At 61.8% G+C, this 115,343-nt stretch carries 97 protein-coding genes and 3 pseudogenes (2 of these 100 only partly in view); 52 read left to right on the top strand and 48 right to left on the bottom strand.

Going from position 1 to position 115,343, the window contains the following annotated elements:
- A protein-coding gene (locus tag V1283_RS10195) for a carbohydrate ABC transporter permease (RefSeq protein ID WP_334393013.1) crosses the window boundary here: on the top strand, positions 1-157 show its end. It extends 704 nt beyond the left edge of the window; 157 of the gene's 861 nt are visible here — the last part of the coding sequence; its start codon lies off the left edge, out of view; it ends in the stop codon at positions 155-157.
- Here V1283_RS10195 and V1283_RS10190 read toward each other — a convergent pair.
- From V1283_RS10190 to V1283_RS10160, 7 genes and pseudogenes are all read right to left on the bottom strand, one after another.
- Entirely contained in the window at positions 126-1,016 is an 891-nt protein-coding gene (locus V1283_RS10190) for an amidohydrolase family protein (protein WP_334386328.1), read from the bottom strand. The two genes, V1283_RS10195 and V1283_RS10190, sit on opposite strands and share 32 nt — an antisense overlap.
- Positions 1,016-2,053: an aldo/keto reductase gene (locus V1283_RS10185; RefSeq protein ID WP_334386326.1), complete on the bottom strand. Its 1,038-nt coding sequence runs from the start codon at positions 2,051-2,053 to the stop codon at positions 1,016-1,018. The genes V1283_RS10190 and V1283_RS10185 overlap by 1 nt, the downstream gene beginning before the upstream one ends.
- A 953-nt stretch (positions 2,054-3,006) precedes the next feature.
- Positions 3,007-4,392, bottom strand: a complete 1,386-nt coding sequence (locus tag V1283_RS10180) for an aspartate aminotransferase family protein (RefSeq protein ID WP_334386325.1) — start codon at positions 4,390-4,392, stop codon at positions 3,007-3,009.
- Positions 4,393-4,497: 105 nt separating this feature from the next.
- Positions 4,498-5,598 carry a hydantoinase B/oxoprolinase family protein gene (locus tag V1283_RS10175; RefSeq protein ID WP_334386324.1) on the bottom strand — a complete coding sequence of 367 codons (1,101 nt, stop codon included), beginning with the start codon at positions 5,596-5,598 and terminating at the stop codon, positions 4,498-4,500.
- Between the two features lie 67 nt (positions 5,599-5,665).
- Positions 5,666-6,418: pseudogene (locus V1283_RS10170) on the bottom strand (hydantoinase B/oxoprolinase family protein); the annotation flags it as partial.
- An 80-nt stretch (positions 6,419-6,498) separates the two neighbouring features.
- On the bottom strand, positions 6,499-8,523 hold the full coding sequence (locus tag V1283_RS10165) for a hydantoinase/oxoprolinase family protein (protein WP_334386323.1): 2,025 nt from the start codon (positions 8,521-8,523) through the stop codon (positions 6,499-6,501).
- A 179-nt stretch (positions 8,524-8,702) separates the two neighbouring features.
- A complete protein-coding gene (locus tag V1283_RS10160) occupies positions 8,703-9,629 on the bottom strand; it encodes a LysR family transcriptional regulator (protein ID WP_334386322.1) in 927 nt (308 codons plus the stop codon).
- Positions 9,630-9,737: 108 nt separating this feature from the next.
- Between V1283_RS10160 and V1283_RS10155 the strand changes: the two genes are divergently transcribed.
- From V1283_RS10155 to V1283_RS10135, 5 genes are read left to right on the top strand one after another with little or no spacing between them, the layout of a single operon-like run.
- On the top strand, positions 9,738-10,463 hold the full coding sequence (locus tag V1283_RS10155; RefSeq protein WP_334386321.1) for a LamB/YcsF family protein: 726 nt from the start codon (positions 9,738-9,740) through the stop codon (positions 10,461-10,463).
- 53 nt (positions 10,464-10,516) lie between these two features.
- A complete protein-coding gene (locus tag V1283_RS10150) occupies positions 10,517-10,759 on the top strand; it encodes an acetyl-CoA carboxylase (protein WP_334386320.1) in 243 nt (80 codons plus the stop codon).
- Between the two features lie 9 nt (positions 10,760-10,768).
- On the top strand, positions 10,769-12,136 hold the full coding sequence (locus tag V1283_RS10145) for an acetyl-CoA carboxylase biotin carboxylase subunit (protein ID WP_334386319.1): 1,368 nt from the start codon (positions 10,769-10,771) through the stop codon (positions 12,134-12,136).
- Positions 12,137-12,153: 17 nt separating this feature from the next.
- Entirely contained in the window at positions 12,154-13,029 is an 876-nt protein-coding gene (locus tag V1283_RS10140) for a 5-oxoprolinase subunit B family protein (protein WP_334386318.1), read from the top strand.
- Positions 13,019-13,990 carry a biotin-dependent carboxyltransferase family protein gene (locus tag V1283_RS10135; RefSeq protein WP_334386317.1) on the top strand — a complete coding sequence of 324 codons (972 nt, stop codon included), beginning with the start codon at positions 13,019-13,021 and terminating at the stop codon, positions 13,988-13,990. The genes V1283_RS10140 and V1283_RS10135 overlap by 11 nt, the downstream gene beginning before the upstream one ends.
- Here the strand turns inward: V1283_RS10135 and V1283_RS10130 are convergent.
- Entirely contained in the window at positions 13,987-14,940 is a 954-nt protein-coding gene (locus tag V1283_RS10130) for a helix-turn-helix domain-containing protein (protein ID WP_334386316.1), read from the bottom strand. The two genes, V1283_RS10135 and V1283_RS10130, sit on opposite strands and share 4 nt — an antisense overlap.
- Before the next feature lie 280 nt (positions 14,941-15,220).
- Between V1283_RS10130 and torT the strand changes: the two genes are divergently transcribed.
- The 8 genes from torT (at position 15,221) to V1283_RS10090 (ending at position 24,631) form a co-directional block, all read left to right on the top strand.
- Positions 15,221-16,288, top strand: coding sequence for a TMAO reductase system periplasmic protein TorT (gene torT / locus V1283_RS10125; protein WP_334386315.1), 1,068 nt, complete (start codon positions 15,221-15,223; stop codon positions 16,286-16,288).
- A 34-nt stretch (positions 16,289-16,322) separates the two neighbouring features.
- On the top strand, positions 16,323-17,915 hold the full coding sequence (locus tag V1283_RS10120; RefSeq protein ID WP_334386314.1) for a sugar ABC transporter ATP-binding protein: 1,593 nt from the start codon (positions 16,323-16,325) through the stop codon (positions 17,913-17,915).
- Positions 17,912-18,937 carry an ABC transporter permease gene (locus V1283_RS10115; RefSeq protein WP_334386312.1) on the top strand — a complete coding sequence of 342 codons (1,026 nt, stop codon included), beginning with the start codon at positions 17,912-17,914 and terminating at the stop codon, positions 18,935-18,937. Before V1283_RS10120 ends, V1283_RS10115 begins: the two co-directional genes overlap by 4 nt.
- Positions 18,930-19,937: an ABC transporter permease gene (locus V1283_RS10110; protein WP_334386311.1), complete on the top strand. Its 1,008-nt coding sequence runs from the start codon at positions 18,930-18,932 to the stop codon at positions 19,935-19,937. The genes V1283_RS10115 and V1283_RS10110 overlap by 8 nt, the downstream gene beginning before the upstream one ends.
- Positions 19,938-20,071: 134 nt before the next feature.
- The gene (locus tag V1283_RS10105) at positions 20,072-20,944 is read left to right on the top strand and encodes an FAD binding domain-containing protein (protein WP_334386310.1); all 873 of its coding nucleotides are present in this window, start codon (positions 20,072-20,074) and stop codon (positions 20,942-20,944) included.
- A gap of 30 nt (positions 20,945-20,974) precedes the next feature.
- Positions 20,975-21,739 carry a 5-oxoprolinase subunit PxpA gene (locus V1283_RS10100; RefSeq protein WP_334386309.1) on the top strand — a complete coding sequence of 255 codons (765 nt, stop codon included), beginning with the start codon at positions 20,975-20,977 and terminating at the stop codon, positions 21,737-21,739.
- Positions 21,740-21,780: 41 nt separating this feature from the next.
- Positions 21,781-22,251 carry a (2Fe-2S)-binding protein gene (locus V1283_RS10095; RefSeq protein WP_334386308.1) on the top strand — a complete coding sequence of 157 codons (471 nt, stop codon included), beginning with the start codon at positions 21,781-21,783 and terminating at the stop codon, positions 22,249-22,251.
- Positions 22,252-22,255: 4 nt separating this feature from the next.
- A complete protein-coding gene (locus V1283_RS10090) occupies positions 22,256-24,631 on the top strand; it encodes a xanthine dehydrogenase family protein molybdopterin-binding subunit (protein WP_334386307.1) in 2,376 nt (791 codons plus the stop codon).
- A gap of 550 nt (positions 24,632-25,181) precedes the next feature.
- Here the strand turns inward: V1283_RS10090 and V1283_RS10085 are convergent.
- The 9 genes from V1283_RS10085 to V1283_RS10045 form a co-directional block, all read right to left on the bottom strand.
- Entirely contained in the window at positions 25,182-27,161 is a 1,980-nt protein-coding gene (locus V1283_RS10085) for an ABC transporter ATP-binding protein/permease (RefSeq protein ID WP_334386306.1), read from the bottom strand.
- Positions 27,158-28,894 (bottom strand): peptidoglycan-binding protein, encoded by a 1,737-nt coding sequence (locus tag V1283_RS10080; protein WP_334386304.1) that lies wholly within the window; start codon positions 28,892-28,894, stop codon positions 27,158-27,160. The genes V1283_RS10085 and V1283_RS10080 overlap by 4 nt, the downstream gene beginning before the upstream one ends.
- Before the next feature lie 149 nt (positions 28,895-29,043).
- Positions 29,044-29,901: a hypothetical protein gene (locus V1283_RS10075; protein ID WP_334386303.1), complete on the bottom strand. Its 858-nt coding sequence runs from the start codon at positions 29,899-29,901 to the stop codon at positions 29,044-29,046.
- A 64-nt stretch (positions 29,902-29,965) separates the two neighbouring features.
- Entirely contained in the window at positions 29,966-30,262 is a 297-nt protein-coding gene (locus tag V1283_RS10070) for a PepSY domain-containing protein (RefSeq protein ID WP_334386302.1), read from the bottom strand.
- Positions 30,263-30,442: 180 nt separating this feature from the next.
- Entirely contained in the window at positions 30,443-31,537 is a 1,095-nt protein-coding gene (locus V1283_RS10065) for a PepSY domain-containing protein (RefSeq protein ID WP_334386301.1), read from the bottom strand.
- A gap of 171 nt (positions 31,538-31,708) precedes the next feature.
- Positions 31,709-32,410: a hypothetical protein gene (locus V1283_RS10060; protein WP_334386300.1), complete on the bottom strand. Its 702-nt coding sequence runs from the start codon at positions 32,408-32,410 to the stop codon at positions 31,709-31,711.
- A gap of 1 nt (position 32,411) precedes the next feature.
- The gene (locus V1283_RS10055) at positions 32,412-35,561 is read right to left on the bottom strand and encodes an efflux RND transporter permease subunit (RefSeq protein WP_334393012.1); all 3,150 of its coding nucleotides are present in this window, start codon (positions 35,559-35,561) and stop codon (positions 32,412-32,414) included.
- A 57-nt stretch (positions 35,562-35,618) separates the two neighbouring features.
- Positions 35,619-36,056, bottom strand: a complete 438-nt coding sequence (locus V1283_RS10050) for a hypothetical protein (RefSeq protein WP_334386299.1) — start codon at positions 36,054-36,056, stop codon at positions 35,619-35,621.
- Positions 36,057-36,104: 48 nt separating this feature from the next.
- Entirely contained in the window at positions 36,105-39,401 is a 3,297-nt protein-coding gene (locus tag V1283_RS10045; protein ID WP_334386298.1) for an efflux RND transporter permease subunit, read from the bottom strand.
- A 971-nt stretch (positions 39,402-40,372) separates the two neighbouring features.
- On the opposite strand from V1283_RS10045, the gene V1283_RS10040 reads away from it, so the two are divergent.
- On the top strand, positions 40,373-42,184 hold the full coding sequence (locus V1283_RS10040) for a hypothetical protein (protein WP_334386297.1): 1,812 nt from the start codon (positions 40,373-40,375) through the stop codon (positions 42,182-42,184).
- A gap of 505 nt (positions 42,185-42,689) precedes the next feature.
- Here the strand turns inward: V1283_RS10040 and V1283_RS10035 are convergent.
- The 9 genes from V1283_RS10035 to V1283_RS09995 form a co-directional block, all read right to left on the bottom strand.
- A complete protein-coding gene (locus V1283_RS10035; RefSeq protein WP_334386296.1) occupies positions 42,690-44,189 on the bottom strand; it encodes a TAXI family TRAP transporter solute-binding subunit in 1,500 nt (499 codons plus the stop codon).
- A 357-nt stretch (positions 44,190-44,546) separates the two neighbouring features.
- Positions 44,547-45,506, bottom strand: a complete 960-nt coding sequence (locus V1283_RS10030) for an ABC transporter substrate-binding protein (protein WP_334386295.1) — start codon at positions 45,504-45,506, stop codon at positions 44,547-44,549.
- Positions 45,507-45,888: 382 nt separating this feature from the next.
- Positions 45,889-46,509, bottom strand: a complete 621-nt coding sequence (locus V1283_RS10025) for a flavin reductase family protein (RefSeq protein ID WP_334386293.1) — start codon at positions 46,507-46,509, stop codon at positions 45,889-45,891.
- Between the two features lie 96 nt (positions 46,510-46,605).
- The gene (locus V1283_RS10020; protein WP_334386292.1) at positions 46,606-47,394 is read right to left on the bottom strand and encodes an IclR family transcriptional regulator; all 789 of its coding nucleotides are present in this window, start codon (positions 47,392-47,394) and stop codon (positions 46,606-46,608) included.
- 53 nt (positions 47,395-47,447) lie between these two features.
- The gene (locus V1283_RS10015; RefSeq protein ID WP_334386291.1) at positions 47,448-48,446 is read right to left on the bottom strand and encodes an LLM class flavin-dependent oxidoreductase; all 999 of its coding nucleotides are present in this window, start codon (positions 48,444-48,446) and stop codon (positions 47,448-47,450) included.
- A gap of 11 nt (positions 48,447-48,457) precedes the next feature.
- Positions 48,458-49,264, bottom strand: a complete 807-nt coding sequence (locus V1283_RS10010; protein ID WP_334386290.1) for an ABC transporter permease — start codon at positions 49,262-49,264, stop codon at positions 48,458-48,460.
- Positions 49,261-49,821, bottom strand: a complete 561-nt coding sequence (locus tag V1283_RS10005; protein ID WP_334386289.1) for an ABC transporter permease — start codon at positions 49,819-49,821, stop codon at positions 49,261-49,263. The genes V1283_RS10010 and V1283_RS10005 overlap by 4 nt, the downstream gene beginning before the upstream one ends.
- Positions 49,822-50,035: 214 nt before the next feature.
- Positions 50,036-50,848, bottom strand: coding sequence for an ABC transporter ATP-binding protein (locus tag V1283_RS10000; protein WP_334386287.1), 813 nt, complete (start codon positions 50,846-50,848; stop codon positions 50,036-50,038).
- The gene (locus V1283_RS09995) at positions 50,849-51,766 is read right to left on the bottom strand and encodes an ABC transporter substrate-binding protein (protein ID WP_334386285.1); all 918 of its coding nucleotides are present in this window, start codon (positions 51,764-51,766) and stop codon (positions 50,849-50,851) included.
- Positions 51,767-52,168: 402 nt separating this feature from the next.
- Here V1283_RS09995 and V1283_RS09990 point away from each other — a divergent pair, with 402 nt between their 5' ends.
- Both V1283_RS09990 and V1283_RS09985 read left to right on the top strand, forming a co-directional pair.
- On the top strand, positions 52,169-52,948 hold the full coding sequence (locus tag V1283_RS09990; protein ID WP_334386283.1) for an enoyl-CoA hydratase/isomerase family protein: 780 nt from the start codon (positions 52,169-52,171) through the stop codon (positions 52,946-52,948).
- 265 nt (positions 52,949-53,213) lie between these two features.
- Positions 53,214-54,137 carry a tripartite tricarboxylate transporter substrate-binding protein gene (locus tag V1283_RS09985; RefSeq protein WP_334386282.1) on the top strand — a complete coding sequence of 308 codons (924 nt, stop codon included), beginning with the start codon at positions 53,214-53,216 and terminating at the stop codon, positions 54,135-54,137.
- Between the two features lie 47 nt (positions 54,138-54,184).
- On the opposite strand, the gene V1283_RS09980 is transcribed toward V1283_RS09985, so the two are convergent.
- Genes V1283_RS09980 through V1283_RS09970 form a run of 3 tightly spaced genes read right to left on the bottom strand, consistent with a single transcriptional unit; the run spans position 54,185 to position 56,817 of the window.
- Entirely contained in the window at positions 54,185-55,021 is an 837-nt protein-coding gene (locus tag V1283_RS09980) for an N-acyl homoserine lactonase family protein (RefSeq protein WP_334386281.1), read from the bottom strand.
- Between the two features lie 27 nt (positions 55,022-55,048).
- Positions 55,049-55,426 carry a carboxymuconolactone decarboxylase family protein gene (locus tag V1283_RS09975; RefSeq protein WP_334386279.1) on the bottom strand — a complete coding sequence of 126 codons (378 nt, stop codon included), beginning with the start codon at positions 55,424-55,426 and terminating at the stop codon, positions 55,049-55,051.
- Between the two features lie 47 nt (positions 55,427-55,473).
- Positions 55,474-56,817: an MmgE/PrpD family protein gene (locus tag V1283_RS09970; protein WP_334386278.1), complete on the bottom strand. Its 1,344-nt coding sequence runs from the start codon at positions 56,815-56,817 to the stop codon at positions 55,474-55,476.
- A gap of 183 nt (positions 56,818-57,000) precedes the next feature.
- Between V1283_RS09970 and V1283_RS09965 the strand changes: the two genes are divergently transcribed.
- The 12 genes from V1283_RS09965 to V1283_RS09910 all read left to right on the top strand — a co-directional run bounded on the left by V1283_RS09965 (position 57,001) and on the right by V1283_RS09910 (position 69,164).
- Positions 57,001-57,894, top strand: coding sequence for an NAD(P)-dependent oxidoreductase (locus V1283_RS09965; RefSeq protein ID WP_334386277.1), 894 nt, complete (start codon positions 57,001-57,003; stop codon positions 57,892-57,894).
- 33 nt (positions 57,895-57,927) lie between these two features.
- Complete coding sequence (locus tag V1283_RS09960; RefSeq protein ID WP_334386275.1) at positions 57,928-59,322, top strand: MmgE/PrpD family protein; 1,395 nt, start codon at positions 57,928-57,930, stop codon at positions 59,320-59,322.
- A gap of 115 nt (positions 59,323-59,437) precedes the next feature.
- A complete protein-coding gene (locus V1283_RS09955) occupies positions 59,438-60,388 on the top strand; it encodes a branched-chain amino acid ABC transporter permease (protein WP_334386273.1) in 951 nt (316 codons plus the stop codon).
- A complete protein-coding gene (locus V1283_RS09950; RefSeq protein WP_334386271.1) occupies positions 60,385-62,172 on the top strand; it encodes a branched-chain amino acid ABC transporter ATP-binding protein/permease in 1,788 nt (595 codons plus the stop codon). Before V1283_RS09955 ends, V1283_RS09950 begins: the two co-directional genes overlap by 4 nt.
- Entirely contained in the window at positions 62,159-62,866 is a 708-nt protein-coding gene (locus tag V1283_RS09945) for an ABC transporter ATP-binding protein (protein WP_334386270.1), read from the top strand. Before V1283_RS09950 ends, V1283_RS09945 begins: the two co-directional genes overlap by 14 nt.
- A 30-nt stretch (positions 62,867-62,896) precedes the next feature.
- A complete protein-coding gene (locus tag V1283_RS09940) occupies positions 62,897-64,153 on the top strand; it encodes an ABC transporter substrate-binding protein (RefSeq protein WP_334386268.1) in 1,257 nt (418 codons plus the stop codon).
- A gap of 37 nt (positions 64,154-64,190) precedes the next feature.
- Positions 64,191-65,426: an ABC transporter substrate-binding protein gene (locus V1283_RS09935; protein WP_334386267.1), complete on the top strand. Its 1,236-nt coding sequence runs from the start codon at positions 64,191-64,193 to the stop codon at positions 65,424-65,426.
- Between the two features lie 19 nt (positions 65,427-65,445).
- A complete protein-coding gene (locus tag V1283_RS09930; RefSeq protein ID WP_334386266.1) occupies positions 65,446-65,826 on the top strand; it encodes a carboxymuconolactone decarboxylase family protein in 381 nt (126 codons plus the stop codon).
- 17 nt (positions 65,827-65,843) lie between these two features.
- On the top strand, positions 65,844-66,656 hold the full coding sequence (locus tag V1283_RS09925) for an SDR family NAD(P)-dependent oxidoreductase (RefSeq protein ID WP_334386264.1): 813 nt from the start codon (positions 65,844-65,846) through the stop codon (positions 66,654-66,656).
- A complete protein-coding gene (locus tag V1283_RS09920; protein ID WP_334386262.1) occupies positions 66,649-67,389 on the top strand; it encodes an SDR family oxidoreductase in 741 nt (246 codons plus the stop codon). The genes V1283_RS09925 and V1283_RS09920 overlap by 8 nt, the downstream gene beginning before the upstream one ends.
- Before the next feature lie 28 nt (positions 67,390-67,417).
- Positions 67,418-68,134 (top strand): GntR family transcriptional regulator, encoded by a 717-nt coding sequence (locus V1283_RS09915; RefSeq protein WP_334386261.1) that lies wholly within the window; start codon positions 67,418-67,420, stop codon positions 68,132-68,134.
- A 58-nt stretch (positions 68,135-68,192) separates the two neighbouring features.
- Positions 68,193-69,164: a tripartite tricarboxylate transporter substrate-binding protein gene (locus V1283_RS09910; protein WP_334386260.1), complete on the top strand. Its 972-nt coding sequence runs from the start codon at positions 68,193-68,195 to the stop codon at positions 69,162-69,164.
- A gap of 22 nt (positions 69,165-69,186) precedes the next feature.
- Here the strand turns inward: V1283_RS09910 and V1283_RS09905 are convergent.
- A pseudogene (locus V1283_RS09905) lies at positions 69,187-69,294 on the bottom strand (TetR family transcriptional regulator); the annotation flags it as partial.
- A gap of 438 nt (positions 69,295-69,732) precedes the next feature.
- Here V1283_RS09905 and V1283_RS09900 point away from each other — a divergent pair.
- From V1283_RS09900 to upp, 7 genes are all read left to right on the top strand, one after another.
- Positions 69,733-70,749 carry a formamidase gene (locus V1283_RS09900; RefSeq protein WP_334386259.1) on the top strand — a complete coding sequence of 339 codons (1,017 nt, stop codon included), beginning with the start codon at positions 69,733-69,735 and terminating at the stop codon, positions 70,747-70,749.
- Between the two features lie 379 nt (positions 70,750-71,128).
- A complete protein-coding gene (locus V1283_RS09895) occupies positions 71,129-72,241 on the top strand; it encodes a BMP family ABC transporter substrate-binding protein (RefSeq protein ID WP_334386258.1) in 1,113 nt (370 codons plus the stop codon).
- Positions 72,238-73,347 carry an ABC transporter permease gene (locus V1283_RS09890; protein ID WP_334386257.1) on the top strand — a complete coding sequence of 370 codons (1,110 nt, stop codon included), beginning with the start codon at positions 72,238-72,240 and terminating at the stop codon, positions 73,345-73,347. The genes V1283_RS09895 and V1283_RS09890 overlap by 4 nt, the downstream gene beginning before the upstream one ends.
- A gap of 1 nt (position 73,348) precedes the next feature.
- Entirely contained in the window at positions 73,349-74,275 is a 927-nt protein-coding gene (locus V1283_RS09885) for an ABC transporter permease (protein ID WP_334386256.1), read from the top strand.
- 13 nt (positions 74,276-74,288) lie between these two features.
- Positions 74,289-74,972 (top strand): biuret amidohydrolase, encoded by a 684-nt coding sequence (gene biuH / locus V1283_RS09880; RefSeq protein WP_334386254.1) that lies wholly within the window; start codon positions 74,289-74,291, stop codon positions 74,970-74,972.
- A complete protein-coding gene (locus V1283_RS09875; RefSeq protein ID WP_334386253.1) occupies positions 74,969-76,501 on the top strand; it encodes an ABC transporter ATP-binding protein in 1,533 nt (510 codons plus the stop codon). Before biuH ends, V1283_RS09875 begins: the two co-directional genes overlap by 4 nt.
- A gap of 35 nt (positions 76,502-76,536) precedes the next feature.
- Positions 76,537-77,172: a uracil phosphoribosyltransferase gene (upp, locus tag V1283_RS09870; RefSeq protein ID WP_334386252.1), complete on the top strand. Its 636-nt coding sequence runs from the start codon at positions 76,537-76,539 to the stop codon at positions 77,170-77,172.
- 78 nt (positions 77,173-77,250) lie between these two features.
- Here upp and V1283_RS09865 read toward each other — a convergent pair whose 3' ends face one another.
- Positions 77,251-78,384, bottom strand: a complete 1,134-nt coding sequence (locus V1283_RS09865) for a ring-opening amidohydrolase (RefSeq protein WP_334386251.1) — start codon at positions 78,382-78,384, stop codon at positions 77,251-77,253.
- A 254-nt stretch (positions 78,385-78,638) separates the two neighbouring features.
- Between V1283_RS09865 and V1283_RS09860 the strand changes: the two genes are divergently transcribed.
- From V1283_RS09860 to V1283_RS09840, 5 genes and pseudogenes are all read left to right on the top strand, one after another.
- Positions 78,639-79,673, top strand: a complete 1,035-nt coding sequence (locus V1283_RS09860) for an ABC transporter ATP-binding protein (RefSeq protein ID WP_334386250.1) — start codon at positions 78,639-78,641, stop codon at positions 79,671-79,673.
- A 19-nt stretch (positions 79,674-79,692) separates the two neighbouring features.
- The gene (locus V1283_RS09855) at positions 79,693-80,985 is read left to right on the top strand and encodes an ABC transporter substrate-binding protein (protein ID WP_334386248.1); all 1,293 of its coding nucleotides are present in this window, start codon (positions 79,693-79,695) and stop codon (positions 80,983-80,985) included.
- Positions 80,986-81,074: 89 nt separating this feature from the next.
- A pseudogene (locus V1283_RS09850) lies at positions 81,075-81,938 on the top strand (ABC transporter permease); the annotation flags it as partial.
- Between the two features lies 1 nt (position 81,939).
- Positions 81,940-82,818 (top strand): ABC transporter permease, encoded by an 879-nt coding sequence (locus V1283_RS09845; RefSeq protein WP_334386247.1) that lies wholly within the window; start codon positions 81,940-81,942, stop codon positions 82,816-82,818.
- A gap of 66 nt (positions 82,819-82,884) precedes the next feature.
- Positions 82,885-83,385 (top strand): nucleoside deaminase, encoded by a 501-nt coding sequence (locus V1283_RS09840; RefSeq protein ID WP_334386246.1) that lies wholly within the window; start codon positions 82,885-82,887, stop codon positions 83,383-83,385.
- 143 nt (positions 83,386-83,528) lie between these two features.
- On the opposite strand, the gene V1283_RS09835 is transcribed toward V1283_RS09840, so the two are convergent.
- On the bottom strand, positions 83,529-84,644 hold the full coding sequence (locus V1283_RS09835) for a hypothetical protein (protein WP_334386245.1): 1,116 nt from the start codon (positions 84,642-84,644) through the stop codon (positions 83,529-83,531).
- 576 nt (positions 84,645-85,220) lie between these two features.
- Between V1283_RS09835 and V1283_RS09830 the strand changes: the two genes are divergently transcribed.
- The 4 genes from V1283_RS09830 (at position 85,221) to V1283_RS09815 (ending at position 89,926) form a co-directional block, all read left to right on the top strand.
- Positions 85,221-86,792 (top strand): ABC transporter ATP-binding protein, encoded by a 1,572-nt coding sequence (locus tag V1283_RS09830; RefSeq protein WP_334386243.1) that lies wholly within the window; start codon positions 85,221-85,223, stop codon positions 86,790-86,792.
- Positions 86,776-87,867, top strand: coding sequence for an ABC transporter permease (locus tag V1283_RS09825; protein WP_334386242.1), 1,092 nt, complete (start codon positions 86,776-86,778; stop codon positions 87,865-87,867). Before V1283_RS09830 ends, V1283_RS09825 begins: the two co-directional genes overlap by 17 nt.
- A complete protein-coding gene (locus V1283_RS09820; RefSeq protein ID WP_334386241.1) occupies positions 87,854-88,771 on the top strand; it encodes an ABC transporter permease in 918 nt (305 codons plus the stop codon). The genes V1283_RS09825 and V1283_RS09820 overlap by 14 nt, the downstream gene beginning before the upstream one ends.
- 75 nt (positions 88,772-88,846) lie before the next feature.
- A complete protein-coding gene (locus tag V1283_RS09815) occupies positions 88,847-89,926 on the top strand; it encodes a BMP family ABC transporter substrate-binding protein (RefSeq protein WP_334386240.1) in 1,080 nt (359 codons plus the stop codon).
- Between the two features lie 230 nt (positions 89,927-90,156).
- Here the strand turns inward: V1283_RS09815 and V1283_RS09810 are convergent, their stop codons facing one another.
- Positions 90,157-91,506 (bottom strand): 8-oxoguanine deaminase, encoded by a 1,350-nt coding sequence (locus V1283_RS09810; protein WP_334386239.1) that lies wholly within the window; start codon positions 91,504-91,506, stop codon positions 90,157-90,159.
- Positions 91,507-91,650: 144 nt separating this feature from the next.
- Between V1283_RS09810 and V1283_RS09805 the strand changes: the two genes are divergently transcribed.
- Positions 91,651-92,472: an FAD binding domain-containing protein gene (locus tag V1283_RS09805; protein WP_334386238.1), complete on the top strand. Its 822-nt coding sequence runs from the start codon at positions 91,651-91,653 to the stop codon at positions 92,470-92,472.
- Positions 92,473-92,474: 2 nt separating this feature from the next.
- Positions 92,475-95,198 (top strand): molybdopterin-dependent oxidoreductase, encoded by a 2,724-nt coding sequence (locus V1283_RS09800; protein ID WP_334386237.1) that lies wholly within the window; start codon positions 92,475-92,477, stop codon positions 95,196-95,198.
- Positions 95,199-95,323: 125 nt separating this feature from the next.
- On the opposite strand, the gene pucL is transcribed toward V1283_RS09800, so the two are convergent.
- Positions 95,324-96,166: a factor-independent urate hydroxylase gene (gene pucL / locus V1283_RS09795; RefSeq protein WP_334386235.1), complete on the bottom strand. Its 843-nt coding sequence runs from the start codon at positions 96,164-96,166 to the stop codon at positions 95,324-95,326.
- A 191-nt stretch (positions 96,167-96,357) separates the two neighbouring features.
- Between pucL and V1283_RS09790 the strand changes: the two genes are divergently transcribed.
- Positions 96,358-97,755, top strand: a complete 1,398-nt coding sequence (locus tag V1283_RS09790) for a nucleobase:cation symporter-2 family protein (protein ID WP_334386234.1) — start codon at positions 96,358-96,360, stop codon at positions 97,753-97,755.
- A gap of 136 nt (positions 97,756-97,891) precedes the next feature.
- Here the strand turns inward: V1283_RS09790 and uraD are convergent, their stop codons facing one another.
- Together uraD and V1283_RS09780 are read right to left on the bottom strand one after the other, a co-directional pair.
- Positions 97,892-98,779, bottom strand: a complete 888-nt coding sequence (uraD, locus tag V1283_RS09785; RefSeq protein ID WP_334386233.1) for a 2-oxo-4-hydroxy-4-carboxy-5-ureidoimidazoline decarboxylase — start codon at positions 98,777-98,779, stop codon at positions 97,892-97,894.
- 27 nt (positions 98,780-98,806) lie between these two features.
- Positions 98,807-99,073: a hypothetical protein gene (locus tag V1283_RS09780; RefSeq protein WP_334386232.1), complete on the bottom strand. Its 267-nt coding sequence runs from the start codon at positions 99,071-99,073 to the stop codon at positions 98,807-98,809.
- A gap of 248 nt (positions 99,074-99,321) precedes the next feature.
- Here V1283_RS09780 and V1283_RS09775 point away from each other — a divergent pair, with 248 nt between their 5' ends.
- Entirely contained in the window at positions 99,322-99,540 is a 219-nt protein-coding gene (locus V1283_RS09775; protein WP_334386231.1) for a hypothetical protein, read from the top strand.
- A 193-nt stretch (positions 99,541-99,733) separates the two neighbouring features.
- Entirely contained in the window at positions 99,734-100,594 is an 861-nt protein-coding gene (locus V1283_RS09770; RefSeq protein WP_334386230.1) for an alpha/beta hydrolase, read from the top strand.
- On the opposite strand, the gene V1283_RS09765 is transcribed toward V1283_RS09770, so the two are convergent.
- The 10 genes from V1283_RS09765 to V1283_RS09720 all read right to left on the bottom strand — a co-directional run bounded on the left by V1283_RS09765 (position 100,591) and on the right by V1283_RS09720 (position 111,360).
- Positions 100,591-100,962, bottom strand: a complete 372-nt coding sequence (locus tag V1283_RS09765) for a Rieske (2Fe-2S) protein (protein ID WP_334386229.1) — start codon at positions 100,960-100,962, stop codon at positions 100,591-100,593. The genes V1283_RS09770 and V1283_RS09765 overlap by 4 nt on opposite strands.
- The gene (locus V1283_RS09760) at positions 100,952-101,656 is read right to left on the bottom strand and encodes an ABC transporter ATP-binding protein (protein ID WP_334386228.1); all 705 of its coding nucleotides are present in this window, start codon (positions 101,654-101,656) and stop codon (positions 100,952-100,954) included. The genes V1283_RS09765 and V1283_RS09760 overlap by 11 nt, the downstream gene beginning before the upstream one ends.
- Positions 101,649-102,425 (bottom strand): ABC transporter ATP-binding protein, encoded by a 777-nt coding sequence (locus V1283_RS09755; protein WP_334386226.1) that lies wholly within the window; start codon positions 102,423-102,425, stop codon positions 101,649-101,651. Before V1283_RS09755 ends, V1283_RS09760 begins: the two co-directional genes overlap by 8 nt.
- Entirely contained in the window at positions 102,425-103,471 is a 1,047-nt protein-coding gene (locus V1283_RS09750) for a branched-chain amino acid ABC transporter permease (protein WP_334386224.1), read from the bottom strand. The genes V1283_RS09755 and V1283_RS09750 overlap by 1 nt, the downstream gene beginning before the upstream one ends.
- Entirely contained in the window at positions 103,468-104,340 is an 873-nt protein-coding gene (locus tag V1283_RS09745) for a branched-chain amino acid ABC transporter permease (RefSeq protein WP_028349667.1), read from the bottom strand. The genes V1283_RS09750 and V1283_RS09745 overlap by 4 nt, the downstream gene beginning before the upstream one ends.
- Positions 104,341-104,399: 59 nt before the next feature.
- A complete protein-coding gene (locus V1283_RS09740; RefSeq protein ID WP_334386223.1) occupies positions 104,400-105,554 on the bottom strand; it encodes an ABC transporter substrate-binding protein in 1,155 nt (384 codons plus the stop codon).
- Between the two features lie 80 nt (positions 105,555-105,634).
- Positions 105,635-106,831: a xanthine dehydrogenase family Fe-S subunit gene (locus V1283_RS09735; protein WP_334386222.1), complete on the bottom strand. Its 1,197-nt coding sequence runs from the start codon at positions 106,829-106,831 to the stop codon at positions 105,635-105,637.
- Positions 106,828-107,664: an FAD binding domain-containing protein gene (locus tag V1283_RS09730; RefSeq protein WP_334386221.1), complete on the bottom strand. Its 837-nt coding sequence runs from the start codon at positions 107,662-107,664 to the stop codon at positions 106,828-106,830. The genes V1283_RS09735 and V1283_RS09730 overlap by 4 nt, the downstream gene beginning before the upstream one ends.
- On the bottom strand, positions 107,661-110,063 hold the full coding sequence (locus V1283_RS09725) for a xanthine dehydrogenase family protein molybdopterin-binding subunit (protein WP_334393011.1): 2,403 nt from the start codon (positions 110,061-110,063) through the stop codon (positions 107,661-107,663). Before V1283_RS09725 ends, V1283_RS09730 begins: the two co-directional genes overlap by 4 nt.
- 19 nt (positions 110,064-110,082) lie before the next feature.
- Positions 110,083-111,360 (bottom strand): amidohydrolase/deacetylase family metallohydrolase, encoded by a 1,278-nt coding sequence (locus tag V1283_RS09720; RefSeq protein ID WP_334386220.1) that lies wholly within the window; start codon positions 111,358-111,360, stop codon positions 110,083-110,085.
- A 297-nt stretch (positions 111,361-111,657) separates the two neighbouring features.
- Between V1283_RS09720 and V1283_RS09715 the strand changes: the two genes are divergently transcribed.
- Positions 111,658-112,017, top strand: a complete 360-nt coding sequence (locus tag V1283_RS09715; protein ID WP_334386219.1) for a MarR family winged helix-turn-helix transcriptional regulator — start codon at positions 111,658-111,660, stop codon at positions 112,015-112,017.
- 462 nt (positions 112,018-112,479) lie between these two features.
- On the opposite strand, the gene V1283_RS09710 is transcribed toward V1283_RS09715, so the two are convergent.
- Entirely contained in the window at positions 112,480-113,706 is a 1,227-nt protein-coding gene (locus tag V1283_RS09710) for an ABC transporter substrate-binding protein (RefSeq protein WP_334386218.1), read from the bottom strand.
- Positions 113,707-113,948: 242 nt separating this feature from the next.
- On the opposite strand from V1283_RS09710, the gene V1283_RS09705 reads away from it, so the two are divergent.
- Positions 113,949-114,926: a winged helix-turn-helix transcriptional regulator gene (locus V1283_RS09705; RefSeq protein ID WP_334386217.1), complete on the top strand. Its 978-nt coding sequence runs from the start codon at positions 113,949-113,951 to the stop codon at positions 114,924-114,926.
- Here the strand turns inward: V1283_RS09705 and V1283_RS09700 are convergent.
- Positions 114,923-115,343: the 3' portion of a class I adenylate-forming enzyme family protein gene (locus tag V1283_RS09700; protein ID WP_334386216.1), read on the bottom strand. 1,124 nt of this gene lie beyond the right edge of the window; 421 of the gene's 1,545 nt are visible here — the last part of the coding sequence; its start codon lies beyond the right edge, outside the window; it ends in the stop codon at positions 114,923-114,925. The two genes, V1283_RS09705 and V1283_RS09700, sit on opposite strands and share 4 nt — an antisense overlap.

Raw genomic sequence — 115,343 nt, 5'->3', positions numbered from 1 at the left:
CCTGCCTGTGATGGTGGCGAGCCAGACTGGCTCGCAGGGCATTAACTGGTGGTCCATGGCGGCGCTGTCGACGGCGGCAATCGCTCCGCTTGTCATCGTCGGGATATTCCTTGAACGCTACATCGTCAGCGGTCTGACCACTGGCGCTGGAAAGTAGCCAGGCGATCAATTGGCTTCGATATTCCGTCCCGGCTTGAGAGATAGATGCGCGCCGCGTTACCGCCGAAAATAGCTGCCTTTTCATCCGCTGACAGACCAGCCAGCATGGTTTCAGCGGCGGCAAACCATTTTTCATAACCACCCGCCAGGTTAACTACTGGCCAGTCGCTTCCCCAGAGCAGACGACGTGGCCCGAAGCACGCAACGACATGATCCACGGCTTTCCGTAGATCCGTAATTTGCCAATCTGGTGCGGCCTCGGTTACCAAACCCGATAGCTTGCAGACGATGTTGGGGCGTTCGGCGAGCGACGCGATATCACCCTGCCAGACCGCGAGTTCGCCGGTCGCAAGCCGCGGCTTGGCGCAATGGTTCAACACGAACTGGAGCTTAGGATGATCATCAACGACCCGCAGCAGTCGCGACAAATGGTGCGGCAGCACCAACGCGTCGAACACCAGGCTGTTTCGGGCCATCGCCGCCAATAGCGGCGCCAACGCAGGGCGGAGCAGCCAATCGTCATCGGGAATGTCCTGCACCATCGGCCGCAACCCAACCAGGAGTTTGTGTGCGGTGAGAGCATCAATGCGCGCCCCGCCGTCGGCTGCGTCGAAATCCGTCCATCCGACCACGCCCCGCACCACCTGCGCCTTCGCCGCGATGTCGAGCAGAAACATGGTCTCCGCCTCGGTCGGTGCAGCCTGCACCAAAATCGTCCCCTTGATGTCAGCGGCAGCGAGGTGCGGCGCCAGGTCCGAAAGGGAAAAGTCACGATGGATCGGTGCGAGCGCGGGCGTCAACCAGCCATAGTCGCCCCGAGCTAGAGTCCACAGATGATGATGCGCATCGATCCGCATCAGCCGGCAACCGAGAGCGGAACGGGCGCTTCCGCATCCAGCAGACGCTCGGCCTTCAGATCGGCCCAAAGCTTGGTTGGCACCTTGCTGGACAGCGCGGCGACGTTGCGCTCGACCTCCTCCGGGCTCTGGGCCCCCAGCACAACGCTCGCCACCGCCGGATGGCCCAGAGCAAAATGCAGCGCCGCGGTTGGCAGGGCAACGCCATGCGCATCACAGACGCGTTCGATCTGCGCCACTTTTGCGAGGATCTCAGGTGGCGCGTCCCTATAATTGTACTTGGCGCCGCTCACCGCGCCGGTCGCCAGAATACCTGAATTGAATACGCCGCCGAGCAACACACCGATTCCCTGTTGCTGCGCGAGCGGCAGAAATTCCGCGAGCGCCGGTTGCTCCAGCAGGGAATAACGTCCGGCGAGCAGCATGGTATCGAATGACCCGGCTTGCGCGAAACGCACGCACATGTCGGCCTCGTTCACACCGATCCCGATGCCAGCAACGACGCCCTCCCCGCGAAGCCGGTCCAGCGCCACATACGCGCCAGCCATCGCTTCGCGAAACCGCTCGTCGATTGCGTTGAGACCATGAGTCCAGACGTCGACGTCATGGATCAGCAACAGGTCCAGCCGGTCGGTCCCTAGCCGCAACAGCGACTGTTCTACAGAACGCATGGTGCCGTCATAGGAATAGTCGAACACTGCACGGTGCGGCAGCCCACCCACAAAGCCGGAGCCGTCGCATCGCCCGTGAAACGGGTCCATCCAGCGACCGATCTTGGTGCAAACGACGATGTCCTGGCGCGGCACGCGCCTGATTGCGGCGCCGCAACGATGTTCGGCAAGGCCGTTGCCATAGTGCGGAGAAGTATCGAGGAGATTGATGCCCAGTTCGAACGCGCGTTTCACCGTATCGATGGCCGTGCCGTCATCCAGTTGCACGTAGAGATCACCAAGCGGCGCGGTTCCGAATCCGAGGACCGAAACCTGAAGCCGCGTCCGACCAAGGGCTCGGCCCGGCACTGCGAATACTGCTTTCATATTGACCGGCTCTTTTCGGCCCATTGCCCAGTCGCGGCGATGCGCCTTTTCTTAACCTTGCTTGCCACTGGACTATTTCCGCTGACTGTAAACTTGGCGGCGATTGCCAGCCGCGGCCACCCGTTAAGGGGATTGCCCTGGCAGTATATTTTGCCACCTACAAGCCTTGAGCGGAAGTCAATCCGGCAGATAAACGGCAAGCCTCGCATCCGGTGTTCAGCCGTGCACGAAAGTGGCACCGACTGACCGACACTCGGGAGGCGGCTGGATTCGACGTCGACTTGTGCAGCGCGATTGCAAAGTCTCTGGATTTGACCGGACCGGCAGCGGGCGAACACACACACCCGACGACACATCGGAATGCAAGGCTGCTGACTTTGGTTGTAGCTGGATTTTCTTTGATCGCCCGGTGCACACGTCGTGCACACGCAGCCATCTAACTAATTGAAAGGATTAAACTCTCGGCCCAATCCATCATGAGCCAATCTGAGCTAACTCCACCCAGCGAGAGCTAAACTGGTCATTCCGAAGGATCGTCTTTATTTCTGAGCAAGGTATAGACCCACCAGCAACAGGATTGCCAGGGCCAAGAACCCCGTACCCCACCATTTCGAAACGAACATCTGGGCTAGCTCCCGGGTTGGGAAAGAGCGCTGCAGGCTCGCGACCTTCGGCAGTCATGCGCGATGACATAGGGATGGCGCGTGTGCCGGCTCATGAAGTCTGATGGTACGCCTCAGCCGGATGAGAAGCATGCCGGTATCGATCTTGGTCGCGATCGCCAAGGAGTAGACACACGTCGATTTGTAGGATGCGCCCACGTTGATTTTAGTTTTCATCATTGCTGGCGGCCGGGTTGCGAAGAACCGTCGGTAGCGCGGCGCCCATCTCGTTTGAAATCGCGGTGGCAATCTCCTTGACGCCGAAGATCATCGAGATCATTCCGCTGGAGATCACGCGCCGGGCATTCCGGCTGTGACCCAGCTCTGGGTATCGGCGAGCGCAAGGCCGAAGCGCCCCACGACATCGTCGACCTGCGCCGGCGTAATGATCAGCGGCGGGCAAAAGGCGATCGAGTCCTGCATATTGCGGATGATCAAACCATGCTCCTGCGCTCTTTCGAACAGATAGAGGCCGACCTTGCCGGGCGGATCGAATTTGGCCTTGCTGACCTTGTCCGCCACCAGTTCCACCGCTGCGATCAGGCCGACACCGCGCACCTCGCCCACCAAGGGATGATCGGCGAAACGGCGCAGGCTCGCCTGCAAGTGCGCGCCGACCTTGGCCGCGTTCGCCACCAGGCCGCGCTCCTCGATGATGGCGAGATTCTCCAGCGCGACGGCCGTCGCCACGGGATGGCCGCTGGCGGTAAAGCCGTGCCCGAAATTGCCGAGCCGCTCCGTCTGGTCGGCGATGCCCTGATAGAGGGTGTCGCTGACCAGGACGGCCGCCAGCGGCTGATAGGAAGAGGTGATCTGCTTCGACAGGACCAGAATGTCGGGCTGGATACCATAATGCTCACAGGCGAATAGCGTGCCGAGGCGCCCAAAACCGTTGATCACCTCATCGGCGACAATCAGCACGTCGTGACGGCGGCAGACCTCCTGCATTTTGCGCCAATAGGTTCCTGGCGGCGGCAGCACGCCGCCAGCGCCGATCAACGGCTCGCCGATGAACGCGGCCACGGTCTCCGGACCTTCGGCGAGGATGGTCGCCTCCAGTTCCGCCGCCAGGCGATCGGCGAAGGTTTCCTCGCTCTCGCCCGCCTCCGCAAAGCGATAATGATGCGGACAGGTGACATGCTTGACGAAAGGAAGCGGCAGATCGAATCCGCGCTGGTTTACCTGCAGGCCGGTGAGGCTGCCGGAGGCCACCGTGATACCGTGGTAGCCGCCGTTGCGGGCGATGAACTTCTTCTTTTGCGGGCGTCCGAGCGAATTGTTGTCGTACCAGACGAACTTCACCACCGTGTCGTTAGCTTCCGAGCCTGAACTGGTGAAGAAGACGTGAGCGAGCCCGTGGGGCGACATTTTCACCAGCTTCTCGGCGAGTTCGATCGAAGGCTCATGCGATTTGTGGCTGAAGGTGTGGTAGTAGGGCAGCTTGCTCATTTGCCGCGCGGCGGCTTGCACCAGACGGTCTTCGCCGAAGCCGACGGCGACGCTCCACAAGCCCGCTAACGCCTCGATATATTCGCGTCCTTGGTCGTCATAGACATAGATGCCCGTGCCACGCTCGATCACGATCGGCCCAATGAGTTCGTGCCGACGCGCGTTGGTATAGGGATGAATCTGATAGGCGACGTCGCGCGCGCTAAGCGAATTGGGCAGAATATTCATTGGGCAAGTCCCGGTTGCAAGAGTGGGATGGGGTGAGCTCCGATCTCACCTTGACACAAAATCCAATCGAAGCCGAGAATCGTCGACACGGTGCGGCCAACGCAATCAGGCGCCAGAGGAGGCGGACGTCTCTGCGCTGCCGCTCCTCGCCCATGCCGCCGCCGTGCGCTTATGAAACATCTCCCGGAACTGACCCGTCGAGACAGGCAGCAGCGCGCCGCTGTCCCAATCAAGCACCACGGCATAACGCCGCACCACATCGAGCCGGTCAATCTTGCCGGCGCGATAGCCGGCCGCGACCTCCTCGGGATCGATCGCGAGCCATAGACTGCGCTGGCGGCGGATCGCTTCGCGCGTCGCCTTGGTCGCAGCCTCGTCGACCGCATAGGCACAAATTTCGGCGTCGACGACGGTGAGCACCACGCCATAGTCCTTGGCGGCGCGCTCGATCGAGACATAGTCGTCCGCTACGTCTTCGAGTACCAGAGCCGTGTCGCGCTCCAGCGGATCGCCAAAGCCGCCGCCGCCGGCGGTCGGGCGGCTGAAGACGTCGCCGGACCGGATCGGCACGTCGGAAAAGACGGAGCCCAGCCAATCTTCCTTTTCCGCTCCCGCACGCGTGATGCTGAGGCCATGCGGCATTGACGGCAGGCCGCCCTCGATGCCCCAGACGATTGCCCGTTCGCGATCGCAGATATAGGAAATGACGGTCTTTTCAGCCTCAAGCATGATCGATGTCTTGCGGACACCGACTCCGCCGCGCCATTTGCCGGGCCCTGCGGAATCGGTGAGGATTTCAAACTCGGTCGTCAGGATCGGATTGGCGCGCTCCTGCCCCTCCACCGGTTGCGACATCAGGCCGGTGCCGAAACAAGCCGTGGTAACGTTGCAGCCGTCCTTGCCGTTGCGTCCGCCCCAGCCGCCGGGCAGCCAGTCGTAGAACATGAAGATCGGCTTTTCGGGCCGCCGCGCGTCGAGCCCGCCGGTCAGCAAATATTCCAAGTTGAAGGCGCAAGCGAGCGCACGCTGCGGCATGATTTTCGACCAGATTTCGTAGATGGCATTCATAATCTTCTCGAAGGGCATCAGGAAGCCGGTAACGCCGATCGGCCAGCGCGCGTCGACAATCGAGCCTTCCGGCGCGATGATCTCGAGCACACGGTAGAAACCGCTGTTGAGCGGCAGGTCCGGGAAGAACGTCTTCATGCCCGCGGCGTACCGCCGAGAATGTCGTGCCGAAGGCGGAATTGTAGATGGAGCCGATGGTCGGATGACTGCCGGTGAAATCGTAGATGGCCTTTTCGCCCTTGATGGTGAGCTTGACCTTGATCGGGATCAGCCCTTCGGAGCCCGTGGGGTCGCGGTCGATGAAGTCCTGCGTCTCCCAAACGCCGTCCGGCAGCGCCGCAAGGCGTTGGCGCATGGCGCGCTCCACATAATCCTGCACCTCGGACAAACCGGTCTCGACCGTCTCGCGGCCGTATTTGCCGACAAGCCGCAGGATTTCCCGCTCACATACCTGGGTCGCCTGCGCCTGGGCGTGGATGTCACCGATGATCGAGGCCGGATCACGGGTATTGGCGGCGATGAGATGGGCGACGTCCTTGCAGAAGCATCCCTTGTCGAACAGGCGCACGGGCGTGATGCGCAGCCCTTCGCGGAACATGTCCCGCGCCGTGACGTCGAACGAACCCGGCACGCTACCTCCAACATCCGACCAATGGCCGTTCGATTGACTGAAGGCGATGATCTTGCCATCGGAAAAGATCGGCCGGATTAGACGCACATCGGGAAAATGGGTGCCGCCGGCATAGGGATCGTTGATCGCGTAGACGTCTCCAGGATGCATGTCGCCCTGGAAGGCGCGCATCACGTCCTTGCAGGTGAAATGCAGTGTGCCGACGTGGACAGCGATGTCCTGGTTGCCTTGCGCCGCCGAGTTGCCATTTGCATCGTGCAGCGCGCTGGAGAAGTCACGGTTGTAGATGACGAAAGAATAGCAGGTGCGCAGAATCTGCTCGGCCATCTGATCGACGCTGGTGATGAAGGAATTCTTCAGCACTTCGAAAGTGACGGGATCGAGGGTAGGTTTGGCGGCCATCGCACTCACTCCGTCACGCGAATGATGATATTGAGATATTTATCGACCAAGGCTGTCGTTCCGGGCGGGATCACGACGGTGGAATCGACCTGCTCGACCACGGCGGGGCCCTTGAGCGAAAAACCCGGCGGCAGGTCTGCTCGCTCGTAGACGGGGGTGTCGACCCCAGCGTCTGCGTCGAACCAGACCGGGCGCCGGCTTGTCGGCTGCGGCGTCGCTCCGGTCGGCGCATGCGCCGCGAGCTCGGCCTTCGGCACCACTCCGATCGCTTTGAGGTTGAGGCGGAACAGGCCGACAGGCGCCTCGTCGCGCCGGAAATTATACTCGCGTTCATGGCTGCGGTGGAACGCTTCGGTGAGATCGCGCATGGCGCCGATCGGGCTCGGCGCCGCGACGGCCAGCGACCGCCACTGGCCCTGATACATCATGTCGATGGAGCGCTGCAGAACGATGTCGGCGCTCGCCACCCCCTCATGGGCGAGACGCTCCAGCGCCAAAGCCTCCAGCTTGCCGAATTCCGCTTCGATGGCGGCCGGATCGGCATCATCCGCGGCGGCGAAATAGCTTTCGGAAAAATCGTGCTGCACGTCGACCAGCAGACATCCAAGGGCCGAAGTGACGCCGGGATTAGGCGGTACGATCACGGCCGGAATCGAGAGGTCCCTGGCAATCGCCGCCCCGTGCAGCGCGCCGGCGCCGCCGAAGGCCACCAGCGCGAAGTCGCGCGGATCGTATCCCCTGCTGATCGAGATCAGGCGGACGGCATCCGACATATTGGCATTGGCGACGCGGATGATTGCATCGGCCGCTGCCTCGCGGGTCAGGCCGAAGGATGCGGCTACTTCGTCCACCGCCGCCGCCGCCAGCGCGCGATCGAGCATGATCTTGCCACCGGCAAGGCTCGTTCCGAGCCGCCCGAGTACCACATTGGCGTCAGTATTGGTCGCCCGCCGGTTGCCGTTGCCGTAGCACGCAGGCCCGGGGCTCGCGCCGGCCGATTGCGGTCCGTTGCGCAGCGACCCCGCCTCGTCGGTCCAGGCGAGCGAGCCGCCGCCGGCGCCGATCGTCAGCACTTCGATCGAAGAGAAGCGGATCGGATAGCCGAACTCGATGTGCCAATCCTTGGTGACGCGCGACTGGCCTTCATGGGTCAGGGAGACGTCGGTCGACGTGCCGCCCATGTCGAGGCCGATCGAGTTTTGAAAGCCGCACAGCATCGCGATATGGCGGCTGGCAATCGCGCCCGCCGCTATGCCGGAGCCGGCGAGGCGCCCGGCGAAGTCCTTGACGCTCGCGGGCGTCATCACACCGCCGCCGGTGTGCAGCAACAGCAGGTCGCGCGTGTAGCCGTCCTGCTTCAGCCGCTCGTCGAGGCGGGAGGTGTAATTGACCAGCACCGGGCTCAGGGCCGCGTTGACGACCGTGGTGGAGAAACGCTCGTGTTCGAATATTTCGGGCAGCACGCCGGAGGAGGTGGAGACCGGCACGCCGGGCATCTCCTCTTCCAGGATCTGCTTCATGCGCCGCTCGTTCGCGCCGTTGACATAGGCGTTCATGAAGCAAACCGCGACCGCGGCCACGTTGCGCCGCTTCAGGATGCGGGCGACCTCGCGGCCGCCGGCCTCATCGAGCGGCGTAACGATTGCGCCCTGCGCGTCGACGCGCTCCAAGACGGTCAACCGATCGCGACGCGGCACATAGGGCTTCACCACGTCCTTGTAGGCGTCCCACAATTCTTCCTTATTGGCGCGGCGGATCTCGATCACATCGCGAAAACCCTGGGTGCACACCATCGCGGTACGCGGCAGACGCCGCGTGATCAGCGCATTGGTGGCGACCGTCGTGCCGTGGGAGAACAGCGCTACTTTGCTCAGATCGATCGCTGCCTTGCTGATGCCGGCCATGATACCGTCGATCGGATCGGGAGACGATGCGGTCTTCTCGATACGGATGAGGCCTGTGGTCTCGTCCATGATGCAGATGTCGGTGAAGGTCCCGCCGACATCCACGGCCACGCGCAAATTCTGCAAGGATTGTCCTCCCATTGATCGGCGCGCCGATCCCTCGCGGGCGGTTCAACGGCGGCGGCTTCGCTACCAATCGCACTAGGACATTAGGCGTTTGGTTCGCTTGTCGGCGAGCGCACATAAGTTTGTTGGTCAGCGTATCGCCCACCGTTGCCCGACGGAACCAGCGCTCCAACTCAGGCTCAACGAAAATGACCCGGCGCGCTTCCCGCGCCATGGAAACTCAGATTGAGGAAATCGTGGAACAGCTTGGTCGCCGCGGAAAACGGCCGGTCAACCGCCCAGGCTAGGCCCACATCCATGGTCGGGATATCAGCGGCGACGTTGCGCGTATCGATCCGTTGCCCTTCCAGCGACCATGGCCTGTACACCATGTCGGACAATACCGTCACGCCCATGCCGGCCGCCACCATGCTCCGCACCGCCTCGACCGACGAGGTCGTGAAAATGACCTTTGGCCGCAAGCCGCTCGGCCGCCAATAATGGGCGGCGGTCTTTTTCGCCTCGTCGACGGTGAGCATGACATAAGGCTCGCTGGCGATGTCGGCGAGCGATATCGTCTCAAGCTTCATGAAGGGGTGCCCGACCGGTAGCCAGAGCCGGCGATGTGAGCGGATCAGCGTATCATAGGCGAGGCTTCGCTTGTTGCGCAGATTCGACACCAGCATCACGGCGATATCGAGCGAGCCGTCCACCAGTCCCTTCTCGATCGCCTCGCGCGGCAGTTCGATCAGCTCCAGCATGATGCGCGGATAGGTCCGCGCGAACCGCGCGTGGTGAGGCGGAAGGAAATATCCGGCGACCGTATAGGTCACTCCGACCCGCACCTTGCCGGATTGCTTGACATCTTCCGCCAGCGGCGTCCGCATCGCCTCGTTGACCGCCGCCATGATGTTGCGCGCAAGTTGCAGGAACCGCGCGCCTTCGGCGGTCAGCGAGACGCCCTGAGGATGACGAGAGAACAGGATGACCCCAAGCTCGTCTTCGAGCTGTTGCACCGCGGCGGTAATCGCCGATTGCGAGACGCCGAGATGGATGCCGGCATGCGAGACCTGGCCGGCTTCGGCGGTCGCGATGAAATAGCGGATTTTCTTCAGCGAAAACGGCATATCTGTTTTCCCGATACCGGCAAGCGTAATTTCTTATTTTACTATACTGACGGTCCGCGTCCATACTTCCCGTCTCAATCGCGGATGGGCGACTGGCGGAGAGCAGCATTGGCCTCGATCAATTGCGATATGGGCGAGGCCTACGGGCTCTATCGGATGGGCGACGACGAAGGATTGATGCCGCTGATTTCGATCGCCAACGTGGCTTGCGGTTTCCACGCTTCCGACTTCAATCATATGCGCGAGACGGTTCGTCTCGCCAAACGCCTCGGCGTGGGAGCCGGCGCGCATCCCTCGTTGCCAGATCTGCAAGGTTTTGGCCGTCGCGAGATGGCGATCTCCCGCGAGGAGCTCACCAACTGCATCATCTACCAAGTAGGCGCCCTCAAGGGTTTCCTTGAGGCCGAAGGCATGAGACTGAACCATATCAAGCCGCACGGTTCGCTCTACGCGATGGCCGCCAGGCAGGCCGAGATCGCCCATGCGATCTGCGATGCGGCCGACGTCTTCAAAGTGCCGCTGCTCGGCATGATCGGCACGCTGCATGAGCGGATCTACCCCGAGCGCGGCCATGAGTTCGTCTCGGAATTCTACGCGGATCTCGATTATTCCGACGACGGCACACTGATCGTCACGCGTAAGCACGATGAAAGAGACCCCTCGGAAGCCGCCGCGCGCTGCCTTCGTGCGATCCGCGAAGGCAAGGTTCGCAGCGTCGGTGGCAAGGAAATTGCAGTGAGGGCCGATAGCATTTGTGTCCATTCCGACACGCCGAACGCCGTCGCGATCGCAACTGCGGTTCGCGAGGCTTTGGGAGATCATTTGCGAAATTGACGCGAGGCGGCCGGCGATCACCGACGCCCTGAACATGAGGACTGGGACCGGACATGGCCAACAAGCAGATCGTTTCACCGCTTCCCGGCACTTTCTACCGCAGACCCACGCCGGACACCCCGCCGTTCAAGGCCGAGGGCGACAGCATCGCCGCAGGCGACACCATCGGCCTTGTCGAAGTGATGAAGTCTTTTCACGCAATCCACGCCCAATTCGGCGGCAGGATCGTCAAGTTCCTGATCGACAACGAAGAACCGATCATGGCGGGCCAGCCGATCGCCGACGTCGAGGGCTAGGATCCACGCATGGCGGCCATCAAGACACTCCTGATCGCCAATCGCGGCGAAATCGCAGTCCGGATCATCCGGGCGGCGCGCGAATTGCGGATCAAGACTGTACAGGCCTACAGCGCCGCCGACGCCAATTCACTCGCCGTCAAGCTTGCCGATGTCGCGGTGAACGTCGGACCAGCGCAAGCCTCAAAATCCTATCTCGCCATCGACGCCATCCTCGCCGCCGCGCGCGAGGGCCAGGCCGATGCGGTGCACCCAGGCTACGGCTTCCTTGCTGAGAACGCCGATTTTGCCGACGCCGTCGAGGCCGCGGGCCTGACCTTCGTAGGGCCGCCCGGAAGCGTCATCCGCCTGATGGGCGACAAGGCGGCGGCCCGGGATATCGCCGCCAAGGCTGGCGTTCCGACCGTGCCCGGCAGCGGCGGCCGTATCGATGATCCGGCAGAGGCGCGCGCGATCGCATCGCGCCTCGGCTATCCCGTGATGATCAAGGCGGCGGCCGGTGGCGGCGGGCGCGGCATCCGTATCGTCAACGATCGCGCCGAACTCGATCGGCTGGCGCCGCAGGCGAGCGCGGAAGCCAAAGCCGCCTTTGGCGACGGCGGGCTCTATCTCGAAAAGGTGATCGAGCGCGCACGCCATATCGAGGTGCAGGTGCTCGGCGACGGACGCGACGTCGTCCACCTTTTCGAACGCGAGTGTTCTCTCCAACGTCGCCGTCAGAAGGTCTGGGAGGAAGCGCCGGCCGCCAACCTTCCTGACGAAATCCGCGCTCGTCTTTGCGCCAGCGCCGTGGAATTGGCGCGGGCAGTTTCCTATCGCGGCGCCGGCACGCTTGAATTCCTCTACGACGAGACGACGCGCGATTTCTATTTCATCGAAATGAACACCCGTATTCAGGTGGAACATCCGGTGACCGAGTTCGTCACGGGCATCGATCTCGTGCGCGAGATGATCAAGATCGCCGCCGGTGAACCGCTTGGCCTGCGTCAGGCCGACATCAGTTGCGTTGGCCATGCCATCGAATGCCGCATCAACGCCGAAGATCCAGCCAACGATTTCATGCCCTGCCCCGGCATCGTCACGGGCTTGCGCGTTCCGGGCGGCCCTGGCGTGCGCTTCGACAGCATGCTGTTCGCAGGTTACGCAGTGCCGCCCTTCTACGATTCGCTGATCGGAAAGTTGATCGTCTGGGATGAAAGCCGCGCCGCCGCGATCACGCGCATGCGGCGCGCCCTCGGGGAATTCGAGATCGAGGGCCTGAAGACCACGATCGGGCTTCACCAAGCCTTGACACGCGACGCCGACGTCCGCGCCCTTCGCTTCGACACCAGGTTCCTCGAGCGCTGGCTCGAGACCAACGTATCGCATCTTGCCTGAATGGGAGTTGTGCGCCGATGACCATGAGATATTCCTTTGGAGGCGACGAGCATGTCTTCGTCGAGGTCGACGAGGAGATGTCTCTCAAGGCGTTCTTCAAAAGCCTTTCGATCACCAACGCCGTGCGCGAGAGCCGGATCAAGGGGGTGACGGAAATCTGTCCCGCCAATGCCTCCTTTCAGATCAAGTTCGATCCCGATCTTATCGCCCCCGACGACATGCTCAGGGAATTACAGCGACTGGAATCGGCCGCCGACACAACCGACGTGTCGTTGAAGACGAGGATCATCGAAATACCGGTGCTCTATAACGATCCTTGGACGCGCGAAACCTTGATGCGGTTTCGCGAGCGGCATCAGGACCCCGCCGCCACCGACATCGAATATGCGGCGCGCATCAATAATTTTGCCTCGGTCGAGGACTTCATCGCCGCGCATTCGGGCTCGCCCTGGTTCGTCTCGATGGTGGGATTCGTCGCCGGATTGCCCTTCCTCTACCAGATGGTCGAGCGTTCGCGGCAGATCGAAGCGCCGAAATATCTGCGCCCGCGCACCGACACGCCGAAACTCACGATCGGTCACGGCGGCTGTTTCAGTTGCATCTATTCGGTGCGCGGCGCCGGCGGCTACCAGATGTTCGGGATCACGCCGATGCCGATCTACGACCCGCGTCAGGAGATCAGCTATCTCCGCGAATTCATGGCGCTGTTCCGGCCTGGCGACATGGTGAAATGGAAGCCGATCACGCTTGATGCCTATCACGACGCCGTCGCAGATGTGGAGGCCGGGCGGCTGGCGCCACTGATGCGCGACGTGACCTTTTCGCTCACCGGGTTCGAACGCGACATCGACAGTTACAACCGCAAGCTGGAGAAGGCGCTCCATGGTCATTGAGATCGTCAATCCCGGCCTCGCCACCACCGTCCAGGATCTCGGGCGGCCCGGTTATTATCATCTTGGCATTCCGCTTTCCGGCGGCATGGACCGCCTTGCCTTGCAGGCGGCGAACCTGCTCGTCGGCAACGATTCCGGAGCGGCGGTCCTGGAAGCGGTGTTCATGGGGCCGCAGATCGCCTTCGCCGATGACCGCATGGTCGCGGTGGCCGGCGCCGAGCTGCCACCGAAGGTCGATGGCGAGCCGCGCGAGACATGGACGAGCTTTTTGGTAAAGGCAGGCCAAACGCTGTCCTTCGACTTTCTGAAAAAGGGCGCGCGCGCCTATATTGCAATCGGCGGCGGAATAGACGTGCCCGTCGTGCTTGGCAGCCGGTCGACCTATGTGCTCGGCGCTCTCGGCGGTCACGAGGGCCGCGCGCTTCAAGCTGGCGACCGTTTGAAACTCGGCGCCGCCGCCCCCGTCAAGCAAGGGCGCGCCATCGCCGCCGATGTGCAGCGGGCACCCGGCACCTCAGTCGAACTACGCGTATTGCCAGGGCTTTACTGGCATCGCGTTGCGGAGCAATCCGGTCGGGATTTTTTCGCGGATACCTGGAAGGTGGCGCCGGAAGCGGATCGCATCGCCTATCGCTTCCGCGGCGGGCGTCCGCTCGAATTCGCGCCGCGCACGCCGCCTTTCGGCGCCGGCTCCGATCCCTCGAACATTGTCGACGCCTGCTATCCTTACGGGTCGATCCAGGTCCCCGGCGGCACCGAGCCGATCGTTCTGCATCGCGACGCGGTCTCGGGCGGCGGATACTTCATGCTGGGCACGGTGATCTCCGCCGATATGGATCTGATCGGCCAGTTGCAACCGCATACGCCGGTGCGCTTTGCGCCGCTGGATATGAAAGCGGCGCTCGCGGCGCGGCACGAGCGGAAAACGTTAGTGAGCAAACTCCATGCGTCGCTCGGCTAGTCGCCGCGCGCCCGGTCGCGCAATTCCTTCGGGGACATGCCGAAATGACCTCTGAAGGTGCGCGAAAATTGAGCGTGGTCGCTGAAGCCGAAACGATAGGCGATCTCGGTGACCGTCAGACGATTGGCGGGATCGCGCAGCTGGGCGTGACAGGCGTCGAGCCGTTGGCCCCTGATCCATTGGCCAATCGTTTGGTTGGTGTCGCGAAAGAGCTCGTGCAGATAGCGTGTGGAGATGCCGCAGGCGCTCGCGATCAAGTCCGGATCGAGATCGGCCCGGTTGAGATTGCGGCGCGCAAAGCTTTCGATCCGGCTCAGATGCGCCTCCCGGACGGTCGAGGAGCCGGAAGTGAGCGTGCGTTCATCCGACTTGATGGAGAGCACGAGGAGATCGATCAGATGACGGCCGACCATCGTGCGCGCGTCGGCCGACATTGCGTCAAAGCGCGCGGGAATCAAGCGCAGCATGTCGGTGAACAGACCGCCGGCGCCGTTCTTCGCGTCGAATTGCACGCTGCAGAAGCGGTCGGGCGCTCGAATGCGGCCACCGAGCGCTTTGGCGTCGATTTTGATGACCCACATTTCCGCGAGTACGGTGTGGCTGAACTCGTAGGGCTCGTGGCTGCGTTCGAGGAAAAAGCCGCCGGGCCGGCAGCGGATATCCTTTCCTCCCTGCGTGAAGACGACTTCGGAACGCGTCGGCACGGTCACCAGGAATTGCTCCTCCCGCTCGGCGCTCAGATGATACGGCGACCGCCGATACATGAGACCTGCAGAAATGTTGTGCGACAGCGAGAAATCGCCGACCTGCCAGATGGAAAGATCGCCCGCGAAACGGTCAGGCTCGGCGAATTGAAGGTCGAGGGGAAAATAGGTCGCGGCGATCGCCTCATGCCATTGACGGCTTCGGTAAGACGGATCCATCGATCTGGTCGTGATGGTGGCCTTCATCGAGCTTCCGGCTCCTTGAGCCTCGCGCCGTCTTGCGATGTCTCGTCTGCGAGGTGCACGAGAAATCAAACTAGCGTTCACTCAAAGCAAAGACCATGCCGCAAGTTCGCTCTAACGTGCAAGCGGATTCTACTGACGCCAGCGCGGTCCGTCATGCGGTCGCCGCAGTTCGAATATTTCGGCATACGAACGTGAAGGCCGTCGCCGCACGACCTTCTATACCTGTCGCGTGTGGGTGGGCGGCGCCCAGGTTGGTACAACGTAGAGCAAGGAGACACAGATGAGATACGCAGCTCCGATAGTCGCGACGGCCGTAGCGATGACGGCCCTCGCCCTGAGTGGAACGGCCAACGCCGCCGACAAATGGTGGCCGGCGAAAATCTACAATCTCGATTCCGGATCGGCGAAAGAGTCGGAATATTCGCCGCTCGAGAAAGCCGCCAAGCCCTGGAACATCTGCGTGTTGTTTCCGCACATGAAGGATACTTTCTGGGTCGCCGCCGACTATGGCGTGGTTGAAGAAGCACGACGGATGGGCGTGAACATGACGCTCTACGAGGCCGGCGGCTATGAGAACCTGCCAAAGCAGTTGTCACAGTTCGACGATTGCATGGCCGGCAATTTCGACGCGATCATCGTCGGACCGATTTCGGAGGCCGGACTCGACAAGAAGATCAAGGAAGGCGTAGCGGCGGGCAAGGCGATCATCTCGACCGTCAATCCCGTGTCCAAATCGAATGTCACCTCGAAGATGACGGTCGACTTCGACACCATGGGCGAGCAGACCGGCCTCTACCTGATGAACTATCTCAAGAGCAAACCCGCCAAGGTCGCGACCTTCCCGGGCCCTGCCGGCTCCGGCTGGGCCGAAGACTTCCTCAAAGGCTTCAAAAAGGCGGTCGACGGCAAGAGCAACGTCACCATGCTTGGCGACAAGTTCGGCGATTCAGGCGTCGCGGTGCAGCTCGGCCTGATCCAGAACGCGCTACAGGCCTATCCCGACATGAACGTCATCTGGGGATGCGCGCCGGCGGCGGAAGCCGCGGTCGGAGCTGTGGCCCAGGCCGGACGGAAGGACGCGCTGATCATGTCGTCCTATGAGAACCAGGCGATGCTCGACTCCCTGAAGAAGGGCGAGATTTTGGGCTTCGCTACCCAATACCCGGTTCTGCAGGGCCGCATCGCGATCGACACTGCCGTGCGCGTTCTCGAAAAACAGCCCTATGTGAAGAGCGCCAAAGCGATTCCGGACATGATCAGCAAGGACAATATGGATAAGATCAATCTCGGCCTCGTCCTCGCACCGTCGGACTTCAAGGCGGTATTCTCGGTCAAGGCGGCGATGTGACCGTCTGATTCAGACCAACATCGACGGGATCGGCATGATGGAGATTAGCCTGACTGAGACCCCGCCGGCCGCACAGGCGGTCGGCGGGGATCTTCTCCTCGAAATGACTGGAATCTCCAAGCGCTTCCCCGGCGTGTTGGCGCTGGACGACATCGATTTCGATCTGCGGGCGGGCGAGGTGCACGTGCTGTTCGGCGAGAACGGCGCCGGCAAATCGACCTTGATCAACATCATCGCCGGCGCCTTCGCTGCCGACGCCGGCGAGTTCAAGTTCCGCGGCCGCAGCCTCGTTCGCCTCAAGCCTCATGCGGCGCGGATGATGGGGATCAGTCCGGTGTTCCAGGAATTCAGCCTGGTGCCGGAGCTGACGGTTGAAGAGAATCTTTTCCTTGGCCGGGAGCTCGGCGCCGGTGGCTTCCTCAATCACGCGGCAATGCGTGCCAAGGCGCGCTCGGTGATCCGCGAGCTCGGCTTCGACATCGTGCCCGACCAAAAGGTCGGCGAGTTGTCGCGCGCCCACCAGCAGATGGTCGAGATCGCCAAGGCGTTCCTCACCGAGGTGCGTCTGCTTATTCTTGACGAACCCACCGCCTCTCTCACCGAGGCCGAGACCCAGAACCTGTTCGCGCTGGTCGGCCGGCTGAAGAGCGCCGGCGTCGGCATCATCTATGTGTCGCACCGCATCCAGGAATTCCAGAAGATCGGCGACCTCATCACCGTGCTCCGTGATGGGCGCAAAATCACTACCGTCAAGTCGGGCGACGTCTCCGAAAGCGAACTCGTCGAACTGATGACCGGGCGCAAGGTCGGCGTGCTGTTCCCTTCTATCGATCATCGGCCGGCCGAAAAACTCCTCGAGGTCGACGACGTCACGCTTGCCGATCTTTCGGCAACGAGCGTCAGCTTTTATGCGCGTGCCGGCGAGATCACCGGGATTGCCGGCCTCGTCGGCTGCGGCAAATCGGAGATCGTGCGCGCCGTCTACGGAATCGAGGCGGTCGCCTCGGGCACCATCCGCGTAAGGGGCGAGGAGATGGCGGCGCGCGCCACTCCCATCGACATGCTGCGGCGCGGGGTCTGCTACTTTCCATCAGACCGCGTCGCCGAGGGACTGGCGCTCGGAAGGCCCGTCCGCGAGAACGCCTCGATGGCGGCGCTCGACCTGCCGACATTCTCGAAGGCGAGCATCCTGCGGCGCGCGAGCGAGCGGCGCGCCATTCAGGGCATCGTCGACAAGCTGAAGCTGCGCCCGCCCCAGATCGAACGGACGGTCGCCAAACTGTCCGGCGGAAACCGCCAAAAGGTATTGCTCGCCCGCGGCATGACCCGAGACATTTCGGTCTTCCTGTTCGACGAGCCGACGGTCGGCATCGACGTCGGCGCCAAAATCGAGGTCTATGAATTGATGAAATCATTGGTGGCGGAGGGCGCGGCCGTCGTCCTGGTATCCTCCGAACTGCCCGAGGTGATGAACCTGTCGAATCGGCTGTACGTCATGCACCGCTCGCAGATGGTGGCCGAACTTTCAGGGGCTGATATCAACGAGAGTGAAATTTTTTCGCATTTTTTCCGGGAAAAGCGGCTTGAAGACGGGCCGGCGCCTGCGAACCGCGCGATGACAACATGATGGTGAAAAGCACGGACCACGGCGGCGCGGCGCCGAATGTCGCGCTCGACAAGTTCTATCGTCTCTACGCCGCAATCGGCTTCCTGCCGATCATGCTGGTGGGGCTCATCGTGCTATTTGCGATCTTCGTGCCGCATTTCCTCGTCTTGCCGAATGTTCTGAATGTTCTGCGCAGTTCGTCCTATCTGGTGATCCTTGCCGTCGGCCAGATGCTGGTTCTCATGGTGGGCGGCTTCGACCTGTCGGTCGGCGCGGTCGTGGCTTTGACCAGCGTGTCGAGCGCGCTGGTCATGGCTAGCCTCAAGGGACAGATGACCGATCAGCCGGCCCTGATCATCCTCATCGGCGTGCTCGCAGGGCTTGGTTGTGGTTTTCTCGTCGGCCTGGTCAATGGCCTTTGCGTGGCTTTCCTGAGCGTTTCGCCTTTCATGGTGAGCCTCGGCACCGCCTCGATCGCAACCGGCTCGGCTTTGCTGCTGACCAACGGCATCCCGGTCTACGGCATGCCGGTCGGCTATGTCGACGGCTTCGGGCGCGGGCTCTGGTTCAAGCTGCCAAGCGCGGTTTATCTCGCGATCGCCATCGTCGCCATCGTCTTCGTCTTGCAGAATTTCACCCGCATGGGCCGCTACATCGTCGCGATAGGCGGCAATCTGCAGGCCGCCATCGTCTCGGGCGTTCCGACGCGATTCTATCTGGTGGCGACCTATGCACTTTGCTCGGTTTTCGCGTCGATCAGCGGTCTTGCGCTGACCGCACAGATTGGTTCGGGCCAGGCGGCGATCAATTCGCAGCTCACGCTCGAAAGCATTGCGGCAGCGGTGATCGCCGGGGTGAGCCTGAAAGGCGGCGTGGGCAAGGTCGAGATGGTCGCTCTCGGTGCCCTGTTCCTGCTCATTCTCACCAATGCGATGGACTTGCTCACGATCGACCCGCGTATTCAGACGATCTTTCTTGGCGTCATCGTCGTCCTCGCGGTTGCGCTCGACGAGCTTTCAACGCGGAGTACCAGGCGTGTCTGAGGTCGACGTCGCGCCGCGCGCGCGAGAAACGGCAGCGGGGAGTCTGTGGCGAAGCCTGCTGGCGCTTCTGCTGCCTATCCTGATCGTGGCGATGGAGCTTGGCGTCTATTTCATCGAGCCCCGCGTCCTGTCGGTCGGCAATTTGCGCAACATCCTCATTCAGTCGAGTTATCTGGTGCTGTTTGCCTCGGCACAGATGGTGGTGATCCTGACCCGCGGTTTCGATCTGTCGCTCGGCGCCAGCGTCTCGGCGATCAGTGTCGCGAGCGCGCTGGTCATGACCGGCCTCGACGCTGGGAACGCCGCGCCCTGGATCGTCGTGGCGGCCGGACTTGCTACCGGACTCGGGTTCGGCTGTCTCGTCGGGCTGTTCAACGGCGGATTCATATCCTGGCTCGGCATCAATCCCTTCGTGGTGACCTTGGGCAGCCTCAACATCTGTCTTGGCCTCGCCACGACGATTTCGGGCGGCCGGCCGGTGTTCGACGTCCCCGACCCTTTCAGTTTGCTGCTCTACAACGGCACGCTCATCCCCGGCGTTCCCGTCCCGGTCATGCTGGCGGTGGCGGTTTGCGTACTGCTGCATTTCCTTCTCGATCACACCGTGTTCGGCAGAGCCCTCTATTTGATCGGCAATAATCCGCGCGCGGCGCGCCTGGCCGGCCTTCCGAGCCGGCGATATCTGCTGCTCGCCTACATTCTCGGCGCCCTGCTCGCGGCTTTCGGCGCGCTCATGCTGACAGCGCGCACGGGTTCCGGCGAGCCCAACCTCGGCGGCAGCTTGATGCTGGAGAGCATCGCGGCGGCGGTGATCGGCGGGGTGAGCCTGCAAGGCGGCGTCGGCGGCGTCATCCCGGTCATTCTGGGTTCGCTGTTCATCACCATGATGTCGAACGCGATGAACTTGCTGCGGATCGACGGCTATATCCAGCAAATTCTTCTTGGCGTCGTCATCATCGCAGCGATCTTTCTCGATCGCATTCGCTCAACGCGGGCGTGAGGATACGACGATGGTGAAGGACCGCACATCTCAAGAGCCCTCCGTCGCCGGCGGCGTTCTGGCTTCAACGTTCAACCCGTACGCGCCGCCGCGCGGCGATATTCGACGAGACGCCGAACCGGGGATTTCGCCTCATGCCCGCCGCGGATGAGCGCCTCCACGTCGCAACGTCGCTGAGCGATGCCCTGGCGGCGCTCGCCGACCGCGGGCATTCGGGCGCTCCGCTCGCTGGAGCAACCTGGATCATGCGGGCGCCTCTCAGGGAGGAACGGCAAGATTGGTCCCAGGACCGGTCCTATGTCGCGATTTCGAAGATCGAGGAATTGCGCCACGTCGACATTCTCGATTCCGAGATCAGTATCGGATCTTGCGTCACGCACGCCGAACTGGCGCTTTGCCTTGCGGCCTTGCCCGATTGCCGGGCGCTGGCGCAAGCCGCCGCGCGATCGGCGAATCCGGCGATCCGCGGCGTCGCCACGGTGGGGGGAAATCTTTGCGCCTCTGGTTTCGCAGCAGCCGATCTCATCCCTGCCCTGATATGCCTGGAGGCCGAGATCGAGCTTGCAGCACAGAACGGCGCCGAACGGGTGTCGATGGCGCGCTTTCTCGAGCTTCGAACCAACCTCGGCCCTGAGCGCATCGTCCGTCGCGTGCTGGTTCCGCGGCGCGCCGGCCGTCGCTCGGCTCACTTGCGGCTGCCTTTGCGCAAGGCCGGTGATTATCCCGTGGCCATTGTCAGTATCGCTGCGGCATTGGGCCGGGAAGGTCTTGTCGCCAGCGCCAGGGTGGCGGTGGGTTCAGTTGAGCCCGCCGCCCGCCGATGGAGGCGGCTCGAAGCCGATTTGATTGGCCGCCCCCTCGATTCTGGATGGGCCGCCGGCCAGGCCGAGAGCTATAGCGAAGATTTTCAAGGCCGCGATGCCGTCGAGGCTCCCGGCTGGTATCGCGTGAAAGTGCTTCCCAATCTCGTGCGCCGGGCCGTCGATGCAATCCGGGAGCAACATTGACGCCTCGATGCGGCGAACAGGACGGATGCGATGGTCAAGGTCACGATCAACTGCGATATGGGCGAAGCGTTCGGCATCTACAGCTTCGGCGATGATGAGGCCTGTATGCCGTTCATCACTCACGCCAACGTCGCCTGTGGCTTTCATGCCTCGGACGCGGTGGTTATGCGCGAGACCGTTCGTGCGGCCAAGCGCCACGGCGTCGCTATCGGCGCTCACCCCGGCCTGCCGGATCGCGAAGGGTTCGGCCGCCGCGAAATGAAGCTGAGCCGCGATGAAGTGTCGGCACTCGTGCTCTATCAAACCGGCGCGCTGCAGGCTTTTGCCGCGGCGGAGGGCATCACCCTCGCTCATATCAAACCGCATGGCGCACTGTTCGGCATGGCCCAGCGCGACGAAGCCATCGCGGAAGGCATCGCCGACGCCGCGCTCGCCACCGGACTGCCGGTGATCGCCTATTCCGACTGCGCGATGTCGGAGGTGTTCACTCGGCGCGGAATCGCGTTCTCGTGCGAATTTTATGCGGACCTAGACTATGACGATGATGGTCGCCAGATCATCGCCAAGCAGCACCGCGCGGTCTCTGCCGCTGAAGTCGCCGCGAAAGTGAAGCGGGCGGTGGACGAAGGATTGACGCGTTCGATCAATGGCAAGGACGTTGCGGTCGTCGCCCAATCGATCTGCGTACACAGCGACACGCCGAACGCCGTCGAGGTCGCAAAAGCCGTCCACCAGGCGCTGGCGCGCCAGCTCATCGCGACCGACCAGGTTCCCGCCGCCCCTACCCGGAAGTGATCCTCCCGGCCGACGAACCCAAGGAAAGGGATATTGCGCCAATGCGTTTGTCGCTCGAGATCAATGGCGAAGATCGATTCTCGCTCAGCGATCCGTTGACGCCGCTCGTCGACGTCCTGCGCGATGAATTCTTTCTTACCGGAGCAAAAGTCGTGTGCCGCGAAGGCTTTTGCGGGGCCTGCACCGTCCTGCTTGACGGACAGCCTGCCGTATCGTGCCTCGTGCCGGTGGGGCTGGCGGCGGGTTGCAAAATCACGACGGTCGAATCCCTGGCGCGCGATGGCGTCTTGTCGCCGTTGCAGCGCGTGATGGAGGAATACGACGCCGTGCAATGCGGCATGTGCTTTCCCGGCATGCTGATGACGCTGACCGGCTTCTTGGCGCGAGCCAGAAATCCGAGTCGCGAGGACATCAAGGAGGCGCTGGTTGGAAATGTCTGCCGCTGCACCGGCTATGAACGCATCGTCGACGCCGCGCTGGCGGCGGCGCAAGCCACCGTCGTCGAAGGATAAACCGATGCCGGAACCGTCCACCGCCGTGAAGAATTTTCCCAGACGCGACGCCCGTGACAAACTCAGGGGCCACACGCGTTACACCGTCGACCGCGGACGTCCAGGGATGCTCCACGCTACGCTGCTGCGCGCCAATACGCCATCCGCCAGGATCGTGCGCATCGACGCTTCCGAAGCCCGGAAGATGCCGGGCGTTCGTGCGATCGTCAGCGCCGTCGATGCGCCCGGGCGCCATGGCATCGGCATTGCGGACCATCCGCTGTTCGCGACCGGCCGCATCCGCTACGACGGCGAGCCGATCGCGGCGGTGGCCGCAGAGACTTTGGCGCAGGCCCGGGCCGCGGCGGCGGCAATTGTCGTGGAACTCGAGCCTTTGCCAGCGGTCATATCGATGGCCGACGCGCTGGCGCCGGACGCGCCGCTGGTGCATCCCGACTGGCGCAGTTACGAAGTCCTTCTGGAAGGCGGCGCGCGCGCCGGCAATGTAGCCTGGGAGGCGACGGTCGTCCGCGGCGACGTCGACGCCGCGTTTGCGCGCAGCGACGTCGCGATCGTCGAAAGCGTGTATCGGGTCGGGCGGCAAAACCACGTGTCCTTTGAGCCGCGCGCGGTGATCGCCTCCTACGAGGATGGCCGGTTCCATATCGAAACGTCGACTCAGGTGCCCTGGTCGGTCCGCAACGCGACGGCGCGGCTGTTGAATGTGCCGCCCTCCCAGATCCGGGTCACCGTTCCGGCGGTCGGCGGCGGATTTGGATTGAAATTCGATTGCGCACTCGAACCCTTCGCGGCGCTGCTGGCGCGGGCGGCGGAAAGACCGGTTCGGCTTGTGAATTCCCGGCAGGAGGAGATGCTCACCTGCCTGTGTCGGGAAAACGCCGAGATCCGGATCCGGTCCGCCGTCACCAAAGAAGGCGAGATCGTCGGCCGGGAAGCCGTAGTGCTGATGGATTGCGGCGCCTATGGCGGCGAACAGATATTCCTGACGACGATGACGGCGCATACTTTGGGCGGCAATTATCGGCTCGGGGCAGTGCGGCTTGCCAGCCGCGCAATCTATACCAATACGGCGCCCAATGGCGCGTTTCGCGCCTGCAACGGCGTTTACAACACCTTCGCCCTTGAGCGGCATACCGACGAAATCTGCGCGGCGATCGGCATCGATCCGTTGGCGTTTCGACGACACGCCGTTCTCGGCGACGGGGATTTGGGTTCGACCGGCCAGGTATTTGAAAGCGACGTTCTCGGCCCGATGCTCGATCGCATGGCCGAATTGCGCACCGCGAAGCCGTCGAAAAGACCGATGGCGGGGCCGCGGCTCTATGGCCGCGCGACGACGGTCGGGACTTGGTTCGTCTTCGTCGGACCTTCCGCAGCGACTATCAATCTCAACGCCGATGGCAGCGCAACGCTGGTCACGTCGGGCGTTGAGATCGGATCCGGCTCAATGATGCAGGCGCTGCCTCAAATCGTCTCCAACGCACTTGGGCTACGTCCCGAAGACGTCATCGTGCGTGCGGCCGACACCGATGCCGGGGGCTATGATGTCGGCGTCGGCGGCGGACGAACCACCGTGTCGCTCGGCGCCGCGAGCATGGCCGCATGCGTGGAAGTGCGCCGGAAGCTCTTGGAGGTCGCCTCGGAGATGCTGGAGGTGGCGCCCGGCGATCTTGTCCTCGCGGACGGCCGCGTTGAAATCATCGGCATCAAGGGATCGGGCGCGACGATCGTTGAGGTCGCCGAACGCGCGCAACGTGTGGTTGGCCCGATATCGGGCAGCGGATCATTCACCGGACCGGGCGTCGTGGCGATGCCCGGTTGCGCTACCGGCCATTTCATCGACGCGATAGATATTCCCGTGTTCGCCGTTCACGAATGCGAAGTCGCGGTGGATCCCGAGACGGGTCACGTCGAAGTGCTGAGTTACGCCGTCGTCCAGGATGTCGGCCGAGCGTTGAACCCCCGCGCCATCTATGGCCAGATACAGGGCGGTGTCGTGCAGGGATTAGGATACGCCCTGCATGAGGAGATTTCGATAGGCGCGAAGGGCCGAATAGACCAAACAGGCTTCGAGACCTACCGAACGCCGCTGGCGCAGGACGTCGTGCCCGTGGAAATCAGCCTCTATGAAGGCGCGCCGTCGATCGGACCTTTGGGCACCAAGGGCGCCGGCGAAGTTCCCATTCTCAACGTCGCGGCGGCGATTGCTTGCGCCGTGTCCAATGCCACGGGTCGACCCGTCCAGGAACTACCGCTGACACCACCGCATGTCCTGGCGCTGCTTTTGGGGAACAAGCCCTCTCTCGAACTGCCGCATATCTCGGCTTCGTGGCGGGATAATGTGTTTGCTGAGCCTTCATGTGTCGCGCGCGCTCCATGAAGGTCACGTTTGGCATGAAGTCTGGCGAATAAGGTCGCCATCGTCACCGGCTCCGCCCAAGGCATCGAAGCACTTCAGCTCAGCGCAGCCCACGTTGGACGTCTTTGGATTCTCTTTGATCTCCCGGTGCGCACACCGTGCACACGCCGCCTTCTAACCGATTGAAAAACTTGAACTCTCGTTCCAGTCCATCATGGGGCAGCAGAGAATTTCCAGCGTATGCCATTCATTTCGTTTATCTTTTCCCCCAATCGCTCCTATAAGGGATTGGATCGACTGAAGAATTTAGTGCGAGCGAGCTTCGTAAGTTGGCTCTTCTACGATCATATAGGTTGAGATTGAAGGCCAAATCGTCGTCTCAATGCACACATGGTGCACACGAAAGTTGGAGCACGCACGCCTGGGAAAGCGAGGGTCGAACCGGATGATGCGGCCAGCGATTTCTGCCCGGCCGGGTTGATTCGGATCGGATTGCTCCGATCGCAGGTCACGCGCTTCGGAACTGGCTGCGGCAAAAGCCGGTGTTATCAAACAGCCTTTGATGTCCGAGCTAGTGTCGGAATGCTTCGGCCGGCTCGAGGGCGGCGGCCCGCGAGGCGGGATAGACTCCGGACAGCAGACCGATCAGGCCGCCGACGGCTGGCGCAAGCAAGGGCGCGACCGGGTCGAGCACCGGGGTCCAGACCTGATACGCCGAAACGCCCACCACGATCAGCACACCGACGCTGGATCCGAGCAGCCCCCCCACAATACCCATGGACGCGCTCTCGATAAGGAATTGTGCTGCGATGTGGCGACGCGTCGCGCCAATGGCGCGGCGCAGTCCGATCTCCGCCGTTCGCTCCATCACGCCCACCAAAGTGATGTTTGCGATGCCGAGCGCGCCGACCACGAGCGACAGGCCGCCCAGCAGCAGGAACATCATATTGAGGTCGGTCTGCACGTCATCGCGTACGCGCCGCGGCTCCTGCGGCAGCTGCACGCGAAGCGCGCGCGGGTCGTCCGGCCGCAGCGCCGCCCGCGCCTGCAGCGCGATCAGGGAAGCAGCACCGATCTTGGTCTCCACGACCACCATGCCAGGCCCGAACAGGCTGAAGTGCTGTCGCGCCGTGCCCTCGGGAATGATGACCGAGCCGAGAAGTTCCGGCTTTCGGACAACATCGCGAAGGACACCGATCACGAGATAGAGGTGATCGCCGACATAGATCGCGGGCAGCCGCTCGACGCCAGCGATGCCCAGACGACGCGCGGCATCGGGACCGAGAATCGCGACGCGTTCAGCGCGTGCTGAATGCCCGCCGTCGATGAATCGTCCCGAGGCAAGGTCAGCGCGCACCGCGCGGAACAAATCCGGCGAGGCGGCGCGCACCGCCAATTTGAATGCGGTCTGATTGGCGGGATCCACCACAGGTGAGGCGCTGACGAGCATGTCGTGGACATTGACGTCGCTGAGCAGGCCTGCAGCCACCACGCCGTTCAACCGGGCGAGTCGTTCCGGCGCGTCCCATGGAATGGCACGCGGATCAATCGTGCCGGTCGCCAATCCCGGCCGCGCCGAAATAAAGAGTTCCGTGGCTGCGAGCTGATCGAACTGACTGATGATACGGTTGCCGGCGGTTCGAGTAAGGCCGATGGTGGCGACCAGCGCCGACATGCCGATCACGATGCCAAGCACCGTTAGCGCCATCCGTGCCGGCCGCGCGATCACCCCGGCGATTGCCTCAGCAACAAGGTCGCGCGCTGTGATCCCCGACGCCGCAATGCGCGCCCTGGACGAAACTGGCAATGCTGGCTCGCCTCCACCAAACAGCTCGCCATCCTTCATGTTGACCCGGCGCGAGCCCCGGCACGCCACATTTTCGTCGTGCGTGACGACGACAATCGTCATGCCTTCCTTGTTCAGTTCGGTGAAGAAGTTCAGGATCGACTCGGTGTTCTTGGAATCAAGATTGCCGGTCGGCTCGTCGCACAGCAGCAAGCTCGGCGACCCCATCAAAGCCCGGGCGATTGCTACCCGCTGACACTCACCGCCTGACAATTTGGACGGCAGAAAATCCGCGCGATGCGCGAGCCCGACGCGACGGATTTCCTCCAGTGCCCGTTCGCGCCGCCCGCGTCCGGTGTGCCGGCGATAAACTTCTGCCAGCATGACGTTCTCAAGGACGGTACGGTACGGCAGGAGGTGAAACGACTGAAAGATGAATCCAATACGCCGGCTGCGCAATCCGGCCCGCTCATTCTCGCTCAGCTTTGTCGTTTCAATACCGTCAAAGAGGTACTTTCCGCGCGTCGGCCGGTCGAGGCAACCCAGGATGTTCAACAGCGTCGATTTCCCCGAGCCGGATGGACCGGTTATCGACAGCCATTCGCCGCGCCGCAGCACGAGGTCGACATCGACTAATGCATCGACCGCGGGATCGGTCCCGAATTGCTTGCACACCTTACGCAGGTCGAGCACATGATCGGGATCGAGATCGGCGGCTGCCGCTTTGATCGGCAACGCCCCGCGTATGTTTTCGGCGAGCCTCATTTCACCGCTGCTGTCTCGGACGCTTTGTAGCCCACCACCACGAGTTGGCCGGGGACGAGGCGCCCATCGGGGCTGTTCACCTCGACATAGCCCCCCGTTGAAAGCCCCGGCTGTACCGTGACGTATTCCTGCTTACCGCCGCGATCGACCAGCACGCGCGATGTTCCGTCCGCGGCAAGCGACACTGCGCTCGTCGGAACCGCAGTGACCGCGCCCTTCGAAGTTTCGATCGGGATTGTCAGACGGACGGAAAACCCTGCCAGGAGCACCGGCGTGGTCTCCACCCTGACCCCGAGGTAGAAGTGGTACCCGTCCACGCCGCGTGTGCCGGGTGTGGTGGCGACCGTCTCAACGACACCAGTTGCCTTGATCCCAAGTGCCTGCTCGTCGATCCCGACCTTCATTCCGGACTTCACCAACGGCGCGGCTTCAAGTGGTAGTTGCGAGTCAATACTGAGCTGGTTGTCCGTCACACTCATCACCGACCCGGAAGCACTGGCGGCGACCGCAGCGGTCACTTCGTGGACGCGGATCGGCAGCGACGGGATGAACACCACCTCGTCGGCTGGAACCTGCACGCCAAGCTTCGCGCGCGCCGCCGCCAGTTCGCGGTCCAGCCGCTCTGCCCGTTCGCTGGCGACCTTGACGTCGAATTCGGCGAGCGTTTGTTGTTCCAGCGCCGCGCGTACGCTGCGCTCGCCTTCCAGGCGGGCGGCGTTCACGGCTGCCTCGGCGACCTGAATCCGTCGTTCGACCAGGCCGATCTCGCGCTCTGCGGTCTGAATCGCCAGATCGGCTTCGAGCTTTGCCTTGCGTTGCGCGGCACGCGCCACTTTCAGCTTGGCCTCGGCCGCAGCCCGCGCCGTTTCGGTTTGGCGCGGATCGAGAACGATCAGGGCACGATCGGCGACCTGCGCGGCGACGTCGGCCGTTGCCGCGCTCGCGGAGTGCGATGCCCGTGCGCGCTCGGTTTCAAGCGCGAGGGATTTGCCTGCCCGTGCGTCGGCCAGCTGGCGGCTATCGCCGACACGCGCCGCGCTGTCGAGAGCGGCCTGGCGCGTATTCTGATCCGCGACAGCCCGCGCGGCGGCGACCGCTTTCAGCGCGGTGTCGCGCGTGGCCTCGGCCGCAAGTCGGCCGCGCGCGGCATCCGACCACTCTCGTTCGAGCGCCTGGATGGCAGCGCGCTGTTCGCGCGTCGGTCCGAACGGGTCCCACTTGGCCTTCTGATACATGCGCTCGACCGCGGCCGACGTCTTTTGATCATAGTTGCCATCGACCGTTCCCGGATCGAAGCCAAGACGGGCCAGAGCTTCTTCGAGCTGGCGCACGTCGCCACCGCTGGTTCCGGGCGCCATGTCGCGGAAAGCCGGCGCTTCGCCGCGCAGGACGAAGACCGGACGGCCGGATGCGGACATAATCACTTCGCCTTCGCCAAATTGCGTATTTGGTCGCGGCAGCGACGAGATCAGTCCAATCGCACCTTTGACCGTCGAAGGCGCGATCGAAATCGGCTGCGGCAGCCCGAAGCGCACCGTACCGCGGGTGACGACATCGGTACTCAATACGCGCGACTCGACAGGCACGAGGATCAGGGATGGCTCGGGCGCCGCGGTGCGCGCAGCTACCTCGGCCGGCGACTGGATTCTGGAGCCCATGTACCAGGCGCCAAGCGCCATGCCTCCAACCACGCCCAGAATGGCCCAGAGAACGTTTACGCGGTTCGCGACCATGCGGTAATCCTTCCAGCCGATGACAGCGCGCGTGCCATGTTTGCAAGAAGCATTGCGGCGGCCTTGGTCATGCGAGGCCCGGCCGCGAAAGGAGATTACTCATCGCCGCCGATTCCGGGAAGTACGAAAAAAGGATGTACTGATCGGTCTCATTGCACCTTTCGGGAGAACAATTCCTCCTGGATGCGCTCCTCGACCGGGCTCAACACCTCCTCATGCATTTTGTGGCTTTTTGCCGCGACCAAACGCTCATAGTCCTGCAGTTTCCGTAGGGCGGCTTTCTGATCCGGCGACATTTTGGAGACCTGCAGCTTGCCGCCCTCGGTCAGCGTGCTAAGCCGGTTCCGCAGGTCGGGTTCGATCTCGTCCGGGTGGCCATACTCGAAGCCGGCCTTCTTCATCTCCCGCCGCCAGAACCCAAGCGCGGCCTTCATGCGCGGGTCCTTGTTGATGAGTGCGTCCTGGGGATTGTAGTGGCTGGCCTTCAGCTGATCGGGTTTGAACGTTTCAGTGAGGGCCTTGCGCGTGCAACCACCGGTACGCGACAGGTCTTCCGTCTCCAGAGCGACCGCGAAGGTGCTGAACACATCATCCCCGAGCAGGGCCCGATTATAGGCGACCTGATCCGCGGGGGGCAGTTTGCGGAAAATCTGCACATTGCGTTCGCCGAGACCGACGCGCGCGGGGCTGTAGTCGGTCGATAGTTGAGGCGGCAGACCGGTATAGAAAGTAGATACACCAAATCCGTGGCGAGCAACGAACTCCTCCTCACTGAGGCCGGGAAGGTGTTTGTCCGCCGCCATGCCCGCCCGCACCGTGTTGGAGTCGGCCGCGATATACTCGAAGCCTTGTTCGCGCATGCAGCGCGCGATCAGTTCCTCGGTCTTCTCGATCGCCTGAACCAGCTCGCGTGGCGTCATGCCGAATTCCTCGGTGCCAAGGCTCTTGGGCGCCTGCGCTTGCGCTCCGGCTGTTGCCGGCGCGAGCAGGATGGCGAACAGACCCATGTAAATTGCCCTCTTCATGGCGCTATCCTTTCCAATGGCGAACCTCGTATGCAGCCCATACATGTCAGTCCGTCCCGACAATCTTTCCGGTCTCGATGTCGACGAAGACGTCCTTCTCGCCCTGTTCCGGTGACTGGATCTCGATCACGTAGACATTCTTGCCGCCCTTCTTCTCGATCACGACGTCCGTGACTTCACCGGGGATGCGTTCAAGCGCAATCTTCTTCGCCTGTTCTTTCGTGACCTTTGCCGCGGGAGGCGCACGCTCTTTCGAAGGGCCCGGCTGCTGCGCCTGCGCGACGGCCATGGCTGGCACAAGAAGAAGACTGGCGAGCAGGTTCCAGCGGATCGTCCTCTTCACGGCGGTATCCTCTCCAACAAACAGCCACACAGAGTTCGTTCAGTCGGCGGTCCGTGATGGTATCGCATTGATCGTATGGCCTCGGCGCCGAGGTGGGCCCGTGATCCACGATCCCGTCGCTCGCAGGAGGAAAACCCGAACGATGAAGGGCGTGGATCAGGGCACTCGCACCGTTTCACATCAGTCCGTTCCGACGATCTTTCCGGACTCGATGTCGACAAAGACATCCTTCTCGCCATCCTTCGGCGTCTGGATTTCGACCACGTAGACATTCTTGCCTTTCTTCCGCTCGATCGTCACGGAGGTGGCCTTGCCAGGGACCTCCGCGAGCGCGATCTTCGTCGCCTGGTCTCCCGAGATCTTCGCGACGGGCGGCGTATACTTCAGCGGCTTGTCGCGAAGCGTCCCGACGCTTGAAACGTCCGAGGCCGGATTGTCCTTCGGCAGCGCGTTGGTAACGATGAGCTTGCCGTCGGATGTATCGCTAACGACCCCAACCACCGGACACCAGATTTTGTCGGTGATGTCGTGCAGCTCGCGCAGACCTTGCTCGCGAACCCGGACGCAGTTCTTGAAGGTCCCGGCCGGAACCGTCATTTCGATCCCAGCCTCCATGTTTTCGGAACCGCCAGAATTCACGCGGCCGCCGTCGAATAGATAACGGCCGCCCACGGTGAACGTACCAGGCATTAACAGGCCCGGTTCGGCGATCATGTCACCATCGAGTTCGCCCGCTCGCCAAGTGCCCGCGAAAACCGGCTTGCCTTCCTCGATCTCCCAACTCACTTCGCCGAAGGCATAGACGCTGTTGGTCGTCTTATCGAGCGCGAACCAATTGAGCGCGCGCTGTGTCAGGACGCCATCGAGATATTCTTCTTCCTGCACAACCGCGGTCTTGAATTTTCCGATGCCGGTAATATCGAAATCCTCCGTGGAATCCAGGACCACAGTCTCCTTGCGGTATTTGCCGTCCGGGTGATCGGGCCGCTCATGCACGTGCTTGTGGCCCGGCACGATCGGGTAATAAAGCGGGTTAGCCCCGTGTGGGACGATATTCTCGGCTTTCAGATTCCAGTCCTTCAGCGACGAATAATCCCGGCTGTGCTTAAAGCGCGGTTGGTCTTTGATCTCGCCTGCCACCGCGCCTCCAGCCAGCGCAAAGCCAGTAGCGCTCAGAACCGTGGCCGCCATGAACGCGGCACGCCACCTTGACAGGCGACCAGGTTGATGGCTCGCCAGCTTCATCTGTCTGTCCAAACCTTGCTTGTCGAACATCTCAATACCCTCCAGTTGCGGGCGGCGATCCGGCCAACTGTCGCCCTAGGTTGCAGAAGTTTTCGGCCTGCCGTGGCCAACGAGCGAGGAAGCGCCAGTGCTCCGCCGTTTCTGAACAGAAGGCGGGCATGAACGGTTCGCCGATCTGACATTGCGCGGGGCCGGACTGATTCATCGCGCCCTCGCAGTGGTGAAGCCGGCCTCGATGAAGGACCGATTGCCGTCCTTGGCGACGGTCCCGATCGCAAATTTGTAGGCCTTGCCGGCACGCAAGAACCCTTCCGGTACCGTGAATGATCTTGCCGAACCCGGCAGCAGCGCCCGGACTTCATAAGGCGTGCCGGTTTGCTCAATAACGATGACGCAGGCCTCGCTCCCCTTCGGCACAGACCACCGCAGCGTCAGCGCGGTGGCGGGTATGTCCTTCTGATCAGGCCGCGGATATTCGAATGCAGCCGGCTCCGGGAACGCATGGCTCAACCGCGTCTCACCGCGCAGGCTTGCCCCCTTGGTCGTCGTTCCCTCGAACCGATACGCGCCCGCCGGAAAATCAGCGCGCACAATGCCATCATCGGAGGGTTCGGGAGATTCGAGCGTAAGACTGCGAATTCCCAACTTCGAGTCCGGCGTTCTGAGGTCGATCACCGTGCGTTCGCCCGGCGCCAAGACCTTGAGCGCAGCCAGCCCCTCCTCCGCGCCGGTTGCCTCGAACCGGATCTCGGCATCATGATCCTGGACGTTGCGTTCGAGATAAACGGAGAGCTTTTGAAAGCGGCCATCCTCGGCCGCGGCACAAGTCACCGGATATGCAAGTGCGGATAAAGCCGCAGCCGTGGCGATCATCCAGCCGTTGTGGCATCGCACGATTTTCATGTCACGCACCCCCGGATACTCGCACCGGTTCTGGAATCGTCAGACCGTCCGCAGGCCGGCCCGTGCCGCGGCCGAAACGGAGATAGAATGCAGGCAAGATAAACAGATTGAGCAGCGTCGATGTCACGAGGCCGCCCAGAATGACCACCGCCATCGGATATTCGATCTCGTGGCCCGGCAGGTTTCCGAAAATGATCAGCGGCAGAATCGCAAGCCCGGCGGCTCCGGTCGTCATCAGGATCGGCCGCAACCGCTCTCCGGCGCCGCGCAGTACGAGCCCAATCCCGAACGACTCTCCCTCATGACGCTCCAGGTACTGGAAGTGGTTGATCATGATGATTCCGTTGCGGGCGGCGATGCCGAGCACGGTCAGGAACCCGATCAATGAGCCGAGGGAAATGACGCCGCCCGCCAGCCACGCCGCCAGGACACCGCCAACCAGCGCCGAAGGAAGGGTCAGGAACGTGAGCGTAGCCAGACGCCAGCTGTCGAACGTCTGCTGCAGAAGTACGAAGATCGCGGCGAGCGCCAGCACGGCGAACAGTTGCAGACGCCAGCGCGCGGCGCGCAGTTCCGCATACTCGCCTTGCAGGACCGCGTAATAGCCAAGGGGAAACGCGATCTTTTTCAGACGCGACTGCACATCCACCGCAACGGCGGCCAGATCACGCTCCTTGACATTTGCCTGCACGTCGATCCGGCGAGAGCTAGCCTCGCGCTTGATGATATTTGGTGTCGGCAGAATGCTGACATCGGCTACCTCCGCCAGCCGGACGCGCGGCCCGATCGGCGAGTCAATCAGGATGTTGCGGACCGAGTCGACACTGGTGCGGGCTTCCGGTGCGGTCCACACATGCACGTCGTAGGTGCGTCCACCGATGAAGATGTCACCGACCTCGGTACCGGCCATCAGGGATGCGGAGGCGCGCCGGACATCGCCCGGCTTCAGGCCGTGACGCCGTGCCGCTTCCAGGTTCACCGTCACCTGGATGTGCGGCACTTCGACAATCAACTCCTTGTGCAAGTTGACGAGGCCAGGGATGCCCACGAGTGCCGCACGGATCTCCTCCGCCTTGTCCCTGAGAACGCCGAGATCCGAGCCAAAAATGCGCACGACGATCGCCTCACCTGCGCCGGTCATGACTTCGCGCATGCGCTCCTTCAGATAGGTTTGAACGTCGCGGTAGAGGCCGGGATAGCCCTCCACCATTTCCTCGATTTTGGCGTGCGTTTTGTCGTAATCTGCGTCCTTGGAGATGCTGATCCAGTTCTCCCCGAAATTGACGCCGACGACCTCGTCGGCGGCGAAGGCCTGGCCGATATGGGCGCCGAAATTGCGTACGCCCGGTATCGCGCGGAGTTCCTTGCTTGCGCTGGTCGTAATGCGCCGCATCTCGGGAAGCGACGTGTCAGGGGCGGTGACCCAGTGCATCAGGAAATCGCGCTCCTTGAACGATGGCAGCAACGAATGCCCGAGCAACGGCCAGACGCCGATCCCCGCGAGTGTCACGACACCCACCGCAATAAAGGCCGGGAGAGGCGTTCGGGTAGCGCGCTCCAGCAAGGGCGCATAGCGCCGCTGCAACCAGACGGTCACCGGCGATTCACGACCTTCGAGCCCCACGCCACGCAGCAAGATCAGGCAGAGTGCTGGAGTCACCGTCATCGCCACGATGAGCGAGGCCGCAATCGCGAGCACATAGGCAGCAATCAGCGGTTTGAAGAAGGATCCGGTCAGGCCTTGCATGAACAGGACGGGCACCACCGCGGTGACAACGATGAGGGTCGCGTAGACGATCGGCGCCCGCACCTCGAGCGAGGCGTCCAGAATGATACGGGCCGTGCTTCGTGGATCGCCTCCCCGCCGAGCGAGACGCAGGCGCCGCATGATGTTCTCGACGTCGAGGATCGCGTCGTCGACCACGATCCCCAACGCGATCACGAAGCCCGCCAGGGTCATTGTGTTGATGGTGGCGCCCGCCTGGTACAGAACCAGCCCAGCCGCAAGCAGCGACAAGGGAATGGCGATGATGCAGACGATCGCGGTACGCCATTCGTAGAGGAAGATGAGTATGATTCCCGCGACCAGCACGCAGCCCAACAGCAGAGCGTGTGAGAGATTGTCGATCGATTCCTCGACAAACGTCGCCGGCCGGAAGATCGTCGTGTCGATCTCAACCCCGGGAAGACCCGGCTTCAACGACTCCAGCGCCTGCTCCACCCCGCGGGTGACGGCAAGCGTATTGCCCCAGGGGAATTTTTCGACGATGAGCATGAGCCCTGGGCCGTCATTGATAATGGCATCGCCGATCATGCCTTGGGGCGAATATTCAAGGTTGGCCAGGTCACGCAGCAACAGCGGTTTCCCGCTCCGCGTGGTTACCGGCACCTGCGCGAGCGTCTCCGGCGTGACGCCGGCGCCGGCGAAGGCGACTTGAATGCGTTGACTGGGCGTTTCAATGAAGCCGCCCGTGCCGATATGCGCGCCTTTGGAATAGCGCAGCAGTCCCACGTCAAGGGCATCGGAAACGGCTTCCTGCAGTTGGTCGAGCGTGACGTCCTCAGCCACCATCCGGTTCTGATCTACATATACCTGAAGCATTTTGAGCTGCTCGCCCCAGATCGCGATGTTCGCGACGCCGGGAACGCCCAGGAGCCGCTGCCGGATGTTCCAATAGGCGAGCATCGACAAGTCCATCACGGACTTGTCCCTTGACGTAATGCCGACCTTCATGATCCGGCTGGTCGAGGACAGAGGCGGCATCATGAAGGGCGGCGCGGCCCAGGTCGGCAGGGTATTGGTCGCAAGCGCCATCCGCTCGCTGACCAGTTGCCGTGCCCGGATCTCGTCGGCACCGAGCTTGAAGATCAGCGTGATAGACGACAGCTGTGGCACGGATTTCGACCGCATCACGTCGATGCCGGGGACGCCGTTGAGCGCGTTCTCCAATGGCACGGTCACGAGTTGTTCGACCTCGGCAGGCGATAGTCCGAGACAGATCGTCTGGATTTCGACCCGAGGCGGCGCAAATTCCGGGAATACGTCCACTGGAGCATCCCGCAGCCGCGCCACGCCAAACCAGGTCAGCACCACGCCGAGGGCGAGTACGAGATATCGAAAACGCAGACTTGAACTTATGGTCAGTTTCATCATGGGAATGCATCCCTGCCGACCGACACAAGCTGTTCCGGACAATCATGCCGGTAGTTAGTGGCCTACTCCTGCTTCAGTTCCGAAGACCTGCGGCACCGCAGAAGCGAGCACCTTGGTGCCGAGGGCCGGTCCATCGGTCAGGTACACGTTGTTGCCCTTGATGGTGTCGATCTTGACGGCTTGGCGAATGAAGGCCATCGGATCGGAATGGACATAAACCCAAGTCCCACCCGTCAGGTCGTAGAGGACGGCGGTATATGGCACGATCCGGCGGCCCGACATATCCGCGCGCACTTCGTCGATCTGGACTCCGAGCCGTTCGGCTGCCTTGGGCGTGAGCGTCACCTTCTTGAGCTGCGAGCCTGGTATGGCCTCGACATGCGCGGGCTTGCTGTGGGCCGCCGTCTCCGCGGCCAGAGCTGGGACACAGCACAATCCTAGGCTCGCGCCCGCGACACACGCCGCGGCCGCCAGAAAGCTGGAGCGGGTCATGAGGTAGTCCTCCCCTTCCCAAAGTTTCGTCAACAAAACCTGTGGCGCTTACGCCGTGCTGCCCTTTTCGAGATCGAGGCGGTCAGCCGTCCAGTCGGCACCGAACCGCAGGTAAAACGCCGGAAGTACGAACAGTATTGCGAGTGTCGAGGCGACGACGCCGCCCAGCACCACGACTGCGATTGGAGAAACGATTTCGAGCCCGGCAACATTGCCGAAAATCGCGAACGGAAGCATGAGAGCAAGCGTCGTGGCCGAAGAGGCCATGATGCTCGAAAACTGCTCGCGAACGCCGCGGCGCACCAGCGCCTCCCCAAAGGGCTCGCCCTCGCGCAACTGCAGATTCTGGAAATGGGCAACTAGACTGATGCCCTGCCGCACCGTCAGTGCGAATACCGCCGCCAGGCCCAAAACAGAACCGAGCGAGAAGGCCTCCTTGGTGATCACGATCGCGACCAGGCCGCCCAACGCTCCGATCGGAATACCGAGCAGCGACAGCGCCGTAAGCGCCCAACTACGGAGCACCGCCTGCGTCAGCAGGAACATCAACACCGCCGCTGCCGCCATATAGCTGTAGATCGACAGCAACGCGGCACGCTGTTCCCGGTATTCGCCCAGTACCTCAGCATGGTGTTCGAACGGGAACGTCACCTGCTTGATGCTCTTGGCGACATCCTGCGCCACGGCCTCAGGTGACCGGTCGTCGCCCACGTCAGCGGAAACGTCGATGCGGCGCGAGGAGCCCTGGCGTCGGATGATGCTGAGGGCCGGCACGATGCGGACGTCTGCAACCTCAGCCAAACGAACCGCCCCCCCCCGATTCGCTTGCGTTCGGCCAATCGTCGTTGGCGCCACCGTACCGGAATCCTGTTGTACCGGCGTGGCCGCCGCATCCCCCGTCGTGATCGCGGCAACTCCCGATGTGGCCTCTGCGACCTTCACCACCGTGGCTTTGGGCCGCAAGCGGCGGCTTGGGGTCGGCGCCTTCTCGCTGCGGATTGTTACGTTCCGCACGTCATCGACATTGCCGCGCAGATCCGGGTGCCCCCAGACGACCACGTCGAAAACCTTCTGGTCTTCGAACAACGCACCGACGGTAATGCCGCTTACGACCGCTGAAACGGCCCTGCGAATATCGCCCGGTTTCAGCCCGTGCTCCGCCGCGCGGAGCAGATCCACCGTGACCTCGATCGTCGGCTCTTCGATCTGCAACTCGACTTGAGGCTTTTCAATGCCGGCGACCTTGGCCATCAAGGCACGAATTTCTTCTGCCTTGGCGCGAATGATGTCGAGGCTGCTGCCATAGACCCGCACGGTGATGGATTCGCGGTTGCCGGTGAGCGCCTCACGCAGCTTGGCCGACAGGTATGTCCCCACGCGACCGCGCATGCCCGGATAGGCGGTGACGACAGCTTCCACGGCATGGACGGTTTCTTCATAGTTGGCCTTTGGGTCGATGTTGACCCACACCTTCCCGGCGTTCACATCAGTTGCGCGCTCGCAATTGCAAAGCACGGCCCGTCCGAGATCGGCGGAGGCGTTCTGCACACCGGGGATCTTGCGGAGTTCCTGGATGAGGTCCCCGGTGGTACGGGTCATGGCCTGCAGCGAAGTGCCGGGCGGGCCCTGCCATTCGATGACCACGTCGGTCTCCTTGAAGCTGGGCACCATGTCGCGCTCGATCGTGCGCCAGACCGCGACGCAGGCGACCGCAGCCACTACGCCGACACCGATGCAAGCGATCGGCGCGCGGGTAACGGGGCTGCTGATGCGCTCGAAAAGCCCGGCCAATCGGTTGGTGACGGGTGAGCCGCCGTCCGGCGCCAGCGGCGCGCGGGCGAGAAGCAGTGCGGCAAGCGCCGGGGTCGCGATCAGCGCCACCGCCATCGAAACGGATACCGCGGCGATATAAGCCCAGGCCATCGGCGCAAAGAACGCGGCGGAGCGACTCTGCATGAACAGCACGGGCAGCACCGCGATCACGACAATCAGCGACGCGTATACCATCGGCCCGCGTGTTTCGAGGATCGTACGCGCTATGACCGCGATGCCCGGGCTTTCGCTGCGCGGCGCGCGCAAGCGGCGGAGCGCGTTCTCGATGTCGAGAATGCTGTCATGCACGATCACGCCGGTGGCCATCAGAAGACCGGCGATGACCATCATGCTGAGCGCAACCCCGGCGGCCTGTAACAGCAATCCAGCCGTGACAAACGACAATAATATCGAGACCAGCGCGATGACGGCGGTCCGCCAGTTGCCCATCAGAAGACCAAGCATTACGGCGACCAGGACGATCGAGATGATCAGCGCTTTGGTCAGATTGCCAGTCGCACGTTCAACGAAGCTCGCGGGATGGTAGATGGTGGGATCGATCTCAACCCCGGCCAGCCCAGGCTTCAATTCCTCTAGCGCGAGCAATATGCCGCGCGTCACGTCCTTGGTGTTGAAACCGGGAAACTTCTCGATCGCTATCAAAAGGCCGGGCCCTTCGCCAATGATGGCGTCTCCGATCAGTGGCTGATGGCCCTCCACCACATTGGCGATTTCGCCAACGCTTACGTTCGTGTTGACGACCGCCACCTTGGAGAAGGTCTGCGCGGTACCTATCGGCATTTGGTGACGAACATTGAGCCGTTGGTTCGGCGTCTCGATGAAGCCGCCGGTACCGGGCGTGGACGAGTTCAGGTAGGTAAGCGGCGAGGACCACACCGCCTCACCGGCCGTCTTGACCACCTGATCGAGTTTGATGCCCTTGTTCTGCAGGTTCCTGGCATCGACATGCACTTGCACCTGCCGTTCGCGCTGACCCCATATGGAAACATTCGCAACACCAGGCACGCCGGCAAGGCGCGGCGCTATATTCCAGCGCGCCTGAACGGACAAATCGATGAGCGAAACGGATTTCGAACTCAGGCCGATATTCATGACCCGACCGGCCGAAGAAACCGGCTGAAGCATGGTCGGGGGACTGGAGACGTTCGGCAGCGCGCGCGTCTGCGTCAGCCGCTCCTGCACCATCTGGCGCGCTTTCATCAGATCAGTGCCGGGTGCGAAGATCATTTCAATGGTCGAAAGTCCCGCCATCGATTCCGACTGGATAGTCTGAAGCCAGGGGACGCCATTGAGCAGGTCGGCCTCCAGCGGCACCGTAATCAACGACTCGACCTCGGCGCTGGAAAGGCCAAGTGCCTCCGTCTTCACAGTGAGCGACAACGGCGAGAATTCGGGGATGACATCCAGCGGCTTGTCTCTGAGGCCGACGGCCCCGAGGATCAACAGGCCCGCGGCAACAACCGCAACAATGGTACGCAAACGAATGCTAGAGGAAATGAGCCACGCCAACATCTCACGACCCTCCTCTCGAACACCACGCGCAAACGAACGCTTGTTCCAAAGGACCGTGGAACTCTTGAATCGAGCGGATCTGAAATTTCTTGCGGTACTTTTCTATCTCGCCCGCTTGCAGAGCAACGCGGTTATTTTCGCCGCCAAGGCTAAACTATCTGCCTATCTTTCGCAGCATTCCCACCGCATTTCGGACTCGCTACCGCCGCGTTGAGATCCGAGATGATGGTTGATGGTTGCATATTGCCGCGAATTTATCAATCAGGTTGCGCTTGAAATCGTGAGTATCGATTTTCGAAATCGTGAGCATCTATTTTCTGTCACACTTTTGCCGCTGCGCTTTTATCGCCAATGGAATGAGGTGAGATTCGCGACTTCTCTGAATGCATCACCATCGGTCACTACTGCTGACCATTTTCACGGCGCTCAATGTGCCATCATTACCCGGGAGTGTGTCATCGTTACCCGGCGAAAATGATCGTCAGCAAAGTCGCGCTTCCTAATTCGTTGCCGCCAGCAGTCCTCGAATCAAATTTGATTAACCATCGATCCAATGGAATCAATCTTCGGTTGGGGCGAGAGCTTTTTGCTATGGATCAAAATTGAGCAAGCGCTTATGGTTTACGCCAATAGCATGAAGCTCAATCTGCAGGATTTCGCAGAGGCCGGCGCCGGCAGCGCCAGGCGCTGACTCGCACCGCGAATGTCGGCGAGCCGGCTTGTGGTTTCTCCGCGAATGAAATCGCTGGTGGAAATGCGGGGTACGGGAACGGGCATTCAAGTCTGGCACAGACAGAAAGCTCCATTCCAAGGAAAGCAGCATTGAATTGCCGGACGCCTCTCTACGGGGACGTCAGCGCTGTGATTGATATCCAAAGCACTGACGGAGGTTTTCCAGCAATGGCGAGACAGTCGAGACAAACTTTGAAAGAGTTAGTGTGGGTATGAGTTAGCAGTTCGGGGGGCCACGCATGATCGCAGGTCGGCTTGATGGGACCGTTACCGAATCCAGGCTGAGCCTGGGCGGAGCAAATGTTGGGACGGTAGCGCCAACTGCGCGCAACTGGCGGGGCTTCCACACCGTGTTCGCCGGCGCCGCGCCGGCACTGTTCAGCCTCGCTCTGCTTTCGCCTTCTTGTGCCTTCGCCGCGGACAACGAGGACGTGGCAGATCTCCGGCGCATGCTCCAGGAGCTAAAGGCGGAGAACCGCAAACTTTCCCAGCGCCTCAGTACGTTGGAGAACGCGCCCGCAGTGCGGCGGGCCAAGCCCGCAGCGACGCATGAGCGTGCAGTAGCCACCGCAACCGCGGCGCAGCCCGTATCGGCGGTGGAGGCGCCGCCCACCCTGCCCACCCCGGATTTGTCCGAGACCGCGGCGAAGAGGCCGCTCGGCGTGCGCGTAAAAGATCTAGAGATCATCTGGGCGGCGCAGGAGAACGCGACGCGCCAGATCCTCCGCGACACGCTCAACAAGACCGGACCGAAGATCAATAGCTATCTCTCGCTGAGCGGCGTGATTGAAGGCGTGGCCTCGCGGACCGGTTCATTCACCGGCCCTACCCAGGAAAACCTGTCGCTGGGTACGGCTGAACTCGATTTCGATATCAAGCTGAGCGACTGGTTGACCGGTGCATTAGTTCTGCATTTCGACAATGGCACTGGCGCAATATTCCCCACCGGGAATCAACCAGTGGTGCCGACCAACGTCCCTGGAGTAGGCGTGGATCGTTTCACGCTTGATCGGACTCACATTTCAGTAGGCGATCTGATGCAATTCCCGATCGCCGCCCGGTTCGGGGTTGAGACTTTGCATTTCGGTACATCCACTGGCGTGGCACGCTTGGACGCCCTCTCGATCGGCACTCCGCTGACGACCGAGGTGTTTGAAAACCGGCAGACAGCGGGAGGCTTCGAATTCGCCTGGCCAACCCCACCGCGGCAACCGCCGCCGGCGCCCGTCGTTGTTCCACGCGTCAGTCCGTTGGTCGTCGCACCGGCGGTGAGACAGCTCATGGGTTGGCTCGGCTACACCCCGCTGCCTGAGCGTCCATTCCGGCCTACCCCAGTCACATTCCCCTTCGACCCGCCGCCCTTCTACGGCTCGGTCGTGACCTACAAAGGCAGCGACAGCATCATACCCGGACGAACGAAAATCGACGATTACAATGCCAGTCTCGGTTTCCGGACGAGGGGCCATTGCGGCGTAGCCTATGACCAGTTGAAGGACTCGTTGATTTGTCCATGGACCCTTGATTTCCATGTCGACTACGACACCTCCGTTTTCGAAAGCAGATTTTTGCGTACCTCCTACCTGCCGTTCCTGAATCAGATCGGCAGGATTCCCGGAATGGCCGCAAGCCTCAAAACCAGTTTCGGCCCGTTCGCGTTCGTGGGCGAGGTAAATGCTGCAATTCAGGACGCCAGATTTATCGATGGGCTCGGCATTGCGCGGAGCATGATGCCGATGACCTGGCAGGCCTCGATTGCCTACCAGTTCGACTGGAATCCGTGGATACAGGAGATCGGCGCGCAGGGCGATTTCCTCTCGCTGGGATATTCCGGCAGCAAGGACATGGCGGGTGTCTCGATTCTGCAAAACGGCGTGCCAACCCGGATCGGATTCGTCCCACAACATCGGCTGTTCCTCACCGCAGGCGAATGGGTGATGGATGGATTGAAGGTGGCTGTGGAGTATTCAGCCAACTGGGACTACTCGACGAAAAACGGCGGGACCGGGAGGCTCGCGCATGGTGGATTCGGCCTGATCCAGCTTAATTTTTGATCCAGCTTCGCTGGTGATTCAGGGGCGCATGAGCCGGTCGTGAAGTCGTGACGACGGATGAGTTGATGCGGTACTCTTTTTTCGGACGGCTCCGGCTTATGGTCGCACGGTTTCTGTCCTTCGATCCGCGGCTGGCGGCATGCAACCGGTCGTCCGCCCATTGCAGGGCGGACTCGCGCCTTGGCAGATGAAGCGAATCGAGGGCCACGTCGGCCTCTTATGCGACGAAGTTCGAATATTTTTTCGAGCTTCTTATCTCAGCTTTTACCGCATTGCCGAATTCGCCCATAAATGCATCTTGCGCTACAGGCTAGCGGCAACTGTCTGCTCGCTTTTGAACCATTTGCCCGGCTTGATGACAAGAGTCAGCAGGAACGGATCGACTGAAGTGGCGTTAACAAATCATGCTGAGGGTTCTAACTTCTTTCGCATGACCTCGTGAGCAGAAAGCCCCGGCCTTCTCCGGACCGGGGCTTTCTGCTTACGCTGCCATCGCCTACAAACGTCACCTTCCCTGCTGCTTTTTCCAACGAAGAAATTCCCGGTAAAGTTCGGCGTCGTTTTGCGGGGAGCCATTTGGGACGGCAGGTTGCGCGAAGTCCATTTTCACAGCCCGGGGGAAGCCTGATGGCTTCTCCGTGCTTGCCTGCGCGGCTTCGGCAGCTTGTCGATCGAGCCAAGTCTGCGCCGCCTCCAAACGGGTCCAACCCGGCAATTGGGCTGCGAGGCTAACCTCACGCCACTTCGCGTGGTGCGGCGGCTTCCGGAACTCCGCGATCCTCGGAAAAAAAGCTTCGACGAACCGTTGAACCCGCTGATACCGATCGACCTTGGTCTTCGGCCAATTGAACGCGATGAGCACCGCACTGACGGCAATCGTATCAATGGACTGACCGGTCGGAATGATGTCGGGATAATCGTCATGCGTGAGCTTGGAAGGCAAATAATTGGCTATGAGTTGCGAGCGGTACGGAATTGGAACAAAGTGCAAGCGGTCTGCCGGGTTTAGCTTGGTGATCGCCCGTACCGGTTTGCCCGCAATCAGAACGGTAGCGGCTATCTCGCCGCTCTTGACCTTCTCGAAGGCTTCGGCCTGCGACAGGCTGACTTCCTGGATCTCAATGTCAAGGGCCTTGAAGACGTCGCGCATCGAATAACTCGTTCCGCTGCCTTTTGCATCGAGGTTGACCTTAAGGCCCCGCAATTGATCGATCGAGGTAATGCTCGCTCCCGCAACGAGATGAGCCTCCTCGGCGAACAGATTGGCGATGTAGACAATCTTGTTGTCGTCGGCTTGCCCCATCCGCACATTCGAAAGGCGGAAGTTATTGAGAATGTTGCTTTGCGTGAGGCCGATATCGACGCCTTTCAAGTATCGCACGTCGCGTATGTTCCTGGGTCCGCCGATTCCAGCGATCGGGAGAATGCGAAGGTTGTCGCCGTCATTCAGCACGTCGGCAAGATCATACGCGATCTGCAGGTAGGTATCGTCGGAATTCAGGCTACCTGATATAAGACCGATTGTATTATCGTTCGGCTGCTCGTTTTTATATACTCCGACGCCGACGAAATAATTACCCATCCTTTCGATCCAAGCCGACTTGTCTTCGATGGTTTTCGTGACGGGATTGAGCCATCGGTAGTCGACCCAACCGTGTTCGGGGGCAGTGCTCGCGGTCCTGACAAACTCCTGAATCATGAACTTGCCGTCTTGATCCTTGAGATCAAGCAGGTTCTTTCCCCTCACGGCAGGAGTGACCCCGTTCGCAACGCAAAGACCGGTCAGTTCGGTCACGAAAGGGTAAAGGTCGCGATCCGCAAATCCTGGCTCTTTATTGTTGATGGCCCGGAAGGCGGCTTCAGGACCCTCCTTCTTGAATTTTTGCTGCACTCGTCTGACCATCGCCGTGGCTTCGTCCCTGGTCCCAAACTCAGCAGCACCCGCAGGGAGCGCCGCTATGACTGGAGCTAACACGATGGCGAAGAGCGCTGCAGCACGAGACATTTGGTTTTCTCCCAACGCTAGGCGCACACATATCGATAAACGATATCAGCTCAATTTTCCGCCGTGGCCGGTCGTGAGGAACATGGCGGAGAATTGCTATTTTGTCCGTCGGCACGCGAAGGTAGACAAACAAATGCGGCAATTTTCAGTTGAATACTATCTCTTATTCCATCCAGCGGTATTCAACGATAAATAGAGGACGGCGGTTCGATTATCGCCTGACGCCAGCATTCGCTGAACAGTTCCCCTAGCGACCGGATTCGACCGCCAACGTTACTCAGTTCGCGCCGCCTGGCGAAGCTTGAGCAGACTAGACTAGACTAGACGTTGCACCGGGACTTGAATTATCCGCCGTGGCTATTTGGTCTTCATGACAAGGCTGTTTTCGTCGATCGATCGCGTAATCTGGCCAATATCTTTCAGCACGTTCACCCAGACGGCGAAGTCCCGCGGATCGAGCGAAAACCGATACGTCACAAACGGTATCTTTTGGACGACAGCCTCAGGCAGTTTGGTATATTTGGCGAGGATGGCACGCGCTTCCCGGGGATTCGCATCGATGAATCCCTTAGCCTGATCGAGCGAGGCGACCCAGGCATCGATCACGGCATGATTGTTTGCCGCCCATTTGCGTTCCGATATCCAGAACGTGTACAGGACCTCATCGCTCACGGAGAGAAGCGGGTCCCCGAGCGACCTGTTGCCGGCCGCAAGCAACTGTCCGGCAAACGGCTCAAGCGCCTCGACGGCATCGACATTTCCAGCCTTTAACTGATCGGGCATGTTGGGAAACGGCACTTCGACGGCTCGGATGGAAGCGGGATCGATGCCGTTCTTCTTCAAGCCATGAAGCACCGAGACATGGATGATAGCGCCCAACGCCGGCGTTGCGATCACCTTGCCTATGAGGTCTTGCATACTCGCAATCGCGGAGTCCTTCCGAACGATTAAATGCGTGCTTGGATTATCCTTGGTCTCGATCCCCTGCCCGGCCACGGCTACGACATCAATCCCAGCTAGCACGGCCTTGATCAGATCTGGCGGCGTCGATGGCGCAAAATCGAACTGCCGCCCGAGCGTTCCCGGCAAGACCGACAGATTCTGCGTGACGGACAGGGTGACGTCGAGGCCGTTGTTTTCAAAGAAGCCCTTCTCCTTGGCCACCCATGCCGGAAGCCATGAGACGACCGGAATATACGCGGCACGCACCGGCGTCAGTTTTGCGGCGATGGCGGGTACGATGAACTCCGCCCTGATGCACAGGACACTTGCAATCAAAACAGCAAGATAACGAGATAATTTTAACCCCTGCGCCATCATAGCCCCCTGCAAAACTGCCGCATGCGGCTTCTTTGTTTTTTGTATCTTAGTTCATCCCGTGCGCGGGCCTGATGACAGACATTTCGTCGGCCCCCGCCAAGAATTGTTCGATCGAGATGACCCGACCGCCACGACGATGTGGAAGGGTACGGCAAGAAAGACTTGATATAATCCATTGGCGGGCGAATTTGAGGCGGCGTTCGCTGCAGCGTGTCGATCGGCTCCGGGCAAGCGTCCAGCTTCTCGAACCGACGCTGCGGCCCCCCGGAATTTCAACTGCGCGCCAAACGTTCAGGTCTGCGTCTCCGCGGACCGTTGGGATCAGGACTCCGTCTTGGCGCTATCGGCGGCCGCATCGACCCCGTTCTCAGCCTCCCATTCAGTAAGGGACTGGCGCTTGAGCACGAATTTTTCGCCGAGGCGCGCATAAAGATTGCCAAATAGCCGCGCGATCGGCTTGTAGACGTCGAGATTCACGCGAAACCGCTCGGGGTCGATGATGCCCGGGCGGGCATGCAGGTGGACCACGCTGGCCGATGCAGAGATGGCGCCGATGACTGACTTCCAAAGTCGTGTAGTGGCGGCATTCGAGAGCGACCGGCGCCTCGGCGATACGTGGAACCGGGACGCCGACGCCTGGCAGGATCGCAAATCCGGTCATCCCGATTTCGCTGACATTGGACGGAAAGTCGATGGAGCATGTGTTCATTCGCTCCGCCATCGCCTCGTCGACGAGGTTGACGACGAATACGCCGGTCTCGCGGATATGCTTGAGCGTATCCTTCGGCGTGCCGTCCGGCCGTGATTGCAGGCCGAGGACGACGAGCGCGGGATCTTCACTGAAGACGTTGAAAAACGAGAACGGCGCCGCGTTGATCACACCGTCTTTGCCGGCTGTGGTGACGAGGGCGATCGGGCGCGGCACCACGAGTGCGGCCAGGAGCTTGTAGCGAATCGCCAATGGTAGCGTGCTGAACTCGACCTCGAACGGCGCGGTCATACGGTTGCTCCTCGGGGGATGGAATGTTGACAGCCGGGTTGGAATGGGAAGTTCGTTTACACCTTCAACCTTCACTTAAACCAGCTTCGGATCACGCTAACCGATCAGAGCAACAAATTTTTTGGCGGCAAGTTTGAGTTCACGAATCGGCTTGCCGTTGCTCGAAACATCTATGCTTCTGGACGGTCCGACCGCCGCCAACACAGCTACCAGGTCATTCTTGAAGTCGAGCACGGGTACCGCCATTGCATCTATTCCGCGTATCAAGTCTCCCCTCACGACGCTGAAACCGCGGGCGCGAACATCAGCCAGCTTCTTGGCAGCCGCTTCCAGGCTTTTCACGGGGAAGTCCAACCCTGACCTCTTGTGTTCGGCGATCTCCTTGGCGATCCGCTTCTTCGTCAGATCGGGGGGAAGATAGGCCGCACAGATCAGCCCGAGCGCCGATGTGAGAAGCGGAAGAATTGAGCCGGGCCTGATGATGACCGACACGGGCCGCGGCACATCCAGCCAGTAAAGCACGGTGGGCCCCTCATTGCCCCAGACGCCCAGGAAGACGGTTTGCTGCAGCGTATTGCGCAATTCGATCAACAACGGAGCGCCGATGCGCATGATGTCCAGCCGATTGATCGCAGCACGGCCAATCACCCGGGCGGCGCCGCCGAAATCGTACCGACCGTCAATTACGCTCTGCTCTATCAACCCCTCTCGAATAAGACTGACCAGGTAACGATGCGCCTTGGCGGGAGACAGGGCTGCCGCGGCCGACAGATCCTTGAGCGTTTGAGGGCCCTCGAGTTGGGCAAGCGTCTTCAACAGACGTCCGGCAATCTCAACAGATTGAACTCCGATCTGCCGCCTGTCAGCTCTGCTCAAGCTTTTCACTCATCCTCTAAACGGCAAGACCGTCGTTGGGCCGATCGGCTGCCTGGTAACCATCAGTTCCGTAATTTCGGAAGCACATGCTCGCCAAAGAGCTCAACCGTCCGCACCGGATCTGACGCAAGGCTGACCGTGAGCATCAACCGCTTGGCACCTGCCTCCTTGGCGGCCAGCGCCTGCTTCAGGCACTCTTCCGGAGTGCCGCAGATCGCCAGACGTCTGGAAAGATAGTCGAACAGGCCGAGCTCGCGCACCAATCTGATGTCCGCATCGCCCGGCCGAGTGCTGTAGCGTCGACGCAATTCGAGAAGCGGCTCGTGAAGAGGTTTGGGCACCCCGCGCGATTCAAGGTTCTTGTCGCCAATGACATATCCCGCCAGAAACGCCAGCATGGCCCCGACCTTGTCACGCGCAACGTCTCCGTCGGTGGCGCAGTCCAGAGCCCCTATCTGCCAGATCTCGACATCATCCGCGGGCCGGCTGGCCTCTAAAATTCCCTTGGCGACAATGGCCTCGGATTGCGCGATGTTATCCTTGCCCAGGCCGAAATTGACAAAAACGCCATCCGAAGTCCGGCCGGCCGCCGCCAGACCGAGCGGATGAGAAGCCGCGAGAAAGACCTTCGACGGCTTCTTTACCCATGGCAAATGCGCCGTGGCTTCATTGAGCGTCGCGGGTTTCCCCTGCAGCAACGTCTTGATGAAGGTGACCCCGTCACTCAGCTCCTTTGCTGTGGATTTGCCGCGGCCGAGGTTCCTCGTTCCACTATGACCCGCACCGATGCCGAGAACAGCTCGGCCTTCGATGATCCGATCGATCGAGGCGATCGCAGCGGCGCTGACAGCGGCGTCGCGTGTCACCAGATTTGTCACGCAAAGCGCGACCCGCGCCTTTTTCACCAGGCCCGCCGCGAGCGTTACGGAAACCCAGGGGTCCATGGCGTTGCCCGGCGTATCGGCGATACCAATCATATCGTAGCCATATCGGTCGGCGCGATCGGCAAGGTTTTCGACCAGGCTGGGATTGTAGGGCCAAAAGAAGAAGCCGACGTCCATGTCTTTAACTCCTAGAAATTCTGGCTCTGGGTTTTCGGCGGCCAGCGACGAAGCAAGATGGCCTCGAAGATGGCAAAGACGTTATTGAGGAGCAATCCAAACAAGCCGATCAGGACAAGAAGTCCATAAACCTGCGACGATTGAAAATTGCGCTGGGCGCCGATCATGAGTGCACCGATTCCCTCGATCGAAGTCAGTATCTCGACGAGAAGCGTTACGACGATCGCAACCGGCAGCGCGACGCGAATGCCGAGCAATATCGCAGGGACGACCGAGGGCAGAATGATCAGTCTCATACGATCGAACGCCGACAGTCGAAACGAACGTGCGACGTCGAGCAGCAACGGATGAACCCGTTCCGCGGCGGATGAGGTGTTCAGGAGAACGGGCCAGATTGCCGCCAACACGACCACGGTCAGCTTCATTCGCTCGTCATACCCCATGAAAAGGATAGCCACTGGCACGACCGCCGGCGGCGGAATAGCTCTCAGAAATTCGAGAAGCGGACCGAAGGCGCGGCTGAGCCGCGGAAATACACCAATGAGCAGACCGATTCCGGCTCCGATCAAGACCGCCAACGCCAATCCGAGCAGCAGGGTTATCGTCGTGGCGGACAACGCCGGATAGAGCCGCCCGCTTTTCGCGAGCAGCGTCAGGCCATTCCACCAGTCCGAGGGGGCAGGAAAATAGGGAGAATCGCCGGTCTGCAGGAGTTGCCAGACGCCGAGAAGGACTACGAGCGGGAGCAATCCCCTGGCTGATGGAAGCGCCTCCACGATGAGCGTGAAATATTGTCGCCACGGCGGAGAGCGCATCATGGTCCGCTCCGCAACTGACGGAAGGACGGAAAAAAGGCCTCCGCAAGCGCCAGCATCCCGGCATTGAGAATGATCCCAATGAGTCCCACCGTCACAATATAGGCAAACATGAGGTCGGGACGCAGCGCTTGTTGCTCGCGAACGATACCGTAGCCGAGCCCTTCCGGATTGCCGACCATTTCGGCGACGACCGCCAGCACCAGCGCAAGACCGAGACTGATGCGTGCTCCGACCACAATCGGCGGCATCGCCGCGGGCAAGATGATACGGAGGATGGTATCCTTGCGGCTGAGACGAAAGGTCCGGCCAACGTCATAAAGCCTCTGATGAACCCCACTCACGCCTCCGATGGTGTTGACCAACACAGGCCAGAGTACTGGCAGGATCGTGACCACCATTTCGGTCTTCAGAGAAAAGCCAAACAGCAAGAGCCCGACCGGGGCAAACGCAACGCCGGGCATCGGCCGCAAGACCTCGATGCTGGCAAGGCCGTAACGCCGGGCGGTCGGCGACAAACCAAGCAGGAAGCCGAGCGAGATGCCCAGCACGATCGCCACCGTCCATCCGATCGCGACGGCAATCAGCGTATGCGCAATATCGGGCGCCAAAATCCCTTGGCTTGCGAGTTCGCCAAAGCCCAGGACAACGGCCGAAGGGGCCGGCAGATATTCATATTGGAGCAACCCCGACCGAACCGCCGCTTCCCATGCGAGCCCCAAAAAAACAAGGACGGCCGTTCCGGGCCAGTTGATTTCCGCAATGACGCGATCCTTATCCATGAACACGCCCGATCGCCTGGTGCACAGCGTAACGATACTCGAGAAACTTTGGCAGTTGGCGCGTCGATAGCTGGTCGCGCGGCACCGGCAGGCCAATTTCGAATATCCGGTCAACTCTGCCGGGCGAGCCTGTCAGCACCGCGATCCTGTCGCCCAGATAGACCGCTTCCTCTATGTCGTGGGTGATAAAGACGAAGCTTGTCCCGGTACGATCGCGAACCCGGAGAAGTTCGTCCTGCATGGACGCTTTGGTCATCGCATCGAGCGCGGCAAACGGTTCGTCCATCAGCATCACAGCTGGACGCAACGCCAGCGCGCGCGCGATTTGAACGCGCTGCTGCATGCCGCCGGACAATTGCCACGGATAGTCGTCTGCGTTCTTTTCGAGACCCACAAGGGCCAGTGCGTCGTGCACCCGCAGTTCGGTTTCCCTGCGCTCGAGGATCCGCTCTATTCCGAATGCAACATTCCCCGTGACGGTACGCCACTGCAACAGCGCGTTGGAATAATCCTGGAATACGATGACGACGTCTTCCGGAGGACCGTCAAGTTCCTTGCCATGCACCAGGACTGAACCGCTTACGGTCGGCGTCAGACCACCCATTGCCCTCAAGAGAGTGGTCTTGCCGGTTCCCGAAGGACCGACGATGGTCAGGAACTCGCCGGATCGTACCAGGAAGGAAATGTCCTCGATGATACGTTTGCGGCTGAACTTGTGAGGAAATTCGACGGTAACCGATCGACATTCGAAGGCCGGACTTGCGGCCCTCTCGCCTGCATCGGATCTCTCTTCCGTCGAAGTCATCTATGGCGTCACAACCAGTTTGGAGGAATCGACTTGCTTGTCGAGCTGGCCGACCTCCTTGAGTGCGGCGGCCCATACCTGGATATCCTCCGGCTTGATCGCAAAGCGGTAAGTCGGGAACGGCGTCGTCTGCACCACCGCTTCAGGCAATTTAGTGTATTGCGCCATGATCTTGCGCGCCTCTGCCGGATTTTTCTCGATAAAGCTTTTTGCATCTTCGAGGGCGGCAATCCAGGCCTTTATCGTCGGAAGATTGGCGCGCGCCCACGCGCCCTGCGAGATCCAGAACGGAAAGAGCACATTCTTGCCGACCGACAGCAGAGGGGTTGCGATCGATACATTGCCATTCGCACGCAGAGCGCCAGCGAATGGTTCAAGGGATTCGACGGCGTCGACACGCTTTGCCTTGAGTTGGTCGGGCATATTCGGAAAGGGCACCTCCACGGCTCTAACGCTCGCGGGGTCGACCCCGTTCTTCTTCAGCCAGTAAAGCACTGACACGTGGATCACGCCGCCGATCGTGGGTGTCGCAATGATCTTTCCGGCGAGATCCTTCGGCCCAGCGATACCCGACTCCTTCGAAACGATGACATACGTGGTAGGGTTGTCCTCCGTCTCAAAAACCTCAGAGGCGACGGCAACGACGTCGAGTCCGGAGGCGACCGATTTGAGCAGATCGGGCGCGGTGCTCGGAGCAAATTCGAACTGTTTTCCGACCGTGCCCGGCAAAGTCGAAAGATTCTGCGCTACGCTGAGCGTTACATCGAGCCCATGTGCTGCGAAGAACCCCTTCTCCTTCGCAACCCACGCGGGAAGCCATGTTACAACCGGAATATAGGCAGCCCTTACGGCAACAGGCGATATGGTTTGAGCGCAACTGCGGTGTGCCAACCCCGTCGTGATCGCAGCCAAAACCACGATGCACGCCAACTTCGCATGCAGACCCGCCTTCGACGACAGAGCGTTGCGTTGCACTTCGCGGCCTCCCCATATCCATAATTGATTTCACATAGCATAACCCTACAATGGAGTTTCCGGATACCGCAAGCGCGAATGCAGCGCACCCCATTGGAAGGAAATAAAATATGAATCAGCTTCCTACAATTGCGGTGCGTGGAGGGTCAGGTGAATTGGGATCCGCACTGGCGCGCTATGGGCGGCAGTCGGCTATCCTGTCATCAAGGGTTCGCAAACAAAAGACCGCGCGATCGAAGCCGCAGCGCAGATCAACCGGCGGGTACGTGAGCTGAGATCAACGATGAAGTAATCGGCAACTCGAGGAACCTTCAATCCGAATGCTTCGTTCAGGAGGATCGCGCGATGAACGGATTTGATTTTCAAATCGAGGGAAGAATTGCCAGGATTCTGCTCAATCGCCCGGAAGATCAGAATCTGCTGTCGCGAGATCTGCTGTTGTCGCTCCAGACCGTCGCGAGCGATCTGGCAGCAAGTCCCGACATCCAGGTTCTTACCATCATTGGAGAGGGCACCGAATGTTTTTCGGTCGGCATTCTGACGCCCGCTTTGAGGGGGCAATTGGGCAAGGATGATGTCCTTAAATTGATCCGGCTTGCGAACGAGACCTTTGATGCGATCGAGGCGTTGCCGCAAATCGTGATCGCTGGACTTAATGGCTATGCCCGCGCCGGCGCCGTCGAACTTATCCTTGCCTGCGATATCAGGATCGCAGCCGAACATGCCCGCTTGTCTTCTCCCGAGGCAAAATGGGGTGGTTTTCCCGGCGCCGGCGCACCGGTTCGGCTCCCGGACATCATCGGCGCCGGCCGGGCGCTTGAGTTGCTCTGTACTTGCCGCGAAATCGACGCCACCGAAATGGAGCGGATCGGTTTGATCGAGCGCAAGGTTAGTAAAGACGGCGTGCATGCCGAGATCAATCGTCTCGCCAGCGCCATTGCCGAGAACGGACCCTTGGCGACGCGCGGAGCCAAGCGGATCGTCAAATCGAGAATGGAGTCGGATTTCCGCGCGGCCCGCGAATTATCCGATGCGCTTCGCGCCGCACTGGAATGGACCGACGACGTCGATGAAGGCATCGCCGCGGCGCGCGAGGGTCGAAAACCACGTTTCACCGGGCGATAATCTGTTCGCACCGCAACGGCAACTGTCACCCATCTCGCGCTCCAGCATAGCCGCATGCTGGCTGTGTGTACCGAAAACTTAGTAGGCGTTCGACCCGACCTCGCGAAGAGGGTGCTCGAGTTCAAGTCTGTGCCCGATTCTCGCGTGATGAGGCCAAACTAACTTTGCGCATCTGAGAAACCAGCATATGGTTGCAGAAAAGAACGAATGGAGGCGGTGATTGGCGAAGGAGTTCATCGCAGCTGTGCTTCTGGCGATAGCCGGAATGAGCAGCACCCAAGCCCAGGAATATCCAGCGAGAACGGTTACGGTCATCGTTCCATTCGCCGCCGGCGGGCCGGCTGACATCACGGGGCGGATCGTCGCTGACATCTTCTCTCGTCATCTCGGTCAGAAATTTGTGGTGGAGAATGTCGGGGGTGCCGGTGGCACCACGGGAGCGCTTCGCGCCGCTCGCGCGGCAGCCGATGGATATACGATCCTGTCCGGTCACCTCGGCACCAACGCACTGGCGCCGGCGTTCTATCCGAACCTGGGCTACGATCCGCAAACGGATTTTGCGCCGATCGGGCTGACGGCCGAATATCCGGAACTGCTCGTCGTCCGAAAGGATTTTCCCGCCAACAACCTGAAGGAATTCGTCGTCTACGCGAAGGCCAACCGGGAGAAGCTCAATGTCGGGCACGCCGGGCTCGGCTCGGTCTCCTATATCGGGTGTCTACTCCTTCACGCCGCGATCGGCATCAAGCCGACGATGATTCCGTTTACCGGCACAGCCCCGGTATTGAATGCCATGCTGGGAGGGCAAGTCGACTATGAATGCGATCCCGTGCTTGGAACGTTGAGCCAGGTGCAGGCAGGCAACGTCAAGGCGCTGGCGGTCGCCGCCAGGAAACGCAGCCCATTACTGCCCGATGTGCCGACTTCCCACGAGCAGGGCCTGCCCGAATTCGATATTGCCCCGTTTTATGCGGTGTTCGTGCCAAGCGGCACGCCACAGGTCGTGGTCGACAAGCTTGCGGCCGCCCTGAGCAAAGGGCTCGACGAGGAGGCCGTGCAGAAGCGGTTGACCGAGCTCGGTGCCGATAGCGTGGAGCAGAGCCGCCGCGGACCAAAGGCGCTTGCGGACCTGGTCAAAAGCGAAGCCGCGCGGCTAACGCCGGTTCTAAAAGCCGCCGCGGAGAAATAGGCACAGGCTGGTGCATCCCTCCTCGAATGCGTTCGCCTTCATCGAGATCAGCTAGTGCCCGACCGATAGTCAGCGCGAAGGGGCGCGGGCCTTGATGGCGGCACGTCGAGGCGTACGACAATCCTCTCCAGTTCCGGACTGGGAGCGGGATAAAGCTTCATCACGAGCGGGTCATGCCCCGGAATGACGTGGCTCTCGTCCGGTGCCAGTTTCAGCAGCTTGTCGAACCCCTCCAGCATTTCACCGATATGCAGGGCGGTCGTAAACGGACGCTCACTCGCCATGTTCTCGTAGAAATGACTGACGTCGGAGGCCAGCACGACGAACCCCCGGCGGGTTCTGACGCGAACGAACTGAAGCCCGGCCGAATGGCCGCCTGCCGCATGGATCGAGAGGCCGGGAGCGAGTTCGGCGTCGCCATCGTAGAAAAGAACTCGGCGCGCATAGTTGAGCCGCACAATCCCGCAGACGTCTTCGACCTCGAACGAATGCGACAACCCCGGATATCGCATAAAGCGTCCCGTGGCATACGCAAGCTCGCGCTCCTGGAGATGGAATCGCGCATTCGGAAACCGGTCGAAATTGCCCACATGATCGTAATGCAGATGGGTGAGGATGACATCCTCGACCGCGGCTGCATCGATGCCGAACGCGCCGAGCGTCTCCACCGGACAGCGCAGGAACGTCCGCTTCCGCCTGGAAGCTACTTCCGCGTTGAATCCCGTGTCGATGACGAACGTACGGCCTCCTCCTCTTGCCAGCCACATGAAATAGTCCATTGGCATCGGGCCGTCGTGCGGATCGCCACCGATGAAATGCTCGCTGCGCCGCGCATCGCGGGTAGCGTAGCGGATAGCGAAGAGCTCGTACTCCTGCTCGGTCATGCTATTTCCTGATAGAGCGGTAATTCATCACTTTGCGTCGACCTCGTTGAACGCCTCGCGCGCGTTTCGGAACGCATCGATTCCCGAGGGGATGCCGCAATACACTGCAACCTGAAGCAATATCTCCTTGATCTCGTCCTTGGTGAGGCCGTTCTTCAACGCTCCCTTGACGTGCAGCTTCAGTTCGTGAGGCCGATTCAGCGCTCCGAGCATCGCCAGATTGACGATGCTGCGGGTACGGCGGTCTAGACCCGGCCGGGTCCACAACGCGCCCCAGCAAAACTCGGTCGACCACTCCGCCATCGTCCGGGTGAATTCGTCGGCGCCTGCGATGGATTTGTTGACGTAATCTTCGCCCAGCACTTCCTTGCGGACCTTCAATCCCTTGTCGAACAATTCGCTCATCACTGGTTCCTTTCGTTGTTTGAGTACTTCTTTCAAGGCCGCGAGGCTCAGCCGTGCGCCCTCAACAGGCTCGATACGTCCGCAAGCGTGTCAAGATACCAGACATCGTCGATAACGCGGTCGATGTCCCAATCGGTTCCGCCCAGCCGCGCACAATCGCGCAGTTTCGCTTCGATGTCGCGGTCCGACAGCGGATCAGCAAGGCTGCCCTTTGCAGCCATTACGATCTCGCTGAACGTCTCTCCCGACGTCAGTTGGATAATGACGCGCGCGGCACCGTCCGGAAGCGAAGCGTCGAGCCCCGCCCTCACCTTCCGGCGCAGTGACACGATGTCCGGCCGGAATACGATCGCGTCCGCGAATTCGGGAACGCCGGCCGAGCCCAGCAGCAGGGCACAGGCGGCGCAATGATGAATGCTGACCCGTGCATCGCGTTCGTTGCGAACCGGCCGATCGCCGCGCGCCAGCAGGAGCGCCGAGCCCTGCACCGTGATATCAGCGATATCATCGATGCGCCGGTTCAGCTTCGCCCGCAAATTGAAGCAGGCATCGATCACTGCATGAAACACGATGCCCGCCGGATAGGGCTTGTAGGTATTCTTCGCGATCTCCCAGCTCTTGCCGAGACCGCCCGTCAAGCGCGCAATATCGGGTTCGTCGCCCATGGCGCGGGCCCAGCCGAGCGGTCCCTCAATGGCCCGTGGCGATGCCGCATAGCCTTCTGCCGCGAGCAATGCCGCAAACAGGCCGTTGCGCGCCGCGTTGCCGACGCTGACATTCTTGGCGGCGCTGGGCAGGTTCTCGACGATGCCGGCCGATTGGCTGGCGGCAATTCCGATCGCATTTGAAATCTGGTCCGCCGGGAGCTCGAGCAGTTTCGCACAGGCTGCGGCCGCACCGAATACGCCGCAAGTCGAGGTGATGTGCCAGCCGCGCGCATAATGTCCCGGAGACACCGCGTTCCCGACGCGGCATTCCACCTCCACGCCGAGAATGAATGCCGTGAGTACAGCCCGCCCCGAAAGCCGCCGCGCTTGCGCCAATGCCAGCACCGGCGCCGCAACGGGCGCCCCCGGATGAATGATGGTGTCCAGATGGGTGTCGTCGAAATCGAGCAGATTGGCCGATATCGCGTTGAGGAACGACGCGCCCAGCGCATCGAGCCGCTCCGGTCGGCCGATGACCGCGGATGTCGCAGCGCCGCTGAACGGCAATAACGTGCGCAATGCAGCGGTGACGGCCGGGTCGTTCGCCGACCCCATCGCGGTCGCGAAGAAGTTCAGGATCGAGCGTTTCGCTTCGTGATCTTGCGCGGCGACATCCGCCCACACCGTGCCGGCAACGAAATCGGCGAGCATTGTGCCGGCGCCTTGCGCTTCATCTTGCCGCACTGAGCGAATTCCTCGGATCTTTGTTTTTCCGACCCTATTCCGGCGCGACATGGCCTGTCGACAGAAATCTTATGCTTGACAGATTGACTGACAATCTTGAAATTCGGCGAAACGCGACCGGGGAACCTTGGCGCGGCAAGAACAAGAAAGCGCCCGTGCTTGCGGCGCGACAGGGAGTGAACCATGGCAGCAGAAACAATCGGCTTTGTCGGCACGGGCCGCATGGGTGGACCGATGGCAAGACGCCTGCTCGACGCCGGCTATTCGCTGTGCATTTACGATTCGCAGAGCGAAGCGACCAAGGCGCTGGTTGCGCGCGGCGCACGGCTCGCGAAATCGCCCGCCGAAGTCGCGTCGAGCGCGGATATCGTGCTGGCCAGCCTGCCCACTCCCGATATCGTCAAGGCGGTCGCGCTTGGACCCGATGGAATCGTTGCCGGAAACCGCGCCACGGTGCTGATCGATTTATCCACCACCGGGCCCGGCGCCGCCAAATTGATTGCGAAGGGATTCGAAGCTCGGAACCTGACGCTGGTCGATGCGCCGGTCAGCGGCGGCATCAAGGGCGCGGTCAACGGCACGCTCGCGGTGATGGTGTCCTGCCCGAAGGCGACCTATGACAGGGTTGAACCGATCCTGAAACATTTTGGAAAGCTGTTTTACACCGGCGACAAACCCGGCACGGCACAGACGGCGAAACTCGCCAACAATCTGATGGCGGCCGCAGCGCTGGTGATCACCTCCGAAGCGGTGGCGATGGGCGTCAAGGGCGGCGTCAATGCCAAGGTGCTGATCGACATCATCAACGCCAGCAGCGGGCGCAACAGCGCTTCGGAAGATAAATTCCCCCGCGCCGTGCTTCCCGGCACCTTCGATTTCGGATTTACCACCGGCCTCTCCTACAAGGATGTGCGGCTCTGCGTCGACGAAGCCGAGGCGATGGGTGTTCCGATGGTCTGCGGTTCCGTGGTCCGGCAGATGCTTGCCATCACCAACGCCAAATATGGGGCCTCATCCGACTTCACCTCGATCGCGAAGGTGCTGGAGGAATGGGCCGGCGTGGAGATGCGCGGCTAGACCCGGGCCGCCGTCGCGCGAGGGGCGATTGCCATGACGATCGGATCAACTGCAGGCGAAGTTTCACTGGCGCGTGCGCTAGCGCGCGCTGCGCTTGCCGTCGATCCCGGTCGCTTCGATGCCGAAGTCGTCGCCAAGGCGAAAATCTGCCTGCTGGATTTTCTCTCCTGTGCCTTCGAGGCGCGCAACCACCCGTGGAGCCGCCAGGCGATCGGCATCGCGCGCGAGGTTGAAGGCGGCGCTACCGTCATCGGCACCCGCACCCTCGCCTCGCCGGGCGACGCGGCTTTCGCCAACGCCACCATGGGCCACGGCCTGGTGCGCGAAGACATGCACGCCGCCAGCATCTGTCACCATGGCGTGGTGATCTGGCCGACCCTGCTTGCTCTGTCGGAACGCGCACCGCTATCCGGTGCGACGTTCCTTGCAGCCGCGATCATCGGTTACGAGACCGGCGCACAGATCGGCCGCGCGCTCTTTACTGTCGACCTCGCCCGTCTCTACCGGCCAACCGGCCTTGTGGCGCCGCTGGGCGCCGCGTTGGCGGGAAGCTGCGCGCGCGGCCTTAGTGAAGATGCCGCAACCAGCGCGATGGCCATTGCCGCCAACACATCGTCCGGCCTGAACGAATGGCCACGCGCTGGCGGCTCCGAAATGTATTTCCATCCCGGTTTTGCCGCCCGCAATGCGATCGCCGCGATCGAACTGGCCGAGGCCGGCGCGCGCGCTTCGGAAACGATCCTTGAGGGCGAGGCCGGATTGTTCGCCGCCTTCCGCCGACAGGCTGCTCCACCTGAGATCCGTTTGTTCACCGGCCCGCATCCCGAGATCATGGCCGTCTACAACAAGCCGGCTCCCGCCTGCAATTTCGCGCAGACCGCGGCGCAGGCAGCCCTGCGCGCCGCGCGCGAACTCGGGACATTGGACGACATCGCCACCGTTTCGATCCGTGTCCCGGATGCGGCGGCCCGCTACCCCGGCTGCGATTCCAGGGGGCCATTTCACAATGCGTTGCAAGCCAAGATGAGCATTCCCTTCAGCGTCGCTGCTGTACTCGCGCGCGGTGCGCTCGAAGAAGACAACTACGCGCAAGTCGACGATATCCGGATTCTCCGCCTCGTCGAACGGACCGATCTGCAAAGCGCCGCTGATCTCACGGCTGCGTTCCCGGCCAACCAGGGCGCCGAGGTCCTTGTCGGCCTGCGCGACGGGAAGACCATCCATCAGCGTCTCGAGAATGTCGTTGCCGCGACGCCGGAGGAAATCCGTGCCCGGTTTCGGCAAGCTGCTTCCGATGTCATCGGCGACAAGCGCGCACGGCATCTGGAAGAACTCGTCGACGATTGCGCATCGCTTCCGGACAGCCGCGTCATCGCCGCCCGGTGCCGACTCGAGCCAACCGAACAGCGGCTGCGGCCAGCGTCATGATCGATAACGACAAACGAAAAATGGGGGGCACAATGTTCAAACCGGGGACGGCCGACGAGGCCATATCTATCGCCGGTCCGAGACATGGATACTCCCTCTCCGCGCGAGGTCTCCGGTGACCCAGGCGCTGGAAGGTTTCCTGCAAGCGTTGTCCGCCGGACTTTTGATCGGCGCGGTCTACGGCCTGATGTGCGTTGGACTCGGGCTGATCTTCGGCGTCATGCGCGTGATCAATTTCGCCCAGGGCGATTTCATGATGCTCGGCATGTACACGGCGTTCTATTTCTTCACCGCGCTCGGCGTGCAGGCCACTTTCGGCAACACTTTCGGGCCGTTCGTCGCAATCGTGCTGGCCGGCCCGGTGCTCGCTGTCTTCGGCTATTTCGTCCACCTCACCCTGATCTCGCGCGTATCAGGCACGCGCACCTCTTCGCTCGAGGGAGAGGGTCATTATGCCCAGCTCATTCTGACGCTTGGGATCGCGCTGATCCTGCAGAACGGCGGCTTGCTCGTATTCGGTTCGGTGCTGGCCTCGATCCGCACGCCGCTGTCGAGCTCGGCCTGGGAGCTTGGACCCCTGTTCAACGACATCAGCGTCTTCGTCAACAAGGCGCGCGGGATAGACGCGGTCGTTTCGCTGGTGACGATGCTGCTGCTGACGCTGTTGATCACGCGGTCACGGATCGGAAAGTCGCTGCGCGCCGCGGCCGACAACCCCACCGCGGCGACTTATATGGGTATTGACGTCGACCGCGCGCACCGAATTGCCTTCGCGCTCGGCACCGGTATCACCGCCATTGCCGGCGGCCTGCTCGCCACCAACTATCCATTTCACCCCTTTGTCGGCGTCGAATACGTCATCGTCATGTATGCCGGCGTCGTGCTCGGCGGCATGGGCAGCATTGTCGGTGCCTTCTGGGGCGGCATGACGATCGGCCTGGTCCAGCAGATGTCGACGCTGATCCTGCCGACGCAATTGCAGAACGCCGCGATCTTCGTCGTGTTTCTTCTGATCATCTTCTTCCGTCCGCAGGGCTTCTTCGGGCGCATGGTCGAGAGGACATGACCATGCGCGGATGGCGTTCGCTGCTGCCTATCATTGTTTTCACCGCCCTCTATGCGGTGGTGTCGCTGAGCGTGACCAATTCCTATTACCAGCTTGTGATGACGCTGGTTCCGGTCTGGGCGATATTCGGCCTGTCGTGGAACCTGCTCAGCGGATACACCGGATTGATCTCGTTCGGTCACGCCGCCTTCTTCGGCGTCGGCGCCTATGCCGTCGTGCTCGGCCAGATCCATTTCGATCTGTCGCCATGGATCATGATCCCGATCGCAGCCATCCTTGGCGGCATCGCCGGATTGCTGATCGGCTTTCCCACCTTCCGCCTGCAGGGTCACTACTTCGCGCTGGCGATGCTCGCCTATCCGCTCGCCATTCTCTATGTATTCGAATGGCTTGGCCTGCAGGAAGTTACGCTGCCAATCAAGCGCGACAATCCGATCGCCTATATGCAATTCGCCGATCACCGTCTCTACACGCTGCTGGCGCTGGCGCTGATGCTCGCCACGATCCTGCTGACGCGGGCAGTCGAACGGTCGCGCTTCGGCATGGCGCTGCTGGCGATCAAGCAGAACGAGGCCGCCGCGGAAGCCGCAGGGATCAACGCACTGGCCTGGAAGCTCCGGGCCGTCACTCTCAGCGGCGCCATCGCCGGAGCGGTTGGCGGATTTTACGCGGTCGTGCTGCTGGTGGTGACCCCGCAATCCGTATTCGGCATGCTGGTGTCGGCGCAGGCGCTGACGGTCGCCATGTTCGGCGGGGTCGGAACGGTCTGGGGGCCGGTGATCGGATCGGTGATCCTGATCCCGTTGGCCGAAACGCTCAACGCCGAAGCGGGCTCGCGCTTTCCCGGCATTCAGGGGGTGATCTACGGCCTCGCCATCATATGCGTCATCCTGCTCGCGCCCGAGGGCCTGTTCTGGAAAATACGCGACTTCATGCGCAAGCGAGCGGCGGCGCCGGTTACGGCGAGCCCGGGCAAATCGGACATCACGACCGCCGCCGCCTCCGCCGAACTCGTGCCACTGCGGCCCAAGCGGTCCGCCGGGACAGGCGATGTCGTCCTCGAGGTGCGTAACCTGTCGCGCTCCTTCGGCGGATTGAAAGCCGTTCAGAATGTCAGCTTCAAGCTGCGGCGAAACGAAATTCTCGGGATCATCGGCCCCAACGGTGCCGGCAAGACCACGCTGTTCAACCTGCTGAATGGATTCCTGCGGCCCGGCACGGGGCAAATCCTGCTCGACGGACGCGAGATGTCCGGCCGCAAGCCGCATGAGCTATGCGAGGCCGGCATCGGCCGCACCTTCCAGATCATGCGCCCGTTCCTGCGCATGTCGATCTCGGACAACGTCGTGGTCGGGGCATATGTCCGCGCCAAGACCGATGCCGAGGCAAGGCAACTGGCGACTGACGCGATTGCCCGCGTCGGCCTGTCCGAAATCGCCGACCGCATCGCCGGCGAACTCACGACCAAGGAATTGCGTCTGATGGAGCTCGCCCGCGCTCTGGCCGGACAGCCGCGCATCCTGTTGCTCGACGAGACGCTCGCAGGCCTCGGCCACGACGAAGCCAACGAGGTCGTAGCCGTAATTCAGCGGCTGGCCCGCGACGGCATGACGATCGCGATCATCGAACACACCATGCAGGCGATGGTCCGCCTGGTCGACAGCTTCCTGGTGCTCGACCACGGCGCCGTCATCGTCGAGGGCGAGCCGGAAGCGGTCACCCGCGACAGCCGCGTCATCGAGGCCTATCTCGGCAAGAAGTGGATGGCCCATGCTCCGCATTGAAGGGTTGACATCAGGCTATTCCGCGATCCCCGTTTTGAACGGCGTCTCGATCAAGGTCGAGGAAGGCCAGTTCGTCGCCATCGTCGGACCGAACGGCGCCGGCAAGACCACCCTTTTCAAGACGATCTCCGGCATCGTGCGTCCGAGCGCGGGGACGATCACCTTCGAAGACCACGACCTGCTGTCAATCCGGCCGGCGCAACGCGCGCATCTCGGCATCGCCCACGTCCCGGAGGGCCGTCAGGTGTTTGCTTCGCTGACGGTGATGGAAAACCTCGAAATGGGCGCGATGACCGAGGCCGGCCAGCGCGACTGGAAACACAACATCGAGCGCATCTTCGAATGGCTGCCCATCCTCGCCGAGCGCCGCGCGCAGTTCGCGGGCACGCTCTCGGGCGGACAGCAACAGATGCTGGCGATCGGCCGCGGCCTCGCCTCCTCGCCCAAACTCCTGATGCTGGACGAACCCTCGATGGGCCTCGCGCCCACGACCGCCGACTTCATCTTCGAACGGCTGATCGAAATCCGCCGGCAATCAAACCTGACAATCCTGCTGGTCGAACAGCGCGTGGCGGAGGCACTCGAATCCGCCGACCACGGCTACGTGCTCGAAGCCGGCCGCGTCGCACTCGAAGGCAACAACCAAACCTTGCGGGCGGACGATCGCATTCGCAAGGCCTATCTCGGCATGTAACCAACAAACAACACCATTGGGAGAACGAAAATGGGCCAGGATAACGCATCCGACAAGATCTCGAAGACGTCGCTGACGCGGAGAACCGTGCTCTCAGGTGCGGCCGCCATCGGCCTGTCGACAGTGGCGCGCGCGCAGCAGCCGGCCGAGGTCAAAGTCGGCCTGATCGTGCCGCTGTCGGGCATCTACACAAGACCGGGTCAGGTGATGCGCATGGGCGCCGAGATGGGCATCGAGCACATCAACGCGCAAGGCGGCATCAAATCGCTCGGCGGCGCGAAGATGAAGCTTGTCGTGATCGATTGCGGCGATACCACGGAAAAGGCCAAGAACGCAGCGCAGCGCATGGTCGCCCAGGAAACCGATCTGGTCGCGGCGACCGGATCCTACCTGAGTTCTTTCACGCTGGCGGTGACCGAGGTAACGGAACGCGCGCAACTGCCCGTGCTAACGCTGTCCTATTCGGACCTGCTGACCGACCGCGGCTTCCAGTTTATTTTCCAGACGGCCGCGCCCGCCAGCGTGCAATCCGAACTCGGCTTGCCCGAACTGATGAAGCTGGCACAAACCGCCTCCGGCAAACGGCCGAAGACCGTGGCGATGTTGATGGACAACACGGCGACCTCGGTCGCAACCGCCAAGGCGCTCAAGGAGAAACTCCTCGCGCAGGAGGGCCTTCAGCTCGTAGTCGAGGAAGTCTGGACACCGCCGCTCTCCGACGCCACCCCGCTGATCCAGAAAGTCAGGTCGGCGAGGCCGGACCTGCTGCTGTTCATGCCGAACGCGGTCTCCGACGCCAAGCTCGGCCTGGAGAAGATCAACGAATTCGGCCTCGGACAGGGCAAGATTCCGACCGTGTCCTTCAGCATCACCATTGCCGAGCCGGACATGCTGCAAAGCGTCACGCCGGAGGTCGTCCAGGGCATCATGACCATCGTCGCCAACTGGGGCTGCAAAGGACATGAGGACATCATCGCCGAACTGAAGGCCAAGTACAAAGAGCCCTGGGCGACGCAGAACGTCATCTCGACCTATGGCGACATGTGGCTGATGAAGGCCGCCCTCGAAAAGGCGGGCAAGGCCGACCGCCTCGCCGTCGCCGACGCGTTCCGCACCTTGGACGGCGGGCCTGCGAAATACTATCCCGGCGGCCAGCTGAAGTTCGACGAAAAGGGCCGGCGTGTCGGCGCCGGCGTCGTCATCGTGCAGTGGCAGAACGGCATACCGGTCACCGTTTTCCCGTCCGAGCTCGCTCAGTCGTCACCGTTCTGGCCGAAGAAGTCCTGATTGTACGTCGTCTCAAAAATTTCAGGGAGGAATAGTCATGACGAAAAATACCCGGGCCGCATTGACGCGGCGCAGCCTGCTTGCCGGCGCATCTGCCGGTCTGATCGCTACGCGCGCTTGGGCGCAACAGCCTTCCGAAGTGAAAGTCGGACTGCTGGTGCCGGTCTCCGGCCTCTATGCGCGCCCTGGCACCGTCATGCGCGAAGGCGCCGAGATGGCGATAGACCACATCAACGCGCAAGGCGGCATCAAGTCGCTCGGCGGCGCCAAGCTGAAGCTGGTCGTACTCGATTCCGGTGACACGACCGAAAAAGCCAAGAACGCCGCGCAACGCATGGTCGCCCAGGAGACCGATCTGGTGGCCGCGAGTGGCGCCTATCTAAGTTCATTCACGCTGGCAGTCACCGAAGTCACGGAGCGGGCCAACCTCCCGGTTCTCACCCTCTCCTACTCCGACCTGATTACCGATCGCGGCTTCAAATATGTGTTCCAGACCTCGGCAACGGCTGGCTCGCAGGCAAAGCAGGCCCTGCCCCAGATCGTGAAGCTGGCGGAAACGGCGTCAGGCAAGAAACCAAAGACGGTCGCGATTATCACCGACAACACCGCGGCATCGGTTTCCTCGGCAAAGGCGATGCGCGACGGCCTGCTCGCCGAAAACGGGCTGCAACTAATCGTCGATGAGACCTTTACCCCGCCGCTCGCCGACGCCACCTCGCTGGTCCAGAAAGTCCGCTCGGCGAGGCCTGACCTTCTGTTCTTCCTGCCGACCGTGATTTCCGATGCCAAGCTGCTGCTCGAGAAGATGAACGAGTTCGGCCTCGGACAAGGCAAGATTCCAACCATCTCGTTCGGCATCGCCATCGCCGAACCCGACATGCTGCAGACCGTAAGCCCGGAATTGCTGCAGGGCCTGCTCACCTGCGTCGCAAGCTGGGGCGCCAAGGGCCACGAGGCGCTGATCGCCGAACTCAAGACCCGCTACAAGGAGCCCTGGATGACGCAGAACGCGATCTCCACCTATGGCGACATGTGGGTGATCAAGGACGCGCTCGAGAAAGCCGGCAAGGCTGATCGCGTTGCGGTCGCCGACGCGCTGCGGTCCATGGATGCGGGTCCCTCGAAATATTACCCGCTCGGCGAAATCAAGTTCGACGAAAAGGGCCGCCGCGTCGGAGCCGGGATGACCATCGTGCAGTGGCAATCCGGCGTACCGGTCACGGTATTCCCGCCGCAACTGGCGCTTGCCCAACCGTTCTGGCCGAAAACCTAACTGAAGATTGGATAGCAATATGGACAAGGCGACATACGATCGAGGCCTCCAGATCCGCAAGAGCGTGCTGGGGAACGAGTTCGTCGACAAGGCGATCGCATCGGCCGACGACTTCAATCGTCCGATGCAGGACCTCACGACGGAATATTGCTGGGGCTACGTCTGGGGCCGCGACGGCCTTTCACACCAAACCCGCAGCTTTCTCAACCTCGCGATGCTGTGCGCGCTCAACCGGCCGCAGGAACTCAAAACTCACGTGCGGGGCGCACTGACCAACGGCGCCACGCGCGAGGAAATACGCGAGGTTTTCATGCAGGTCGCGATCTATTGCGGCGTGCCGGCCGGCGTGGACGCCTTCCGTAACGCCAAGGAAGTGTTTGCCGAACTGGACAAGAAATAGCCGGGGAGCCCAAAGCGATGTTGAACGGCAAATGGGCTCTCGTGACCGGGGCAACGGCGGGCCTGGGCCTGGCCGTGGCCGAAAGCCTTGCCGGCGCGGGAGCCAACATTGTCCTGCACGATCTGAACGAACCGGTGCAGACGCGAGATCGTCTTCACGCGCAATTCGGCATCGAGGTGGTCAGCGTTGCGGCCGACCTGTCGCAGCGCGCCGCCCTAGAAGCCATGATGGCCGGCCTGCTCGGCCGCATCGGTGCGGTCGACATATTGGTGAACAATGCGGTGGTCCGGCATTTTTCTTCGGTCGAAAACTTCCCCCCGGAACGATGGGACGAAGCGCTCGCCGTCAATCTGTCGGCTCCGTTCCACCTGATCCGTCTCGCATTGCCCGCGATGAAAGAGCGACGCTGGGGCCGCATCATCAACATGGCCTCAATCTATTCGACCCGCGCGGTAGCGGACCGCATCGATTACGTGACCACCAAGACCGCCATCGTCGGCATGACCCGTGCGGTCGCAATCGAAACCACGAAGAGCGGAATTACCTGCAACGCGCTGTGCCCGGGCACGCTGCCGACGCCGGCCATTCTGGGAAAAATCGCAGGGATCGCGGCCGGCGAAGATCGCAGCATCGACGAGGCCACAAGCGACTATCTGGCGACGCGTCAGCCGACCGGACGATTTGTCGCCATGGAAGGCGTCGGCGCGATGGCGGCCTTCCTGTGCAGCGGCCGCGCAGGATATCACGGGCGCAACGCTGCCGATCGATGGGGGCTGGTCCATCGCATGAGCGTTATCGGCCGCCCACCACTGGAGATACACAATGACTGAAGCATCGAACCGAAATGCCGTCGTGACCGGCGCCGCCGGTGGCATGGGCCGTGCCATTACGAAAGCGCTGGTCGAAAGCGGACGGCGGGTCGTGCTGGCCGACCGCGATCCGGCTTCGCTTCGTGAATTCGCCGCCGAAATGGGCGACAAGACGTTCCCGATCGAACTCGATATTACCGACGCCAAGGCCGTGGACCGCCTGCCCGACCTCATCCCCGACGCCTTCAAGCCGATCGACATCCTCGTCAACAATGCCGGTCACGACATCGGCGGCCGGACGCGCTTCGATGCCGGCGCGGCGGACGATTGGTCCGGGATCATACAGACCAATCTGATCGGGCTGATGCGGGTGACCCGTAGCCTTCTGCCCGACATGGTCAGACGTAACGCAGGCCACATCGTCAATATCAGCTCGATCAACGCCGTACGCATCGTCCCTGATATGGCGGCCTACAGCGCCAGCAAGGCGGGCGTGCACATGTTTACCGAAACGCTCCGGGGAGAGCTTACGGAAACCGCGATCCGGGTGACCGAGATGCAGCCCGGCCTGACCAGAACCAACATCATCCTCACCCGCTATCGCGGCGACCGGGAGAAGGAAAAGGACTATTTCGACCAGTTCAAGATGGCGCTCGATCCGGCCGATATTGCCCGGTCGATCGTCTTTGCGTTGGACCAGCCGCCGCATGTTCAGATTGCGGAGATGATGATTCTGCCCGTAAATCGCTATTGAACCAATGCCGATACCAAGGCGGTAGACAATGGACAAACGCGGTGAATTGCAATCCACGCTCCGGATCGAGGACGTTCCGACCGTCCGGTCGATGGTCGCCCAAAAGCTGCGTGAAGCGATCATGTCCGGGACCCTGAAGCCAGGCCAGCGCCTGATCGAACGCGAACTTTGCGAGATGACCGGCGTGAGCCGTCCGTCGATCCGCGAGGCGCTTCGGCTGCTGGAGGCCGACGGCCTGGTCAACACGGTCCCCCATCGCGGTCCCGTCGTCAGCACTATCAGTCTCGAGGAGGCAAAGCAGCTCTACGCAGCACGCGCCGTTCTCGAGGGATTTGCCGGACGCGAATGTGCACGCCTGCACGATCCCGCCGTCGTTCGCCGGATCGGTGACGCACTCGTCAAATTGAAAGCCGCATTCGCCGATGGCGACCTCATGACGGCCCTTGAGGCCAAGACGGAGTTCTACGCCGCGCTGATCGGCGGCTGTCAGAACGCCTTCATCGAACGAATGCTCAGGCCGCTGCACGACCGGATCACGCTGTTGCGAATTACCTCGATGTCGCAGCCGAAGCGCATCAACAAGAGCCTGCGCGAGGTGACCGCGATCTGGCGCGCAATTCAGAGCGGCGATCCTGATCTCGCCGAGCAATGCTGCGTCGATCATATCAAGGCGGCGGCGGTGGCCGCGCTCAGCATGATCGAGCAATCATCCGCGTCGAACGAAAAGGCGGCCGCGGATGAATGACCCAACGTTATTTCGATCAAGCCGTTTCAAAGGGCCATAAGGTCGATAGGAACTTGCCATGAAGTTTGTAAAGCGCGTTTTTCTGATGCTGTTGCTGTCGCCCGTACTGCCGGCATTCGCCCAGGAATTCCCGAGCCGGCCGATCACGATGGTCGTTCCCTTCTCGGCCGGCGGCCCAGGCGACGTAATTGCCCGCCTGCTCGGGACATCGATGAGTGCGACGCTGAAGCAGGCGATCGTCATAGAAAACATCGTCGGCGCCGGCGGCACCCTCGGTACCAATCGCGTCGCCAAAGCCGCGCCCGACGGCTACACCTTGCTGCTGATGCATGTCGGCCAGGCGACCGCACCCGCGCTCTATGCGAAGCTGCCGTTCGACCCCGTTGACGACTTTGCGCCCATTGGCCTCGTCACCGACGTGCCCATGATCCTGGTGGCGCGGGCGAACTTTCCAGCCAAGGACCTGAAGGAACTGGTCGCCCATGTCCGCACGCAGGGCGACAAGGTTACTTATGGCAATGTCGGCCTCGGCTCCGCGTCGCATCTGTGCGGGCTGATGTTCATGAGCGCCATCGAAGCCAAGCTCACGCCGATCTACTACAAGGGTGGCGGCCCCGCACTGAACGATATCATCGCCGGTCACATCGACGTCTATTGCGATCCCGCCACCGGGCCGACGCCCTATATTCAGGCCGGCACCATCCCGGGTTACGCCATCACCAGCAAAAAACGGGTACCGACCTTGCCGAACGTGCCGACTTCGGCGGAAGCCGGAGTGCCGAAGTTTGACGTCACGACCTGGTACGGGCTGTACGCACCACGCGATACGCCGAAGCCGATCGTGGACGCGCTCGTCGACGCCCTGCAAAAAGCGCTGAAGGACCCTCCCTTGGTCAACCGCTTCGCCGAACTCAGCATGGCTCCCGTCGAGCAGGAACGCGCGACGCCAACGGCGCTCGAAGCCCTCCTCAAGAGTGAAATCGACCGATGGGGTCGGATCATCAAGGATGCCGGCATTACTGCGCAATAAAGCGGACCCGCTCGCAGCACCGCATCGCCGTGGTGAACGCTTCGATCATCACGGCTTCGCGCGATTCGAAATAGGCGTAGAAGCCGCCATGCGTGAGACCCGCGCGCTTCATCACATCGGACACGCTGATGAGCCTGCTCAAGTTGGGGCGTCTCTATATTCTCTTTGATCTCCCGGTGCGCACATCGTGCCCACGCCCCTTCTAACCAATTGAAAAACTTGAACTCTCGGTCCAGTCCATCATGGGGAAGTTTGAGCTAGGTCCAGCCAACCGCAGCTCTGCACACCTCCTGCTTGACCAGGTTCCTTGTGCCCGCAGGCGTAGATGCGGCGGGATAACCGCATGAAGAGGTGGAGTAGTCCTATCCGCTCGAGCTTAACCAGTCACGCTGTGCGCAGCTCTCGTGACGGGCATCTTGGCTTTTTGCCGAGCGATTTTTTTGCGTTCGATTTGCGCAGCGAGCGGATGGCTGGCACGGTTGTTGCTAACTCCAGCGTTGTCGAATCCGGAAAAGCGCTTGGCCTATCGCGCGACGATATCCGGGCCAAGAATGGCAAGGAGGGATACATGAACGGACTTGGCGGCCTCAACAAATCGCCCGAAGGCATTGTCATCGGACTGGTTCAGCTGCAGTTGCCCGTGGTGGTGACCAAGGCCGACCTGGCGCGTCAGACCGAGCGTATCGTTTACATGGTCGGCAAGGCGCGGAGAAACCTCGGCACCATGGACCTCGTTGTGTTTCCGGAATATTCCCTGCAAGGCCTGTCGATGGATACCAATCCTGAAATCATGTGCAGGCTCGACGGCCCGGAAGTGGCGGCATTCAGCAAGGCCTGTATTGACAACAAGATCTGGGGTTGTTTCTCCATCATGGAGTTCAACCCGGGTGGCAATCCCTATAATTCCGGCCTGATCATCGACGACCACGGCGAGATCAAGCTGTACTATCGAAAGCTCCATCCGTGGATTCCGGTTGAGCCATGGGAGCCCGGTGACATCGGCATCCCCGTGATCGAAGGCCCAAAGGGCGCCAAGATCGCGCTGATCGTCTGTCGTGACGGCATGTTCCCGGAGATGGCGCGTGAGTGTGCTTACAAGGGCGCGGAGATCATGATCCGCACCGCCGGCTACACCGCGCCGATACGCGAAAGCTGGCGCTTCACCAATCAGGCCAATGCTTTTCAGAATCTGATGGTCACGGCCAATGTCTGCATGTGCGGATCGGATGGCTCATTCGATTCCATGGGCGAAGGTATGATCGTGAATTTCGACGGCAGCATCATTGCCCATGGCACGACAGGACGTGCCGACGAGATCATCACCGCCGAGGTCCGTCCTGATCTCGTGCGCGAAGCACGGATTCACTGGGGCGTCGAAAACAACATCTATCAACTCTGGCACCGCGGTTACGTTGCAGTGAAGGGCGGCGCGATGGATTGCCCCTATACCTTCATGCAGGACATGGTGGCCGGCACATTCCGCTTGCCGTGGGAAGACCAGGTCAAGGTGACTGACGGCACATCGTGTGGCTTTCCAGTGCCCACGCGATTGTTCGGACCAAAGAGCGCCAAGGCAGCCGAGTGACCCAGGCCCGCCTTCCGCCTGAGCCCACTCGCGTGAATGAAGGATCGTGGCACCGGCGTTCAAACGATTAGCCCCCGCATCGTTTTCGATGCCAGGTTGCGGGCGATCCGCCGCCGATTTTCCTCCAACCCGGGCTTAGGAATTGCTTAACTCCATTGCATACAATACGAGAATGTAGATTATTTATTAGGCAACACCCTCGCTGCACAAGTTTTCAACCGAGGCCGGTAATTTCAAATATATCAAATAATTCAACATATTACACGCATATGATCATGAGAAGGGCTCTGGCACGAAGATTGCGACATGGAACTCCGAGCTTCGCCGTATCGGCGCGGCCGCTAATTCAGCGGCGGCATGTCCGCCAAAGGAGCGATCCATGGATTTTGGAAAGATTTCTCGGCGGCATATCCTGCAGGGAAGCGCCGCACTGACGCTCGGATCAGCCCTCGGCGTACGTTCCGCCGCAGCGGCCGACGCCACCATCGGTTTCATCTATGTCGGTTCTCGTGACGACTATGGCTACAACCAGGCTCATGCCCAGGGCGCCGCGGCCCTGAAGAAAATGCCCGGCCTCAAGGTCGTTGAAGAAGAGAAAGTGCCGGAAACCGACGCCGTCGAAAAGACGATCGAGTCGATGATCAATCTCGACGGCGCGTCACTGCTGTTCCCGACCTCGTTCGGATACTACAACCCGCATGTAATCAAGATGGCGAAGAAGTTTTCGAAGCTGCGCTTCGAACATTGCGGCGGCTTGTGGAGCGACAAGGATCCGACGAACGCCGGCAGCTATTTTGGCTATATCGACGAAGCCCAATATATTTCAGGCATTGTTGCCGGCTACACCAGCAAGACCAGCAAACTCGGCTTCGTTGCGGCCAAGCCGATCCCGCAGGTGCTGCGCAATATCAACGCCTTCACCCTGGGCGCCAGGCTCGCCAACCCGAAGGCGACGACACAAGTGATCTTCACCGGCGACTGGTCGATGCCGGTCAAGGAAGCCGAAGCCACCAACAGCCTGATCGACCAGGGCGTCGATGTTCTCACCTGTCATGTCGACGGCCCGAAGACCATGGTCGAGAACGCCGCGCGCCGCGGCGCGATGGTCTGCGGCTATCACGTCAACCAGTCGCCGCTCGCCCCGAAGGCTTACCTCACCGGCGCGGAGTGGAACTGGGAGGCGCTTTATCCGAAGTTCGTCAAGATGATCGCGGCTGGCGAAGCGATTCCGAACTTCTATCGCGGCGGCCTGAAGGAAGAGATCGTGAAATGCTCGCCCTATGGCGAGGCGGTCTCGGCCGAAGCACGCAAACACGCCGACGAGGTCAAGGCAAAGTTCCTGTCCGCAGAGGGCTACACCATCTTCAAGGGCCCGATCATGGATAATAAGGGCAAGGCGGTGATCACCGCCGGCACCGATCGCGGCCAGAAGGATCCTGAACTCGAGAAGATGGACTATCTGGTCGAGGGCGTGATTGGAGCGACTTCGTGACCACTGACGCGGCGGATCCGGTGGAGGCGGTCGGAGTTGCTCCGGCCGCCGATGCCGGCTTCCTCCAACGCTACGGTGCGACCATCGAATACATCCTGATACCAGGCGCGGCGCTGGTCGGCGCCCTCGCGGTGTTCGGCATATTCGTGGCACTGTTCGGCAAGAACCCGCTCGATCTTTATTTTTACATGTACCAGGGCGCGTTCGGGACCTGGTTCTCCTGGCAGAACACGTTGACACGCGCGGCACCTCTGATCTTGACGGCGCTGTGTACGGCCTTGCCGGCGCAACTCGGCATGGTGATCATCGGTGGCGAAGGCGCGCTGCTGATCGGCGCGCTGTCGGCGACTTCTGTGGCGCTGGCGATGCCGTGGGCACCGCCGCTGATCGTGCAGGCGGCGATGGTCTGCGCCGGCGTGATCGGTGGCGGTCTCTGGATCACACTATCGGGGGCGCTCCGGCAATATCGCGGCGTCAACGAAACGATCTCGAGCTTGCTGCTGGTCTATATTGGCCTTGCGATCCTCAATCATCTGGTCGAGGGCTTGATGCGCGATCCCGCCAGCCTCAACAAACCGTCGACCCGCGAAATCGGCGCGGCCAACATGATCGGCAGCATTCCCGGCACTGACGTGCATTGGGGGCTGGTGTTCGGCCTGGTCGCGGCGCTTGCGTCCTACATCCTGATCTATCACACCGTGTTCGGCTTCGCCGCGCGCGTAGCCGGCGGCAACATCCGCGCCGCGAAAATCGTAGGCCTCGGCGTCAGCAAATTGATCCTGACGATCTGCTTTCTCGCAGGTGGCGCTGCGGGCCTGGCCGGCATGATCGAAGTCGCCGCCGTGCAGGGCCGTACCAACGCCAATCTCGCGGCCGGCTATGGTTTTACCGGCATCCTCGTCGCCTTCCTGGCGCGGCACAATCCGCTGGCCGTCATTCCCGTCGCGATCCTGCTCGGCGGCATCAGCGCCAGCGGCGGCCTGCTGCAGCGCCGGCTCGGCCTGCCCGATGCCTCCGTGCTGGTGCTGCAGGGCATCATCTTCGTGTTCGTGCTCGCCAGCGACGCGCTGTACGGCCGGATCGGCTTCCTGAAAGGAAAATCCTGACATGGCGGATGGATCGATCGGGCTCTGGACCGTTCCACTCGCCGTATTCGGCGGCGCCATCCGCGTCTCCACGCCGTTTCTGTTCGTGAGTCTTGGTGAATGCATCACCGAACGCTCCGGCCGCATCAATCTCGGTCTTGAAGGCACGCTGGTGATGGGTGCGATGAGCGCCTATGGCATCTCCTATCTCTCCGGTTCTCCCTGGCTCGGCGTACTTGCTGCGGGGATCACCGGCGCGCTGTTCGGCGCATTGCATGCCGGTATTTGTTCGCTGCCGCGGGTCAACGACATCGCCGTCGGCATCGCGCTGATGCTGTTTGGAACAGGTCTGGCGTTCTATCTCGGCAAGCCGCTGATCGAGCCGACCGCGCCACGATTGCCGGCGATCGATTTCGGCTGGTGGAGCGATATTCCCCAGGTCCGCGCGGCGTTGCGGATCAACGTGCTGTTCCTGATTGGCGTCGCCATCGCGCCAATATTGTTCTGGGCGTTCAAGACCACGCGCTGGGGTCTCTTGATCCGCACCGCCGGCGAAAGTTCGGATGCGGCGCGGGCGATGGGCTATTCCGTGCTCTGGATCCGCCTGCGCGCGACCATGATCGGCGGGTTTCTCGCCGGCATCGGCGGTTCGTTCCTGTCGCTGTTCTATCCCGGCAGCTGGAACGAGGGTCTCTCCAGCGGTCAGGGCATCACGGCGGTAGCGCTGGTGATCTTCGCGCGCTGGGACCCGATGCTGTGCCTGTGGGCATCATTGGCCTTTGGCGGTGCCGCAGCCCTTGGACCCGCGTTGCAATCGGTCGGCGTCACCTCCGGCTATCATCTGTTCAACGCCGCGCCCTACATCCTGACGCTGGCGATCATGATCATCACCTGTTCGCCGAAACGCACGCTGACCGGCGCGCCGGCCGAACTGTCCATCACCCGCTAAGCGAGAGCGAGCCATGCCCGAGCGCTATATCTCATCCGAACCCTATGCGTGGCCCTATAATGGCGACCTGCGTCCGGAAAACACCGCGCTGATCATCATCGACATGCAGACCGATTTCTGCGGTGTCGGCGGATATGTCGACAAGATGGGCTATGACCTTTCGCTGACCCGCGCCCCGATCGAGCCGATCAAGAAGCTGCTCGCGGCGATGCGCGCGCAAGGCTTTCACATCATCCACACCCGCGAGGGTCATCGCCCCGACCTCACCGACCTGCCCGCCAACAAGCAATGGCGCTCGCGGCAGATCGGCGCCGGCATCGGTGACCCCGGCCCGTGCGGCCGCGTGCTGGTGCGCGGCGAACCCGGCTGGGAGATCATTCCGGATCTGGCGCCGCTCCCCGGTGAGCCCATCATCGACAAGCCCGGCAAGGGCTCGTTCTGCGCCACCGACCTCGAGCTGATGCTGCGGCTGCGCGGCATCGAGAACATCGTGCTGACCGGTATCACCACCGACGTCTGCGTCCATACCACGATGCGGGAAGCCAACGATCGCGGCTTCGAATGCGTCCTCATCGAGGATTGCTGTGCCGCAACCGACAAGAGCAACCACGACCACGCGCTGAAAATGATCAAGATGCAGGGCGGCGTGTTCGGCGCGGTTGCGACCTCGACGGCGTTGATCGGAGCGCTCTCGTGATCATCGGCGAAACACCGCTGCCCAGTGGCGCGCTCGGCGTCGACGCAATCGCGATGACCATGCGCTTCGGCGATTTTATCGCGCTCGACAATGTCGAACTCAAGGTTCGTCCCGGCTCTTTCCACGCGCTGCTGGGCGAGAACGGCGCCGGCAAGAGCACGCTGGTGAAATGCATCATGGGTTATTACCACCCGACCGAGGGCGACATTCTGGTCGGCGGTCGCGAGCAGGCGATCGCCAACCCCAAGGACGCGCATGCGCTGGGGCTCGGCATGGTCTACCAGCACTTCACGCTGGTGCCGGCAATGACGGTCGCTGAAAACCTGGTGCTGGCGCGCGATGACGTGCCGGCCGTGGTGGATTGGGCCAAGGAGAAGAAGGCGCTCGCAGCGTTCTTATCGCGGATGCCGTTCAAGGTGCCGCTAGACGCCAAAGTCTCCGACATTTCAGCCGGCGAGCGGCAGAAATGCGAGATCCTCAAGCAGCTCTACCTGAAGCGGCGCTTTCTCATCCTCGACGAGCCGACTTCCGTGCTGACGCCGGGCGAAGCCGACGAGGTGCTGGGCATGCTGCGCGCCATGGTCGTGGCGGGCGATCTCACCATCCTGATGATCACGCACAAATTCCGCGAGGTGATGGCGTTTGCCGATGAGGTGACCATCCTGCGCCGAGGCAAGCTGGCCGGGGGCGGCAAGGTCGCAGAACTCACGCCCGACGACATGGCCCGCACCATGATCGGCGCCGAGCAGTTGACGGTCCAGCCGCCGCGGGTTGGCAAAGTCGGCGAAGCGAGACTGGAGCTGAGCAAGCTCACCGCCCTCGACGATGCCGGTGCCCTCGCCGTCCACGGCGTATCGCTCACCGTGCGCGGCGGCGAAATCGTCGGCATTGCCGGCGTCTCCGGCAACGGCCAGCGGCAACTGGTCGAGGTGCTGGCCGGCCAGCGCGAGGCCGAAAGCGGCGAGATCCGCATCCGCGGCGATCTCTATCATGCGAGCCGCGAGGAGATGCGCCGGCACAAGATGTCTTTGTTGCCCGAGGAGCCGCTGAAAAACGCCTGCGTCGGCGGCATGAGCGTCGCCGATAACATCGCGTTCCGCGAATTCGACCGCGCGCCGTTTGCCAAAAGCGGCTGGTGGCTCAACCGGTCGGCCTTCCGCAAGGATGCCGAACGCAAGATCGGGCTATACAAGATCAAGACCCGCACCCCAGACACGCCCATCTCGGCACTCTCGGGCGGCAACGTGCAGCGGGCGGTATTGGCGCGGGAGCTGGGCGGCGAGGTCGAGGTGCTGATCGCCGCCAATCCCTGTTTCGGGCTGGATTTCGCTGCGGTGGCCCAGATCCATGCCGAGATCATGGCCGCACGCAACCGCGGCGCCGCGGTGCTGCTGGTCAGCGAGGACCTCGACGAACTGCTCGAACTATCCGACCGCCTGGTCGTCATGTTTCACGGTGAGTTCGTCCACGAAGCCCGCGCCAGCGAAGCCAATCTCACCGAAATCGGGCGACACATGGCGGGGCATTGACGGTCAGTGCCGATGGTCAATTATAAAGCGATCTTATGACTGCCAAAACCGTAAACCTCGTCAACCATCCCTTGGTCCAGCACAAGCTCTCGCTGATGCGCGACAAGGGTCGCTCGACCAAGGGCTTTCGCGAGCTTCTGAACGAGATAGGCATGCTCCTCTGCTATGAGGTCACCCGGGACTTGCTTTTGGAAATGGTCGACATCGATACGCCGCTCGCTCCGATGAAGGCGCCGAAAATCGCGGGCAAGAAACTAACACTCGCTCCGATATTGCGGGCGGGCGTCGGGTTTCTCGACGGCATGCTCGCGCTCATTCCGTCAGCGCGCATCGCGCATATCGGCCTCTACCGGGATCCGAAAACGCTTCAAGCCGTTGAATACTTCTTCAAGGCGCCACAGGACCTGTCGGATCGCATCGTGATCCTATTGGATCCAATGCTTGCGACAGGAAATTCAGCTTGCGCCGCGGTCAGCCTGCTCAAATCGCGAGGTGCCCGAGACATTCGGTTCGTCTGCTTGCTCGCTGCCCCCGAAGGAATTGCCCGATTTCAGAGTGAGTGTCCCGACGTCCCGATCTGGACCGCTGCTATCGACGAGAGACTGAATGATCACGGCTATATCGTACCCGGCTTGGGCGATGCCGGAGACAGAATGTTCGGCACCAAGTAGGGTGTGCGGCGTTGCTTTCGCTCTTAAGCGACCGTAAAGCGAAATTGACCGCTCCCTATTGCAAGAGAAACCCAATCTTCAGTCGGAATCATTTGTTGATAGCCGGGCGATTGCGGCTACGGGTCCGCCGCCAGGCGGACCCTGATGTTCGGCCCCGCCGGAAACATAGACGGCGCCGGTTCCCGACAAACCGCTGATCAATCCGCCGACGGCAGCGCGGGCGTGCCGGGTTGAGCTGATGTCCGTATCCTCAAGCATGATGTGACGAAATCCGCGGACGCTACCGTTTGGCGAGGCTTCCGCCTTGGCAAAGATATTGACAAGTTGGCGGCTCGCCATCGGCGGCTCAGAGCCGTCTTCGATGTGCAGTCCCACGCTTTTCAACGCATTGATCACGGCCGTGGAATCAATGGCGTCGCGCATCACGGCGTGTCCGATCTCGAACGGTGCGGCCGACGACGTCGAATTGCCCAGGACAATGACCACATTGTGCATCAGCTCGATGCCGGCCGACGTGGACGCTACCGACGAAAACAGATCGAACCGCCGAAGGATGTGCTCGTCGTCAATCTCGCCCTCGATCTCGCCAAGGGCGACCGCTACTCCCAGCGCCGATGCCCCGCGCGAATAAGCCATCGAACCGTAAGCGCTGTTTGTAACGGTCTTATTCCCACGGGCAGCTGCCGCTTCGACGCGGTCACTGGTCAAAAGCGGACACTTGATCTGCACAAAATGGACGTCCTGCGGATCGGTAATGGCAGCTTCGGCCATGGCGGCGGCCACCGCCCTTGCCGTTTCCCTGATCTGCACGCCGCGCCCGATCTCCTCGGGCAAAAAATCCCGCGTGTGCGCCATCCCAATGCTGAGGCGTTTCCCGGAAATGTCTTCGGAACCGCGATTGGCAGCGTCACGCGTGAAGACGGTGATGTGCGGACTAAGCACGCCTTCCGTACCACCCGACATCACGAACGCGATCCGCTGCTCCACGCGATGCGGTGGCAGATCGACATAAGGCGCCAAGGCAGCGCTGAGCGCGGAAACGGCGTATTCTCGCGTGAAATCGTTGACGCCGCCATTGCCTTCGGTTTTGCCCAGTATCGCGACGATCGACTTTGGATCGATTTTGCCTTGCTCGATCAGGCTCAGCAGACCGGAGACATCACCGGGGCCCTTGGTGGCAATGCGAACGACGTTGACCGATGTTGTGCGCATGCTCTTTCCCTTGGACATCTTCGGGCCGACGAAAGGATATGGCAAGCCGTAACGGCTACCGGCGCCGCCAACTGATCGCTCTGCCTCTCTGACCTGGATTGGCGAACACGGTCGCCTTCATGAACATTCCCGATTGCCCACTTTTTGTCTTATCTGTCGCAATTTTTGGCACATCTGTTGCATTCAATTCCGAAAGGTGTTCCGGGAGCCAAGGTTACCCGGTGCCCTCGGCAAGATAATGCGGAATGGTAGGGATGACGACCACGGCGGCGCTCGAACTAGTGCAATTGACGAAGAAGTACGGCGCCGTAACCGCCGTTGACGCCATCAATCTCAAGATTCCCGCCGGCTCCTATTGTTGCCTGCTTGGGCCGTCCGGCTGCGGCAAAACATCCACGTTGCGCATGGTGGCCGGTCATGAATCGGCGACATCCGGCGACATCCTTGTCGGGCCGAAGAATGTAACGGACCTGCCGCCGGCCGAACGAAACACCGCGATGATGTTTCAGTCTTATGCCCTGTTCCCGCATCTTTCCGTCATCGACAACGTTGCCTTTGCCTTGAAGATGAAGGGCATTGTCAAAGCCGAGCGCCATGCCGAGGCCAAAAAGCTGTTGGAACTCGTCGATATGCAGGCCTATGCGGCAAGACTGCCTGCGCAGCTTTCCGGAGGCCAGCAGCAACGCGTGGCGCTCGCACGCGCCCTGATTACCTCTCCTCAGATCCTGCTCCTGGACGAGCCCCTTTCGGCGCTCGATCCGTTTCTGCGGCTGCGGATGAGAGCCGAGTTGAAAAAGCTGCAGCGCGAGCTTGGGATTTCCTTCATCCACGTGACGCACGGCCAGGACGAGGCGATGGCGCTGGCGGATATCGTGGTTCTGATGAACGGCGGCCGGATCGAACAGCAGGGTTCGCCGCGCGAAATCTTCAATCACCCCCGGACAGAGTTCACGGCGAAATTCATCGGCGGCCACAACGTCATCGCCATCGGCGACGAGACTTTTGCCGTTCGCGAAGATCGCCTCAAGCTGAAAAGACCGGACGACGCCGTTAACGGTCCGTCGATGGCAGGAACCGTCAGCGAAGTCGAATACCAGGGGACCTATATCCGCATCGCCATCGTCGCCGACGACGGAGCCGATATCTCGGCCCAACTCACCGACATCCAGTTTGACGCGACCAGCTACGCCGTCGGCGAACGCGTTCTCGCCACTTGGGACCCGGCGCAGGCAAGCCCACTGAAGACAAGCAGTTCTGTAACTGTCCCGTCACCTGAAAAGGCGGCTTGACACCTTAGGGAGAATTATCATGAGCAAATCTTCGAAATTCAATAATGGCATCAACCGCCGCGCTATGCTTAGGGGCGCGGCTGGAGTGGTGGGCCTCGCGGCAGGTTCGGGCGCCATCACCGGCTTTCCCTATGTCCACTCGGCCGAACCGAAAGTCTTGCGTTACCTCGGGACCGCGGTGAACGCGGGAGACGAGATATCGAAGAAATGCCTGGCAGATACCGGCATCAAAATCGAGTACATCACCGTAACGACCGACGATGTGACCAAGCGTGTCATCACCCAGCCGAATTCGTTCGACGTGCTCGATACCGAATATTTCTCGCTCAAGAAGCTGGTGCCATCGGGCAATATTTTTGCGCTCGATAGCAAGAAGATCAAGCAATTCGACAATATCACCCCGGTTTTCACCAAGGGTCAGTTGCCCAACGGCAAGAAGATCGGCGACCAGGGCACCGCGCCGTGGAAGGTGCTTTACCTCGAGGGGGCCAATTCCAAGAAATTTTCGACCACTCCAACCGAATTCGTGACGCTGATCCCGACGGTCTACAATGCCGATACGCTCGGCATTCGGCCGGATCTGATCAAGCGGCCGATTTCTTCCTGGAGTGAACTGCTCAATCCCGAATTCAAGGGCAAGGCGTCGATTCTCAACATCCCGTCGATCGGCATCATGGATGCCGCGATGGTGGTGGAGGCCACCGGCCAGCATAAGTATGTCGACAAGGGCAACATGACCAAGGCCGAGATTGATCTGACCATGAAGATCATGACGGAAGCCAAGAAGGCCGGTCAGTTCCGCGCCTTCTGGAAGGATTTCAACGAATCCGTCAACCTGATGGCATCAGGCGAGACCGTCATCCAGTCAATGTGGTCGCCCGCGGTCACCAAGGTGCGCTCAATGGGAATCGCCTGCACGTTCCAACCGCTCAAAGAAGGCTATCGCTCGTGGGCCTCGGGGTTCTGCGTGTCGAAGGCGGTTTCGGGACCCAAGCTCGACTGGGCCTATGAGTTCGTGAACTGGTATCTGTCGGGCTGGGCAGGCGCCTATCTCAACCGCCAAGGCTATTATTCGGCTGTCCTGTCCACCGCCAAGGCCAACATGACGGCGGACGAATGGGGTTACTGGATGGAAGGCAAGGCCGCTGTCGGCGATATCAAGGCGCCCGACGGCACCATTCTCGAGAAGGCCGGCGCCAAGCGTGACGGAGGATCCTATGACGACCGCATGGGCGGCGTTGCCTGCTGGAACGCCGTCATGGACGAGAACGATTACATGGTGCGCAAGTGGAATGAATTCATCGCCGCTTGATGACATCCAGGGACTAGCCGGGCCAACGCGCCGGCTAGTCCCGCTCCGGTTTGATAGAGATCGACCTTTCGATGGTTCAAGACCGCAAATCCTTCGTCGCGTGGCTCCAGGCTGCGCCAATGATGCTGATCTTCGTGCTGTTTTTTCTGTTGCCGCTGGTATTTGTGACGATCGTTAGCGCGTGGGACTACAATGAATATGAGATGCTCCCCGCCTTTAGTCTGCGCGGCTACACCGATACGTTCGAGGGATGCGTCGCCGAGCTGCCGGGCCTGTGCACGATCCTGAAAACCTATCTGAAGACCTTGAAACTGTGTCTGTTGACCTGGGTCCTGACGCTTCTGATCGGTTTCACCGTTGCCTATTTTCTCGCGTTCCACGTCCGATCCAAGACCTGGCAGATCGTGCTCTCCCTGCTTTGCACCATTCCGTTCTGGACCTCGAATGTGATCCGCATGATTGCCTGGATTCCGCTTCTCGGCCGCAATGGACTGGTGAACAAGGGCCTTCAAGGCGCGGGGCTGATCCAGCAGCCGCTCGAATGGCTGCTGTTCTCCGAGTTTTCCGTGGTCCTGGCCCTCGTTCACCTCTTCACATTTTTCATGGTGGTGCCGATCTTCAATTCAATGATCCGGATCGACAAGCGGCTGATCGAAGCCGCCTATGATGCCGGAGCCACCGGGTGGCAGACCCTGGTCAATATCATCATTCCCCTGGCAAAACCGGGGATCGTGATTGGTTCAATTTTCGTGATCACGATCGTCATGGGTGATTTTGTCACGATCGGCGTGATGGGCGGCCAACAAATCGCTTCCGCTGGCAAGATCATCGAGTCGCGCCTCAATGCATTGCAATTTCCGGCAGCCGCAGCCAACGCGGTCATCCTGCTCGGTATCACGATCATGATCATTTCGGCGCTGACGCGGATCGTCGATATCCGCAAGGAGCTGTGAGATGGGCGACAAGCGGTCGAGATCCTTTTATGTTCTGGCAGCGTTCTTCGCTGCCTATGTGCTGTTCCTTTACGGACCGATGATTGCGATCTACATCCTCTCGTTCCAGGGCCCCGACGGCGGCCTGACCTTTCCAATGAACGGCGTTTCGCTGGTTTGGTTCAACAAGGTGTTCGCCGGGGCCGGCATCGTCGACATCGGCGCGGCCTTCAAGCGGTCGCTCAAGCTCGGCCTCGTCGTCATGATCCTGACGGTCGTGCTTTCGGTTTCGGCCGGCATGGCCTTTCGCAAATCGTTCCGCGGCGCGACCTTCCTGTTTTATGTCGCCATCGCAAGTCTGATCATGCCGTCGATCATCACTTCGCTCGGCATCGCGCTGGAATTCCGGTTGCTCGATGATTTCATCATCAAAAGCGGCGCCGAGGGCTGGACGACGGCAATGGGGCTTTTTACCTCAGGCCTTGGTGCGCACCTTACCTGGACCTTGCCGTTTGGCCTTTTGATCATGTTTGCGATTTTCAACCGCTTCGATGGCCGGCTTGAAGAGGCAGCGCGCGACCTCGGTGCAACACCATGGCAGACATTTCGCCATGTGGTGCTGCCAATCATACTACCGTCCGTCGTGGGCATTGGTCTGTTCGGCTTTACCTTGTCCTGGGACGAACTCGCGCGCTCCAGCCAGGCGATCGGATCCGTCAACACCTTGCCGCTCGAGTTGCAGGGCCTGACGACGACCGTAACGAAACCGGATATCTATGCGCTTGGAACGTTGACCAGCGCCGTATCCTTTCTCGTCATCTTCTCGGCGCTGATCGTCATTCTTGTGCTGCAGGCGCGACAACGGCGCCATGGGTCGGACGCCGGCAAGGGAATGGTGTAGAACCAGCCTCATGGGCCAATCAGACCGGGATCGGGTGGCATATGGCCGGACACGAGTAGCGTATTGATGGCGAACCTTTCAGCACTCAGCCCGCCGGAGTTCGACGCGCATTTCCTGCGGCGATCCTTTGACGTGGCCCGCCGTGCAACGACGCATGGCAATCATCCCTTCGGCGCTGTCCTGGTCACCCAGAACGGCAAGGTGCTGCTCGAAGCCGAGAACGGCTACATGCCTTTCCATGACGGCACCGCGCATGCCGAACGGCTGCTGGCGACGCAGGCCTGTACCACGATCGACGCGAATATCCTGCGCAGCGCCACGCTCTATTCGTCCGCCGAGCCCTGCGCGATGTGTGCGGGCGCGATCTACTGGGCCGGCATCGGCCGGTTGGTCTACGGCCTCAGCGAACACCGCTTGCGGAAGCTAACCGGCAACCACCCGGAAAATCCAACGCTCGATTTGCCGTGCCGCGAGGTCTTTGCCAGCGGCCAGCGGTCGACCGAAGTGGTCGGACCGCTGCTGGAGGACGAGGCCGCGGCCGTGCATGCCGGGGCGTGGACGAAATAGGTGACGGCCCGGCCGGTGGCTTCATACCTCGAGACGGCATGGGGCCGAAGCGCTGCAGCATCAATCACCGTCAGACAACAAAGATGGCGCCGCGGGGAACATCGCGGCGCCATCGCTTTGCACCTGAGGAACGAGTCAGGTGGTCAGAACTTCACCGTGATACCGGAGTAGAGCGAGGACTCCGTGCAGGCGCCGCTCGGACGGGTTACGCCGCCGATTGTCACAGAGCAAGCGGCCGACGGAGCGTTGTGATCGAGGCCGAACTTGTTCTGCCAGTAGCGATAGGCGACCCAGACGTCCACGTAGTGGGACCATTTCGGACCCCAGATTGCCTTGGAAGCGTCGAGGGTCAGGCGGATCGGCTCCGAGTTGAACTCGACGGCCGTGGGGTAGGCACCGTTCACGGCACCCAGCGCCGGAAGCGGCTGCGTGTCCGAACCCTTCTTGCCGTACCAGCCGGCGCGACCGCTGATCGAGAAGTACTGCATGTTCTCCGGCAGGAAACCGAGATCCATGTAGTAGTTGGTTTCAATCGCCCACGTCGGCTTGTACGAGGTGTTGCCGTCGGGAAGGCAACTCACGCCCGGCACCGGACCGGAGAAGCCGCTGTTGCACTGGGCAAAGGAATTGTGGTTGGAGAACTCCCAGTACATCAAGGGCGCAACGTTGATATAGCCCTTGTAGGGCAGCGCGAACTCGAACTGCAGGCCGGCAACGACGTCACGCTTGGCGGCACCGAAGTAGCGGTTCTCGGTGTTTGCATCCATGCCGACTTCGAACGAGATGTTCTGCAGCGGCCCGATTGTGAAGGCCTTGGTGTTGAAGATCTGATTGAATCCGAACGTCGAACGGAACAGGCCGTAGATTTCGGTGGCGCCGGCGCAGGTGGCCGGCAGGAAGGCCGAGGAAATGCCGGCATTAATGCAGGGCGCGGCCGGATCGTTTTGATCCGATTTGTAGAGCGAGATCGTGAAGAAGTTCTGGCCGTACCGCCAGATGTCGAAATGGGTGAAGGAGTACACCTGCTTCGCCGTCTTGGCGTTGACCGTGCCGTTCGGACTGACCGAGAACATGCCCGGCTGTGAGGCGGTGAAGATGTAGGAGAAGGTCACCCGGTTATCGATCACGAGGAACCAGGGAAGTTCGGGGGCCGCCTTAGCGGCTTTCACGGGCACGTCGGCCGCTCTGGCGAAGCCCGCAGGCGTGAGTATGGCAAGTGACAGTGCCGCGGCTGCCAAGATTCGGTGTAGACAAGACATCCCCAATTACCCCCAAGTTGACGATCGAATGATCGAGGCCCTTGGAAGCAAACCTCGCGCTGATCGAATAAAGTGAGAAGCCTCAAGTTTCCCCATGGCTTGATGCAAGTTTCATCAAGAACAATCGGCGTATCAGCGCTTTGTGGAAGGGGTCGTCGGGTTGGCGAAGCAAGCAAAACAACCTTCAGTGGAACCGGATTTTTCGACTTAGGCCTGAGTCCACAGGCTTTCTGCGACGATCGGGCGCAGGGCAAACCCAACCGAAATGCAAAAACGCCCTGCTCCCTGCAACGCGTACACAGCTGCGACAAAACTGCTCAACATCGCGTCAGTGCTGACTAGGCCGTTTCGAATTGTCTGGACCGTTACAATTCTGCAACAAGCCTTTCCCTCCCTATGCTGAGGCTGATCGGCGCCGACGATCCGCAAACGCTTCAAGCATCGAAGCAACCGGGAATCGCGAGAGGCGTCGCCTGCCGAAGGGTTGAGCAAGGGCTGGCGCTTTTTCCCTACTTACGCGCACGCCTAAACTAGCCCAATATTGAGGCATCCATTCCCTGGGACGTGTGAGCACGAATGCTGGACTCGACGCCTGCCGCGCTGCAGAGGGGTGCCACGCCGCTGCTCCAGACGGTTGGCCTCACCAAGCGCTACGGCACCTTCCTCGCCAACGAGGCGATCGATATCGATATCTGGCCGCAGCAGATCCACGCGCTGCTCGGCGAGAACGGCGCAGGCAAATCGACGCTCGTCAAAACCATCTATGGATTGATCCAGCCGAGCGAAGGCGAAATGCGCTGGCAGGGCGAGAAGATGGTTTTGTCCGGACCCTCGGAAGCTCGCAGCCGCGGCATCGGCATGGTGTTTCAGCATTTCTCGCTGTTCGACAATCTTACCGTGGCGGAAAACGTAGCGCTGGGGCTCGACGGCAAGGAATCCTTCAAGGACATGTCGGCGCGCCTTGAGGAAGTATCCCGTATTTACGGGCTTCCGCTCGATCCCAGGCGCGAGGTCTGGCAATTGTCCGTCGGCGAACGCCAGCGCATCGAGATCGTGCGCGCGCTGATGCAGAACCCGAAATTCCTGATCCTCGATGAACCGACCGCGGTGCTGACGCCGCAGGAAGCCGACCAGCTCTTCACCGTGCTCGATCGCCTCAAGGCCGAGGGCCGCGCCATCCTCTACATCAGCCACAAGCTGGAAGAAGTGAAGCGGCTCTGCGACACCGCCACCATCCTGCGCGGCGGCAAGAAAGTCTCGACCTGCAATCCCAAGGCGGAGACGGCGGCCTCGCTCGCGCGGATGATGGTCGGCGGCGAGATCAAGGAAGTGAAGGCCGCCGCCAACCGGCAAACCACCGTGCCGCGGCTGGTCGTCAACGACCTCAACCTCGAGCCCGAGGATCCCCACGGCGTGCGGCTCCAGCACATCGCCTTCGAGCTGAAAGGTGGTGAAATCCTGGGCATCGCCGGCGTCGCCGGCAACGGCCAGGACGAGCTTTTCGCCGCGCTGTCGGGGGAGCGGCTGGCGCGGGACCCCGGCACGGTGGTGATCGACGGACATGCCGCGGGGCACCTTTCGATCACCCAGCGGCGCAAGCTTGGCGCAGCCTTCGTTCCCGAGGAACGGCTCGGCCATGGCACCGCGCCGCGCATGAAGCTGTCCGAGAACGCGCTGCTGACCGGCCACGCAGCCTCCGGCATGGTCCAGCACGGCTTCGTCAACACCGCGGCAACGCTGAAGACCGTCGACCGTGCGACCGAGGTCTTCGACGTGCGCAAGGCCAAGCGCGATCCGGAAGCCGCCAGCCTCTCCGGCGGCAATCTGCAAAAATTCATCGTCGGCCGGGAAATCCTGCGCAACCCGGTGGTGCTGATCGTAAGCCAGCCGACCTGGGGCGTTGACGCCGGTGCGGCCAGCGTGATCCGCCAGGCCCTGCTCGATCTTGCCGCCAGCGGTGCCGCGGTACTGGTCACGAGCCAGGACCTCGACGAGCTCGCCGAAATCACTGACCGCATCGCCGTGATGTTCCACGGCCATCTGTCGGAGCCGATGTCAACCCGCGATGCGAGCCGTGAGAAGCTCGGCCTGCTGATGGGCGGGAGCACATTGGATCAGAAGGAAGCGGCGCATGCAGCTGGTGCTTGAAAAACGCGCCGAGCGTTCGAACACGATCGCGCTGGTTTCGCCGCTGATCGCGATCGGCCTGACGCTGATGACCATGAGTATCCTGTTTGCGATCCTGGGCAAGAACCCGATTACCGCGCTCGGCGTCTACTTCATCGATCCCCTCATCGACAGCTATTCGCTGCAGGAGATCGCGGTGAAGGCGACACCCTTGGTGATGATCGCGATCGGCCTGTCGCTCTGCTACCTCGCCAACGCCTGGAATATCGGCGCCGAAGGGCAATTCCTGATCGGCGCCGTCGCCGGCAGCTGGCTTGCGGTGAAGACGCAGGGCACCGACGCCGGCCCGTGGGTATTGCCGGCCATGATGGTGCTGGCGGCAGCCGGCGGCGCGCTCTACGCCCTGATCCCGGCGATCTGCAAGGTCCGGTTCGGCGCCAGCGAAATCCTCACCAGCCTGATGCTGGTCTACGTCGCCGATCTCCTGCTAGATTACCTCGTGCGCGGCCCGTGGCGCGATCCCAAGGGCTTCAACTTCCCGACCACCGCCGAGTTCGATCCGGTCGCAACCGTGCCGGTACTGATCGAGAGCGGCCGGCTGCATCTTGGCGGCATCATAGCGCTGGTGGTGGTCGCGGCGGGCGCGGTGCTGCTCGGCAGGACCATCAAGGGGTTTGAAATCCGCGTCGTCGGTGCCGCCCCGCGCGCCGCGCGGTTCGGCGGCTTCAATTCCAACCAGCTGATCCTCCTCACCTTCGCGATTTCGGGCGCGCTGGCAGGCCTCGCCGGGATCATCGAGGTTGCGGGTCCCGTCGGGCATCTGCAGCCGGGTATCTCGCCGGGCTACGGCTTTACCGCGATCATCGTCGCGTTTCTGGGGCGGCTGAACCCGGTTGGAATATTAATTGCAGGACTGTTCCTCGCACTCACTTTCATCGGCGGCGAGCAGGCGCAGATTGCAATGAAAATCCCGTTGGACGTCACCAAGGTGTTTCAGGGCATTCTGCTGTTCTTCGTGCTCGCCTGCGATTCCCTCATTCTCTACCGGTTCAAGCTCATTTTCGCGTCACCAAAGGTGTCCAGTGGGGCTCATTGAGGCCATCATCCTTGCAGTGCTGGCGGCGTCCACGCCGTTGCTGCTAGCTGCCACCGGCGAGCTCGTGACCGAACGCGCCGGCGTGCTCAACCTCGGCGTCGAGGGCATGATGATCGTCGGCGCGGCCTGCGGCTTCGGCGGCGCCTGGCTATCCGGTTCGGTCATCATCGGCGCGCTGTGCGGCATCGCCGCCGGCATACTGATGTCGCTGATCTTCGCGCTGATGACGCTGGGCCTTGCGGTCAACCAGGTCGCGACGGGTCTCGCGCTGACCATTCTCGGCATCGGCCTTTCCGGCCTGATCGGCTCCCGCTTCGTTGGCGAAAAGATTTCGCTGGCGCCGCATCTGTATATTCCCGGTCTCACCGATATCCCGCTGGTCGGGCGCATTCTGTTCGGCGAGGACGCCTTCGTGTACCTCTCGCTGGCGCTGGTCATTGGCGTCTGGTTCTTTCTCTACAAGACGCGGGCCGGGTTGATCCTGCGCGCGGCGGGCGACAACCACACCTCGGCACATGCGCTCGGATATCCCGTCCTCAGGATCCGGATGCTCGCGGTGATGTTCGGCGGCGGCTGCGCAGGCTTGGCCGGCGCCTATCTGCCGCTCGCCTATACACCCTTCTTCATCCCCGGCATGACCGCAGGCCGCGGATGGATCGCGCTGGCGCTGGTCGTGTTCGCATCATGGCTGCCGGGGCGCCTCGTGATCGGCGCCTATCTGTTCGGCGCCGTGACGATCCTGCAGCTGCATGCGCAGGGCTGGGGCGTCGGCGTGCCCTCGCAGTTGATGTCGGCATCGCCGTATCTGGCGACCATCATTGTCCTTGTCCTGATTTCACGTGCACGAACCGGCGGCTCGACTGCGCCCGCGGCGCTCGGGACCGTGTTCGTGCCCGACCGGTAATGTGCCGAAGCGCGCGCGACGGGGCGCTGCGCATCGGGAGAGAGCGTCCACCCGTCAGTTGAAACGGAGAAATCCATGAGAAAGATTCTCATCGCGGCGACCGCAGCGGTGCTCGTTACCGGAGCAGGCCTGTTCGGCGCTTCCGCCGCCGACAAACTCAAGATCGGATTCATCTATCTCGGCCCGGTCGGCGACCTCGGCTGGACCTACCAGCATGACCTCGGGCGCCTCGCCATGGTCAAGGAGTTCGGCGACAAGGTCGAAACCACGTTCCTGGAGAATGTCAGCGAAGGCCCGGACTCCGAACGCTCGATCGAGCAGCTGGCGCGCGCCGGCAACAAGCTGATCTTCACGACCTCGTTCGGCTACATGGAGCCGACGCTGAAGGTCGCCAAGAAATATCCGAACGTGCATTTCGAGCACGCCACCGGCTACAAGCGCGACAAGAACATGTCGACCTATTCGGGGCGGTTCTATGAGGGCCGCTACATCCAGGGCATCATCGCGGCCAAGATGTCGAAGTCGGGCGTGCTCGGCTATATCGCCTCGTTCCCGATTCCCGAAGTGATCTCCGGCATCAACGCCACCATGCTCGGTGCACAGACGATCAACCCCAACATCAAGGTGAAGATCATCTGGGCGAACACCTGGTTCGATCCCGGCAAGGAAGCCGACGCCGCCAAGGCGCTGATCGACCAGGGCGCCGACATCATCATGCAGCACACCGACAGCCCTGCCGCAATGCAGGTCGCCGCCGAGCGCGGCAAGCTGGCGTTCGGCCAGGATTCCGAAATGATCAAGTTCGGGCCAAAGACGCAGCTCACTTCGATCATGGACAACTGGGGCCCCTATTATATCGAACGCGTCAAGGCCGAGCTCGACGGTACCTGGAAGTCGGAAGATTTCTGGGGCGGCCTGAAGAGCAAGCTCGTCGTCATGGCGCCCTACACCAACATGCCCGACGACGTGAAGAAGCTGGCGATGGATACTGAGGCTGCCATCATCGAAGGCACGCTGCAGCCGTTCAAGTGCCCCATCGTCGGCCAGGACGGCAAGGAAGTCGAATGCAAGGGCGGCACCCATCTCGACGACGGCCAGGTGCTCGGCATGAATTTTTATGTGAAGGGTATCGACGATAAGATTCCAGGCAAGTGAGAGCGGCACGTCGCTCTTGCCTCTCTCCGCCCTTTTGCGGAGAGAGGCCGGATCGCTTCGACGGACAGCAAAATTGCGAAAACAACCCCATGCACAGTAGGAATGGGGCCTCGCTCCATCCGAAAACGCAAGATCTAGTTAGAAATCGACCATCGCAAATCTCTGCTCGTCATTCCCGGATGCGCCTCATGAGGCAGGCCTCAGATGTGCAATGGCACATCGGGGAATCCTTACCCCTGATGCATCGCGCGGGCGGCGGCGCTGTGGCGGCGGATCAGGTCTGATACGCCGAGGCCGGGGATCGCACCGTCGGTCACCACCCAATTGCCGCCGACCATCACGCGGTCGGCGCGGTGCGCGCCGCATAGAACGAGTGCCGCTAGCGGATCGCCGTGGCCGGAGAAGCGCAATTCGTCGAGCTTGAACAACGCGAGGTCAGCAGCCTTCCCGACCGCGATTTCGCCGAGCTCGGGCCGGCCGACGCAGGCCGCCGAGCCCTTGGTAGCCCATCGCAGCGCGTCCTTGTGGCTGACGCGGCCGACGCCGTAGCGCGCCCGCTGCAGCAGGAACGCGGCGCGGACTTCCTGCATCAGGTTGGACTCATCGTTCGACGCCGAGCCGTCGACGCCGAGCCCGATCGAGACCCCCGCCTCTTCCATCTCGCAGACCGGACAGCAGCCCGACGCCAGAATCTGGTTGCTGCAGGCGCAATGGCTGATGGCGGTCCTGGCCTTGCCGAGCCGCTTCATCTCGTCGGAATTGAAGAAGATGCCGTGCGCCAGCCAGGTCCGCGCATGGAGCCAGCCGCATTGTTCGAGATAGTCGAGCGGCCGGCAGCCATGCATCTGCTCGCAGAATTTGTTCTCGTCCTCGGTTTCGGCCAGATGCGTGTGCAGGCGGACGTCGAGCTTGTCTGCAAGGGTGGCAGTCGCGCGCATCAGCGAGGTCGTCACCGAAAACGGCGAGCATGGCGCCAGCGCGATCTGCACCATCGCATCCTCCCCGCGCTGGTGGTGTTTTGCCACCACGCGTTCGCTGTCGGCCAAAATCGTATCCTCGTCCTGCACCACGCTGTCGGGCGGCAGGCCGCCATCCTTCTGGGAGCGGTCCATCGAGCCGCGCGTCAGCAGCACGCGGATGCCGAGCCGCTGGGCGGCGGCAACCTCGATATCGATGGCGTCCTCGAGCCCTGCCGGAAACACATAATGGTGATCGGTCGTGGTGGTGCAGCCCGACAGCAGCAACTCCGACATCGCGACGGTGGCCCCAAGGTGGAGCGATTCTGGCGTCAGCCGGGCCCAAACCGGATAAAGCGCCTGCAACCACGGAAACAGTTCGCGATCGAGCGCCGCCGGCAGCGCCCGCGTCAAGGTCTGGTAGAAATGATGATGGGTATTGATCAAGCCAGGCAGGACGACGTGCGCTTGGGCATCATAGACGACGGTATTTGCGGTCGCCGGCTCCCGGCCGCGCGGCACCAGTTCGACGATCTTGCCGCCATGGACCACGACGCCGCGCTCGGCGCCGTCGGCGAGAATGGAAAGGGGATCCCTGATCCAGATCGCCTGCGTTTCGTCCATGATCCCACCTGATTTGCGGGGCGCCGTTACCGAACGCCCTCCTCTTGCGAATGCAAGGACCATCCCAAGCCGATTGGCAATTGGCGCTGGTCTTGCAAGACTTCATAGTCGGAGATGCATCTACTTGAAAGCGTTAGCATATCCATGGACCTGAACACCATTGCCGCGGTTGCCCATCCCACGACGCGGGATCAATTGCCCGTTTGGACGGCAGGCGACGCCTGGCTCGCGGGCGGGACCTGGCTGTTCTCGGAACCGCAGGCGCATCTGACCCGGCTGATCGATCTCACCGACCTGAAATGGCCGGCGCTGACCATCGGCGAGACTGAATTGTCGATATCCGCGACCTGTACGGTCGCGCAGCTCGATGCGCTTTCCTGCCCTCCGGAATGGATCGCCTCGCCGCTGATCAACCAGTGCTGCCGCGCGTTTCTTGCTTCCTTCAAGATCTGGAAGACGGCGACGGTGGGCGGCAACATCTGCATGTCGCTGCCGGCGGGGCCGATGATCTCTCTCACCTCGGCGCTCGACGGTGTCTGCACGATCTGGCAGGCCGGTGGCGGTGAGCGAAAAATTGCCGTCGCCGATTTCGTCACCGGCGACCAGCGCAACGTACTCGCACCGGGCGATCTGTTGCGGCAGGTCGACATCCCGCTCGCGGCCTTGAGGCGGCGCTCGGCGTTCCGCCAGATTTCGCTGACGCCGGTCGGCCGCTCGGCGGCGCTGTTGATCGGCTGCGTCACCAGCGACGGTGGATTGGCGCTGACGATAACAGCATCGACCAGCCGGCCGGTTCGATTGTCCTTCGCCGGAATCCCAAACGACAAGGAATTGCGCGAAACGATTTTGCAGCGCATTGCCGACGACCTCTACCACACCGACCTTCACGGCAAGCCAGCATGGCGCAAGCATATGACGCTGCGACTCGCGGAAGAGATCCGCGTCGAATTGCAGGGCACGGCATAAGCATGACACTCCAGATCAACGGCAAGGAGTTTTCCGAATCCCCGCGAGCCGGGCAGTGCCTGCGAACGTTCCTGCGCGAACTCGGGCATTTCGGCGTCAAGACGGGCTGCGACGCCGGCGACTGCGGCGCGTGCACAGTACTGCTTGACGGCGAGCCCGTGCATAGCTGCCTGATCCCAGCCTTCCGCGCCGACGGCCATGCCGTGACCACGATCGAAGGCCTTGCGCCCGACGGCGATACCCATCCGATGCAGCAGGCTTTTCTGGATGCGCAGGGATTCCAGTGCGGGTTCTGTACATCAGGCATGATCCTGACCTGCGCGTCGCTGAACCAGGCGCAGCGCCAGGACCTCGGCGCCTCGCTGAAAGGCAACATCTGCCGCTGCACCGGCTATCGTTCGATCGAGGACGCGCTCAACGGCCGGAACAACATCGAGGACGCCGACGCCGGCATCGCGTTCGGCCGCAGTCTGCCCGCGCCTGCGGGCCCACGGGTAGTGCGCGGCTCGGAGCCCTATACGTTCGATGTCGCGCCGGAAGGCTTGCTGCATATCAAGATGCTGCGTTCGCCGCATCCGCATGCGAATATCATCTCGATCGACAAGACCGCGGCACTTGGCGTTACCGGCGTGCATAGCGTGCTGACTTTCGAAGACGCCCCAGACCGGCTGTTCTCCACCGCGCGGCACGAATGGGACTGGATGGACCCGGACGACACCCGTGTGCTCGACAATGTCGCCCGCTTTATCGGGCAGAAGGTCGCCGCCGTGGTCGCCGAGACCGAAGCCGCCGCCGAGGAAGGCTGCCGGAAGCTGAAGATTCAGTACGAAATCCTGCCGGCAGCGGTCGATCCCGTGGCGGCGATTGCGCCTGATGCCCCCGTGCTGCACGCCGACAAGACACAAGCAAACCGCGTCGCGAACGCGGCCCGCAATATCGTGGCCGAAATCCATGGCGAATTCGGTGACGTCGCGGCTGCGCTGGCGCAGGCTGCCGTCACCTATGAAGGTGCTTTTGCGACCCAGCGGGTCCAACATGCGGCGCTGGAAACCCATGGCGGCCTTGCCTGGGTCGATGGCGACGGAATCCTCAACGTGCGTTCCAGCACGCAGGTGCCGTTCCTGACACGGCGCACGCTGGCCGACCTGTTCCATCTACCGCTCCACAAGGTACGGGTGTTCTGTGAGCGCGTCGGCGGTGGGTTCGGCGGCAAGCAGGAAATGTTCGTCGAGGACATTCTTGCGCTCGCGGCGCTCAAGACCGGCCGTCCGGTCAAATTCGAGCTGACGCGGGAAGAACAATTCATCTCGACCTCGACGCGGCATCCGATGCAGGTCACCGTCAAAGCAGGCGCCGACAAGGGCGGCAAGCTCACGGCATTGCAGCTCGACGTACTCTCCAACACCGGCGCCTACGGCAATCACGCCGGCCCGGTGCTGTTTCATTCGGTCAACGAATGCATCGGCGTCTATAACTGCCCGAACAAGAAGGTCGACGGCATCGCCGCCTATACCAACACCGTGCCGGCAGGTGCGTTTCGCGGTTACGGCCTGCCGCAAACGTTGATCGCTGTCGAAGCCGCAATCGACGAACTGGCAAAACAGCTCGGCATCAGCCCGTTCGAAATGCGCCGCCGCAATGTCGTGAAACCCGGCGATCCCATGTTGTCGCCGCCGGAGTCCAAGTATCACGACGTGTTTTATGGCAGCTATGGCCTCGATCAGTGCCTCGACCTCGTCGAGCGCGCCATGGCGGCGGATGAACCAAAGCCTGAGCTTTCCGCAGACTGGCTGACCGGGGACGGCATCGCGCTGACCATGATCGACACCGTGCCGCCGGCCGGGCATTTCGCCGATTGCAGCATCGCGCTGCGCGACGATGGCAGCTTCGATCTCACGGTCGGCACCGCGGAGTTCGGCAACGGGACCAGCACCGTGCATCGCCAGATCGCCGCCAGCGCGCTGGCGACGTCGGTTGATCGCATTCGCCTACTCCAATCCGACACCGCGCAGGACGGCCACGACACCGGCGCCTATGGCAGCGCCGGCATCTTCGTCGCCGGACGCGCAACGCAAATCGCAGCCGAGGCGCTGGCCGCCCAGTTGAAGCAATTCGCGGCATCCTTGCTCGGCGAAAACGCTGATGCCTGCGCGCTCGATAACCACGCCACCGTGTGCGCCGGACGCCGGACGCCCTACGCGCTGCTAGCTGCGTCAGCGCAATCGCTGGGTAAAGCCCTCAGCGCCAGCGGCAATTCGTCGGGCACGCCGCGGTCGGTTGCTTTCAACGTGCAGGGTTTTCGTGTCGCCGTGAACAAATACACCGGTGAGATCAAGATACTGAAGAGCGTGCAAGCCGCCGATGCCGGCCGCGTCGCCAACCCGATGCAATGCCGCGGCCAGGTCGAAGGCGGCGTTGCGCAATCGCTGGGCGCTACGCTCTATGAAGAAATGGTGATCGATGACAATGGCCGCGTCATCAATCCAAAATTCCGCGATTATCATTTGCCGTCGTTTGCCGACGTTCCCCGGACCGAAGTGCTGTTCGCCGACACGACGGACACGCTGGGGCCGATGGGCGCCAAATCGATGAGCGAGAGCCCTTACAACCCGGTCGCCGCGGCGCTCGGCAACGCCATCGCCAATGCCACCGGCATCCGCTTCACGGCGACGCCGTTCAAGCCGGACCGGCTATGGCCAATGCTGCATGAGAAGTTTGGGAAGTAGTTCTCGTGCCCCGCGGACGCTGCGCAGCGCCTTAGCGATGCGCTGCAGAGCTGGGGCCTCTCTGCGGTCGCATAGGTCCCGGCTCGGCAGCGTTGCACGCTGCACCGCTTCCGGGACACGAGCAATCACCCCCGCCCCACCGTGCACTCGATCTGGCCATGCGGCTCGTCGGTCGGCAGGAACACGTCATTGTTGTTGTCCATTCCGAACGCCGAGAGATTCATCGGAATGAAATGCATGTTCGGGCAGGCCATGCTGATCTCGGAAATCTCCGGCACCGCCGCCAGCGCCGCCTCGCCCATCCGGTAGAGGCTATCCTGCACGCTCTTGCTGTAGGTCATCGAAAACACCTCTAGCACCGTATCCAGTATCTTCCTGTTGGCCGCCGGATAGCTCGAAGGCTTGCCCGACCATTTCCACGACGCCACCATGCTGGTCGCGCACATCCGGTCGGCGGTTGGCGGGATCGTGGTGAAACTGTCCTTGACGTAGTTCTCCCAGCCCGACTGCGTCGACTTCATGAAGGTAAAGCCGTCGATGCCTGATGACATCGTGGTTGCGCCGCCGCGGATAGACAACACTTCCACGGTGGGCTGGCCGTTGCTGTCGAGCACGAAACTGTGCGGATGCGGCTTGCCGCCAAAGCTGAGCCGGCTCCATTTGGTCTCGTGCACCGTGAGCGCAACGGAGGCGATCTGCGGATAGCTATCGAGATATTTCTTTGCCAGCACCTCGCAAAATTCCTCGGTGCAAAGCCCGGTGTTTTCACGCGCCACGATGTTGACGACGTTCTTGATGGTGTCCGTCGACACCGTGTTGGCATTGTCGCCGTGGGTGTAGGTGCGGGCAAAGTCACCTTCCATCATCGCCTTGACGTTGAGCTGGCTGACTTCCTGGCGGTCGCCGTCGCGATGGATGCGCATCACGCGGACGCGGCCCTTTCCGTATCTGTTTTTGATCAGCGGCACGTGGGAGCCTCCAGTTCGACCGGTAATTCTGCGGGACTATGGTCGCCCGATATGGTCCAATATTGAGCAACGTTCGTGCCATTGAGCAAGCTCCCTCGGAAGCCCGCTTCGGGAAGGCAAGCGTCTGGCACGCGCCTTGTATCGGTTGGAACGGCCCGGGGGGCCCGCCAATGGGAGGCTCAGCCATAACCATGACCACCGAACTCCATCCGGTCGACCAGGCGCTGCCGGCGCCGCGGCTGCTCGCGCTCGGCCTGCAGCATGTGCTTGTGATGTACGCCGGCGCGGTCGCGGTACCCCTGATTATCGGCCGGGCGCTGAAGTTGCCGCCGGAAGACGTCGCCTTCCTGATCTCGGCTGATCTGTTCGCCTGCGGGCTCGCCACGCTGGTGCAATGTCTCGGTTTTCCCGGAGTCGGCATTCGGCTGCCGGTCATGATGGGGGTGACCTTTGCCTCGGTCGGCCCGATGCTGTCGATGGCCGCCGCACCCGATGTCGGCCTCCTCGGCATCTACGGCTCGGTCATCGCTGCCGGAATCTTCGGCATTGTTGCCGCACCCTTCATCAGCCGCCTGTTGCCGCTGTTTCCACCCGTCGTCACCGGAACCATCATTCTGGTGATCGGCATCTCCTTGATGCGTGTCGGCATCAACTGGGCCGGTGGCGGCCTGCCGACCCTCACCAAGGTGATCGACGGCGTCCCCGGCGCCTTCCCCAATCCCAATTATGGGCAGTTGCAGGGGCTCGGCATCGCCCTGTTTGTGCTGCCGGTGATCCTCGCCCTGATCAAATGGGGTACCGGTTTCGTCGCCAATGTGGCCGTGCTGCTCGGCATCATCGCGGGCGCGATGCTCGCCAGCGTGCTCGGCGTGATGCATTTCGAAAAGGTCACCGCGGCCCAATGGGGTGCGCTCGTGATCCCGTTCCGCTTCGGTATGCCAACATTCCATCTGGTGCCCATCATCACCATGTGCATCGTGATGATCGTGGTGATGATCGAATCGCTCGGTATGTTCCTGGCGCTCGGCGAGATCACCGGCAAGAAAGTCGACCGCGACGCGCTGACCCGCGGCCTGCGCGCGGATGGCGTCGGCACCTTCCTCGGCGGCATCTTCAATACGTTTCCCTACACCTCGTTCTCGCAAAACGTCGGCCTCGTCAGCGTCACCGGCGTGCGCTCGCGCTGGGTCACCGTCACCGGCGGCGCCATCATGCTACTGCTCGGGCTGTTGCCGAAGATGGCCGCACTGGTCGAGGCGGTGCCGCTGGTCGTGCTTGGCGGCGCGGGCCTTGTGATGTTCGGCATGGTCGCCGCGACCGGCGCGCGCATCCTGGCTGCGGTCGACTTCAAGAACAATCACTTCAATCTGTTCGTGGTCGCAATTTCCGTCGGCTTCGGCATGATCCCCCTGGTGGCGCCAAACTTCTTCAAGAACCTGCCGCACGACCTGCATCCTCTGCTGGAATCCGGCATCCTGCTTTGTGCGCTGGTCGCGGTGATCCTGAACGCCTTCTTCAACGGCGTCGGCAGCAAGGCCGCGGCGGAAGCGGATGCGGCGGCGGCCGCGTCATCGGCGCAGCATGTGTGAGCCATCCTCATCCTCGCATGAGTGCCTTGCGCTCACCGAGAGAGCGGCGCAAGCCGCGTCTCGGAGGCTGGCCTAAACCCGTCGACTCATGGTTCGAGACGCGCGAGGACGCGCGCCTCATCATGAGGGATAAGACTTAACTTCCCCGATAGGTCGTGTAGCTCCATGGCGTGACCAATAGCGGCACGTGGAGATGACCTTCGGGATCGCTGACTGAAAAGCGCAATGGAATTTGGTCCAGGAACGGCGGGTCTGACAGCGACACGCCGCGGCCGGCAAAATACGTCCCGACGGCAAACATCAGCTCATAGCGGCCGATCGGCACCGGACGGCCGCCGATCAGCGGCTGATCGGTGCGGCCGTCGCTGTTGGTGATCGCACGCGCCACCACGCGGGCTTCGCCGAGATCGGACAATTCGGTGAGCACGACCGAAATTCCCGCCGCCGGCTTTCCGCTGTGGGTGTCCAGCACATGGGTCGACAGGCGACCATGCACGGATAATCGATCATCGGCCGTTACCAATTGGTCAAGACGTAGTGCCGCAATCCGGAAGATCTCCCCGATCGAGGCTTGCATTTCCGTGCTCGCATCGTTCCGCAGACGGAGCTCGAAGTCGCACAGCACGGAATCCTTGGTGTACCGGCGCACGCAGACAATATAGGGAAAGCCGAATTTGGCGCGGTAGGCATTGTTAACGCGCTCAAATGCCTCGTATTCGGCATCCGACAAGCGATCAAGACCGACGCTGTTTTGCTCGGCACTGGATTCCGCGGTCAGGCCAGCGGCGCGTTGTGTCTTGTCGGCGAGATCGGGATGCGCCTTGATCAGCGCCAGACGATGGTCGGGACCTGCACCGTCCACCGCGGCCTTCATCGCGGCGAACAACGCGTTCACGCCGGCAAAGGGCCGCGCCGATGCGGCTTGCTCGGCAATCCATGGCGAATATTCGAAAACGTTCGCAAGGGCAGCAACGAAGTCCGCCTTGCTGCAGACGTTCAAATCGGAAAGAGATTTTTGCGACATTCCGTTCCTGCTATCGAGCCACCCGGGTCATCTCCGATCGTACGACCAGCCTAAAATGCCGCTCCGTTGCACCTCCGGTTCCGGCGGCGGAGCTTCCCTGACCGCTTCAGCCTGTGGCGGCGGCGGTACCGGCAGGTTCTCGCATTTCATCGAATAGACCAGCTTGCCATCCGCCGTCCGGCCGATCGGAGCACAATTATCGGCACGCGCCGTTACTCCCTTGGAAGGTGTCAACTTGGTCTGTGCCCAGGCGGGGCATGCCGTCAGGAGCAGGGCCAGCAGTAATTTCTTCATCGGGTGGGCTCGCGAAAGAGGTTTCCACGGTCGGACCGGGCACCGGCCAACCCAGTCTATTATACCTCGACCATGGCTGACTGCTGAATATTTAGCCGAAAGGAATTTTGACGAAGAAATTTGCTCGCCGTTTCGTGATGGGCCCGATCGTATTGACCTGCCCGAACCATCTTTATCTCGGAGAGAGCGCTAACACGCGAGGCGCGCTTGTCTCGTCACCGGAAAGAGCGCGAAAAAGGAGAACGACAATGCGAAAGACGATCCTCACACTTCTAGGCTCGGCCCTGCTAGCTACCGCAACGGCTCAATTCGCCGTGGCATCCGAGCACAAGGGCCGCAAGGTGCATCGCACGCCGGCACCCGCGAGCGAGCAGTTCCGCAACTCCAACGCTGCGTGGCCGTCGCAAACGGTTCGGCCCGATTGGTCGCGTTATTCGGGCGGCTACTCGGCGCCTGCCGGTCGCTGAACCCAGCCACAATAACGATCGCGTACCGATCAGCAACGGAAGCAGGCTAGCGCTACGTTTCGCACCCGCTCCTTGGGCCGACCGGGAAATTAGGCGCGACCGCGCTTTCGCAGATTTGGCGCCTCGTCATAAGCATTTTGCGAGATGAGCACAACTTTGGTAAAAGCAGGAAGATATCGCAGGAGTGTCTGCTGTGAATGACGTCACGATTGGAAGAGATGACCGTCTCGATCCCCGGCTGAACTGGACCGCGCTCTCCCAAACCGAACGTGACGCAGCCTATGACAACAATGCGGCGGTAAAGAACAGCGCGGCGCTGATTGCCGAACGCAACGAAGCTTCCGCAAACCTGCGTGCAAGCCGCAAATCCTTTCTCGATGTCCCTTATGACGACCGGGAAAGGACGAAGGTTGACCTTTATCCGGCTGCCGACAAGGCAGCACCCTGCCTGGTTTTCCTGCATGGTGGTTACTGGCAGCGCAACTCACGCGAGGTATTTGCCATGCTGGTCGAAGGCGTCGCGGCGCATGGCTGGTCGGTCGCCATCCCCGGATACTCGCTGGCTCCTGATGCATCGTTGACGCAGATCGTGGCCGAGATATCCCAGTCGCTCGATTGGCTGGCGCAACACGGAGCGGCGTACGGCATCTCCGGCCCCGTTGTCCTGGCGGGCTGGTCGGCCGGCGCGCAGCTCGTCGCCATGGCACTCGATCACCCGCGCGTCGCCGCCGGATTGGCGATTTCGGGCGTGTACGATCTCGCGCCGATCCGCGACACCGGGCTGAACAATGCGCTAAAGCTGACCGACGAGGAGGTGGCACGGCTGTCCCCGCTTCACCTGCCCGTCGTCCAGAAGCGGCTCTACATTGCCTACGGGAGCGCCGAATTGCCGGCGCTGGTTTTCGATTCAATCCGGCTTCATGAATCGCGCATGGCCGCAGGCGCTCCCGGCAAGCTTTTCCCGATCGAAGGCGCAGATCATTTCAGCATCCTCGCGGAACTGCGGCGTCCTGACGGCGCGCTCGTCGATATCGCCCGAAAGCTCGTCGATTAGGTCGCTGGCGATTTGATCGCTTCGGCGTCGATCCAGACCTGATCGTCGCTGATCCGTACCGGGTAAATCCGCAGCGGCCGGCTCGGCCAGCCGTAGCAAATCTGGCCATTGCGGAGATCGAACGAGGCCGAATGACGGGGACAGAACAAGCGTCCTGCCGACAGGCGTCCGAGGCTGAGGTCGGCCTGTTCGTGCGGGCACATCCGTTCGCAGGCCACCGCGCGGTCTTCGTGCCAGACCAGGATCAGATCGACGCCGGTGACGCGAACGCAGACGATCGCTTGTGCAATCAGCCGGCTAAGCCCGCAGACCGGCATCCATTGCTCTTCGCCTGACAACGCCGTCGTTTCAGACCGATCATCCGCCAAGATAGGCCTTTCGCACGTGCTCGTTCTCGATCATATCGGCGCCCGCCCCGGACAGAACGATGCGGCCGCCTTCCAGCAGATAGGCGTGGTCGCACATCTCGAGCGCCGCAAACGCGTTCTGCTCCACCAGCAGGACCGTTGTCCCGGCGTCGCGGATGCCGCGGATGATCGCAAACGTTCGCTCGACGATGTTCGGCGCGAGCCCAAGGGACGGTTCGTCGAACATGATCAGGCGTGGCCGCGACATCAGCGCCCGGCCGATCGCCAGCATTTGTTGTTCGCCGCCCGACAAGGTGCCGGCAGCCTGCCGCTTGCGGTCGGCCAGGCGCGGAAACTCGGCATAGATCCGGTCGCGGTCCGCTGATATCTCGGCGGCACTGGTGCGCAGATAGGCGCCCATGTCGAGATTTTCCTCGACCGTCATGTGCGGAAATACCCGCCGTCCTTCCGGGCAATGCGCGATCCCGCTGGCCACCACGCGCGGCGGCCTTGCGCCCGCAATGTCCTTGCCCTCGAACAGCATCGATCCGGAACGCGGCGCGACGAGCCCGGAGATCGCGCGCAGCGTGGTGCTCTTGCCGGCGCCGTTGGCGCCGATCAGGGCGACGAGCTGCCCCGCCTTGACCTCTAGCGAAATGCCGCGCAACGCCGTGACACCGCCGTAGCCACACACCATGTCGCGTATCTCAAGCACGTTTCGCTCCCTGCCCGAGATAGGCCTCGATGACGGCCGGGTCGTTGCGGATCACGTCCGGCGATCCCTCGGCGATGATCCGGCCGTAGTTCAGCACCACGATCCGATCCGAGACGCTCATCACCATCGGCATGTCGTGCTCGACGAGCAGGATGGTGACGCCACGATTCCGGATGTTGCGGACCAACTGCACGAAGGTGTGGGTCTCCGAGGCGTTCATGCCGGAGACCGGCTCGTCGAGCAGCAGCATCGATGGCTCGGCCGCCAGCGCAAGTGCCACGCCGACCAGGCGCTGCTCGCCGTAGGACAGCGAGCCTGCAAGATCGTGGGCGCGACGTTCGAGGCCAACCCATTCGACCAGTTCGCTGGCGCGTTCCCGCAAGCGGCGCCGCGAAGACCGCGCACGCGGCAGGCCAAGAATGGCCTCGAGCAGGCTTACCCTGCCCTGCCGATGCAGCCCGACCAGCAGATTGTCGTAAACGGTGTCGTTCGGAAACACGCTGGTGCGCTGGAAGGTGCGGATCAGCCCGAGATCGGCGATCTGATGCGGTTTCAGTCCGTTGAGTGCCGTCCCGCGATAGCTGACAGCGCCGTGGGTTGGATCCAGAAAGCCCGTGACGACGTTGAACGCCGTCGTCTTTCCGGCGCCGTTGGGTCCGATCAGGCTGACGATCTCGCCCTCGCCGACCGTAAAATTCATGTCCGAGAGCGCAACGAGCCCCCCGAAATGCACGGCGACCTGCTCGACCTGCAAGGCGATCGCCGTCATCACGCGTGCTCCTTGGCGTCGCGTTCGGCGAATGCAACCGGGGCAACCGTCTCGGCCCGGCTCCGCGGTTTTGCAAATCGTTGCGCGAGAGACGGCACGATTCCGCGCGGCAATACGAACAGGATCACAATCAGCACGCCGCCATACGCGATCCATTGCGCCTCCGGCGCCATGATCGGCCGCAGGAACACCGGCAACAATCCGAAAATCATGCCGCCGACGACAGGCCCGGCGAGCGAGCCCTTGCCGCCGGTGATGACCATGATCACCATCGTCACCGTGTTGATGAAGGCAAATACCTCGGGATCGATGATCCGGATGTAGTGTGCGTAGAGACTGCCGGCCGCGCCTGCGATTCCGGCCGAGATCACCGCTGCCAGCGTGAGCGTCTTTGTCACGTCGATGCCGACCGATACCGCCAGCGTTTCGTTTTCCATCAGCCCGCGCATGGCGCGGCCGAAATGCGAATGGACGAGGCGCGAGATCAGGAGATAGGTGACAACCGCGACGGCCAGCACGAGGTAATAATTATGCAGCTTGGTGCGGAGGGTGAGATCGCCGAGACCCGGCAATCCGATCGCAATCGAGGGAATGTTGGTCAGCGCCAGCGGGCCTTGCGTCAGCTCGACCCAGTTCAGCGCAACCAGCCGGACCACTTCCGCAAAGGAAATCGTCACGATCACGAAATAGGCGCCGCGCACGCGAAACGAAAGCAGCCCCACGAGATATCCGCACAATCCAGCGATGACGATTGCCAGTGCAAAACCGACGATCGGCGGCCAGGGCTCGTGAACGATGCGCAAGCCGAAGGGCAAACCGACATCAAAACCAAGCGAGGTCAATGCGCTGACATAGGCCCCAATGCCGAAGAACGCGATATGACCGAGGCTGAGCTGGCCGGTGAACCCGAGCAGCAGATTGAGGCTCATCGCGCCGATGATGAAGATGCCGGTCGTGATCAGCGCGTTCATGAGATACGGATCGCGCAGCCAGAGCGGCACCGATGCGAACGCGACGACCGTGAGGATGGCGACCCCTGACTTCATCCGACGCGCTCCGAGCGCGCGAAAAGTCCGGTCGGCTTGAAGATCAGAACCGCGATGATGATCAGAAAGCCCATAGCGTCGCGGTACCCGGACGAAACATAGCCGGCACCCAGTTCTTCCGCCAATGCCAGGATGAAGCCGCCAATGACCGCGCCGGTGATATTCCCAAGCCCGCCGAGGATCACGATCGCGAACGCCTTTACGGCGGCGAGATCGCCCATTTGCGGGAAGATGACGTAGACCGGACCGAGCAGCGCGCCTGCCGCGGCAGCAAGGCTCGAACCGATTGCGAAGGTCGAGGTGTAGATCAGATCGACGTTGACGCCCATCAGCGAGGCGGTGTCCTGATCCTGAAACGTCGCCCGCATCGCACAACCGAGTTTTGTCCTGTTGATCAGGAGATAGGTGACGACGATCAGCATCGCCGCCGCGGCGAGCACGAACAGCCGCAGCCAGGACACGGAGACCGGGCCCAGCACCAGCGGGGCCTCGGGGAACGGCGTGGCCACCGATTTCGCGACGCCACCCCATATCCACAAGGCGCCGGACTGCATCGCGATCCAGGCGCCGATCATGACAAGCATGGTGGTGTCGATGTCGGAGCCACGCAGCGGCCGGAGCAAAGTCAGTTCGATCGCCGCGCCAAGCAGCCAACCGGCCACCACGGCGAGCGGCAGCGCCAGGAAGAAGTTAATTCCGAGCTGATGCACCACGATGAACATGATGTAGGCGCCGAACGTATAGAGCACTCCATGGGTGAAGTTCACGACGTTCATGATGCCGAAGATCAAGGTCAGTCCGATACCCAGCAGCGCATAAGTGCCGCCGAGCACCAGCATGTTGATCAGATGTTGCAGAAATTCGCTCAAGGGGGCCCCCAGATGTCCTGATGCCGTCGAGGGCCGCGGCCCTCGACGGTGATGTGACGTCAGAGCGTCTTCATGCCGATCTTGCCGTCGGTGATTTCGATCAGATAGACGTTGGGCTGGCTCTGGCCGCTTTCCTTGCCTTCGGGACCGGATTTGCGGAACACGATGTCGCCATTCAGGCCCTTGATCTTGATATCCCACAGCGCCGCCTTGATCGCCGCAGGCTCCGCCTTGCCCGCCTTCTCGATCGCGGCTGCCACCGTGCGGATGCCGTCATAGCCACGGAAGCTTTCGGTGCAGCCGGCGAAGTCGAAGCCGCGCTTCTTCCATTCGGAGATGAAGTAATTGGTTGCCTCGGGGTTCGGCGTCTTGTCGGGGAACCAGGGCAGGAAGGTCGTCAGGTGCATGGTGCCGTTGGCGGCGGCTCCCGCCTGCGCGATGATCTGGTCCGGATTCTGCGAGCCACCGGTGGTGATGATGCGCTTCTTGAGGCCCAACGCCGACGCCTGCTTGAAGATCAGCGTCAGCTGGTCCACCGCCGTGGTCACGATGATGGTCTCTGAATCGGTCCCCTTCAGCTTGGAAAGCTGCGCGCTCATGTCCTGGGCGCCCTGATCCATCGTCTCGACGGCGCCGACCGCGATCCCCTTTTCCTTCATCATCTTGCTGAAGTCCTCAGCGGTGCCCCGCCCCCAGTCATTGTTGATGACGAGGAAATCGACCTTCTTCAGTTCGAGCTTGTCAACGATCCCCTTGAACGCCGCGGCCTCGATCGCCGACGGCGGCGAGATACGGAAGATGTAGGGATTGCCGGTCGTGGTGATCTTGCCCGACGAGGAGGTCTCAACCACCATCGGCGTTTCGTATTCCATCAGCTTGGGCATCACGGCCAGCGTCAGGCTCGAGCCCCAGGCCCCCATCAGGACCGGCACCTTGTCGCTGGTGATCAGCTTTTCCGCAACGGCGGCTGCCTCGGTCGGATTGCTCTTGTTGTCCTCGATGACGAGCTCGAGCTTCTTGCCGAGAATGCCGCCCTTTGCGTTGATCTCGTCGGCCGCGATCCTGGCGCCGTTGACGACGTAGGTACCGGACGCGGCGAACGCGCCCGTCAGGGGCTCGTTCACACCGATCTTGATGGTCTGAGCGTTGGCGGCACTACCCAGCAAGGCGAACGCCAGCGCTATCGTCGGAACAAGTCTGAAAGTCCGTATCATGTGGTTCTCCAATCTCACGCTGTTCATCTATCCGCAGTCCAAACCTTGTCGTTTCCGCAGCACGCGGAGACTTCGATCCATCACGTCGCCCCATCATTTTTGGACGAGAAACGACCAACCCAACCCGCGACCCGCGCGCGCAAAAGGCCGAAAACCAGCGCTATTCCGTTCAGGTCGGCAGCAACGGCATCTGCCGAGGATGTACCCGACAGCCGGCGATCGAGATTGCCGGCAAACTCCGCGATCAATCGCGCCGCGAGATCGCGGACCAGCCCCGGCCTTCCGACCTGCGCCAACATTCCAGTGAGCGTATATCCGATGGAAAGGTCGACGCGCGTCCCCTGCTCGATGGGCACCAGCCGGTAGCGAATTTCGCCCTGCGTCGAGGACCGGCTGCGCCGGTCGTTACCGATGCCGATGATGCGGCCGGACATATCGGCGGGGTTTCGCTCGACGCGTGCAGCTCCCTGGAACGTCGCGGCAATCGGACCGATCCTGACCCGGATAGCACCTTCGACGCGCTCCGGCTTCGGCGACGCCGTCAACGACGCGCCGGGAAGACAGGCCGCGACGGCTGCGATATCGTCGAACATCGCAAATACCTGCTCAGGCGGATGCGCGACGCTGAACTGCTGTTCCAGGACGGTGGCCGGGATGAAATCCGGAATCGAAGGAACCAAACCGACCGCTTCGGGCGACGTTGGTTCGTTTCCGACCAATCGCATGCGTTCGGTGCGGTCCGCGTCGCCTCGACCTGAGCCGACGGGACCCAGGATCTTTCGCCCTCCGTCCGGCATCGGCGCGATATTGCGGGCACGCCGCGCTTCGATCACGAACTGGACCGCCCGCACGATACCGACATAGCCGGTGCACCGGCACAGATTGCCGCTCAATCCGACGCGGATCATGCGCTCGTCGGCTTGCGGCAGGCGCAGCACGAGATCGCGCGCGGAGACCAGCATTCCCGGCGTGCAGTAGCCGCATTGCAACGCGTGTTCGCGGGTGAAGGCCGCGCGAAGTTCTGTCGTAATGTTGTCCTCGTCGAGGCCTTCGATCGTGGTCACCTCAGCCCCTTCGCAGGCCACCGCATAGGTAATACATGAGCGCGCCGGGACGCCGTCGAGCAGCACCGTGCACGCCCCGCAGACGCCGTGCTCGCAGCCGAGATGGGTGCCGGTCAGATCCAGCTTCTCGCGGACAAAATCCGCAAGATTGGTGCGAGGCTCGGCCAGGGCCCGCACTGCGCGCTGGTTCACGGTGAGTGCTATCATGTTCATGCGGCGGCCTCGCGGACCGCACGCTTCAGCACGTTGACATGGATATGGCGATGCGTCGCATTCGAGACGCCCGCCTTGACCAGCAGGACATCAGCCACACACGCGTCGAAGCGATCCTTGTAGTCGCCGGCAATGCGTCCGCCGAACAATTCCGCCGCATTCGTGATGACGATCGGCGCGGAATCGATCGCGCCGATCACGACGCGGGCGGATGCGGCACTGGGATCGATCAGGATTGCGCCGATCGCGTGCGCAAATTCGCCGGTCTTGCGGCAGCTCTTGGCATAGCCCCAGTGCGCCGATGCAGGCATCGCCGGGACATGAATGGTCTCGACGATCTCGCCATCGCGCAGCGCGGATTCGAGCGCGCCGACGATGAAATCCTCCATCGCGACCGTGCGAGCACCCGCGCGGCTTCGCAGCGTCAGTCGCGCACCCAGCGCCGACAGCGCGGATACCCAGTCTGCCGCGGGATCGGCATGGCTGAGAGACCCGCCGACCGTGCCGCGATTGCGCACGGCGCGGTAGGCGATGTTGGCGGCGACGCCTTGCATGGCGCCGCGCGTGACGTCCGGAATGCGTCCGTCCTCGATGTCAGCGTGGGTAACACAGGCCCCGAGCACGAGTTCGTCGCCGCGGCGCTCGGCCTGCTTGAGCTCGGCAAGAGCGGTGATGTCGACGATCACCCCCGGCTCCACCAGCCGCAGATTGAGCATGGGACCAAGCGACTGGCCGCCGGCAATGATCTTGGCGGACGTTTTGGCCTCGCCGAGCACGGCAAGCGCCGCCTGCAAGTCGCGTGGACGTTCGTAGCCGAAAGGCGCCGGTTTCATGCCGCCGGCCTTTCTGCGTGGCGCGCGGCCAGAACCGCCTCGACGACGCGATACGGCGTAATCGGCGACTGCATCAGCTCCACGTCGAGCGACCGCAGCGCGTCGTTGACGGCGTTGGCAATTGCCGCCGGCGGCGCGATGGCGCCGCCCTCGCCGATGCCCTTCACGCCGAACTGGGTATAGGGTGACGGCGTCTCCATATGATCAAGACGCGGCGACGGCACTTCGGTGGCTCCGGGCAGCAGATAGTCGGCAAGCGTCGTCGCGAGCGGCTGGCCGGACGCGTCGAACGGCATCTCTTCGTACAGCGCGGTGCCGATGCCCTGGGCCAGACCGCCATAGATCTGGCCGTCCACCACCATCGGATTGACGAGAACGCCGCCGTCCTCGACGATGACGTAATCGAGGATCTCGACCTCTCCGAGATCCGGATCGACCGCGACGACCGCGGCGTGCGCCGCATAGCTAAAGGTTCCGGTATCGCGCTGCGGCTTGTAGCCGGACGTCACTTCCAGCCCGCCGGGATCGACGTCAGCAGGCAGATCCTGCGGCCGGCGATACCAGGTATGGGCGATTTCCTTCAAGGTGACGCTGCCGTTGACGCCGCGAACCTCGCCGTTCTGCAGCACCACCGCAGCCGGATCGTGCTGCAACAGCTTGGCACCGATGCGTCTGGCGCGTTCACCCAACTCGCGGCAGGCGGTTGCGACCGCGCCGCCTGCCATCACCATCGAGCGCGAGCCCCAGGTGCCGGTCGAATACGGCGTCATCGCCGTGTCGCCGAGGATCAGGCGCACCTTGGCGACGTCGATGCCCAGCATCTCATGCGCGACCTGGGCCAGCGTCGTCTCCATGCCCTGCCCATGCGAATGCACGCCGACCCTGACTTCGAGGCCGCCGTCCGGCGTCAGACGCGCGGAAGCCTGCTCACGGCCGGGCACCATCGGAATGCCCCAGCCGGAATAGACCGAGGTGCCGTGCGCGGCCTGCTCGCAATAGATCGAGACGCCGACGCCGATCCGGCGCCCGTCGGCCTCTCCCTTGCGCTGGCGTTCCCGCACGCCTTCGACGTCGATGGACGCCAGCGCCCGCCGCATCGCCTCGGGATAATCCCCGCTGTCAAAGTGCTTGTTGGTGATGTTGTCGAACGGCATCTGCCCGGGCTGCACCAGATTGCGCAGGCGCACTTCGCCCGGCTCCAGCCCGGCTTCCGCCGCCACCAGATCGAGCATCAGCTCCAGCGCGAAGCAGACGCCGGTGCGGGCCACGCCACGATAAGGCAGGATCGGACACTTGTTGGTCGCAACCGAAAACGTCCGGCAGCGATAGGCCGGCATCAAATAAGGTCCAGGCAGGATGCTGGCGACCTGCGCCGCCTCAAGGCACGCCGAGAACGGATAGGACGAGTAAGCGCCGGAATCGACGGTCGCTTCACAGTCGATGCCGCGCAGCCGGCCGTCACGATCGGCATAGACGGTGATCTTGTAGTGGTGCTCGCGGCAGTTGGAGCTGGCGATGAGATGCTCGCGGCGATCCTCGGTCCAGCGCACGGGATGGCCGCGACGCTGCGTCAGCCAGGAAAGGCAGACTTCTTCCGGCAGCAGGATTCCCTTGTGCCCGAAGCCGCCGCCGACGTCGGGGGAGACGATACGGATTCGGCCCTGCTCCATGCTGAGGCACTCGGCAAGGCCGCTGCGCGTGATGTGCGGCATCTGGGCCGAGGAATAGAGCGTGAGCTGGTCGAGACGATGATCGAAGGTCGCGACCACGCCGCGCCCTTCGAGCGGTGACATGCACTGCCGCGCGGTCGATATCTCGCGCGACACCTTGATCGGAGCATCGAACGCCCTGGAGATGTCGACCTCGAAATTGGTTTCGAGAAAGACGTTATCGCCCCAATGCTCGTGCACCAGCGCCGAATCCGGCTCGCGCGCCTTTAGCATGTCATGGACCGCGGGAAGCTCTTCGAGATCGAGCGTCACCGCCGCCGCGATGTCCTCCGCCTCGGCACGCGTCGGCGCCACACACATGGCCACGAGCTCGCCGACCTGACGCACCTTGCCGGTGGCAAGCACCGGCTGCTCGGAAATCTTGAATCCCGGCAGCCCTGACACCGCACGGATCGGATTGACGCCAGCCAGATCCGCCGCAGTGAAGACACTCCCGCGATAATGTTCCGGCACATGGATGCCACGGATCAGCGCATGCGCCAAAGGGCTGCGTACAAAAGCAACGTCCTGCAGCCCGGCAAGGCGAATATCGGCCACGAACTGGCCACGGCCCCGCATCAGCCGATCGTCTTCCTTTCGCGCCAGCCGCGCGCCGACGCCTTGTCCGGCGCCCGCTCCGCCTGCGGAAGGAAACTCGCGCTCATTGCGCACGGTGGCATTCTCCCCGATCGACCTGACGCTGGCCTCCTTACGCCGCAACGGCCTGCGGCAGAATTGGCGCCACCGCGTCGTATCGCGTACCGGCACGGAGGCAGAACGCAGGCTGCAACAGACGCTCGGCAATGACCTCATTGTTCTCGTTGTCACGAAGGACAAATCGTCCGGTTCGTTCTCCGATCACCGAGACGTCGGCTTCCATGCCCACTTTGAGCGCGCCGATTTCGTCGGCACGGCCGAGCATCCTGGCCGGGCTGGATGTGACCATCGGCACGACCTGCTCAAGCGCGAGGCCGAGCGCCATCATCGAACTCATCGCCTGGACCAGGCTGAACTTGGCCTGGCCGGCGAAGGGATGATTTTCGTCGTCCTCGTGCTGATCGGGCGTGCCGGCAGGTGCTGGCACGTGGGTGTTGTAGCCGTGAATGTCCGCACCGAGCGTGGTGGGAATAATGCCGGCGGCGAGCGCCTTCTTGGCGAGACGATAGGAGAAATGACTGCCGTGACCGACGTCGACCTTCAGGCCGCGATCGAGCGCCGCCTGAATCACAGGATGCACTTCTCCCTCACGGTTGACGAAGCCGCCGGGGTGGCGCGTGAACGGATGCGCCAGCACGTCACCCTCCCGCAGCAACGGAATCACGCGCTCCAGAATCGTATCGACATCTTCGCCGTTGGTGCCGCTTTCGGGCAGGCCCCAGAGCTGACCGAAATGCACATAGACCGGCAGATCGGCGCGGCGTCCGATCTCAGCCGCCATTTCGATTACGCGAATACCCCAGCGCGCGAAACCGCCGATCTCCGCATGGGCTTTGATGCCGCGAATAATGTCGAGATTGGCCGTCGCCGCCTTTACCGTGGCGTCGATATCGACACCTTCAGGACTATAGAGTTGCGGATAGTAATGGCCCTCGAGTCCACCGACGAGGTAGGCCGACAGGAAGGCATAGACACGCGATTTCGCAGGCTCGGCGACGAAGTGCCGGAAGCCGGGCAGCGTCATGCAGGAGGGACCGCCCTGATCGACCAGCGTCGTCACGCCGGACTGGACGCCCACCATGTCGGCATTCATGCCGAAGCGGCCGGTGACATACTGATAGACATGCGCGTGGGTGTCGATGAGCCCGGGCAATACCAGCTTGCCTGTGACGTCGATCACCTCTCTGGCACTGGTTGGCAAAATGTCGCTCTGCACCGCCGCGATCTTGCCATTGCGGATGGCGACGTCCCTGATTCCGTCGATGCCGGAGGCCGGACAGATCACGCGGCCGCCGCGCAGAAGCTGGTCGAAGGTGGCGCTGATCGACATGAACAATCTCCCCTGTTCTTCGCCGGCGGCGTTACCGCCCTCGCCAGAATACGAAGCATACTTCGTATTTTACAAGAGCAAACTTCGTGCCATGATCTTCCCGTGGCGAAGTTCGATCGAATCGAGCTAATCGCATCGATGTTCCGAGGCGGGGAGAGTGCGTTGCGGAAAGCAAAAAAGCGGCATGGCGAGACCAGACATCGCCCGTGGCCGCTGTCAGAACGGCCGGGCTTTCTGATTCGGCGGCTGCATCAGATTCACGTTGCGCTGTTTCAGGAAGCGTGCGGAGAATTCGAGGTGACGCCGCTGCAATACAGCCTGCTTTCGGCGCTCGCAGTACGGAAAACCGCCGATCAGACCACGTTGGCGGCCGATATCGCGCTGGACAGGACGACGACGACCGGAGCGCTCAAGCGGCTGGCCGCTCGCAATTTTGTCGAGAGAGCCGTCAACGATGAGGACCGTCGCGCGCGTCTCTGCAAATTGACCCCGGCGGGAGCAGCACTTCTGGGAAGAATCGAGGCATCGGCGCGGTCCGCGCACCGCGCCACGCTGGAGAACTTAAGTGGACCGGAGCAAGCAGCCTTCATCGATATGATGCAGCGCATTGTCACGGCCCACTCCAGTCATGACAGTGCTTCTGTCATATTCGATTGAGTTATTGCCGAACATCTGCTGCATTTTTAGATCGAGTTGCACAATTTGTAACCACACGGACCATTCCCGGCAGTTCAGATCGGCCTCGACTTACCTCGACTGAGCCCTTTGCTGGCGCCGCTTGCTTCCGATTATTTTCTGTTGCCGCAACGACCCGCCCGCACAGAAAGATGCCGGCGTCGAACCCACACCGATCGAGCCCTTGCACCGATACGCTCCTCGGCTTCACGATCAGCATATGGCGCCACCACTGCCGCGGACCCAAATGGCTCGGTGAAGATACACCCATGGGAGACGAGCTCGGGGCTGCCGTTTGCGAGGTCGTAAGTCTCCGCGACTGCGTTGATCGAAGGTCTGATGATCGGATGGTCGACCGGCTCGATGCCGCGTCCGCCTGAGGGCGGGCGCAATTCCCAGTGCCACATCGCGAGGGCTCGGGAGCTCCGCTTATCATTGTGGAGGTCAACTCTTCTTGACCAACGGGCAGACGCTGTCCTTGAGCGGACGGAACGCCTGGTCGCCGGGGATCACCTCGCGAAGCTTGTAGTAGTCCCATTCACCCTTCGACTCCGACGGCTTCTTGACCTCGTACACGTACATGTCGTGCACCATACGACCGTCCTCGCGGATCCGGCCGTTCTTGGCGAAGAAGTCGTTGATCGGCAGCTCATGCATCTTGCTCATGACGGCCGTAGCGTCATCCGTTCCGGCAGCCTTGACCGCTGCGAGATAGTGCATCGTCGAGGAATAATCGCCGGCATCGCCCATATGGGGCATACGTTTCATCCGGTCGTAGAAACGCTTCGACCATGCGCGCGTCTCGTCGTCACGATCCCAGTAGAATGCGTTTGTCAGCACCAGTCCCTGCGCGAGATCAAGCCCCATGCTCTTGATGTCGGTGATCCAGACCAGCAATCCCGCCAGTTCCTGTCCGCCCTTCAGGATGCCGAATTCCTGCGCCGATTTCACTGCGTTCACCAGCACCGTTCCCGAACCGGCAAGCGCGACGACTTTCGCTTTCGAGGCCTGGGCCTTCAGCAGAAACGACGACTGGTCGAAGGTTTCTGGCGGATAGCGCGTCGCGCCCACGACCTCGCCACCAAGCGACTTGACGACGGCGGTGGTATCGGCCTCAAGCGCATGTCCGAACGCGTAGTCGGCGGTGAGGAAGTACCAGCTCTTCAAGCCGGCCTTCAGCATCGCCGAGCCCGTTCCCTTGGCGAGAGCATAGGTGTCGTACGCATAATGGATACTGTTGGGGGTGCAGGCGTCGTTGGTCAGGCGGGACGAGCCGGAACCATTGATGATAGCAATCCGGTTCTTCTCCTTCGCAAGTTGGGAGACGCCGAGCGCGATCGAGGAATTGATCAGGTTGGCGATCATGTCGACCTTTTCGACGTCATAAAACTTGCGCGCCAGCGTCGATGCCGTGTCCGGCTTGTTCTGATGGTCCGCCACGACGACCTGGATTGGCTTGCCCAATACCTTGCCGCCGAAATCCTCGACGGCCATCTTGATCGCCGTGACCGAACCTTCGCCGGATTCGTGAGAGAATTGCCCGGACATGTCGGTCAACACGCCGATCTTCACGACATCGTCGGAAACAGCGGCCGTCTGTGCGCCGGCTTGATTGACGAAGAGAGTCGCCGCAGCTGCGGCGATCAGGGTCTGATGTATTCCAGCTTTCATGGCTTCCCTCCCCGGGATGTTGGACGCGGTTTAATTCCGCATTTTGTCACATGCATAACTAGACTTATATTACATGCGTAACTAGACTTATATTTTCTGGGAGTCAATCGCGTTGATGTGTTAAACGAGCGCACCTTCGAAACGGCCTGCGATCAGGCCGCGCAAAGAGACCGTCCGAGATGCCCGCCGCCGCCAAGGTCCAGACAGCAAAGCCACCGGCGAGATCGGCTCCGAGGCCGGCCGTGACGCAGTCGGGCGCGGCACGACGCGAACGTAACTGCTCGGTCGCTCGCACGCTCGACATCGTTTCGGACGCATGGGCATTCTTGATCATCCGAGAGGCGTTCTTCGGAACGCAGACGTTCGAGGCCTTCCGTTCGGCGCTCGGCATTCCGCGGGCGACGCTCACGAATCGTCTGAAGAAGCTGACGCAGCTCGCCATCTTCCGTCAGGCCGCGACCGGCGCCTCGCAGCGCAAGGAATATCGACTGACCAGGATGGGGTTCGATCTCTATCCGAGCTTCATCGCCCTGATGCAGTTCGGCGACCGCTGGCTCGCCGGCGGAAAGCCGGCTCCCTTGACGCTGGTTCATGTAAGTTGCGGCTGCGACAGTCGTCCACTGGTCGCGTGCTCCCATTGCGGCAAAGGCGTCAATGCGCGGGAGGTGAAATACCGGGACGGACCAGGCGCCGGCCGCCATCCTGCGAAGGCGGGCCGCAATACCAGACGGGCCTCGGACGGAAATCGCTTCCTGCTCGGTCGTCCAAGTTCGGTTTCGCGCGCCTTGCAGATCATCGGCGATAAATGGAGTTTTATGGTCGTTCGTGAGGGCTTCTTCGGCAATCGGCGCTACGACAAGATCTTGACCGAGCTTTCGATCGCGCCGAACATCCTGACCGACCGGCTGTCTCGCCTCGTCGCGAATGGCGTGTTGCACCGCAGGCAATATCAGAGCTCGCCTGACCGCTACGAATATCTCCTCACCGACATGGGGCGCGATCTCTACGGTCCCTTCATCGCGATGCTGGGATGGGGCGACCGCTGGCTTTCCAAGGGGAAGCCTCCCCTCCTGCTCAAGCATCTCTCCTGCGGACATGATTTTCACGCGGAGGTCGTCTGCGACCGTTGCAAGCAGCCGATCGTCGCCGCCGACATGCGCTACAGGCTGGCCTACGATCCCAAGGCCTTCGGAGCCCTGGGTCCTCGCTCCGTGACCTAGGAAGCCTGGTTCAATTTCTCGACCAGCTTGAAGCGCATGATCTTGCCCGATCCGGTGCGCGGGATTTCCGGAACGAAATGAGTGGCCTCGGGAATCTTGTAGGACGACAGATGCGCCCTGCAGTGATCCATCAACGAGTTCAGATCCAGCTCGTCGGGCTTGGCCACGATGAACAGGCATGGCACTTCCCCGAGCGTGGCGTGCCTGATGCCGACTACCGCGCAGTCAGTCACGCGCGGATGCCGGAGGACGACTTCCTCGATCTCGGCCGGCGCGATGTTCTGGCCGCCGCGGATGATGAGTTCCTTGATGCGCCCGGTGATCGTCAGATAGCCAGACGAGTCCGACTTCGCGAGATCGCCGGTGTGATACCAGCCCTTCCGCAGCGCAGCCGCAGTCTCTTCCGGCTTGTTGTGA

Origin of the sequence: Bradyrhizobium sp. AZCC 2262 (genome assembly GCF_036924535.1) — a bacterium.
GTDB lineage: Bacteria > Pseudomonadota > Alphaproteobacteria > Rhizobiales > Xanthobacteraceae > Bradyrhizobium.
Note: the sequence above shows the minus strand (reverse complement) of the source record. Positions and strands in the feature narration are given on the sequence as shown.

What these genes read in the sequence shown, in the direction of transcription:
- V1283_RS10190 (WP_334386328.1), bottom strand. Translation starts at nt 1,016, where the DNA reads ATGCGGATCGATGCGCATCATCATCTGTGGACTCTAGCTCGGGGCGAC.
- V1283_RS10185 (WP_334386326.1), bottom strand. Translation starts at nt 2,053, where the DNA reads ATGAAAGCAGTATTCGCAGTGCCGGGCCGAGCCCTTGGTCGGACGCGG.
- V1283_RS10180 (WP_334386325.1), bottom strand. Translation starts at nt 4,392, where the DNA reads ATGAATATTCTGCCCAATTCGCTTAGCGCGCGCGACGTCGCCTATCAG.
- V1283_RS10175 (WP_334386324.1), bottom strand. Translation starts at nt 5,598, where the DNA reads ATGAAGACGTTCTTCCCGGACCTGCCGCTCAACAGCGGTTTCTACCGT.
- V1283_RS10160 (WP_334386322.1), bottom strand. Translation starts at nt 9,629, where the DNA reads ATGCCGTTTTCGCTGAAGAAAATCCGCTATTTCATCGCGACCGCCGAA.
- V1283_RS10150 (WP_334386320.1), top strand. Translation starts at nt 10,517, where the DNA reads ATGGCCAACAAGCAGATCGTTTCACCGCTTCCCGGCACTTTCTACCGC.
- V1283_RS10145 (WP_334386319.1), top strand. Translation starts at nt 10,769, where the DNA reads ATGGCGGCCATCAAGACACTCCTGATCGCCAATCGCGGCGAAATCGCA.
- V1283_RS10140 (WP_334386318.1), top strand. Translation starts at nt 12,154, where the DNA reads ATGACCATGAGATATTCCTTTGGAGGCGACGAGCATGTCTTCGTCGAG.
- V1283_RS10135 (WP_334386317.1), top strand. Translation starts at nt 13,019, where the DNA reads ATGGTCATTGAGATCGTCAATCCCGGCCTCGCCACCACCGTCCAGGAT.
- V1283_RS10130 (WP_334386316.1), bottom strand. Translation starts at nt 14,940, where the DNA reads ATGAAGGCCACCATCACGACCAGATCGATGGATCCGTCTTACCGAAGC.
- torT (WP_334386315.1), top strand. Translation starts at nt 15,221, where the DNA reads ATGAGATACGCAGCTCCGATAGTCGCGACGGCCGTAGCGATGACGGCC.
- V1283_RS10120 (WP_334386314.1), top strand. Translation starts at nt 16,323, where the DNA reads ATGATGGAGATTAGCCTGACTGAGACCCCGCCGGCCGCACAGGCGGTC.
- V1283_RS10115 (WP_334386312.1), top strand. Translation starts at nt 17,912, where the DNA reads ATGATGGTGAAAAGCACGGACCACGGCGGCGCGGCGCCGAATGTCGCG.
- V1283_RS10105 (WP_334386310.1), top strand. Translation starts at nt 20,072, where the DNA reads ATGCCCGCCGCGGATGAGCGCCTCCACGTCGCAACGTCGCTGAGCGAT.
- V1283_RS10100 (WP_334386309.1), top strand. Translation starts at nt 20,975, where the DNA reads ATGGTCAAGGTCACGATCAACTGCGATATGGGCGAAGCGTTCGGCATC.
- V1283_RS10095 (WP_334386308.1), top strand. Translation starts at nt 21,781, where the DNA reads ATGCGTTTGTCGCTCGAGATCAATGGCGAAGATCGATTCTCGCTCAGC.
- V1283_RS10090 (WP_334386307.1), top strand. Translation starts at nt 22,256, where the DNA reads ATGCCGGAACCGTCCACCGCCGTGAAGAATTTTCCCAGACGCGACGCC.
- V1283_RS10085 (WP_334386306.1), bottom strand. Translation starts at nt 27,161, where the DNA reads ATGAGGCTCGCCGAAAACATACGCGGGGCGTTGCCGATCAAAGCGGCA.
- V1283_RS10080 (WP_334386304.1), bottom strand. Translation starts at nt 28,894, where the DNA reads ATGGTCGCGAACCGCGTAAACGTTCTCTGGGCCATTCTGGGCGTGGTT.
- V1283_RS10075 (WP_334386303.1), bottom strand. Translation starts at nt 29,901, where the DNA reads ATGGGTCTGTTCGCCATCCTGCTCGCGCCGGCAACAGCCGGAGCGCAA.
- V1283_RS10065 (WP_334386301.1), bottom strand. Translation starts at nt 31,537, where the DNA reads ATGTTCGACAAGCAAGGTTTGGACAGACAGATGAAGCTGGCGAGCCAT.
- V1283_RS10060 (WP_334386300.1), bottom strand. Translation starts at nt 32,410, where the DNA reads ATGAAAATCGTGCGATGCCACAACGGCTGGATGATCGCCACGGCTGCG.
- V1283_RS10055 (WP_334393012.1), bottom strand. Translation starts at nt 35,561, where the DNA reads ATGAAACTGACCATAAGTTCAAGTCTGCGTTTTCGATATCTCGTACTC.
- V1283_RS10050 (WP_334386299.1), bottom strand. Translation starts at nt 36,056, where the DNA reads ATGACCCGCTCCAGCTTTCTGGCGGCCGCGGCGTGTGTCGCGGGCGCG.
- V1283_RS10045 (WP_334386298.1), bottom strand. Translation starts at nt 39,401, where the DNA reads ATGTTGGCGTGGCTCATTTCCTCTAGCATTCGTTTGCGTACCATTGTT.
- V1283_RS10040 (WP_334386297.1), top strand. Translation starts at nt 40,373, where the DNA reads ATGATCGCAGGTCGGCTTGATGGGACCGTTACCGAATCCAGGCTGAGC.
- V1283_RS10035 (WP_334386296.1), bottom strand. Translation starts at nt 44,189, where the DNA reads ATGTCTCGTGCTGCAGCGCTCTTCGCCATCGTGTTAGCTCCAGTCATA.
- V1283_RS10030 (WP_334386295.1), bottom strand. Translation starts at nt 45,506, where the DNA reads ATGGCGCAGGGGTTAAAATTATCTCGTTATCTTGCTGTTTTGATTGCA.
- V1283_RS10025 (WP_334386293.1), bottom strand. Translation starts at nt 46,509, where the DNA reads ATGACCGCGCCGTTCGAGGTCGAGTTCAGCACGCTACCATTGGCGATT.
- V1283_RS10015 (WP_334386291.1), bottom strand. Translation starts at nt 48,446, where the DNA reads ATGGACGTCGGCTTCTTCTTTTGGCCCTACAATCCCAGCCTGGTCGAA.
- V1283_RS10010 (WP_334386290.1), bottom strand. Translation starts at nt 49,264, where the DNA reads ATGATGCGCTCTCCGCCGTGGCGACAATATTTCACGCTCATCGTGGAG.
- V1283_RS10000 (WP_334386287.1), bottom strand. Translation starts at nt 50,848, where the DNA reads ATGACTTCGACGGAAGAGAGATCCGATGCAGGCGAGAGGGCCGCAAGT.
- V1283_RS09990 (WP_334386283.1), top strand. Translation starts at nt 52,169, where the DNA reads ATGAACGGATTTGATTTTCAAATCGAGGGAAGAATTGCCAGGATTCTG.
- V1283_RS09985 (WP_334386282.1), top strand. Translation starts at nt 53,214, where the DNA reads ATGAGCAGCACCCAAGCCCAGGAATATCCAGCGAGAACGGTTACGGTC.
- V1283_RS09980 (WP_334386281.1), bottom strand. Translation starts at nt 55,021, where the DNA reads ATGACCGAGCAGGAGTACGAGCTCTTCGCTATCCGCTACGCTACCCGC.
- V1283_RS09975 (WP_334386279.1), bottom strand. Translation starts at nt 55,426, where the DNA reads ATGAGCGAATTGTTCGACAAGGGATTGAAGGTCCGCAAGGAAGTGCTG.
- V1283_RS09965 (WP_334386277.1), top strand. Translation starts at nt 57,001, where the DNA reads ATGGCAGCAGAAACAATCGGCTTTGTCGGCACGGGCCGCATGGGTGGA.
- V1283_RS09960 (WP_334386275.1), top strand. Translation starts at nt 57,928, where the DNA reads ATGACGATCGGATCAACTGCAGGCGAAGTTTCACTGGCGCGTGCGCTA.
- V1283_RS09950 (WP_334386271.1), top strand. Translation starts at nt 60,385, where the DNA reads ATGACCATGCGCGGATGGCGTTCGCTGCTGCCTATCATTGTTTTCACC.
- V1283_RS09945 (WP_334386270.1), top strand. Translation starts at nt 62,159, where the DNA reads ATGCTCCGCATTGAAGGGTTGACATCAGGCTATTCCGCGATCCCCGTT.
- V1283_RS09940 (WP_334386268.1), top strand. Translation starts at nt 62,897, where the DNA reads ATGGGCCAGGATAACGCATCCGACAAGATCTCGAAGACGTCGCTGACG.
- V1283_RS09935 (WP_334386267.1), top strand. Translation starts at nt 64,191, where the DNA reads ATGACGAAAAATACCCGGGCCGCATTGACGCGGCGCAGCCTGCTTGCC.
- V1283_RS09930 (WP_334386266.1), top strand. Translation starts at nt 65,446, where the DNA reads ATGGACAAGGCGACATACGATCGAGGCCTCCAGATCCGCAAGAGCGTG.
- V1283_RS09925 (WP_334386264.1), top strand. Translation starts at nt 65,844, where the DNA reads ATGTTGAACGGCAAATGGGCTCTCGTGACCGGGGCAACGGCGGGCCTG.
- V1283_RS09920 (WP_334386262.1), top strand. Translation starts at nt 66,649, where the DNA reads ATGACTGAAGCATCGAACCGAAATGCCGTCGTGACCGGCGCCGCCGGT.
- V1283_RS09915 (WP_334386261.1), top strand. Translation starts at nt 67,418, where the DNA reads ATGGACAAACGCGGTGAATTGCAATCCACGCTCCGGATCGAGGACGTT.
- V1283_RS09910 (WP_334386260.1), top strand. Translation starts at nt 68,193, where the DNA reads ATGAAGTTTGTAAAGCGCGTTTTTCTGATGCTGTTGCTGTCGCCCGTA.
- V1283_RS09900 (WP_334386259.1), top strand. Translation starts at nt 69,733, where the DNA reads ATGAACGGACTTGGCGGCCTCAACAAATCGCCCGAAGGCATTGTCATC.
- V1283_RS09895 (WP_334386258.1), top strand. Translation starts at nt 71,129, where the DNA reads ATGGATTTTGGAAAGATTTCTCGGCGGCATATCCTGCAGGGAAGCGCC.
- V1283_RS09885 (WP_334386256.1), top strand. Translation starts at nt 73,349, where the DNA reads ATGGCGGATGGATCGATCGGGCTCTGGACCGTTCCACTCGCCGTATTC.
- biuH (WP_334386254.1), top strand. Translation starts at nt 74,289, where the DNA reads ATGCCCGAGCGCTATATCTCATCCGAACCCTATGCGTGGCCCTATAAT.
- upp (WP_334386252.1), top strand. Translation starts at nt 76,537, where the DNA reads ATGACTGCCAAAACCGTAAACCTCGTCAACCATCCCTTGGTCCAGCAC.
- V1283_RS09865 (WP_334386251.1), bottom strand. Translation starts at nt 78,384, where the DNA reads ATGCGCACAACATCGGTCAACGTCGTTCGCATTGCCACCAAGGGCCCC.
- V1283_RS09860 (WP_334386250.1), top strand. Translation starts at nt 78,639, where the DNA reads ATGACGACCACGGCGGCGCTCGAACTAGTGCAATTGACGAAGAAGTAC.
- V1283_RS09855 (WP_334386248.1), top strand. Translation starts at nt 79,693, where the DNA reads ATGAGCAAATCTTCGAAATTCAATAATGGCATCAACCGCCGCGCTATG.
- V1283_RS09845 (WP_334386247.1), top strand. Translation starts at nt 81,940, where the DNA reads ATGGGCGACAAGCGGTCGAGATCCTTTTATGTTCTGGCAGCGTTCTTC.
- V1283_RS09840 (WP_334386246.1), top strand. Translation starts at nt 82,885, where the DNA reads ATGGCGAACCTTTCAGCACTCAGCCCGCCGGAGTTCGACGCGCATTTC.
- V1283_RS09835 (WP_334386245.1), bottom strand. Translation starts at nt 84,644, where the DNA reads ATGTCTTGTCTACACCGAATCTTGGCAGCCGCGGCACTGTCACTTGCC.
- V1283_RS09830 (WP_334386243.1), top strand. Translation starts at nt 85,221, where the DNA reads ATGCTGGACTCGACGCCTGCCGCGCTGCAGAGGGGTGCCACGCCGCTG.
- V1283_RS09825 (WP_334386242.1), top strand. Translation starts at nt 86,776, where the DNA reads ATGCAGCTGGTGCTTGAAAAACGCGCCGAGCGTTCGAACACGATCGCG.
- V1283_RS09815 (WP_334386240.1), top strand. Translation starts at nt 88,847, where the DNA reads ATGAGAAAGATTCTCATCGCGGCGACCGCAGCGGTGCTCGTTACCGGA.
- V1283_RS09810 (WP_334386239.1), bottom strand. Translation starts at nt 91,506, where the DNA reads ATGGACGAAACGCAGGCGATCTGGATCAGGGATCCCCTTTCCATTCTC.
- V1283_RS09805 (WP_334386238.1), top strand. Translation starts at nt 91,651, where the DNA reads ATGGACCTGAACACCATTGCCGCGGTTGCCCATCCCACGACGCGGGAT.
- V1283_RS09800 (WP_334386237.1), top strand. Translation starts at nt 92,475, where the DNA reads ATGACACTCCAGATCAACGGCAAGGAGTTTTCCGAATCCCCGCGAGCC.
- V1283_RS09790 (WP_334386234.1), top strand. Translation starts at nt 96,358, where the DNA reads ATGACCACCGAACTCCATCCGGTCGACCAGGCGCTGCCGGCGCCGCGG.
- uraD (WP_334386233.1), bottom strand. Translation starts at nt 98,779, where the DNA reads ATGTCGCAAAAATCTCTTTCCGATTTGAACGTCTGCAGCAAGGCGGAC.
- V1283_RS09780 (WP_334386232.1), bottom strand. Translation starts at nt 99,073, where the DNA reads ATGAAGAAATTACTGCTGGCCCTGCTCCTGACGGCATGCCCCGCCTGG.
- V1283_RS09775 (WP_334386231.1), top strand. Translation starts at nt 99,322, where the DNA reads ATGCGAAAGACGATCCTCACACTTCTAGGCTCGGCCCTGCTAGCTACC.
- V1283_RS09755 (WP_334386226.1), bottom strand. Translation starts at nt 102,425, where the DNA reads ATGACGGCGATCGCCTTGCAGGTCGAGCAGGTCGCCGTGCATTTCGGG.
- V1283_RS09750 (WP_334386224.1), bottom strand. Translation starts at nt 103,471, where the DNA reads ATGAAGTCAGGGGTCGCCATCCTCACGGTCGTCGCGTTCGCATCGGTG.
- V1283_RS09740 (WP_334386223.1), bottom strand. Translation starts at nt 105,554, where the DNA reads ATGATACGGACTTTCAGACTTGTTCCGACGATAGCGCTGGCGTTCGCC.
- V1283_RS09735 (WP_334386222.1), bottom strand. Translation starts at nt 106,831, where the DNA reads ATGAACATGATAGCACTCACCGTGAACCAGCGCGCAGTGCGGGCCCTG.
- V1283_RS09730 (WP_334386221.1), bottom strand. Translation starts at nt 107,664, where the DNA reads ATGAAACCGGCGCCTTTCGGCTACGAACGTCCACGCGACTTGCAGGCG.
- V1283_RS09720 (WP_334386220.1), bottom strand. Translation starts at nt 111,360, where the DNA reads ATGTCGATCAGCGCCACCTTCGACCAGCTTCTGCGCGGCGGCCGCGTG.
- V1283_RS09710 (WP_334386218.1), bottom strand. Translation starts at nt 113,706, where the DNA reads ATGAAAGCTGGAATACATCAGACCCTGATCGCCGCAGCTGCGGCGACT.